Source organism: Salinibacterium xinjiangense (genome assembly GCF_014645015.1).
Classification (GTDB): Bacteria; Actinomycetota; Actinomycetes; order Actinomycetales; family Microbacteriaceae; genus Rhodoglobus; species Rhodoglobus xinjiangensis.
In genome coordinates, this window is the sequence record NZ_BMLC01000001.1 from 1 (window position 1) to 115343 (window position 115343).

Below are 115343 nucleotides of genomic sequence, written 5' to 3' on the forward strand. Positions count from 1 at the left end.
AACAACACCGGGTGCACCGTCGGGTGTGTCGGCTACGGCCGGTGACAGGCAGGCGACTGTGTCTTTCACCCCTCCGACCAGTGATGGCGGTTCAGCTATCACCGGATACACGGTTACTGCCACCGATACGACAACACCAGGCAATGGTGGGCAAATTGTTTCCGGTAGTAGCAGCCCGATCACCGTGACCGGCCTCACCAACGGGGACAGCTACACCTTCACGGTGACCGCAACCAACGCTGTTGGCACCGGTACCGGTACCGGCACCGGCCCCGCCTCCGACGCCTCCACCGCGGTCACACCTTCACCACCGGCGGTCACACCCGCGGGATCAGTGCTGGCTGCTACCGGGACGGAACTGGCGCTACCCATGGGAGGGCTCGCCTTGCTTCTGCTGACAGCCGGGCTCGTCGCCTTCGGCAGCGCACGGTTACTTCACCGCTCAAGGCAACAGCACACGAACTGAACCCGACCACGAGGTTCGTGTCGTTATCTTTCCGGTGAAAAGCTTCGACTACCCCAAAAAAATACCGCAACCGAGGTTCGTGAGCGTGCGGTTCGTAAGGGTGCGGTTTGTGTGGCTCTCGATCGGTTGAATGAATACCGGCCGTATTCAACCGGTCGAAGCAACACCTGATCATGGAGGTGATGGATGCGGGGTGATCCGTAAACTTCGACGTCGCCATTGTCGTCAAACAACACGATCAGCGAATCAGAGCTCATCAAGCAAGTGTGTCGAACTGAGTTGCCCTCGACCGGCTTGAACCGCCCTGAATCGGACGATTATCCACAATCACAGCGGACCGCCCGTAAGCCGGACCATCAACGGACACTCCCGCGTCGTTACTGGGATCGACGGCACGTTTCGGCGCAGGGTGCCCGTATAGGTGCCCCGTAAGGAATTCGCGCTCAGGTACGTCATACGCGACACCAGTTCGACGCTGTAGACCGCCCTACGGACACGAGACGTCTCACGCTCCACTCCTCGCGCCGTCGACGATCGCCGGGATCTCGCGGCCATGCGATTCTCATAACTACGTCTCGTAGCCCAATGCTGTGCCGAACCGCTAACGACCAGTTTTAGAACGACGATCTCTGCCTGGCAGGCAGAGACCAACCGAGCATCGGAGACAGTGGCCGGCGAACGGCTGAGTCCGTTCTACTTTCTTGCGAATCTCGTCAATCGAGATTCAGTAGGTAGCGCTCTGCGTTCGGAGGCCCACCAGCCGGGCGTGCAAGCTCAAGTCAGATTGAATTTCATGAAGGGAGGCCTCGAAACCTTCGCAGGCGAGCGTTGATGTAAAGACCCGTTGACTCCGGCTCGTGACCACACCAGACCTCGTGGATGATAATTTCGCGCTCCGCGATCATGACGAAGACGGGGAGCATCCGATAATCCACGACTCGGGCAGCTCTGGCCAGATTTTTGGCCAGCTTCATCCCTTTTGCCTTGCTGAGGTCGAGATCGGGCTCGACGATTTGGAGTGCGCGCCGAACGGACGCCAGAGTCTGAATTGCCCGAGCGTGCTCCTTTCGTCCGTCCCTGTGGTCCAAGTACCACGGGGCCTTCGACTCGTCCCGAGCCTGCGAGGCCTTGCGCTCTGAGACGCCGCTAACCGCATCGATTTCCGCCCATAACTTGGCCTCAGAGCGAATGGTCTCGGCCAGATCGGCCGCGGACACCCCATCCCTATGAGCTTCGAGAATATTTGGCATGAAAAAGTCAGCGAAGTGCGGGAAAGAGGCTGGGGAGGTGAGCCCGAGTGCGATGTCCACATCCATGACGTAGCAGTAGATAGATAGCGCAGCGGTCGGCAATTTCACGTTCGGCATTTACGGTCCTAAAGTTCGATTTTTGAGCCACGAATGTGCCCCGGTTAACATGTGTGCGGCACTTCTCAACGTCATCAAAAAAATGCTGCTGAGTTTTCGCATCACCGAAATGGCGAACCGCAGTTGACACAGAGACGACCGTCAGTCGCGGTCTCAGACTGAAGCGTCTGGACGCTGCACGGTCCTCTTAGAAATTGAGGCAACTCCGGCCATCACGAGATGGCCGGGGTTCTTTCACTGTTTCATTTTTGACTACGGTTGCAGCGAACCGAGCCGCGCCGACATGGTGATAGAGCCCGCAGCATCACACCTCACGTTCCTTGTGGACATTATGAAGATGGTCGCAAGGGCGGCGGCGTGGGATGAGATCGATCGATCCTGTCCTCAGCCGCGGTGACTTGCTCGGTAGGCGCCTGAGGGAGCGAATCGTGAACACTCCCCCTTTGGAGACTCAAACAGCTCCGCGTAACTGTCACCCGTTGGCGAAGAACGCCGCTACAGCATCAAAGATCGCCGGCTCGACGGTTTCGAGGTCACCTTCCCGGATGAGTTGGGCCGGTGCTGCGTCCTTCAGATTGGGATTCATACCCTGAAACCAGGCCTGGACGGTCCCCTGACTCTCCCACTGGAGCAGGATGGTGGTGACCCGATGCGCGAGCCGCAGCCGTTCCGCGACCTCGTCCGATGGGGCGGAGGTACCGTGCGCCCAATCGCGCAAGATGCGGGTCTCGTTCAGCGACGCTAGGTACGCCGTGAGCCGCGCGCCGAGGGTGAGACGCAGCCAGCTGACAACATCGACGATGTCCGTCGCAGGCTGTGAGTCGGCGCGCACCGGCGGGTTATCGATGACTTCGGTCGGCAGGCTTGCGAGCATCGTCTCGGCAACCGACTCGATGCTCCGATCGGATTCTGGAATCCGGTCCCCGGCAATGTTCGGGAGCTGATCGCTAACAGGTCGAAGCAGCTCCCAACGGACATCGTCGGAGTGCTCACGCACCTCGGGGGGCTCTTCGGTGATAGAGAGGATGGTTGCTGTCAGATGGGTCGTGGCGCCGCCCAAGTAGGATTCGTCGGCGACGACCAGAAATCCTTGCCGGCCCACTTCCCACCCTGGACCGAGTTCACTCAGAACCCGCGGCGAGTAGTCGTAGCGCTCTGTAGTTGCACCAGGTCCGGGGCGTCGCTCCCAGGTCGTCCGACCGGCAATATCGAGAATGTGCACGGTACCAGAGACTGTTTCGACCCGGTAGACGCCGCGTTTGCCCGGGAGTTTGTCAAGGTTGGTCATGTCACTCCATTCGCGTGCATCGATTGTCTCGACTAGGAATTCGTGCGGAGTCCGGACGCTCTGGTCCACCAATGGTCTTGCCTCCGCGACGAGCCGCACCGTCGACTGAGGCTCAGCATCCCCAATGCTCGGACGTTCGTCACAATATCCGGATGACTAGTGCGAAGGTTCCCGTTGTGGAAGACAGGATTGCGGGCCTGTCGCTCACCCGACGCGCAGTTCCGAAGCCGCACGACCTGTCTCGCCTCACCAGACGACGAAAAGACGCCGGCCCCGCGCCGAGGAGTGTCCGCACATTGAGGCTTGCTTCACTAGCCTCAGCTGATGAACCGTGCCGTCGCGATGGGATTCGCCACTACGAGCGCGGGCCTTGCTCGTCGGCGCTGGCCCATACTTCGGTCGCCGTGTGGCGAATATCTTCTCGAGAAGGGCGAAGACGGAAGTTTTCCCGCCGGCCACAATTCGTTCCTCGATCTAATGAAACGTTAGTAGTGCTCCCCTACGTGCCCCAGGGCCTTCTCGGACACGTTGTTGTCGCGAACCTTGAACTGAACTTACAGCGTCTTGCGGAGCACCCTCCGACTTTCCTGATCGCCTCAAATTGTGGTTTGCCAGCCCTCAAAGCGCACAGCGCGAACAACCTCGTCGATCCGGTTGACGATGTTAACGACGATGATCGGTTTCTGATCGGTCTTGAGAGCCTCGGACAATTCCGTTAGCGCAGCCTTGCCCTGCTCCTCACGCGGGACTTCTTTAAGTACCTTCACGGCCGCCACCGTGTCTCGCGCGAGCTCGAGAAGTTCCCACAAAAAGTCGAGGCTTGATTGTTGGATGTCGGCGTACCTGTCGCGAAGCGCGTTCAGGCGCTGACCCAACTCGATGAGAACAAGGTTGTTGAGGTGGCGCGCGATCCTGGCGGTGATTCTTTTCTCAACTTCCTTGGGCGGAATGTCAATGGGGTGCGCTGCGCTGGCCTTGCGCTCTCGGCAACTCAAACCGTTTCTGGATGAACCTGCAGAGTCGATACGATCTCGACATCGCAGTCTCGAGGCTCCGGGCCGGATTGGATCTAATCCGGTAACTTTCGGCTCGACCGCCTGGCTCCTCGGCCAGCGATACGATGTCATCGCCGGCGCGACACCGCAAACGCCAGATAGACGACGACTCAATATGCAATTTGGAGGAACCATCGCCCTTTTCGGCCGTAAGAACCCAGCTCAAGAGGACGTCCCATCCGCCATTGCCAGGATCGCGCGACAGCATCTCGCCGAGCTGGGCTTCGAGACCACCATCGATCTCGTCAAGGAACCGCTCAACCCACATCTGATGGCCGCGGACGGCTTGGTCTTCCCGCTGTACAACCTGATCGGGTCGTGCAGGGATCAGCCGCAACGAAAGTGGCGGGTCATTGTGGCCAACCACCTGGCCAAAATTTTGAGTTCACGGGCCAACCAACCACCCGAACAGCTCGACGCAGGAATGCTCCGACGTCAGGTGCGCACCCGACTGCTCTCAGCCGGAGAAGACGGTCAGATCGACCTGAGCTACGCCCGGCCATTTGCGCCCGGCCTCGTTATAGCCCTCTGCATCGACTACCCCGAAGCCGTAGAAACGATCAACAGCTCGACGATAAGCAAGCTATCGCTCACGCCAGATGAGGCGTTCCGTGCCGGCCAGGAAAACACCAACGCAGAACCAATTGATGAGCGAACGGAGATTGCGCCAGGCGTCTGGGCCCTGGCTGGTGCTTCGCTGTTTGTCGCATCGAAGGTTATTGATCTCGACGCCCTCATCCACACCAGCATTGGCCCCGCCCCAGACGGCATCGTGTTCGCAACTCCGCACCGCGGCCTGCTGGTTTACGTGAAACCGGAGGGGCCAGACTTCGCCGAGGCGGTTCAAACACTCCTGATTGCCGTCGACAACATGGCACGCGATTCGAACGCTTCATTGCCTGGCGGACTTCTGAGCCCCGCTGTCTACTACATCAACGAAGGAACAGTTGACGTCATCGGAGGACGTGCGACCGATAACGACCAGCTACACATCAGCGCGTCTGGAAGATTTGGTGAACTTCTTGAGAAGTGGGCGAGTTCCTCCAACTAGAAAGATCTACGCGGCAAAACGCCGCTCGCTCGGAGGCCAAACGTTTCAATCCTGAAGCTCCAAACCGCAAACGATTAGGCACTTCGGGAGCGAGATGACACGCCGTTAAGCCTAGTTCTCTCTCTCTCGGTGTGAAGATCAGGCGGAGATGGATGCTCGGTCGAAGCGTAGCTCGTGCTTGATTGGTGCCGAGTATCCGGGGGTGCCAGTGGCGGTGTTGCAGGTTGTAGAAAATCTTGAGAACAGCAAATATCGCGTTCGCTGGGTCGAGGAGGACTCCCCATTTCATTCGATTCAGCAGCTCGATCTGCATGCTCGGCCAGAAGAATTCTTGCTAATCGAGTTGTCGTAGCGACGGGAGATTGTTCGATGTCGAGGGCATTGACGATGAGATTCGACGGCGGGATTCGAGTCCTGCGCGTTGTCGACCGACCAACCGACGATTTTCCGGCAGAGAGCGTCCATCACGGCGCACCGAAAGACTTTTCCTTCTCTCATGGGATGTTCCGCGATGTCCGTTACCCAAGGTTCATTCGGAGAGGGCCGGTGGGATGTGCGGTGGACAAGGTCGTCGGCGGTTGCCACCGCGTGCAGCCGTTTGATCTTCGCTGGCTCCGGAAGCCCAGCAATCCGGGCATGAATCCCCAGAACGGAGACGAGCCGCTCGCTCACCCGAACGCTCATTCCGAGGATGAGTTCCGCGTGCACACGCCGGAGAGCAGAGGTTTGCCATGGGGCAGCGTGAACCTCCCGGGTCAATCCGGCCAGCCGCGGCCGCCGCACTCACGCCCCAGCTCGACGGCCGCGGTCGTGATTGGTTTACCGGCAGAAACGACAGCGACTGCTCGCATCCGGAACTCAGCGGAAAAGGGTCCTGACATCGATAAAGCCCTCAAAGAGAGCCTCCGCCAACAGACCATTTGGGGTAACCAAACCATGGGGCAGGACACAAACCATGGGGCACGTCAACGAGTCAACTAGATCAACAGCAAACTCGTTCCACACCGAATGTTTTGCGCGTGGCCCGCATTTGTGAAGCTGGTGAGAATTTGGGCCCTTTCACTGCTGGGGCGAGAGTCAGATCACCTCGACTGTGCGATGTGCAGGAGGTGGGATGCAAGATCCGGGTTGTGTGCGCGCCGCAGCGGAGTGGATCCTTGGCGCATCAGTGTCACGACGAGTTGGTAGACCGAGTCGAGCACTGAGCGTTCTTGCAGGAGCTTCACCGCTTGGGAGACCTCCGGTATCTGCACAGTTTGAATGCCAGGAAGCGCGCGATAGGCAGCATCCGCTACCGAGCTGGTATCGAGCCCGACTCGCCGAAGTGCGCGAGCAAGGCCCCTCGTGGTGCCAGGGGCGAGATTGAGGAAGCTGGGGTATTCGGGCCCAACGCTGGAGTTGCTGTCTTCGAACGTACGCAAGACTTCAACCCGCCCAGCACTCAGCGTCGCCAGCCGACGCCACCCTGGCACCATATTTGTCGCGGGCAACGCACTCACGGACCACAGCACTCCCTGGCTCAACGATGGCGACGGGATCGCCTCCTTGACTACGGTCGCGAACAGTTCCGCGACTTCGTCAAAGCCCGGAACGCTGGCGAGTTTGTCGAAGGCAGCCCGCTGGCGATCGGAGCTCTCCGCAGAGCGCGGCAACTCACCGATTCCTCCTCGACGGGTGCGATCCCACGGCAGCGTGAGTGACTGCCCCTCACGGACGGACACGACGAGATCCTGTTCGCCGCCCGGCCGGGAGGTAAGAAGCTTGTTGCGTAACGGACGCGTCTTCTGCGCCAACTGGATCGTAGCGAGCTCGAATTCATCGAGCCGTTCCGGCGGGCAAGCGGCAAATCGGACGACGATCGCGTCGCTCCATCGGCGTCGGTGTGTGGCGAGTCTGGATCGCGTCGAGACTGACTGCCCGACGTAGGAGTATCCGTCCTCAAAATCGATCCAGTAGATACCGCAGCGTGACTCACCGTCCGCGAGCAAGGCCAAGGAGTCGTTCTTGGACATCCTGTGCTCAACAAAATGCAACTCGGCCGCTGGCGTTGCATCGATATGCGGTGCGGTGGGAATTGCCTCGGTCATGATGCGAGAGTACTGGCCCGGCTGAGAGCGGTCGTTCGCAGATAACGCATTTCGCCGATAACAGCACCTATGCCAGCACATAGCGTTGATCGCGATGCTGATTCGAATTCCCGGCCACTGCCCGCATCACTAGAACGATGCAGTCTTCGCGCGCGTCTCGTGGGGTGGTGCACATTTTGGCCGCTGAGCGTTCAGTTTTAGAACTGAAAAACCATCACAAAATCGCCGGTTTGGCTCTGGCATCGACTTCGCGCGTTGCCCAACCTGCGGCAGGAAGACGCTACTGGCTTGGAAACCGATCCTCTTTGCGATGGGACAGGCTTTCGCCCCGGCGCCGACTACCGGGATGCTGCACCTCGCTCACGCCCCGTGCCCTTGTCCCCATTGAGCACTACCCGGTAACTTGTGTCCATGACCGATGAGGCAGATTCGGCAAGTGTCTTGACCTGGCACGAACGAGCGAGTCGGAAGCAAGCTACAGCCTTGGCTCGCGTCGTATCGATTGTGCTCTTCACCGGTGCGCTCGTTGCTCTGGTCGCGACGACACCGCTGGCTGCCAATCCGACCCCTTCCTCGACTCGGACAACCACGGAAGAAGTCACCTACGCGCCCGCGGGCCGCACCCGGGTTCACACCCAGTCCACTGTTGAAGCCGATCCTCTAGAGGACCAGAGCTTGTTGACGCGCATGTTCTCCAGTGGCGCTTCGCCCTTGCTTTTCCAAGTCCTTCTGGCGGGCGCCGGCGCATTCGTCTTTGGAGCGTTCGTCCAGCGAATTTGGCTTGGAGAGTACGGCCTCACGATCGGGCCAGTTTCGCTTCCTGCGCTTCCGGCAATCACGGAAAAGACTGCCTCTGAGGTCGCCGATTCCATCAAGGAGTCACCTCGACTCGAGGATCTGCCCGGTCCGGGTCGGCGCGGACCGCAACCGGCGCCGCAGTTCCAAGCCATAGCTGATAATCGTCTTGCTCTTATCAGCATCCGCATTGAGCTCGAAGAAAAGCTTCGAAACCTCGCCGTCGCGGTAGGCGTAGACAAGGAAGTGGAGCTCGAAAAGATCCCCGCACGACTCGTTCGCTTGGACATCATTGACGATGCGGGCGCCAACGGCATTCTGAAGTTTCTTGACGCCGGCGATCGGATTGTAGCCGGCGCGAAGGTCGAACCGGCGGCCGCCGTCACCCTGCGCAGTCAAGCGTTCCTTCTCCTGAATGGGCTTGACGTTCTCCGCTCGCGCGCCCTGCTGGAACCGTAGTTGCACCCTATTCGAGGAACTCCAGATGGACCATGAGCAAGAACACATAAAACAAAATGAGTTTGGCAGGGCTGTTTTCGCGCACCTGCAACGCGAAACTTCAAGCCGATGGGACTTCCTCGCTGTTGCCCAGGACTTGAATCCGCTCACCTTTTGGCAGCCAGAAGCAAGTGAAATAGCCAGGGGAGCTGCACGCAACGCTGCGGGTGAGGTGAAGCACGTCTTTGTGTCCACGCCTCCTGGCGCGACCCCGGTCTGTTGGATGCCGACTCCCGCCAACGACTGGGGTTCGCCCGTCGCCTTATTAAAAGCGATAGTGAACGTAGACGGAACAACGCTACTGGGAGCGGAGCCCGAGTCTGGCCTGACTTCCTTCAAACCCGCAGTCGAGCGGCTCTTTGAGACAGTGTGCTACCGCGATTCTCGAGGCCACAGAGTCACCACGGTAGGCGCTGCAGATGGTGGTGAAACCACGGTTATGGTCGATTGGGACAGCTCCATCGTGATGTTTTGGATCGATTCCCCCGGAACGAAGCGGATGCTTGCAGTGGCTGCCTGTCTTCCTCGGGGTGGACTTGCCGCTACCGTCGTCGACATTGATCTGCGACCCATTTTTTCTGGGAGTGCTCTCCAACGAAAGCTTGACCGTTAGCATCGGCTCGGCTGCACAGAATAGGTGTCATTTTTACGTGCCCCACAAGTTAGTTACCTCAACCCCGAGTAGTCCCGTTAGCGATTTTGCCGTCGCGTCGATTGCGTGCGAGCCGCTTTGAGTGGAGGAGGCCCCGAACCAGGAATACAGGCTCCATTCATGCGATCGCGGTGCGCTGTGGACGCTGGTTCCCGACGCATTTCGAAGACATAGTTGATCAGGCCATCTCCGGCTGGTTGGAATACTTGCTATTGATTCCTGGAACGGGCCCGCGACGGCTAATGGTATGCCCAGCGTTCGCGGGGCTAGATGGATTCTTCGAACCACGCACGTTGTTGAGACAGCGAACGGGACTGCTGTCGGTTTGGTTGACTCGCTGACCTGCCGAAACCCCCAGGGTTGCCTTCGTGTCCGACGCGCGACCACTTGGCTCGCCCATCCGTTTCAGCAGAAAGCGAGAGTGGGTTGGCTCCTCAGCGATGGGCAGTTTCCAATCCCCCGGGCGCTGGCATCTCGTCAGTCACGGTCCGATGCCATTCCCCCGCAGGCGCTGGTCGAGCAGCAGACCGCGGCGGCGAGGATCCATTTCATCGAGCTGTCCGCGCACTCGGATTCGCCTCCGGAATCAGGGGCAGTTTCGTGGCGAGCGAGGGTCGGTAAGAATCCATGCTCGACCCCGAATTCGTCGGGATGTGGGCGCCCCACTGGAATTTTCAGAGTTTCTTCGTGGAATGACTTTTCCACCGTTTGAAATCCGACCCCTTTGATCGGGACTTTTGTATTCTCCGAATCACCCACGTTGTTGAGACAGCGAACAGGAAGACCCCGTAGACAGTGTCTGCGGGGTCTTTTCTGTGCGGCTGGCCGACGAATACTGTCGGCGTCGGCGGCAGTTGCGCCTCAGGGTCCGCAGGGCTGGGCCTTAGCCTGGCGCTCTGCCGTCCCTTACTGATAGCAGGTACGTAGGGAACTACATACGGACCGACGTTATTCAGAAGCTTGGTGAAGCCGTGGAAAACAAGAGAAAAGTGGGCGCGAATCGCCCAGTCCCGTCCACTTACAGCAGGGAGTGCTCTAGCTGGACGAATCGAAATCAAATCACTTCAGGCAACAACGCCTTGGCTTCGCCGTTCTGCGGGATATTTATGGCAGCTGACGTCGCGGGCGGATAGAACTTGGGCTGCCCAATTCCGCCATTGTCAGAGTTCAAGGCGAGCCCAACTAGATGGCCTGCCGAATCCGAACCCGGCTGTCGATATTGAAGGTCATTTCGTCGGTCGGATTGAGTCCGATGGGATCCTGCTCAAGGACGCCGTAATGGATCGCAACAGGGATGTTCCGGACATTCGGTCAACCAAACCGACAGCAGTCCCTTCCGAGTTTCGACACGCACGTACTAAGTCGACGTCTTCCGGATCGAACGAGCTGCATGGAATTCCGTCAAACCAAGCCCCAACTCTGCGAGCAAGCTGGTGACTCCGAGTGCCCCGATGAGAGGAGTGGAGGAGGGCGAGTCAAGCACCGCATCATAACTTTCGAATGGCCCAACCCCCGCGAAACGTCGAAGGAATATGAGCGACAAGAGAAGCGCGGCAATAGCGAAAACCCAACCACATGCCACCGTTCGGCTTGTTGTCGTGCCTTTCATGAACGCGGAATAGCTCTCTACCGTGGAATTCAGCACCGTCGCAAGTATCGCTCTAAGCAAAGTGGCTGCGACTCCACCAGCAAGACCGACTGCTGCTGCAAAGGAGTCGGAATCGAAGCGACCGAACACCGCTCCAATGGCCATCCCGGCACCAGCGAATGGGGATGCACTAGCCGCGATCCAGTGCGCGATGATCCAGAGAGTACGTCCAATCACTTGCCTGCCTCTTTTACCAGCCGGAACGATTCCCCGCATGAATCATCATGCTTAAGACCGTGCTCTGAGTTGACAGAAGCAATGGACTCTGCCGGTCTCCCTTTTTCCATTCGGTGCTGCGACTTTAACGCCGGTGAAACCTCAGACACCTATTGGATTTCCGGCTGTACTGTGCAACTTGCGGAGTTACTCCGTGGAAACGTTTTTGGTGGTTCGCGATGTCGGCCCGTCTGATTGGGGTGCTGCTTTCAAAGTGGTCCGCTCGCTCGTGGAGGCGGTTTGAAGACACTGGTATTGCTTTCGATTTGGCCGACACCGGAACGAGTCAACCGGATGTGAAGCCGCCGTGGGCCCAACAGTTGATCCGTATGTTCCCAGAGGTCGTTGGTTGAAAGCGACTAAGGGTTTCCGGCTTGCGCTGTTTAGCCTCGCCCCCGTAGTGGGGTTCGTAGCGCGCGGGCGCGAAACATAGGGTGGAACAGATGGGAGTTCGACTTGTCTGAAGCAGCGGCACGGCTGCCAAAGACCATGCGTCTTCGATACTCGGGCCACTGCGCAATGTGCGGAATTGAATTGCCCGTCGGCACGATCGCGGTTTACAACAGCAGTACCAAGAGCGTGACCTGCCCGGTGTGCCTGCCACAAGAATCCTCGGCCGTGCCGCGATCGCAGGGTTCGGATGTGCCAGTGAAAGTCAATGACGTGGAGAACTCGCTGCCAGAACTGGTTCTGGAACAGTCGGAGGTGTTCGCCGGGGCTGCTGGCGCATCGGCTCAGCGCGAGTATGAACGACGGAAGGACAAGCGGGAGTCACGGATTCGCGAGGCCCACCCGCGCATCGGTGGCCTCATCATCGCTTTGAGCGATGACCCGCAAAGCACCAAGGCGTGGGCCACCGGCGCGCAGGGTGAGGAGCGACTGGGCCGACAACTCGACGCCGTCGTACAGGCGGGCGTTCACGTTCTTCACGACCGGCGCATCCCCACCACGAAGGCCAACATCGATCACCTTGTTGTCTGCCCTTCGGGCGTCTTCGTCATCGATGCCAAGAAGTACGAGGGACAACGCCCCAGCCTTCGAATCGACGGCGGTTGGACTCGCCCGCGCACCGAAACATTGATCATCGGATCGCGAAATGGCACGAAACTGGTCGACGGCGTGCACAAGCAGGTAGACCGCGTCAGGACGACGCTCGAAGCCAGCGGCCTCAATGATGTGCCGGTCAGTGGAATGCTTTGTTTTGTCGAGGCCGATTGGCCCCTATTCGGCGGCGATTTCACAATTGACGGGGTGAGTGTGCTGTGGCCGAGGAAAGCAGCCAGCCACATTGGACGGCTCGGCGCTATCGATGCGGCAACGGCGGCGCGGGTCCATCACGTCCTCGCATCATCATTCCCGCCGGCGTGAGCTCGTAAATTTCGATTCCAGGTCCACCACGGTCGCCCAATTTGATTATTCGATCAATCGTGCTTCATGACCCCGAATTCATTGGGATGTGGGCGCACTGGAATTTTCGGAGTTTCTCCGTGAAATGCCTTTTGGCGGCACAGAATTTCGAACCTCCTGATCAGGGCTTTTGTATTCTCCGAACCACCCACGTTGGGTAGTTCATGTAATTCGAGCAATCGAGTCATGAAATACCTGGAACAGGACCGATTTGTCTTCACGGACGAGTCGGTCCTGTTCTTTTTCTTCCCGCGGCTGCGATTTCTCGCCGTGTGATTACGGATCGGGCCGTTAAAGCCAAGAAGGCCCGCTTTTCGGCGGGCTGGCGCTTCTCTTGGAGCGGGTAGGTGGTAGCGGCGGTGGTGCTGGTTGTCTACGACGGTGGTCGCGCTCGGTTCGCGGGGTCGACTGTTGGGAGTAGCTGGTTGTCCGGTCACCTGCGGCGCCATTGGCGGGTCAGTCTTCCGCCGGCCAGGGTGATCGCTTCGGCGAGGAAGAACTGCGAGATTTTGCGGAAGTTCAACGAGACGGCGGCCATGGTTGTGGAGAGGTATTGGAGCGCGAAGCCCCGACTCCACGGCGACCTCGGGAACATCCCACCCGAGGAGTACGAGCGGAACTACATGCTCAAAGACACGGCGCATCGACCGGTGACGCCGCCGACAAAACGGCGGCATGAAAACCGGGACGGTTCAAGAAAACACTTCGCACGGTGTTGGGTGCCGTCGATTTTGAGCTGGTTAGGCCCCGTGAATCGGGCGTTACCGCGCAAGGTCGTCACACCGTTGCCGGTGAGCTCGTCCTCCATGCCTTGCGGTACAGCATCTGTGAAGCCTCGTTTATGGCGCATCAACGCGGACCAATCGATCGACACCCCGTAGTCGGTGATGCCCTTGCGCCGCATCAAGCGAGCAGTGTCAATCACTTCCGCGCCACGGCGGAGAATCTTTTTCGGATCACAGCCGCGCAGTGCGCCAGTGCCCCCGTAGGGAAGCGCGTCGACGATGCCCACGCGCATCCCTGGATGTCGCACTTACTAGCTGTCGTTGTGCCGGCCATCCCGGCGCCGATGACGAACAGTTCGTATTACTCGTTCACGTACCGTTCCCATCTGCCGAAACCGCGGCCGGATCACATCCAGGTCTTGCTCGGAGTTGTGTTGTTCAGCTTGCGCCTATCCTCGCCCGCAGTTGCTCAAGCGTGAGCGCACCGGCGAAGTCTTCGGATGTTACGACGCGGGGCGGGGTGCGCGGCCAGTCGCTCCGCGGAGATGGTCCAGTTCGGGCGTTCATCGAAGCACTACATCGCAATCTCCATAACAATCACGATGAACCTTGCCCCTCGACGCACGGCGCAGCGGTACATGGGGCTGTATGAATGGGCGGCTGTGTGGCGCGCATGTCGCTGGCCGATCTCATCATTCAAAAAGCTTCGGCCGCGACTTTCGGGCTTGGCAGCCGGCCGGATGCCGGTTTCGCGTTTGTTCATGACCTACGCAGGGTCGGCGAGCGGAGCGCCTGCGCCTGCGCCTCGGGCGCGGCCTTCGCCAGGTAGGTTGAGTTTCCCGGCCTCCCGTCGATGTTCCGGCCCCGCAAAATCTGCGAACGAGTGCAGACCCACATGGCGTGGTCCGCTCGAAAGAGTAGAGGGTGTGAGTCGGGGAAATTCCGGGACCGACGGTGGTGACACCGCTGACGTCACTCTCGGGAGTGTCTACCAGCGGTGAGGGAGCCGATCACTCGAGGCCAGCGCCTCGGGGATCGGCCCCGCCCATTAGTCCCGCCGGACCGTTGGTCGGCAGTTCAACCGCATCGTGCGTGACAGTCCCGCCAGACCCCGCTACTTGAGCTGCCCGCGAATCTCGCCGGCCTTGTAACGCTCGCTGTGTACGTTGACGTAATAACCGCGGGGATCAGCCGCGATGTTCGCAAGAACCGTCGAGTCCACCGTGGTGCAGGACTGCACGGTCCAGTCCGTACCGGAGCCGACTACGAGCGGGATGACTACGTCACCCTTTGCGTTGCGCTCCCCGACGTGAATGTGTGCGACGGTGACGGGCGCCGACAGGTGAAGTACATCAAGGTTGTAACAGAACTTCGAGCCTGAGACGGTGTAGCTGAAAAAACCGCTGGCGCCCGTATCGGGCACTCCGGCCTGCTCGTTATTGAGCGGGATGGCGGGCCCGCCGCCCGGCTTGGCATTCGCGATTCCACCTCCAGCAAGGGTGAGAGCGGCGACGGTCGCAGCGACGGCGAGCAGTCTGAAAGAAGCGCGGGTGATGGTGCTCAAGATGATCTCCATTGGGCTTGAATTTCGGATTTTCAGATTATGTCGGAGCGCCCGGGACCGGAAGCTTCCGGTCCTGCCAAACCGCTGGGAATTCGAAGCACCCAGAGCCCACCGCTGCAACGGCGCCGGGTATCGCAAAAAAGAGGCGTGCAGGGCAACACCGCCAAGAGTCACGGGGTCACGTCCCGTGAAGTGGTGTAATTTCCGGCTGCTGAGCGTGGCGTTGTCGACGTGAGAAGCCATCGAGCGATGGTCAGTGAGAACCGACCAAAGTTACCCACACGAAGGACAACGCACGATAGCTCTTGACCAGTCTGCCCTGCCCGACTTGCTTGCCGAGCTCAAACTCACCGATGCTGAGGCTGCTGCCTTTACCGCCGTGGCCCCGTTTCAACGGTCCGCCGAGCGCACCCACCGCAACGGCACCCGCCCGGGGGTGTTGTCCACGACTGCCGGGGATCTGGAGCTTGCGATCCCGAAAATGCGGCAGGGAACCTTCTTACCGGCGCTGGCCGAGCGTCGCCGTCGGGTCGACCAGGCGTTGTTCGCCGTGGTGATGGAGGCGTATCTGCATGGCGTCTCGATCCGCAAAGTCGACGACCTCGTCAAGGCTCTCGGTGCTGATACTGGCACCTCCAAGTCCGAGGTGTCGCGCATCTGCGTAGGCCTGGACGAGCAGGTCGCCGTGTTTCGGGACCGGGATATTGCCTCGGTCGACTATCCGTATGTGTTCCTTGATGCCACCTACTGCAAAGCCCGCGTCAACCACCGGGTGGTGTCCCAGGTGGTCGTCGTCACCGTCGGGGTCGCATCCGACGGGCGCCGGGAGGTTCTCGGCTTCGACGTCGGTTACCCCGAGAACGAGGGCTTCTGGACCGGGTTTCTGCGCTCGTTGAAAACTGGCTATGTCAGAGTCGCCCCAAGCTGCGGGCAGGCACACCGGGCTGCTTCCGTGCACGGTGAAGGCCCGTGGGAACGTTGCAGCAGACACGATCAAGGGTCCTGCCGCCCCGTCGACGATCCTTGAACTCTTCGTCGGAACTGCTCCACCGACCGCCTGATGGATGCTTTCAGGCGGAGAGTTCTGAGTTCGCCGCCGTCAGAAGCGCGAAGTCGGCCTGCGACTGGTCAGCGTAGGCCAGCGACCAGTCGACGACGGCGTCATCGAACGCACCCGAGCTGCCGAGATACCCCGCGACCATCGCCGCGTTCTCGCTCTGCGAGTGCGCTCGCGCCAGCAGTGCACCGCACGCGACCGCGTAGGTCACGAACGGTTCGATCGTGAGCTTTGACACGTCGATCGATCCCTTCATGTCACGGAACTGGCGAACATAAAAGTCCTTCTCGTCGAAGCGAAGATGCCCGAGAAAGAGATCGGAGACAGCCTGCAAGATGCGCTGGTTCGACACGACGCGAAGGGCTTGCGGGGCATCCGTCGTCTCGAGCCCCAGAAAGCGCGGGTTGACCGTCTCGCCACCGTACGACTGCAGCACCGAGACCTGGGCCTCTTTGATCTGCAGCACCAACGACTCGCCCTGGGGTCCGGTGAGGATCATGATGTAGCAGCGCGTGCCGACGCTGCCCACGCCGACGATCCGGCGCGCGATGTCGGTGATGGTGAACTGCGAAAGCAACTGGGCGATGTCTGCAGGCACTGTTCGGCGGTACTTCTCGAAAAGCTTGATGATCGATTCTTCGTCGGGGAACGGAACGTGAGCGAGAGTGGGAGGGTTCTCCTTGAGCAGCAGCCGGCCGTCGGGCCCGCGCTCGGAGATCTTCTCGACGAACGCCTCAGAGGTTCGCAGGCGCGCCTGGCTGGTCGCCTTCTTCAGCACCTTGCGGGAGGCGGAATCGAGGTTCTTGTTCTCACCCTCGATGTCCACTCGAAAATAGAATCGCTCGAGCACAGAGAGCTTCATCATGTCGCGAATGCCCTCGCGGTAGCCTGCTGCTGCCGCTGTAGCCGCCCGGCGAATCTCCGCGGCCGAGAAGTTCGACTCTCGAGCGCCGATGATCACGCTGGCCACCAGGCGCTTCACGTCCCACTCCCAGGGGCCGACGGCCGCCTCGTCGAAGTCGTTCAGGTCGAACACCATCGTGCGCTGCGGACTTGCGAACAGACCGAAGTTGCTGATGTGGGCGTCGCCGCAACTCACTACGCGAACGCCCGTGATGGGGCCGCCTGCCAGGTCGGCGGCCATGATGGCGGCGGCACCGCGGTAGAACGTGAAAGGGCTGACGAGCATCCGCTGCATTCGAAGGGGCACCAGCTCCTGCACCCGGGTGGCGTTCTGTTCGTTCAGGATGCCCAGCGGGTCTCTCTGCGCAGACGGCATGTAGCTCGCGTGCGACCGGCGCGGCACCTGCGTTCGCAGGGCCTTGCCCGCAGCCAGCAGGTCGCTCTGGGACGCGCGGCCCTCACGTTGGTCAAGATTCCAACCGGCGATTCTCATGCGTGCCTTTCATTTAGAAGCACTCTAGGGCTGCAAGCGTCGGCTGGATGTCGCGTCGTGCGCGCGTGGTGACTTCTGTTTGGTACGCAGCGGACGCGTCTTCTGCGCCGGCTGAATCGTTGCGAGCTCGCATTCGTCGAGCCGTGCCAGCGGGTAAGCGGCCCATCGGACGACGATCGCGTCGCTCCATCCTCTGTGACCATCGAGGGTGGCCCCTTACGTTGAAGAAGCAACGCTCAGGAGCAGGAAAGCACACCTCACACGAGGACGCAACGCCCGTTTAGCTTGCACGAAAAGTTTGCCTGCGATCGCGCCGGATCTGAAGCGCGGAGACTCGTGTCATCTCCCGAGGACGTCTCATCGCCGAGACGAGGTAGGGACCCTGTGCCCCTAAAACTCGATGACGTCGGCATGATCCGCGCTCACGGCGGCCAGGTCATCCCCCTCGCCTGTGGGTAACTGAACGTCCTCGACCTTGGCGGAATAATCGCGTCTGCGGCCTACGGCTGGGGAAGCAGTCATTTCGAGACAGTCTTTAGCCTGATGGTCGAGGAGTCGAACTTTAGCCTGACGGTCGAGGAGTCGAAAGCGAGAGCCAACCCGCCGCGTTTTTGCGGAAGACCGCAGGGTCCAGGCGCGACGATCCTTCGGGGATCGCCCCCAGCAGCGGTACGTCCAACGACTCGAAATACCGGCGATTGTCGAGGTCGATTTCAGAAGGGTCGTTCGGCCATGACCCGATGATCACACCCGCGATGGGAATGCCACGAATCCGAAGCGCTTCCAATGTCAGTTCGGTGTGGTTGAGTGTGCCGAGCCCGCTGCGGCAAACCACGATGGCCGCGGCATCCTGTCCGAACGACACCGCAAGGTCGGCGAGCGTGTGGCCGAACCGGTCGAGTCGTACGAGAATGCCGCCCGCACCCTCGACGACAACCCGGTCGTGGCTTCGGGTCAGTCGGTGGATGCGGTCGACGTGCTCGCCGAGAGCGGGTAGTGTCGCGGATTCGCGGGCCGCTGCGGCGACTGGGGCCATCGGTGCCCGAAGCCGGATGCCTTCGGTGACGTCGCGGACGCCGGTGAGTCGGGCGACCTCATCCATGTCACCCGGTTCGCCCGGCATGACACCGGTCTGTGTGGGCTTGTCGACGGCCACGCTCAGGGTGCTTTTCGGAGACTTCGGGAGCACAGCCAAGGCGCACGTGAGGGCGGCGGCGGCGATCGTTTTGCCCACATCCGTGTCGGTCCCGGTGACGAAGAGGATGGGAGTTTCGGTGGCGCGCGTCATCCGGGCTCCAGCGCGACCATGACGGTTGTCGGCGTCTGGAACGACAGCAGCCGAATCCATTCGGGGTCCGGCCCCGCGAGCGCGAGCGTGGGGAACGCGCGCGCGGTCTCCTCGAGTACGGTGATGGTTTCGAGTTCCGCGAGTTTGGCGCCAAGGCACCGATGGAGCCCGTGGCCGAACGCGAGGGAGTATGCGGTGGGCGTGGCACCGGCCGGATGATGCCCGCTCAGTTCGAGGAGGATCTCCGCACCAGCGGGCAGGTCCACTCCCCCCAGCGTGCTGTCCGTAGCCACCACGCGACGCCAGGTGTGGACGGACGACTCGGAGGCGAGCACCCCTCGCACGAACGCGGCTGCCGACGCTCCCTGCGACAACTCGTGCCACAACGCCCTATTTTGGAGCGCGCGGTAGAACGCAATGTTGATCAACTGCGCGGTCGTCTCTTGCCCTGCGATCACGAGGAAGTAGCCGAGGGAGCAGATCTCGGCTGTGCTCAGCCCTGCGGCGTCGAGCACGCCGAACAGCGAATCGTCCCCCTTGCTGGCAGTGACGGTCGTGCGGAGCCACGTGTAAAATTCGACCGCGCTGGCGGCGAGCCTGAGTTGGCGTTCCTCGTCGGGCCACCCCCAGAAGAGTTCCAGCGAGTCCCTGCTCCAGCGTTTGAGCAGCATCAGGTCGGGACAGTCGAATCCTGTCAGCTCCTGCATGATCATGGGAGGGATGTGGCGGCCGATGATGTCCGCGAGGTCGATCGGTCCGCTTCCGAGTGCCGCTGCGGCCGTCTTACAGCGCTCTCGGGTCAGCTCCGTCACTCGCGGGCCGACCGCGGCGACTTTCGCTGGAGTGAAGAACGCGGCGACCATCCTCCGGACGGTGCGATGCCGGTCGCCGGTTGCGGAGGCGAGCACTGGTGGCAGAATGAAGCGCGCGCGGCTGAGGACGCGCAGGGTCGCCATGCTGAGGGGAACCACGCTCGTGAGTGCGTTCGTCGGCACGAACTCGTCGACGCGACGAAAGGCTTCCCGCACCTCGTCGGGATCGCGCACGACGTGGTATTTCTCGGGGTGCGTGCTCGCATCCATGGGGATGGTCGCCGCGTTCGTGGTCATCAGGGTCGCTCCAGGAGCATCGAGGTGATGAGTGCGGTTGCCCACAGCAGCCGGTCGGGGTCGGCGCCTGCGTGCGCCGTCAGTCTCAACCGGGAAATTCCATCCGGAACGCTTGGTGGGCGGAAACAGCCGACGAGTATGCCTTCGTCGCGCAGCCGCTCTGTCACCTCCACGGCGGTTTCCGGCGATCCGACGCGGATCGACTGAACCGGACCGGCCGCGCGATCCACCCCGCAGGATGAGGCAATCAGGCTCGCGACTCGATGAAGCGCCTCCACTCGCTCCGGCTCGGCGAGGATGACGCGGCAGCCAGCAGCCGCCGCTGCCGCTGGCGCCGGCGCGAGCCCCGTGTCGAAGATGAAACTGCGGGCCGTGTTGACGAGATGCTCCCGCAGCATCGTCGATCCGAGCACGGCGCCGCCCTGCGCTCCTAACGCTTTGGAGAGCGTGGCGGTCACGACGACGTGCTCTGCTCCCGCGAGGCCGGCAGCGTGTACACCACCCCGTCCTTCCCCGAGCACTCCGATCCCGTGGGCCTCATCCACGACGAGCAGTGCGTCGTACTTGGCGCAGAGAGCGGCTGCGTCGAGAAGGTTCGGGGCATCCCCGAGCACGGAATATACGGATTCGACGACGACAATCGCCCGCGTTTGGGTTCGGTTGGCCAAAACATCGCCCAACACGGCGAGGTCCGAGTGTGGGATCGTTTCGATCGGTGAGCGCGACAGCCGGGCGGCATCGACGAGGGACGCATGGATGTGTTGGTCGCTGAGGATCAGGGTGTCTGGTCCGCCGAGGGCGGTCAGGATGCCGAGGTTCGCCGCATAGCCGCTGGAGAACGCGAGTGCCGCCGGTTGACCCGTCAGCTCGGCAAGCGCCAGTTCGAGTTCAGTGTGAACCGGAAGCGTGCCGGTCACCACGCGAGACGCGCGTGCCCCCGTACCGTACCGTTCGGTTGCCGCGATCGCGGCGGCTTTCAGCCGGTGATCTGTCGACAGTCCGAGGTAGTCGTTGGATGCGAGATCAAGCAGCCGGTCGCCGCCATCCTCTTCCCAGCCAGGTCCGACCCGGGTAGTGCGGACGGTTCCGCGGCGTTCCCGCACCCGTGCCGCATCTGCGAGCCGGTCCTGTACTGCTCCCATCAGCCGTGCACCTGCGCGACGGCTCCAGTGATGGCCTCACCGATGTCCTTGATGTCCTGCGGGCCGCACACGTAGGGCGGCATCGTGTAGACAAGATTGCGGAACGGCCTGAGCCACACGCCACGTTCGAGCGCCGCACGAGTGATCGCGACCACATCGACCGGCTCATCGAGCTCAATCACGCCGACTGCGCCGAGGACGCGCACCTCTCGCACGGAGCTCAACGAGGCGGCGGGTGCAAGCGCTGCGGACAGCTCGGTGCCGATCCGTGAGAGCCGCGATTCCCAACCATCCAGCAATTCGAGGGACGCGCTTGCCACGGCGCAGGCGAGCGGATTCGCCATGAACGTCGGGCCGTGCAGGAGCACGCCCGGCGCGGATTGCCCGATCATCGTCGCCACCTCGGCCGTGCACAGCATCGCCGCGAGCGTGAGGTAGCCGCCGGTCAGCGCCTTCCCCACACACATCACATCGGGGGCGATGCCGGCCCATTCCGTGGCGAACAACTTGCCGGTCCGGCTGAATCCGGTCGCGATCTCATCGAAGATCAGCAGGATGCCATGTTCGCTCGCCGCCCGCCGCAGAGCTTCGAGGCACCGCGGTGCGTAAACATACATGCCGCCCGCGCCCTGCAGGATCGGCTCGACGATAATGCCTGCGATTTCGGCTCGATGCCTGAGGATCGTCTCATCCATCGCCTCCACCCAGGCGTCGACGGCCAGTTCGTCGGTGACGAGCCGGCCGCCCACGAGCGTCGCTTTGGGTGGACGCTGAAGAAACAGTTGCGGTGCAACCAGATTGGGAAATGCGGAGTGCATCCCGTCGATCGGGTCGCAGACGCTCATCGCCCCGACGGTGTCCCCGTGGTAGCCGCCCCGGAGCGCCAGGAATCGCTGTCGGCTGGGACGGCCGGCAGACGCTTGATACTGGACGGCCAGTTTGAGGGCTACCTCCACCGAGACGGATCCGGAATCGGCGAAGAACACGTGCGCAAGCGGCTCGGGCGCGAGGCGCACCAGTTGCTCGGCCAGTCGCACCGCAGGCTCGTGGGTGAGTCCGCCGAACATGACATGGCTGAATCGCTCGATCTGCTTTCGCAGCGCCTCGTCGAGGACAGGATTGCGGTAGCCATGGATGGCGCTCCACCAGGAACTCATGCCGTCGACGGCCTCGAAATGCGTGCCGTCCTCCGCCCTGAGATGCAATCGCACCCCGGATGCGCCGGTCACCTCGTACGGCGCCGGACCGTCGAGCGCTGCGTATGGGTGCCAGACCAAGCCGCGATCTCGCTCGATCAGGGACCGCGCGGCCGCAACCGTCTCAGGCATTGGGCGCAATTTGCGTGCCGGCTCCCCGCTTGCGGAGACTGACGCCGGAATGTCCGTCCGTGCGGGGTTCGGCACCCAGCACCTGGAAGCCGGCGTCGGCGATCATCTCAAGATCTGCGTCGGCTTCCTGGCCCTCGCTGGTCAGGTAGTCCCCCAAAAAGAGGGAGTTGGCGATGTGCAGTGCGAGTGGTTGAAGCGAGCGCAGGTGCATCTCGCGACCGCCGGCCATGCGTAACTCGGTGCCGGGGCAGGCGAAGCGGACCAACGCAAGAATGCGCAGGCAGGTGCCGGGAGTGAGCAACCAGGTGCCTTCAAGCGGCGTGCCGTCGAACGGCATCAGGAAGTTCACCGGGATCGATTCGCTGCCGAGGTCGCGCAGTGCGAACACCGCATCGACTAGCTCGTCGTCGGACTCGCCCATCCCGACGATTAGCCCCGAGCACGGCGAAAGTCCGGCATCCTTTGCGTGCCCCACCGTCCGCACCCGGTCTTCGTATTCGTGGGTGGTGCAGATGTCGGCGTATCGAGATTCGCTGGTGTTGAGGTTGTGGTTGTACGCGTCGACCCCGGCGGCCTGCAGCTTCTCGGCCTGCCCTTCCTTGAGGATGCCGAGACAGGCGCAGACCTCCACCTGCGGATGCTCGTCCTTCAGAAGGCCGACCATGTCGGCAACGCGAGCGACGTCATGGTTGCTGGGTCCTTTGCCGCTGGCGACGAGGCAGACTCGGGATGCGCCCGCCCGAATCCCGACAGTGGCCTGCTCGACGGCTTCCTCCGGTTTCAGCCAGCTGTATTTCAAAATCTGTGCCTCTGAACCCAGTCGCTGGGAGCAATAGTGACAATCCTCCGGGCACAGCCCAGATTTCAGGTTCACGAGATAATTCACCTTGACGGTGTTGCCGAAGTGGGCGCGGCGTAGTCGTGAACCGGCGGCTACCAACTCCATCAACTCGTCGTCGCTGCTGCGAAGGATGGTGAGAGCGTCAGCGCGAGTAAGCGTGCCGCCCTCTAGTTGCTGGGCGGCAAATTCTTCAAATTTATTGAACACCGTTCAAGTATAGGTTTAGAGATAGGTGTTCATCGCTCAAATCGTACCTGCGAAGGTGCATTAGGACTCACTCACCCCGACGGAGGATTCGTATGGCACTGTCGCGGGAACAGATCGTGGACGCCGCGATGACGATCCTGCGCAGCTACGGCCTCGCCTCGCTATCCATGCGCAACCTGGCCAAAAATCTCGGGGTGCAACCCGGGGCGCTGTACTGGCACGTCAAGAGCAAGCAAGACCTGCTCGTGCTGCTCGCCGACCGTATCCTCGTGACGACGCCGGCAGGGACGGACCAAGCAGGGAGGCGTTCCGACTGGGACGACGCTCGCCAGGCTGCGCTGGATATTCGCACAGCATTGACATCCGTCAAAGACGGCGCCGAGGTGGTCTCGGTGGCACAAGCCCTCAATCCGAGGCAACTGGCGCCACTGCAGCGATTGCGTGACACACTGCCCGCCGATCTGACTCTGAGGCAGGCGGAGTGGGGCGCCCGAGCGCTCACCCATTACATCTTCGGCGCCGTGGCTGAGGAGCAGACCCACGCCGAGCTGATTCTGGCTGGCGTTGCCGCCAGCGAAGAGTCGACCGCCTACACGACCGAAGCATTCGTCTTCGGAGTTGACGTATTCCTGCGCGGCCTCGGCGCCACAGCACCCGGCCCTGCACCATGATCGACTTCACAACCAACAGCCGAGCGGCCGATCTGGTGCGACAGCTCGGCCACACCTCGTCGAGCTCCTCGATCAGCACGAACCCCGCCAGGCGCAGCAGGGCCGCGTCATGGCGGAACACGCCGACGACGTCGGTGCAGCGTTGATCCTTTTACTAACCCGTTTCAGCGGGTTGGTCGACCAGATCTGGCTCCAATGACGCCGCGGGAAGACCGCGTACGCGACCAGGTCGGGTTGCGCATCGGTGAGCATCGCGGTGACACCCCGCGCGCGCAGTCGGCTGGACACCATCGACCGAACACGGGATCGCTCGCCTCGGACCGCAGGGCGATGACGCGATAACGGCTTTTTCGGACCGGATGATCTGGTCGCTTTCTCGAGCTGGGGCGTTTCTGTCATCGTCGGATTAGGTCTGGTCACTTGGTGAGCGGGCTGTGGACGTGCGGCGAGTCACATCCGAAAGGAACTCTGACTACTCGAGAGGCAGATCACATTCCGTCCATGCTTCCTCATTTACGTTCATCGAGGATGCGATCGGCAACGGCAACGGCGCCAAAATGCGAATCGATGCGGTCAGTACTCGCGTGAAAACGGACGGCCCGAACCTCGATGAGGTCCTCTCTCCAGCAGCGGCGGCGAGGACAACGCTCAGAGCCGAGCCAGGCATTTGCCGACTCGCCGCTCACGCTTTGACCCGTGCGACTGACGAATCTGTGATTGGCATTATGCGCACCGGCAGGCCGTAAACAGAAACGATGGTGCAGAATGTTAACGCTCACATAAAGGTGAGCAATCTGACTAACGAGAGGGACAATGATGTCCGTTGAATACTTTGATCGACCCCCGCCGCGGCGACTACGGAAGGTTGTGGGCGCGCTGGTCCTGGCCGCCGCCGTCGCTATCGGGATCATCACTCCCCCGGCACTCCCTGCTGAAGCCACCGATCCGATGGAGGGCTATCTCTTTGCCTATTTTGCCGGTGAGGGAACAGCCGACGGAGAGCAGATCCGGTTCGCCGTGAGCAGGGGGAATAACGCGATCGAATACGACGTGCTCAATCAGGGGCGACCTATTTTGGTCTCCACCGTCGGTACGCGCGGAGTGCGCGACCCACATTTGCTGCGCAAGCTGGATGGCTCGTTCGTGCTCATCGCGACCGACCTCCGTATCTACGGAAATGGCAACTGGGACGCGTCACAGCGCACGGGTAGCCGTTCAATCGTGGTGTGGGAATCCACTGACCTTGTCAACTGGTCTGCCCCACGTCTTCAGACGGTAGCGGATGCCACGGCGGGAAACGTTTGGGCACCCGAAGCGATCTGGGATCCATCGCTCAACGCCTACGTCGTCTTTTGGGCGTCAAAGATCTACTCGACCAGCGACCCGAGTCACACGGGCAACACCTATAACAAGATGCTCTACGCCACGACGACGGACTTCCGCACTTTCTCCGCGCCCAGTGTGTGGAAGGACCCGGGATACTCCGTGATCGACTCCACGGTGATCGCCAATGCCGGATCGTTCTATCGCTTCACAAAGGATGAACGCGGCACCGGCACGAGCTCGCCGTGCGGCAAGTTCATCATCCAGGAACGATCGACCGTATTGACCTCGACCAACTACACCTTCCAACGGGATTGCATTGGCCAGGGATCGGTCGGAGCGGGTGAAGGCCCGACGATCGTCAAGTCCAACATCGAAAACCGCTGGTATCTGTTCATCGACGAATTCGGCGGTCGTGGGTACGTTCCGTTCACGACCACCGACCTCACCTCCGGCACATGGACGGAAGTTGCCAATGCTGCGCTGCCCAACAACCCGCGGCACGGATCGGTCATGCCGATTACGCGCGCCGAACTTCTGAGACTCGCGGGAGCAACCACGCAGGTCGCACCGACCCTCGGCAACACCTCGATGCGCGCCACGACGGCCGGTTACACGAATTTCTACTGGCGACACCGCGACTATGTGGGAGTGACGGCGGCAACGACATCGTCGAGCTCAACGGTCGAAAAGCTTGACTCCACCTTCACGGTAGTTTCCGGTCTGGCCAATTCCTCGTGTGCCTCGTTTCGATCGCGCAATTTCCCTGATCGGTACCTGCGTCACTACGGACTCGCGCTCAGGCTCGACACTGCCACCACAGCAACGGCGAACGCTGACGCGACCTTCTGCGCCGTGCCCGGCAAGAGTGGAACCGGAGTCTCGTGGCGCTCGTACAATGTGCCCACCCGCTTCATCCGCCACTACAACAGCGCGTTGTATATCTCGTCAAGCGGAGGCACGAATGCCTTCGACTCGACAACGAATTTCAACGCCGACGTCACCTGGGCCTACTCCTCGCCGTGGGGTTAGTCCGCGCGCGGGTCTAGCTTCCTGGCAACGAAGAGCGGCGAGTGGAGCTAGAAGCTCCACTCGCCGCTGGTGTATCGGGTCGAGGGGCCTAGTCGAGGACGAAGGTTGCGTCAGAGAATCCCGTACCCGCTGCCACTGTTTGCACATACATGACGTATGAAGAGTGACGCAGGTATCGCCCGGGATTGGCGATCGACTCGAATGACGCAGCCGACGAACTCGCGAGCCCTGCCCGACGCGTGAACGATGCGAGCCGCGCGAACGCCGCCGTGCCGTCGCTTGCCTCGACGCGCACTGACGTTCCACGGTCGACGAGATACCGGCCTGGGAAGTTCGCCGACTCGAGAGACACGCTCGAACCGCCCGCGAGTCCGGCAGCGAGCGTGAATTGCGAGTCGGCGAGCGTCGTGACATTGGCATCCAATCGCGCTTGGAAATCGAAGTGACGCACGACCCGGTCAGGGAAGTTGAACGACGTCAGTCGCACCGGTAGCGCACCGTTCGCAACGGGAATTCCGAAGTTCGGCGTGCCGTCTGCGTTCCAGTAGAGCTTCTGGACGCGAGTGTTGCGATTGGGATCATAGAGCGGATCCCCCGTGATGTCTCGATAATTGCGCGAGTGGAAGACATTGAGGTCGCTCGTGCCGTCTTCCGACACCGTAAACGAGTTGTGGCCGGGGCCGTACTGACTCGTTGCGGTATTCGACGTGAACACGGGAGTCGGGGTCTTGACCCACGAGGCCGGGCTGAGCAGGTTCGCGGTGGCGTTCGCCGTCAGGAGCCCGAGGCAATAGTTCGAGTCGGTCGCGCTCGCCGAGAAGGCGATGAACACCCGATCGTTGCGAATAATCACCGCCGGACCCTCGTTGACCGTGTAACCGACCTTCTCCCACGCGTACGTCGGCACGGCGATTCGAGCCTGTGGACCGGTGAGCGTCGTCGGCCCTGACATTGCCGAAATATAGAGGTTGGTTCCGGGCCCCACGGCGGCCTCGTTCTGAGCCCACACCAAATATCGCGTGCCGTTGTGGCTGAAGGTGGTCGCGTCGAGCGAGAAGGAATCGAACGCTGTAAAGATGCGACCGAGAACGCTCCAGGATGCCGTGAGCGGATCTTGCCCGTTGGCCACGAGCACGTAGGGCCGCACCCTGAACACATCGCTCGACGTTCCCGCCGCGAAATACATGTACCAGGTGTTGTTGAAATAGTGCAGCTCGGGTGCCCAAATATGGCCGCCCATCTCACCGGGAGTTCGTGTCCACACCGTGCGTTCGGTCGCCGTCGCGAGCCCCGCAATCGTTGAAGCCCCGCGAACAATGAGCCCATCGTAGGCCGGCACAGAAGCCGTGAAGTAGTACATCCCGTTCGAATGCTTCATGATGTGGGGGTCAGCCCGTTGATTGATGAGCGCGTTGTTCAGGGGGAACGCCGCCGCGCTCGCAGGCATTGCGTCGAACAGTCCGCTGGAGGGCAGGGCCGCGGCGAAGGCCACAGCACCTGCTCCCATCAGGATTGCTCGTCGAGACAGCTGTGAACCAAATTCGTTAGTCATATCGTTTTCTACTCTCATATTGTGATCCGGAATCGTTGGCACTGATTGTCGAGCCAGCCGTACTGGTTGATGCGGGTGCCGTCAGCGCGTCCGCAACCCGCGAGGTCGAGAACCTTGCCACTGTGGGCGGCAACGATTCGCACCGTTCCGTCGGCGAGGGGGTCGATCTTCCACGAGCTGGAAGCGCCGCACGTTGCTTGTGTGACTGCTGCGCCGTCAGCCGCGCTTGCGCCGGTCACGGTGAGGCACAGTCCCACAGCCGATGATGGGTGAATCTGCACGTAGCCGTTTGCCGCTGCGGTGAAGGTGTACCGCTGGCACACGCTTCCCGTGTACTGCCACTGCTGAAGTCCCGCTCCCGCTGCCGTCGAACAATCGGGAACATCGAACGACTTACCGCTCGCAACCGAGACAATGCTCACGGCACCGACCGGGCGAAGCGCCCACTGCTGGCACGCGTTGCCGAGCCCCGTCCACAGGGCAATTGAAGCGCCCGTAGCGAGCGAGCAATTCGCTACATCGAGCACCTTGCTCGCGTTGCGATTGGTGAGCGTCACGAATCCGTCGGCCCCGGGCGCCGGTCGCCATTCCTGGCAAGCATTGGCGACCCATGACCATTGCCGCACGGCGGTGCCGTTAGCGGTGGCGCAGTTCGCGGCATCCAGAACCTTATTGCTTGCCGCGTTGACGAGGCGGTAGTAGCCGTCGGCGGTTGAGTCGAGCTTCCAACTGGTGTGCGCGGTCTTCGAGTTGGCGCACGCGGCCTGCACGAGCCCTCCCCCGTCGGCCGTCGAATTGCCGGCGATCGTTGCGCAGAGTCCGCTGTTGCGGTTCACGAGTTCGAACGGAGCCGAAACGATCGGTGCTGTGATCGGGCCGCGTTCTCCGCTCGGCACCGCGATGGCAGTGGTTGTGGCAGCGGGCTGGCCGAAGAGCGGCTTGCCCGCTGCATCCCAGTTGACCTTCTGGGCTCGCGAGCTTCGCGTGGTGCTACAGCCATCGGTCGAGGCGTTGTTGCCGTGGTACAGGTTCCAATACTCGCTGCCATCGGGCGACATGAAGAAGTCGTTGTGGCCCGGGCCGAAGACTCCGTTCGCTTTCTCAAAGACCGGGTTTGCACCTTTGGTCCAGGATGCCGCGACCGCCGGATCCCCACCGTTGTAGGTGAGCATCCCGAGCTTGTAGTCAGGGGTCCAGCAGCCGCTCGCCGAGTAGACCATGAAGGTTTCGCCGCCCCGTTGCAGAGCGACCGGCCCCTCATTGACCGCGCCCCCCTGCGTTTCCCAGCTCAACGTCGGTTGTGACAGGATCGTGCCGGCACTCACTGCCGTCCAGGGGTTTGTCATGCGAGCGATCCAGTTGCTCTGTCGCCCATCAGGAGCGGGCGCGAATTGCGACCACACAACGAACAATTCCCCGTTGAGTTCGAGGTACGAGCCGTCAATGTTCCACGCGGTCGTGGGGATCGGCCGACCCTTATAGGAGTACGGCCCGAGGGGGTCGTCGCCCGAGCTCTCGAGCGCGTGCATCCGCTGGTTATCGTAATTTCCCGGCGTTCCCATCGTGTACATGAGGTACCAGCGCCAACCGTTGGGGCCCTGCAGGCGCTTGAGCTCAGGCGCCCACATGTTGGCCGAGCGATCAGTGGCCGTGTCGGAGTAGACCGTCATGGAAGCCGCGGTCTTAAGCCCTTCAAGGGTCGGCGACTTCCGCATTGTTACATCACCCGACCACGTAGTAGCCGCGTAATAGTAATTGCCCTGATAGAACTCGATCGTGGGGTCGGCTTCCTGAACGAGCGGGTTCGTGAAGGTCGGTTCGCCGATTGCCGTGGCGGGCTCGGAATTCGCGCTGAACTGGAGGAGCGAGGCTGCGAGGACGGCAGCGAGGGCCGACGCGACAATGCGACGGACGGAGGGTCTTCTCATGGGATCTCTTTCGACTTCGATGTCAGCTGGTTGTGGGTTAGTAGCGAACGCCGAAGGTCGCGTCTTCACGCGCGGCCTGGCTTGAGGTTGTGGTTATGGGGTCGATTCGGAGCACGAAACCGGTGTGACGGATGACCCGATCCGGGTAGTTGAACGACGTGAAGGTCGACCAGCTCGAGTCGGCAAGCCCCGCAACCCGGGTAAACGTTGAGTCAGCCGCGAAAGCTGCCGACCCGTCATTGCTCGCGAGTTTGAGTTCGAATCCTTCGTGCCGGAGGAACATGTTCGGGAAGTTGATCGACCGGAACGAGACCGTGTTTGTGCCGGCCAACCCGGCGACCATGCGGAACTGTGAGTCAGCGAAAGGGTCGAAGGGGTACTGGTCGATGCGGGCCACGTTCGAGGCATGGCGCACGTAGCGATCCGGATAGTTGAACGACTTGAGTCGGTTCCAGCTCGGGAGTCCCCAGCGAGTGACGAGGTTGCTGTATTCCACGCTCGTGATCGGCTGTATCGTGGCGTGCTTCGAGTTGAGCGGTTGCGTATAGGCGCGCTGGCTCAGGGGAGTCCACGAATTCGTGCTGATGCTCGAGCTCGACCATGCGGTGAACTTGCCGTTGACCGGCGTGTAGACGTCTCCCCACAGCGTGAACTGGTTTGAGGTGAGTGACTTGACGACGATCGGAGCCTCGGTGAGTCCCGATCCGGCATACCCCGTCGTGTAGGTCGCGTTGTTGAACGCACCGGGGGCGAGAGAGGTCGACTTGGCACCGAAGAGCTGGTTGTCACGCTTGTAATACATGTAATAGGCGCCGTTGTCGACTGTCACGGTCGCGTCGATGATGTTGACGCCGGGGTCGAACCAGGTCTGCGGAGCACTGACGTTGACGAAGTCGGACGTGTAGTTCACCATGATGACGTCTCGCGTGCCGTTGAACGCGGAATAGATGATGCCGTACTGATTGCGAGCAGGATCCCAAAACGCTTCGGGCGCCCAGCTGTGCGTCGCGAGCGAGTGCACCTTGATGCGCCGGTAGTTGGAGAAGCTCGTCAGGTCGGCTGAATCCCACGCGTGTATGTATTGGTTGTTTTGCGCGAAGTTGGTTCCGGCGAGGTCTGTTGCGAGCACGACGAAGGTGCCGTCCTGCTTGCGGAAAATATATGGATCGCGCAGCCCCCGGGTGCCGGCAGTGGGTGTGACAACCGGAGCGTTCTGATTGAGCGGGGCCCAGTTGTGTCCGTCGGAACTCACCGCGAGGTGCAACCCGTAATTATTCGCGATGCTGTCGGGCGACTCGGTGAAGTACCCCATGACGTAATTGGAGTAGACCGGGGCTGCCTGGGCCGGGGCACCGACCAGAAGAGTCGCGGTGAGGGCTGTGGCGAGAACCGTCGCAATGGCGCGCAGTCTTCGCACGCGCGACTGGGCGCGGGCCGGGGAAACAGACATCGTTGTCTTTCCAATCTCGACATTGAGAGAATAAGTGAGCGCTAACATAAGCGTAGCTTGTGGCAGGCCCTTTATTGCCCATGCGGTCGAACTCGAGTCGAGTTCCAAGACCGGTCGGTGTCCGGTCACGTTCGCTGATACGTCGCACAGAGGCGGCTTGGGAGGATGAAGTAGGCCCGCAGCCGACGAGTAGGCGCACGTGGGTACTCACATCTTCATCGCGATACAGCTCGCCCGACCAGCCATCTCTCGGCTATATCGGTAGCGAGCTGGACGTCGCCCGGTCGGACTACATGTGCTATCCGGAGAGGTTGTCCAGCCAGCGAACAGGAAGACCCCGTACACAGTGCCTCCGGGGTCTTTGCGGTGGCGGGCCCGGGAATATTTTTGCGCAATGAGAGATGTCTCACGCGGTGTTGACAGCTGCAGGCTTGCCAGCAGTCGATAATCAGAGAATGCGCGTCGCACCTCCATTGCTCAAGCGGCGTTTCAGGGCCCTGCGATCGGTGCGAGCGCGCATCCTCCTGTCGATGCTGGCGGTTGCTGCGGTGGGGATGATCGTGGCCGGCGGCACCGCCTACGTCATCCAGCGCGAGCGAACCCTGTTCCAGATCGACGACAGGCTCGCGTCAGCGGTCGACGAGTCGGCGTTCATCGCCCGGGATGCCCAGCCAGCGACCCTCGACGATGCCCTCTACGCAATAGTGCAGGGACTCAGGCCCGGTACAGACGAGGCGACGTTCGCGATCATCGGGGATCGCACCGCCATTGTCCCCGGGGGTGGCGGCGAGCTGCATCCCGAACAGGACCCTGGGTTCGTGGCGCGCGTACTGGCGGAGACAGCGGGTGGCCAGGTAGTGAGGGGCACCGCCGCTGCCGATGAGAGCTCGGTGCGATACGTAGCCATCCCGGTGACCGTCGAGGGCGATGGTGACGGCACCGGGATCTTCGTCGTCGCGGTTGATCTGAATGCTCGACTTCTGCCCGTGAATGAGGCGTTCCGCACCTTCGCGATCGTGGCCGCTATGGCGCTCGCCGTGCTCGGGCTGGTCGGCTGGTCCGTGGCCGGCCGGCTGCTCTCCCCCATCCGGAAGCTCCGAGAGACGGCGGCAAGGATCACGGCGACAGACGTGAGCGAAAGAATTGTCGTCGTCGGTTCCGATGATGTCTCAGAGCTGACCGTGACCGTGAACAGGATGCTCGACAGGCTCGACAGCGCGCTCACCGGGCAACGGCAGCTGCTGGATGACATCGGCCATGAACTGAAGACGCCGATCACCATCGTCCGCGGGCACCTCGAGCTCATGCGGGCCAGCGATGAGGCCGATGTCGTGGCGACCAGGTTGCTCGCCATCGACGAGCTGGACAGGATGAGCGGCCTGGTCAGGGACATCTCGGATCTTGCCACCGTGCTGCGAACACTGCGGATGCAACGGGAACCTACCGATATAGGAATTCTGACCGAGAGCGTGCGGGCCAAGGCGAGAGCGCTCTCGTCGGCCCATGAATGGACCAGCCCCCGGATTGCGCACGTGACTGTGTCGATCGACCCAGAGAGGCTTACTCAGGCACTCCTCCAGCTAGCCGCGAATGCGGTCGTGCACGGCACGGCGACCGGTACCATCGAGATCTGCAGCGAGGTTCGTGCCGACAGGCTTCTGTTCACCGTACGCGACGACGGGCCGGGGGTTGATCCGCAGCTGGCAGATGCCATTTTCGAGCGGTTCCATCGGGGATCGGACTCCAGCGGATCAGAGGGGCGCGGCGCCTCGGGCTCAGGGCTGGGCCTTGCGATCGTGCTGGCCATCGCCGAGGCGCACGGTGGCACCGCAGCGCTGCAGTCAGGCCAGGCTCTTGGTGCGACATTCGTCATCGATATCCCCATCACAACACCACCGCTAGTACAGGGAGACAGGACATGAGTCGCATTCTGCTGGCGGAAGACGAGGCCAGGATCTCGTCTTTCGTGGAGAAGGGCCTGCGAGCCGCAGGCTTCACGACGGTCGTCGCCGCCACCGGACCCGATGCGCTCGAGCATGCGCTGTCTGGTGGGTTCGACCTACTCGTGCTCGACATCGGTCTGCCGGGCTTCGATGGGTTCGAGGTACTGCGCCGACTTCGTGCGGCGCGTGTCGAGTTGCCGGTCATCGTTCTGTCCGCTCGCACCTCGGCCGACGACACCCTGGCGAGTCTCGAACGCGGTGCCAACGACTACATGCCCAAGCCGTTCAGGTTTGACGAGCTCCTGGCCAGGATCAGGCTCAGGATGGCGGATGCCACGCGTGGCGTCGAGCCGGTTCTCGCGGTCGACGGCCTGCAGCTGGACCTTCACAGTCGCCGGGCGATAGTGCGCGGTCGCGAGGTCGAGCTCTCAGCCCGCGAGTTCGCGCTGGCCGAGGAGTTTCTGAGAAACCCTGACCGGGTTCTCAGTCGCGAACAGCTGTTGAGTCGGGTGTGGGGCTACGACTTCGACCCCGGCTCGAACATCGTCGACGTGTACGTCGGCTACCTCAGGTCGAAGCTGGGGAGCGAACACATCGAAACGGTGAGAGGAATGGGCTACCGGCTGCGCTGAGGCAGCCAGCGCCCATCCCTGGGGGTGAGCGTCAGTCCTCGTCGCTGCCGTGACCTGAATCGGAGTCGTTGTCGTCCGAGTCGCTGTCGTGAGAGTCGCTGTCGTCGCTCGCGTTGTCCTCAGCTTCGCTGTCGTCAGCTTCGGAGTCGTCAGCTTCGTACTCGTCCGAGTCGCTGTCGTCAGCTACGTCGTCCTCGGCTTCGTACTCGTCCGAGTCGCTGTCGTCAGCTACGTCGTCGTCAGCTTCGTCATCGTCAATTCCGTTGTCGTCAGCTTCGTCATCGTTGACGTCGTGGGTACCCGGCGCGTGGACGTCGTCGTCGTCGTTCAGGTCGTCGGTAGCCGGGTCGTCGAAAATGCTGGGCTCCGGCGTGGGGACCAGGAGGTCTCCGGGTGCGTCGCTTGGAGTTGAGGCGGAACTGGATGAGACTACTGAGCTCGACGGCTGGGCCGCTGCAACTGCGGCGGAGCCTGCACACAGCACTCCGACGACGGCGACTGCCGAGGCGATGAGAACCGGACGCGAGGTGAAGAGTGACATGGTCTGCCTTTCGACGTGCCGGATATCCGACGCTGGTGCGGCTGAATGCCGTATGTACAAGCTGACTGGCGAATGTAAGGGGATCACGAGGGAATCGTGAGACGACTCTTAGGAAATGGCGCGCGGCGGCGGGTCAGTCTTCGGGATTGCTGGCCCCGCTGCTGTCGCCGCTGCTGTCATCGTTGCTGAGCCCGTCGTGATTATCCAGTTCGACTTCCACGGGTGGTGGGGCCGTCACGACTTCAGGCTCGTCGTCCCCAGATAGTGGGCCCGTCACGACTCCAGGCTCGTCATCCCCGGGCGCCGATGATGATGTCGGTGGTGATGTCGGCGTCGCGGTCGGCTCTTGGCTTGGCTTGGGGCTCGGTTTGACGTTCGGTTCGGCGGCCGGCTCCGCACCGGGAACCGGGCTCGGGGTGATAGACACCGCGGGAACATCCAGGGGCTGGCCCGCGGCATCCGCGAATCTGAGCTCGCTGGTCACGACGATTCCGGTCGCGATAACGGCGACAGCCACGATCGCGAAGACGGCATCGGCGATCGCGGAACGAGCACCCCAAAATCTCACCATCACGGTCGTATTATCCCCGCTTTTGGGGGGTAGTGCGGTGAGATTCTTCTTAGGAGGTCGGGTTTCAGAGACCTCAGGCGGCGGTAACCTCTCGTGCCACAGCGCCATAAGACGCCGTAACGAGGATGGGGATGTGGTCTGATGAGCCGCGTGGCATGGTCTGCACGTCGTCGATTGTGAAGCCCTGCGACGTGACGAAGTCGAAGTGCCCGCGGAAGAATTTATAGGCGGTGTAGGTCTGACGGTCGCTCAGCGTCAGGTCGTATCCGGATTTTGCGACCCTGTTCGACAGGTCGTCTTTGAAGAGCGGGTAGTTATAGTCGCCGACCATGATGATCGGCGCGCCCGACCCGAGATCCTGCAACAACTCGTGTGCTGCCTTGATTTGCTTGCGTCGAAGCGAGTTGAGAGCCGTCAGCGGAGCCGCGTGAAAAGAGGCGAGGACCAGCTCGTGCCCCGATGCCCGGTCGATGAGCTTTGTCCCGACAAGTCTCTCGGGAGTCGGCGTGAAGATCAGATCGTGCAGTGACTTCTTGAGCTCGAATGACTTGCTCGCCAATTGCTCATAGCGGTCTTTGCGGTAATAGACAGCGAGACCGAGCCTGTTTCGCTTCGTCGAGTCGGCGAGGTGGAGGTTGCCGATCTCGGCCGGCAGTTCGGAAGCTATGCACTCCTGGAGGCACATGGCATCGAGATCGGGTGTCTTGGCGAGTTCGGCGAGTTCGATGCTCGCCCGATTCTTGCGGAGGTTGTAACTGATGACGCGAATCACGGTCCTGAATCCCTCTTTCCTCACACGAAGACACCAGCCTATGGTCTCCACGAGTATTCGAAGTCACCGGCTAGAGCGGCGGGTCTGCGTCCAGGGTTTGCATTACTTTGCCCATCACGTGGTCAAGTGCCGCGACATCCTGGGCATCGAGCGAAGCGAAAACTGTGCAAAGCACGGTGGCGACATGACCGGGCGCCGTCGCCTGCACCTTCTCCCATCCTGCCTCGGTGAGCTGCGCATTGGTGGTCCGACGATCGCCGGGACAGGGTGACCGGCGAAGGTATCCGCGATTTTCCAGCCTGGATGCCACATGCGAGAGCCGCTGAAGCGTCGAGCTCGTGCGCTCGGCAAGCTGGGTCATACGCAGCGCGTGATCCGGCGCTTCTGACAGCATCGCGAGCGTCAGGTAGTCGAAATGGCTGAGATCTGAGTCGCGCCTAAGCTGGCTGTCGAGCACACCGGGAAGCCGCTCGACCACGGTAGCGAGTTTGCGCCAGGCGGCCTGCTGGTCGTCATCAAGCCAGATGGTCACTCTTCCAGTGTAGGTCTGGCGCAGCCGCGGCTACCGTCTCATCGCTGCCGTCTCGCCGCTGGCGGATCGACTCAGGGCTTACGCACCTCAATGAGTGCGCGCTGGCCCCTCGACACGAACGAGCTGTGCTTCGCGATGTGTTCGTGCATGGCCCCGAGTCTGTCGCGGTATGCGGCGACGGAAAAGTCGGGCACCGTCCAGATCACTTTTCGGAGGAAGACCACCACGGCTGCGACATCGAAGAATTCGAGCGTCGGCGATTCGCTGTGCAGGTCGCGCACGTCGAGTCCGGCAGACTGCGCACCGGATTCGAGTCGGGTGGTCGTCGGGACGGAGTCGACCCACTGCGCGCCCATCATGAACTCGTACAGCCTGCGATTGGTGCCATGCCCGATCTGCTGCGAGAGGAAGGTTCCTCCCGGTCTGAGCACCCTGGCGATGTCGAACCACGGCGTGACGGTGAGAAGTCGTGATGTCACGACATCGAATGTCTCGCCGTCGAACGGCAGCGGTGCGTCGTTTGCCACCTCGGTGACCGTTCCCCCGAGAGGCGTCAGCCGCGACCTTGCGATGGCGAGATTCGGCGGCAAGGGCGGCATATTCCCACCATGTCCGCTCCTCGGTGGCACGCCCCTCGAACCACGAGAAATCCCAGCCGTCTGTATCGACGGCCGCACTCTCGGCAGGGAGTTCCTCGAATGTCATGATCCAACGCTATCCGTGAGACATTTTCAGCGCATCAGCGCATCAGCTCATCAGCTCACGACTCAGGAGGTCACACGAAACGCACACCATCACCGACGCGCGTGCGCACATCGAACAACTCGTTGCCGCCGATGAGCGCCGATCCCGGGATTCCCTGGCGCAGCAGCATCGCCAGGTATGACTGGGTCACCGCGATCGTCGCGGCCCCCCGCACGCTTCCCAGCTGGATCATGGGTTCGTCGAGTGCGTCATCCGGAAGCACGACCACGAGCCCCGTAAACCGTACGCGCAGTTGTCTTGACAGCACTTTCGCACGAGTGGCGAGTTCATGCAGCGGTCGCTCGCCCATCAGGGCCTCACCGATCAGCTCTCCCTTGCGCACCCTGACAGGCCCGCCGAAGTCTTCGGACAGCATGGCGAACAGTCCGCTCGGACCCAGCACCACGTGGTCGATCTTCGACTCCGGATCCCCCGTCGAGACGTCATGCCAGACGGTGTAGCCGATCCCGAGGCTGCTCAGGGTGCGGGCCGTCGACTCCTCTGCGAGGGCGTCGGCCAGCGTGTGCCTGATCTCCCGTGGGGCGGTGCGCACGAAGGCCGGGTCGTAAGGGTCGGCGATCTCGACTCCCCTGCCCGCCCACTCACGCAGCTGGCTGAGAAACCTCTCTCGCCGCCAGCCGCCGGGGTGCCCGTGTGACCTGGCTTTGGGTCTGGTGTCCTGGCGCGCACGTGCGGCGTGTGTTGTGAACGGCTCATGATGGTCGGAGTGGATGCCGCGACCGGCATCGTACGCTGCCCGCTTCTCTGCCGTGCTGACGTGATCCCACGCCCGCTGCACGGCGTTGAAGCGGCCGGGGTCGCCGCCCGTGTCCGGGTGGGTTTCCCGCAGCGCTTTGCGGAACGCACGTCGGAGCTCGTCGTGTGTTGCGGATACCGCGACGCCGAGCACGTCATACGGGCTCGCCGACATGGGACTTTCAGGCATTCTTTCGCTTTCGACGTGAGGCAAGGGCTTGCCCACCATACCCAGCCATCTTGGACGATTGCTGGCCTGCGCTGCCTAAGTCGTGGGCGGTGCTACCGCGCCCGGAGGTCTTTGCGCAAGATTTTGCCTGAACTCGACTTCGGAACCGTCTCGATGAAAGCTACCTGGCGCACCTTCTTATGCGGCGCAACGCGCTTGGCGACAAAGGCCATGACGGCATCTTCATCGAGCTCGGCGCCCGCCACCGTCACAACGAAAGCCTTCGGAACCTCCTGGCCGTCATCGTCCGGTGCTCCGACGACGGCGGCATCGGCGATGAGTGGATGCGTCAGCAGCAATGCTTCGAGTTCGGCCGGCGCCCTCCTTCAGCCTGTCGACAATGAAGAATGAACCGTCGGCGTCAACTGTGGCGATGTCGCCCGTGCGCAGGAATCCGTCGGCTTCGAGAGACTCACGCGTCGCGTCATCACGCCCGAGATAGCCGAGCATGATGTTCGGCCCTCTCACCCACAGCTCGCCGGGTTCGCTCATCCCGGTTCCGGCAAGTACCTCCTCGCCGGTCTCGACATCGATGAGTTTGCACTCGATGTTGGCCACAGGGACACCGATGGAGCCGCGGGCGATATCCATGCGGTCCGGGGGGATCACGTGCGAGACGGGGCTCATCTCGGTCATGCCGTACCCCTGGGCAACCCGGGTGTCGAGTCGTCGGGCCACGGTCTCTGCCAGCGCCGTGTCGAGCGGTGCGGCGCCAGAGAACACGACGCGCACCTTCGACAGGTCGTACTGCTCGATGATGGGGTGCTTTGCCAGCGCTACAGCGATGGGTGGAGCGATGAAGAGGTAGGTGCAGCCGTGATCCTGGGTGATGCGCAGAAACTCGACGAGATCGAACTTCGGCATGGTCACGAGCCGTGCACGCTTCTTCAGCGCGATGTTCAAGAGCACGGTCATCCCGTAGATGTGGAAGAACGGCAGCAGGGCGAGAACCCGGTCGTCCTGTTCAACATCGAGCACAGGGCGGCATTGTTGAACGTTGGCGACCAGGTTGGTGTGGCTGAGCATGACGCCTTTAGGCTTGCCCGTCGTGCCCGAGGAGTATGGCAGCACGGCGATGTGGGTCGCGGGATCGAAGCTGACCTCGGGAGGTGTCGACTGCTGCGCGAGGAGATCGCGCAGGGAGGGGTGGCCCTCAGCCCCGTCGATCACGATGAGGTGCTCCGCATCGATACCGACCTCATTTGCCGCGATTTCGGCCTGTGGCAGCATCGGGGAGATCGTGAACAGGAAGCGCGCCTTCGAGTCAGACAGTTGGCTGACGATTTCCTCGGGCGTGGACAGGGCATTGATCGTCGTGGCGGTGGCGCCTGCGCGAAGGATTCCATGAAAGACGCTCGCGAATACGGGGACGTTGGGGCACAGCATGCCCACTACGTCACCGACCTTCACCCCGCGGTCGGCAAGGGCGCCGGCGACGGCGTCGATCTGGCCGACCAGTTGTGCGTAGGAGGTCTCGGCTCCTGATGGTCCGTCGACGAGGGCGATGCGGTTGAGGTCGGCCGCAGTGAGATCGGAGAAGAGGAAGTCGTAGATGCTCAGCGCTGGGATTATTTCGTCGGGAAACGGGCTTGTGAACATGAGATCTCCTTCGATCAGTCCGGTAGCCCGATCCTGATCGGCCCACGCCAGCGTGCTGAGCATTCAGCGCCAACCCGCAGGTGTTTCAGCGTATCTTGTTGTCGTGACCACTATCAGCGACATCCCGCTCACCACCATCGACGGCGCCACGACCTCGCTCGCCGACTACGCAGACAAGGTCGTGCTCATCGTCAATGTCGCGTCCCGTTGCGGCCTCGCGCCCCAGTACGAGAAGCTCGAGGCCCTGCAGAAGACCTACGGTGAGCGCGGATTCACCGTGCTCGGCTTTCCCAGCAACCAGTTCCTGCAAGAGCTCAGCACGGAAGACAAGATCAAGGAATACTGCTCCATGACGTGGGGCGTGACTTTCCCGATGTTCGAGAAGGTCAGGCTCAATGGCAAGAGCGCACACCCGCTGTACCAGGAGCTCACCAAGACACCGGATGCCGCGGGCAAAGCCGGCAAGGTCAAGTGGAACTTCGAGAAGTTCGTGATCACACCTGATGGCGGCATCCACAGGTTTCGGCCGACCGTCGAGCCGGACGCTCCGGAGATCGTCTCGTTGATCGAAGTTTCACTGCCCGCGAGCACTTAGGTTTCTCGCACGCGATTTCTGCTGTGCGGGCACGGCCAGGCGCCAGCGCACGTCGAGGGGAGACCGGGCACCCCGGCTCCTGGCCAAGGGTCGACCTAACCCGGCGCGCGCCTGGTGTCAGAGATTTCGATTGGGTTGCGGATCGAAGGCGGAATCGCTGGTATCCCTGTCAGCATGCTCCTGCGCACGATGCGTCTACAGACGCGAGAATGAGACCGAGAACTGCCAGACAGGTTGAACAGGGCGGCTCGCGCATCGATTCAAGCCCAGCGGCGCCTGAGTCGGTGGCCGAGGATCGTATTCTGGAACCATGTCGAAGACCTTCGCCCATGAGCCGGATGCCAGCCGCTACACACTCACCGTCGACGGGAACCTCGTCGCCCTCGCCGACTATCGGATCAACGGCAGCTCGATCTCGTTCAATCACACCTACACCCAGCCGAACCAACGTGGAAAAGGTTTTGCGGGTGAGGTCGTCGAGTTCGCGATGGACGATGTCGAGGCCACAACCGAGAGGCGCGTTGTGCCGATGTGCTGGTACGTCTCGGACTGGTTCGATGCCCACCCAGCGCGCGGCGGGCTGCTGATCCGGTAGGGCAGCGGCTGGCTTCGGACCGACGGCTCTCTCATCCAGAGGTAGACAGACGACCTCACCCCTTGAAATGGGGATCGCACGGCCTTTTGGTCGTCCTTACTGTCGTAATTATAGAAACGACGGCGGGGGCCGAGATGTCGATTATCCAACACACGCACGTGCCTTCTGGCTGGTACCCGGATGGCGTCGCAGACGGCAGCCTGCGCTGGTGGGATGGCACCGACTGGACGAATGACGTCCGTCCGATCGCCGCTCCGGTTCTCGTTCCGGTTCTGCTGATGGATGTGGAATACGTCCCCGGGGAATCCCTGCCGGTCGAGCCCGATTCCATCGAAACCCCTCACGATCTTTCAACACTGCTGGCGTCCGTCCCCGAACGACAGGCGCCAGTGCACCGTTTCACCACCTCGGCTCTGAGCCGGCGCCAGCTGCGCGAGATGCTGGGCGGCCCCTTGGTCACCGATACGCCGGCCGACCAGTAGGGCAAGCAACGACATGACCGAGGTGATGGAACGCACCCCACCGGTGGGCTGGTATCCCGAAAGTCCTGAATCGACACTGCTTCGATGGTGAGACGGTTCGGCGTGGACCGACCACACCATGGATCCAGCGTAGGAATCGATCGCCCCTGGCCCCAGCCGTCGCGAACGTCGGGAGCAACATTGCTCTGAGAGTGGGGACCAGGCCGACGACTCTCCTGCAGCGACTGCCGGCGCTTACTTCCAGCAGGCAGGGGCCGAGACCTCGCAGGGCTCGCCGTCAACAGGCATTGAATGGTTCGTCGATCCTGCTTCAGCATGCTGGAATGCGGTCCCCTCGACCCTGCCGACCCGGTCATCCACCGAGCGCGTCTGGGCGCTTGCCTTCGTACCGTGGGTCGCAGCCCTCTCATCGTTGGGATCTGTGCTCGTGCACGCGGTCATCATGCCGCACATCGGTCTTCTGATCGTCGGCGCGCTGGTTCCGGCGCTCTGGATGCCTGCCACCGCCGTTCAGGATCGCAAATCCCTGATCGAGCTGGGGTTTCGGATGCCGGCGAGTTCCTGGTGGATCCTTCTCGGTCCACTGGCATACATGATCGCCCTCACGGTCAAGGTCGTCCAGGTGACAGAAAAGGGGCGGGCACCGCTGGTGCTGTTGCTGGTGAACACCATCGCGGTACCCGTGGTTGTGTTTGCCGCTGTCCATTTCCTGCCGAACGTCATGGGGCAGTTCTCACCGGATTCCAGCGCGACCCGTCTCGTTTGGTCAGCCGCCACGAATTGATGACAGCGGTGGTGGCCGTCACCGTCGCTACATGCTGTGCCACCTGCGCGGCGATCTCCGGGTCATCCGCCGCGAAGCGCACCACGATCCTGGCCTGGCCCGAGACCACCTGAAGCTCAGCAGCCTCGACCACCACCAGTTCCCATGCCGCTGTCCGCGCTGCCGGCAGTACCCGGTCTGGCGTCACTCCGGGCGCCAGCGCGCCGATGGCCATGGTCACTCGATACGACGGCATGCTCGCTACCCTAGACGTGATGACTATTACTGCTGCTGCCGATGGTTCGGCGCTGGGAAATCCGGGACCTGCTGGTTGGGCCTGGTACATCGACGACCAGACCTGGGCAGCCGGAGGCTGGCCCCACGGCACGAACAACATGGGCGAACTGAAGGCCGTTCTGGAACTCTTCCGCGCTACATCGCACATCGATGACGACCTGCATATCCTCTGCGACAGCCAATACGTGATCAATTCCGTGACGAAGTGGATGCCCGGCTGGAAGAAGAAGGGGTGGAGGAAAGGTGATGGAAAGCCTGTCATGAACCTCGACCTGCTGCAGGAGATCGACGAGGCCATCGCCGGGAGGCGGTACAGGTTCGAGTGGGTCAAAGGGCACATAGGGCATGTGCTCAACGAAGCGGCGGATTCACGCGCACGGGCCGCTGCGGAGGCGTACCAGCGCGGCCGACAGGCCCCCGGCGGCCCGGGATACCCCGGTGCTGCGACAACTCGGGCCGATTCACCGATCGCGACGGGCACGGGGACGGGGGCACCCAGTCTCTTCGACCTCGATGAGCCCGGTGAGCCTGCGGAGCCCGACCGAAGGGTCAGCCTCACCTTCAGCGCCGCCGACTACGCGAGACTGGCCACACGAGCGGCCGCTGCAGGCGTTCCCGTCGAAGAACTGCTCCGGCGACTCGCCTGAACCATTTCCCGCAGGAGCGGGCTACCTGTGGGCCTGAAGCTTCGCTAGCAGATCCGGACCACGCCGGTCGAGGATCGCACCACCCTGACGGATACCGATCACCATGAGCCCGGAGCCGAGCAGGATTCCGACGACCAGCGACAGCCAGCCGAGGATCGGGATGTCGAGGGCGAAGCCGACAATCGCCAGCACCATCTCGGGAATAACGAGGATTCCCACCATGCTCCAGGTCGCGAACGTCGACAGCATCAGGCTGACGCCCCCTCCGGGTTTGGAAGTGAATGGGCTTTCCCCCGGAGCCGGAACCGCGAACACGAACCGGCCCGAGACGAATGACGAGACGCCGAATCCGGTGAGAAGCACCCCGGTCGTGATGCCGAGCAATCCCGGGAGGATCTGCCAGGTGCCCGACACGGCCACACTTGCGACGGCGAGGCCGATGCTGATCGGGGCAGCGAACACCGCCAGCGCGAGCACGCGACCGGTTCGATCTGCTCGACCGCTCACGCCGGACTGCAGGTGCAGTGCGAATGCCGTGTTGTCATAGGAGACATCCGTGTAGATCGACATCGAGAGCAGCACGGCGATGATGGGAGCCACCGTGTTGAGCGCCGCGAGATTATCGTTTCCACCCGCGTAGACGAAGATCAGCACCGGGACGAGCGGAACCGCGATCAGCGCCTGTGCGTACCGCGGGTCGCGGATCCAGTACGTCAAAGCTCGAGCGGCGACAGCTCCGGATGGGGTGCCGGAGAAGACCCCGAACAAACCGAGCCCTCGAGCTCTGGACGTCGACTGGGCCGGACGGTTCGGGGTTTCGAGGGCTCTCGCCAGACCCCAGCGCCAGAGCAGCAGCAACGCCGCGAGGGTCGCCACTCCGATGAGAAATTCCAGTGCGGCCCGACCGGGGTTGCCGAGCGCCACGTCTGCCGGAACCGCCCAGATCGCCCCGAACGGTGTCCATGACACGATCTCAGCAATGCGGGGAAACAGATTCGGAGCGTCCCGGAACATCTGCGAGAGGCCGAAGATAATCGGTCCCAGCAGCAGCAGGGGCACAAAGATCAGGATGCCCTTTGCCTCCCGTGCGCGACGCCCGGCCCCGATCCGGGAGCTGAGCGCCACGAGCATCCGGGACCCGATCACACAGGTGAGCACACCGACTACGGCGCACACGACGGCAACGATCGCAGCTGCCGGATGCTTCCACCAGGTACCAGCCGTGGCGAGCGCAGCAATCAGCGTGACGATGCCGGGTACGCCGAGCACGCCGCTGATGGCCAGAGAAAGAACAAGGGTGTTGAGTGGGATGGGAAAGGTGGCGAGCCTCGCTGAGTCCACTGTCTGGTCGATTCCCGAGGTCAACATCGGCAGGATCGTCCATCCGATGATGAGTGCTGCACCCGCGAGCACTGTGACGGTGCGAGCAAACTCGATCGAGCCGAAACTGAGGGCGAACAGCAGTGCGACAGCCCCGACGAGCAGTCCGAGGCCGTAGAGAGCACCGATAATGACGGCGACAAGCTGCCACGGCTTTTTCTTAAGCGAATTCGCCAGCAGCAGGAATCGCAGCTTTACGAGAGTCGCAACCATGCCGGGCCCTCCCCGGTGCGCCGACCTCCGACGAGTTCGACGAACCGGTCTTCGAGCGTCGAATCACCGCGAACCTCAGCGGTCGTGCCGGCGGCCAGCACCCGGCCCTGAGCGATGATGGCAACGTGGTCGCACATGCGCTGCACGAGATCCATGGCGTGGCTGGACACGATGACGGTACCTCCCGACGTTACGAATCCTTCGAGGATGTCGCGGATATTGGCCGCAGACACAGGATCGACAGACTCGAAAGGTTCATCGAGCACGAGCAGCCGCGGCGCGTGGACGAGCGCGCAGGCAAGCGCGATCTTCTTGGTCATTCCGGCCGAATAGTCGATGACAAGGGTTCCACTGGCCGCGTCGAGGTCGAGGAGGTCCAGCAGGTCGTGTGCGCGCTCGACCACGACCTCTCTCGTCAACCCGCTCAAAAGACCGGCGTATGTGACCAGCTGAAGGCCCGTGAGACGGTCGAATAGTCGAACGCCATCGCTGAGATTGCCGACAAGTCTTTTCGCGTCCAGGAGATTCGACCATACGTCGACGCCATGGATGCTGATCTGTCCCGAATCGGGCCGCAGCAGGCCGGTCGCCATCGACAGTGTGGTCGTCTTCCCGGCACCGTTCGGTCCCACGAGGCCGTAGAACGAACCACTGGGCACGACGAGATCCAGCGTGTCGACGGCCGGCTTCGCGCCGAAGTGTTTCACCAGTCCTCGAATCCGAAGAGCCGGGATCTCGTCCCGCACCCGGGAATCGGGTGTACTGCTGGTCGTCGCCGTGACGTCTGAGGTCATGAAGAGCTCGCCCTATCCTGAGGAATCCTGTGTTCAGCCCAGCATACGCACGCTATTTCTTCCGGGGCCTTGTGAACAGCGTCTCGGCCTCCTCCAGGGACATGCCGTTTGTCTCCGGCACGACCTTGAAGACGAAGGCGAACGACAGAGCCGCGAACAGCGCGTACATCGCGTAAGTCACGACGAGCGAGAAGGAGGCCAACGGAGGAAACGACACAGTGATCACGAAGTTGGCAATCCATTGGGCGGCCGCGGCAACGCCGAGAGCGCGCGCCCGGATCGTATTCGGGAAGATCTCACCCAGTAACACCCATACGACAGGTCCCCATGACGCACCGAAGCTCACGACGAACACATTGGCCGCGACCAGTGCGATCGGCCCCCACACGCCATCGAGCATGGGCTCACCGTCGACGACAGAGGCCTGGCTGAACGCGATCGCCATGGTGGCCAAAGCTATCGTCATGCCCACGGAGCCGAATAGGAGGATGGGGCGCCGGCCTACCCTGTCGACCAGTGCGATGGCCACGAAGGTCACGGCGATGTTGGTGACGGAGGTGGCGACCGAGATGGTCAGCGAGTCGCGTTCGGCAAAACCGACCGATTTCCAGAGCGTGGTCGAGTAGTAGAAGATCACGTTGATGCCGACGAACTGCTGGAGGATCGACAGGATGATCCCCACCCACACGATGGGTTTGAGGCCAAATCGGTTACCCCGAAGCGCTCCCTTGCGTGCGCCCAGCTGGTCGGTCTTGATGACCGAGCGCATGTCGCGGATGGCTCGCTCGACATCCTGCCCCGGCCAGTACTTCGCGAAGATCGTCCGCACCTCCTCGTCTCGGTTCTTCAGGATGAGGAAACGTGGCGATTCCGGCAGCCTGAGAGCCACCAGGCCGTAGATCACGGCTGGTACGACGCCCGCAAGGAACATCCATCGCCAGGCCTCGAGACCGAACCACAGGACATTGGCGGCCCCGTCTGCAGCGTTGGCGAAAACAGTGTCAGACAATAAGGCGGCGAAGATACCGATGGTGATGGCGAGCTGCTGGAGCGAGCCGAGCCTGCCACGCATGTCCTTGGGTGATATCTCGGCGATGTATGCCGGGGCGATCACCGACGCGATCCCGATTCCGAGCCCACCGACCAGCCGCCAGAGGATCAGGTCTCCGATGCCGAAGGCGAACCCCGTACCCAGTGCGCTGACCAGAAACAGCGCGGCGCCGACCAGCATGGCGGGAATCCGACCCTTCCAGTCTGCAAGTCGCCCTGCGAGGTAGGCGCCGATGGCGCAACCGATCAGCGCGGATGCAACGGCGATCCCGGTGAGAGATTCGGTGAGACCGAATTGCTCCCGAATGGGTTCGATGGCGCCGTTCACCACAGATGAATCGAAACCGAACAGGAACCCGCCGAGGGCTCCGGCAGCAGCCAGCGCAATCACTTTGGCGTTCGTGCCGCTACCTGTCGTTTTTTCCGTTGACCTGCTCACCAGCGCTCCCTGTCGTGTTCAGTCTCTTCACCATACGTGCACTACAGAGACCGAGGTAATGGCAGCCGTCCCGCCCAGCCCCCGGAAACTAAGCGGGCACCCAGCCGCTGGTGGAAGACTCGAAGCATGACGACGACAACGAACACACCCCTTCGCATCGCGATCATCGGAGCCACCGGCAAGGTTTCGCGCCACGTAATCACCCAACTGCATGCGCGGGGTGACGACGTTGTCGCCATCTTCCGCAATGCCGACAGGGCCGACGCGATCGCGGAACTCGGAGCGACTCCTGTCGTTCTCGACATCGAGCAGGCGACGGGGGCTGCACTGGCGGAGGCGATCGCCGGTTCGGACGCCGTGCTGTTCTCGGCCGGTGCTGGTGGAGGGGACGCGGCCCGCACGCGCGCCGTGGACTTCGATGGTGCTGTGCTGGCGATGGCCGCGGCGTCCGCTGCGAACGTCAAGCGATTCATCATGGTCTCCGCAATGGGCGCCGGTGGGCCCGTACCGACCGAGGGCGACATGGTCACCTACTACCAGGCCAAGCACGATGCGGATGAGGCACTCATGGCAACCGACCTCGACTGGACGATCCTCAGGCCAGGCGCGTTGACCGATGATGCCGCGACCGGACTCGTGAGCATCGCGGAAAATGTCGGACGCGGTTCGGTGCCGCGCGCCGATGTCGCAGCGGTGATTATCGCGGCCCTGGACGACTCGCGCTCGATTGGCGCGGCCTGGGAGCTTGCGAGCGGATCGCAGTCGATCTCCGACGCGATCGACTCGCAGGGCTGATGGGCGCGGCCCCTCTATGGGGGCGTGCCGTAATCACGGGGAATCTCGTAGTGTGAGGTGCGTAACGACGGTCGGGGGGCCACGCTATGACGCTTTCGGGAGCATCATCTTTAGGAACATCAGAATTGCCAGTCGCGGGGTGGTACCGGGATCCGGTGGACAGCCGGGCAGCGCGCTGGTGGGACGGCGTCGCCTGGACGGGTCACACCCGCGACATCACGCCGACGCCCGTCCAGGAATCGGAGCCGGCGTCCTGCGCGGCGGTCGCTTCGCTGAGGCAGAGTGTGTCGGCTGGGTGAACGCCCAGCGAGCGTTCTCTATGGTCGAGGAATGACTACAGCAACCATCACCTTGTTCGGCGCCGATTGGTGCGGCGACTGCATTCGCTCCAAGGCAGTGCTCGATGCGCGTTCCATCGACTACAACTACGTCGACCTCATCGCTACGCCTGAGCAGGCTGATGCGGCACAGGCCATCAGTGGTCGCACCAGCATCCCCGTCATCACTTTCCCCGATGGGAGCCACCAGGTCGAGCCGAGTAACGCCGAGCTGGAATCCAAGCTCCGGAGTCTTGGGATGTTGGTCTGACCTTCGAGTCCGATAAACGTCAGACGACGGCGAGACGGCCGTGGCGTAGACCGCAGCAGCCGTCCGCAAAGCCGCGTCGTGGGGGGACCAGCGAAAGGTGCCGAGCCGCCGGCACATGCTGCGAGCTCCGAAGCATTGTCAAGGTCAGGTCGCTTCTGGCGAGATGCACGGGGTTCGGGATTCATAAGCGAATCGGTCGCCCCAGTGACGAGATTCACACCAGACTGGTGGCGTCCGCCGGTAGCGTGGGTTGATGTCGTTCACGCCAGCGCCGGAATTCACCACTCGACCTACCCTCACCGGCAGGTTTGGGATGTCTGCTTCGACGCATTGGCTCGCCACGGCCAGCGCGCAGTCGGTTCTCGAGCAGGGCGGAAATGCCTTCGACGCGGTGGTTGCGGGAGCGTTCGTCCTGCACGTCGTCGAACCGCACCTCAACGGTCCCGGTGGGGACATGGTCGGCATCTTCGCGACCGCGGGTGGGGCGCCCACGGTACTCATGGGCCAGGGCCCGGCGCCAGCGGGAGCATCGGCCGCCGCCTATCGCGAGCTGGGACTGGAGCTGGTTCCCGGCGCAGGGGCGCTGGCAGCGGCGATCCCCGGTGCTGTCGACGCCTGGCTGTTGCTGCTGAGGGACCACGGCACGTGGGAACTCCCGGAGGTGCTGCAGTTCGCTATCGGGTATGCCAGGCACGGGCATCCTGTGCTTGATCGTGTCACGGCGACCATTGAGAAGATGCGCGAGCATTTTGAGGATCACTGGCCCTCCTCTGCGGCCCTCTGGGGCAGCTACGACGGCACGATGCCTGAGCTCGCTGGCACCTATGAGCGGCTGGCTGCATCATCGGGTTCATCGCGAGTCAAGCGCATCGATGCCGCGAGGATGCAGTGGAGCGAAGGATTCGTAGCGCAGGCGATCGACGACTTCGTGCGGGTGCCGCACCGGCATTCCGACGGTCACGATTATGCCGGAGTGCTGACCGCTCGCGACCTGGCGGGATTCTCCGCGTCATTCGAGTCTCCGGTCACCATCGATTTCAGAGGGCACACGATCGCAAAGTCCGCGGCGTGGGGCCAGGGCCCAGCCCTACTGCAGATGCTGGCCATCCTGGACGGTTTCGGTGACATTGATCCGTCGACTCCCCTGGGCGCGCACACCATTCTGGAGGTCGAAAAACTTGCCCTTGCCGACCGCGACGCCTGGTTCGGCGACACCGGCGATGTTCCGCTCGAAACGCTCCTGTCTGGGACGTACGTCTCCGGTCGGCGGTTACTCGTGGGTGACAGGGCGTCCCGTGAGCTGCGACCAGGCTCCATCGCTGGGCGTACGCCGTTCCGCCCACCGCTGACGACCGGCACCTCGGGGATGGGCGAGCCGACCGTAAGCCGGCAGGGAGTCACGAGAGGCGACACGTGTCATATCGATGTGATCGACCGGTGGGGCAATATCGTCTCAGCGACACCGTCAGGTGGCTGGCTGCAGAGTTCCCCCGCGATCCCCGGTCTCGGGTTCTGCCTCGGAACGAGGCTGCAGATGACGTGGCTTCAGGATGGGGCACCCGCGACCCTCACGCCCGGTCGACGGCCCCGCACCACCCTCACCCCGACGCTGGTGCTTCGAGAGGGTCGTGCCGTGACGGCTCTCGGGTCCCCCGGCGGCGACCAGCAGGACACCTGGCAACTGCTGTACCTGCTGCGGACTATCGTCGGCGGGTACACCCCCCAGCAAGCGATAGACGCCCCGGCGTATCACACGACATCCTTCCCCGATTCGTTCTGGCCCCGACAGTGGGAGCCGGGTGGAGCGGTCGTCGAGGATCGGCTGGGCGCGACGGTCATCGATTCGCTGGAGTCTCGTGGACATGTCGTTACCCGGGCCGGCGATTGGGCGCTGGGTCGACTGTCGGCAGTGGGCACCGACGATCGTGGAATGCTGTGGTCGGCCGCAAACGCCCGAGGAAATCAGGGTTATGCTGCCGGACGATGACACTCAGGCCGCGGAATAAGCACGACGCAACCAGTCGAGCAGCTCATCGTCGACCTGACGCGGGTCTGTGATCCTCGCGCGGTGGGTGACCATCGCATTCCACGAGCCTGACGCCTCGAAGCGGGCCGTGACGGGTTCGCCTTTTACGTTGATCCCGACATCCATTCGGGTCGCCGTGAATGCGACGATCGCAAATTTCCTACCGTCCCTGAGCAGGCTTATGTAGGTGTCGGTCGGAGAAACATCGACCGGCCCGTCCTGCTCTACAGACGCGACGAGTGCTTCGTAGATCGGCTGCCAATGACCCTTTGCGCCGGCAAATTGCGATGCGATGCGATCGGATGCCGCGGGTCGTTCCCGGAATGTCGACACGATCGCCATTCCGTGCCCATGGCCGAGCCCGAAGTCTTCCTTCAGCCACGCGATGATTGCCCCCGTCGGTGTGCCGTCGGCGAGCAGGCCACGGTCTTCCGCGAGTTGGCGGAAATCCTCGGGATTCAGTCCGGTTTTGGTTTTCACGGTGTCGAGATAAGCCTGGAACGTCATGTGATCACGCTAGCCCCGGCGCTGAGTCGGGTCTAGTTCCGGTGGTTGTGGTTGTGGTTGTGGACAGGCTAGAACGAGATCGAGAGCCAGGGGGCGCGCGCCGAATGGAATATGGAATCCAGCGTTGCCACGGATTTCGATGTGCCCGCCAGGAGCCCCGCCGATGAAAGGGTCGATGCCGACACCCCTCCGAGGTAGAGGGCAGACAGCGACGTGATGGGGAGCGAGATGGAGGCGCTGTCGTCCCCGTCGAATCCCGCAGTGACGCGGGCAGTTCCCGTGGCATCCACTTCCAGCAGGTAGGTGCCTGTGGCAAAGCCGAGTTCATCCTCCACGCGAAGCACGCATCGGCCTTCCCCGGCGTACCTGCGTGCTTCCAGCGATGCCCGGACGTCGAGGATGCGCAGCCAGAGATGATCCCAGGTCGATTGTGAGGCAGCGCGACGGTCGCTGATGTTCCACACGACAGGTTCGTCGACAGTGCGGTGCACAGCCTTGAGCGCGCGCACGAGATCCATCTCGAGCAGGTAGCGCCAGAGTGCGAAGTACGCGTCATCGGTTTCGTGGGACAGGTGAAGCACTGTGAGGGTGTGCCCCCTGAAATCTCCCTCGTTCTCGGTGACGCGGTAGAGGGCGAGGCCACGAGCGTGACCGTCGGCGTCGTCGTACCGCACTGCGCGCAGGTCTGCGCCCTTGTTCTTGTCATCGTCTGCGATGCCGGCGAGCTGATCCCAGCGCAAACCCCACGCCGGGATCTGGCCCGGGCTGTCGAGTCGCACCCGTTCATGCATCTCTGCCACGTCGTTGCGGAACTGGGATCGGGTGATGAAATTGACGCGACCGTCCGGTGTCGGCCCCGTCCAGGTCACCCGTTTCGTGTCGATCTCGAGATTGGCCGCGAACGCGGCAGGAGCAAATCCGAACCGGCCATAGATCGTGGATTCCGACACCGTCAGGATCGCCATCGGAATTCCTCGTTGATGCGCGGTGCGCAGCTCGCCCTCGAGTAGGTTGCGAGCAATGCCCTTGCGGCGATGCGTCGGCGCTACGGTGACCGAGCTGATGGCCAGGGCCTCAAGGGTCCGACGTCCTGGGACCGTCATGTCGACCGTCCATGAACTCACCGTCGCCACGGGCGTGGCTGCATCGAGTGTCGAGTCATCCCAGACACCGGTCGTGCGGCGGTCGGCAAGGCCGGTGACGTGATGGGTAATGGTCTCTGCGCTGAACTCCGGCTCATGGAATCCCCGCGAATCCGCCCTGAGCCAGGTCTCGAACTTTGCGTGATCTGAGGTGTCCACGAGGGCGAGTCGCAGTCCGTTTACCGAGAGTGACGTTGCGGAAGCCTGGTCGATGGGAACGTCTGCGAGCTCGGTCATACGTCAACGGTAGCCGGAATTGACGCGACGCTTTCTCGATTCGAAGTCGCTGGCCAGATCTTGTTATCGTCGGACGGTGAGTGAATTCCGCGTACAGAGACGAGCCAGCCTCGAAGTGTTGCGCGCCGAAGCGTCAGAAGAGCGGGACACGGTCGTGCATGAGCGACTCATCGCAGGTGGTGACCCCTGGGACTTCATGGATGAACTCCCCACCGTCGACGAACTGGTCATCTACCTGCTCCGCGCTGACGCTATCAACGCCAATGGGGGCGTGCTGCCGTCGCCGACGCGCGAGTACCGCGTGCTCAGGCAGATTGCACTCCAACACCCTGCACTCACCAGGACGGTGTGGAGATTGATCGGTCAACTGGCCGACCAATGACAGTCACTCCGCCGAGACGAACCAGGGTGGGTGGACCACGACCTTGACTGATGTCAGCTTCCTGACCCGGTCGCGCATCCGGTCGTTGGAAACGCCAACCAACTGCACCGATTCGATGGGGAATGGTGCGAGGGCCAGGGCTTCCGCCTCCTGCACATCATCACTGTCGTGCAACCGCTCGAGCATCCGGGTGAGTGAATCCCCCGTGGCGAAGCGGGTAAGGCTGTGGGCGGCGTCGCCATCGGCGATCACCGACTCCTCACCCAGCGCCTCGACTGTGCTGACCAGGAAGACAAAATCCGATGTCGTGGCAGCTCGAGCTGCCGGTGACCAGCGAGTCTCGTCACCAGCGCCTTCGCGTAGCTGCTCCCAGAGCGTCGCACTCGGCGTGAGGTAGAACGGGATGTACTCAGACACCATGCGACCGTCAGAGCACACCCTTGCCGTGCTGCGAAGCTCACGCGTGAGTTCAGTGCTCAGGTCGACAGTCGGCGCCGCATTGGCGAGGAGGGCTCCCGTCGCGAGAATCCCCTCGAGATTGTTAATGTGCGTGACGTGGTAGACCCGCTGCGCACCAGTGTTGATGGATTTCTTCGACGTCGATACTGCAGCGAAGCGTGGTGTTCGTGAACTTGCTCGAACGACCTTGGGTTTTTCTGGAACGGCCTTCGGGAAACAGCTGTCGCACAGCGGAATCTCGAGCCCGTGGATGCAATCTGGCACTGCTGTCCTCTCGAGACATGGTCGGCGTCTCCTCTAACGGTACGGCTATTCGCGAGTGCGGGTCGACCAGCGGCATCGAAAATCAGCGAATCGACCTGTCAGCGCACGAGTTGAGCTGGCGTGCGATGGATGGCGCGATCAGTTCTGCCCAGGCCGAGTAGGTGCGACCCGTGCCCTCTCGACCGGCGATACCGCTGGGAGAAAACGGCACGAAGATCGTGTTGGGCCTCTCCCGGCACAGTTGCCGGGCTTTGTCGTTGAGCGCGGCACCCAGCCTCGCCGCCCATGGTCGAAAAACTCGAGGGAGGGCAGTCACGGTATCAAGCGGTGGGGTCGCCACGATGAATATCCGCATGTTCGCCGGCCCACGCCCGGTCATCTGATCCAGCGCATTTTCGAGCCGTCGACGATAGATCGCGCCGGGAAGAAAAAGGATCGCGTCGACGTCGCCGGGAGTGATGACAACGGCATCCGCCGTCCGCAGGATGCGTGTCACTCCAAAGGGCAACTCCGCGCTGCCAGAGAGGATGTCATCGGTAACGACGTCTATCGTGATGCCCCGGCCGGTCGCTGTCGAGATTGATCGCGCGAGATAACCTCCGAGGGCGTCGTCGTGCGAGCTCATGCCCCAGCCGACGGATATCCCGCCGCCCACCAGCAGGATGCGATCGGGATCCGGTCCAGGAACCGAAACTGAGCCGGATGACTCCGGGGACGTCAGCGAACGCCACGATAGGTGGGAGTTCGAGAGCCAGTGCAGTGCAAGTGGACGGACGACCGCTTGGCGGAGCAAATCGGTCATTCCCCCACCTCCTTCGGCAATTCATGCGGCTTGGTTCGCCTCAAACGCCAGTATATTACGAGGTGTTCTCAGATTGATATGCCCAGTTTCGGGGCTACCGCACGCGTGACGATCCCGCACTCAGCCGGGCTGTCAGGGGTGTCGCTCCCTGTCTCCGGCTATCGCCTGGATTCTCAATGCGAGCTTGCGAAGCAAAGCGTGGTCGCGTTCTGAAAACTTCCTGGGCTTCGAATCCAGAAGGCACAGAGCGCCGACCCTCTGCCCATCTACCGATTCGATCCAATAGCCCGCATAAAATCGTGGACTGCCGATGCGGCGGACCCAGCTCCGATCGCGAAATCGAGGGTCGACCGATAAGTCCTCGATCACGAGGAGCTCGGACCGCTGGATCGTGAGCGAACACACACCCTCGGAGCGCGAAAGCTGCCCGGGGTTGATTCCTGCAAAAGATTTGATCCACACGCGGTCGGTGTCGATGAAGCTCAGCGCCGCAGTGTCTGTTCCGAAGAGGTTTCGAGCCATCTCGACAACGTCGTCGAATCGAGGATTTCTGATGTCGTTGAGCACGCCCATGTCACGAAGCGCCGCGAGTCGGGCATCCTCGTTGATGGGGCCGTGAATGGCCGACATCCTCCGGCAGGCCGACGCGTTCAGGGCACTGACCATCTGAGGTGCAATGGATGATGCCCAGCCCAGGTAGTCTTCACGGTTTACCACGCCGTCGCCGTGCTTGACGATCGGGACCGTGATCGGGGTCACGCGCAGCCCCTCGCACTCTTCGATGAGGATAATCACGAAATCGCGTGCTCGTTCAGCTACGGCCCGCGCATACGCTGAGGGATTCGGGATGCCAGCCGAGGCGACCGCCATCCCCATGAGCACGAACGCGTGGGGCGCACAACTGTCGAGCAGCCTCACGAGATTGCGTACCTGGGACCTGAAAGATTTCACCGGTAGAAGTTGCAAAGCCTCGATGTCGCCGAGAACGAGCAACGAGGTATCGTATCGAGTGAGGTCTGCGCGGGAATACATTTCGACGGCGTCGACAATCGACATCTCCGACTTTGCGGCGATATCGACGTTCACCCCACGTTCGGTCGACTCCGCCAGACGCCGCGCCAGGTTTCCACCCAGAGCGAGATCGTGTGACAGCACTCCGAAGCCGACGGCGATCCCACTGCCCATGAGCAGTACCCGATCGGCGTTCGGGCCATCCGAATGGACGGAAGGCGAATCGAGCGGAGTGGGCAACTGGCGCCAGCCGTTGCCCGAATATTTCATCCAGACATCAGCCAACGGCCGCGCAATTGCATGCACAAGACTGTCCATGTATCCCCCCCGGGTTGATAGCGGTTTACCGCGACCTTAAGCGTTCAACGCAAGCGGGAGCGGCAGTAGAGCCTATCGCGACGCTCAAAGACTGTAAGACATTTCTACAGGGTCGGGCCGATTCAGCGGCCGATGTCACCCTTGCTCTGCGCGGCCTTCGCTGCCCTGTCGGCTTTGATTCGAGCGTTGTCGTCCTGCACTGCAGCGTGCGTGGCACGCTCGACGACGAGCCACTCGGGTTTTTGCTCCAGCAGGCTCTTGATCTCTCCCGACGTCATCGTGTCGGGCGCACCGGCCCGGGCGAGCCCGGACGTTGAGATGCCCAGTTTGCGCGCGACCTCATGGCGGGGATGCGGGCCATTCTTGCGCAGCTCGATGAGCCATTCCGGCGGAGTGGACTGCAGTTCAGCGAACTGGCCGCGAGTGACCTCGCCCTCCTGGAACTCGACGGGGGTCGCCGGCAGGAAAATTCCGAGCTTCTTTGCCGCAGTAGCGGGCTTCATGGTCTGGTCTGGCACAGTGCAAGGGTAGCCTGTGGCAATGGTCCAGCCTGCGAATCCTGTCTACGGGGCCACCCTGAGGGTGGCATTCGTGGTCGGGGTCACCCCCGGCAAGTGGGCGAAAGTGTGGGCGGAACGACTGCCTCGCACCTACCTGGAACTGACCGCATCGACCACGGCGCAGTCACGGGCTGCGCTCGACGGCGGCTCTGTCGACGCCGCATTATTGAGGATGCCCGTCACGGGTGACCACCTGTCGAGCATCCCTCTTTACGTCGAGCTTCCCGTCGTCGTCGTGCCCAAGGATCACGCCATCGAGGCGATGGATGTCGTGACCATGGGCGATCTCGATGCCGAGAATGTGCTGTCGAATGACGTGCAAGATGCCGACTGGGCACCCATTGTCGAGTTGGTTGCGACCGGTGCCGGCGTTGCCGTCATGCCGCAATCGGTCGCGAGAGCACTCAGCCGGCGGGACGTGGTCGCTCGGCCCGTCTCCGATGGCCCTCAGAGCCGGATCGCTCTTGCGTGGCTCTCGACCAACGACAGCCCGCTGGTCGAGGAGTTCATCGGGATCGTGAGAGGCCGAACCGCGAACAGTTCGCGCGGAGTGCAGCCTCCTACGGAAAAGAAGTCGAAGCCCGCCAAGCCCCGGACGCCCGATCGTCGACCGGGTCGCCGACGCTAGTCGTCGTGCGCGATGACCAGCGACTCGATCTCACGCATCACCATGACTGCGAGATCTTCAAGGGTAGCCAGAGCGTCGGCATCGATCGTGCGCGGGTTGACATCCAGTACGCAGAGGGTGCCGATCGCTGTGTTGTCCGCGGTGAGTATGGGCACGCCTGCGTAGAACCTGAAGCTCTCCGCATCGGATCCATTCGGCGTCATGAGGGGATTCTGCGCCGAACGCAGGTCGATCGTGGCATCCTCTATCACCCAGGGCGTCGACTGGATGAGGGCGGGCGCGTTGGCTGCGGCATCCATTCCGATGCTCGTGACATCGAGGTCGTGCCGTGACGTGAACCACACGCGGTCATGACCAGCAATGCTCACCATGGCAAGGGGGACCGAGTTGATCCTCGCCGCCATCGCCGTGATGCGGTCGAAAGCTTCGTCGGGAAGCGGCCCGGGAAGAGCGATGCTGACCGGTACCGGAGGTGACCTGTGCCGGCCCGACTCGGTGAACGAGAACTGGCCCATCGCGACGGCGACATCGTGGATGTCCGGGCGATCGCCCGGCTCCCGGGAGGTCATGGCCCGCAGCAGAATCCGCCACTCGTCCGGAACGAAATCAGGGATCTCGGGGTCGTTGATCAGCCGCACCATCGCGGAGTGCTGAGGGGGGCCGGGAAAGGCGAGTTGCGCAGTGAGGCATTGCAGGATCACGAGTCCCAGCGAGTACACGTCGCTGGCGGGCCCTACCTCTTCGCCCCTGGCCTGCTCCGGGCTGAGGTAGGCGACCGTGCCCGTGACGAAATCCTCATCCGGAATCGCCTGGGCATTGCCGATCGACGCGATGCCGAAGTCACCCAGTTTCGAATTGACTGTGAGCCCGTCGTTGGTCACGGCGATGAGGATGTTTGCTGGCTTGACATCCCGATGCACGATGCCCAGGTCGTGCACGTATTCGAGTGCGGTAGCGACCCAGTATCCAACCTGTGCAACCTGGCGATTGCGCAGCGGTCCGGAATCGAGCCGACGTTTAAGGTCGGTGCCCTCGACGAGTTCCATCACGAAGTAGATGCGCGGCCTGACGGGATCGGTGCGGTCGACGGCGGCATCGAGCAGGGTGACGAGGTTCGGGTGGTTCAGGCGCGCAAGCACATCGACTTCGATTTCCTGTCGGCGGAAATCGCTCTCGGCGGTGGCGGCCGCCCTGAACAGCTTGACCGCGACGTCCCGGCCGAGGAATTCATCTCGCGCCCTGAAGACGTCAGCCATTCCCCCGCGGGCGATGAGAGACAGCGGCGTGTAGCGGCGTCGCAGGCGAGCGGGCCATTCGAAATCGTCACTTGTCGCAGAGGCCTCTGTTGCAGAGCTGTTTGCCTCAGGGTCGTTTGCCGCAGTGTTGTCTGTTGCCGAGTCGTTTGTCACTGGCCCTCCCCATTCTGCTCCGTCGACAGGTGCCTGATCACAGAATAGGGATCCGTACGACTATCGCCGGGGGGATTACGGTGAACGTCCTGTTCACGATAAAGGGAGCAAACCGGGCGAGCAGTACAGTGGATCGAGATGTCATTCACGCGACGCAGCTTCATCATCAGCGCCGGGGCCGGTGCGTCGCTGCTCGTGCTCACCGCCTGTACCGACACGCCACCCTCTCCCACACCTGCGCCCACGCCGACCCCGACCAGCTCAGTGCCGACTCCGACCAGCCTGCAGCGCAGCAACTGGTCAAACGATCCCCTCGCCATGGGCGCGGTGAGCTTCCTGCCGCCGGGGGCGACACCTCTGCACCGTGAGAATCTCGCCCAGAACGTCATCGACAGGGTGTTCTTCGCCGGTGAGGCGACGGCCGATGAACCCTCCACCGTCCGGGGAGCACGGAGTTCGGGCGCCAGGGCCGCCGGCGAAGTGTTCGCGCTCGTCGGTGAGGGTGAACGTATTGCCGTGATCGGTGCCGGCGCGGCCGGTGCCGAGTGCGCACGACGACTGTCAGCGTTCGGCATCGACGTCGTCGTGCTCGAGGCACGCGACCGCACCGGTGGGCGCATCCACAGCACGAAGGCCGAAGAAGGCCAGTTCAGCGAGCTGGGCGCCTGGCGGCTCGGTCTCGACAGCGATGCCGAGATCATCGCGGCCCTCGAACGACTCGATGTCGCCAGGAGCGCGACCACTGGTCCCGACCTCATGCGCGATCCTGACAGTGGCGCCGAGGTTCTGACGCCCGCAGGCATTACCCCAACCAACACGGCCGGGGCTCGTGCCGTCAGCACCGCCGTCGAGTGGGCCGTCATGCAGGTCGCAGACTCCACCCTCGCCGATGCTCTCGACACTTCGGGCGCTCGCAGCACCGCGGCCGCTGCGAACCAGGGCGACCTCGTGGGTGAGGCTCTGCTTGAGCAGTACCTGCGCGGGCTTGCTGTCGAGACGGGGGCTGAGGCATCCGCTCTCTCTGCATGGTTCACTCCCCCGCAGGTGCCAGAAGAACGCGCGCTGGTCACCGGGGCGTTCGTCACACTCGTCGATGACGATCTGGAGGGGATCGAGACCTTCCTGTCGACGGCCGTGCTGGGAATCTCGTACGACGACGACCGGGTCAGCCTGCGGCTCGGCACGGGCGAGTCGCTCAGCGTCGACAGGGTCGTCGTCACGGTGCCGCTCGGTGTGCTGAAGGCATCCGCCATTACATTCTCGCCACTGCTGCCGTTCGGTCACCGCGCTGCCATCAACGCGATCTCCGTCGGCGCAATCGAATTGGTGAAGGTGACATTCGACGAACCCTTCTGGACAACGGATGCCACCACCTGGGGCCTCGTCGGAACCGACGAGCTCATCACCAGCTGGGTCAACCTGCTGCCGGTCACCGGCGAGGCGGCGCTGGTCGGCGTGGTGGGTGGCGACGCCGCGATCGCGCTTGCAGGGCTCACCGAAAACGAACTCGCGGAGCTGGTCAGTTCGAGCCTGGAGCCGTTCGCCGATAACGCGTGAGGGCCACGACGGCGAGACCTACGACGGCGAAGACCAGCAGGGCCAGCCCAGACAGCCTGATGAATTCCAGTGGGCCGCTGAGTTGCCCCGGATCGAGGAAATAATAGGGAAACCAGCCTACGGTCGCGCCACGCAGCATCGTCAGCCCACCCCACGTCAGTGTGTAGCCCAGCACGAAGACGATGGTGCGCCAGGCTGCGCGACCCCGGCCGGGCGACAGGAACCATTCCAGGACGGCGAGCGGTGGTAGCCAGAAGTGCAGCACCAGGTCGGAGGTCGGCACGTCGATGGGGACGGTGTTCGACCCGGCCTGCTGCACGATAAGGGCGAACACGATGCCCGCGGTCACTGTGCAGGTCAGGATGCAGGCTCGCATGGCCGTCAGCCACACCGGATCCCGATCAGACCGCAAAGCCACCGCTCCGGCGAGGACTGTCACTATCGTGAAGGCGATGTTGCTCTGGATGGTGAGGTAGGCGTAGTAGTTGTTCGGGGTGAATGTCGCCGACCCGAGGCCCCAGTTGTAGCGCGAGATGAGTGCCATCGCACAGGTCACCGCCAGGGCGAGCCTGACGGCCCCGACGATCGACCGAGGGCGTAGGTCCCTGACCGTCGGGGGCAGCAGTTTGGCGACATTCAGCACGGTGAAGAGGGGTCAACCGCAGGGATCTACCGACGGAAAACGCATGAATCGAGACTACGCCCCCCGGTTGGACCCTTCGGCAACGGCATATCTAGTTGGCTATGGTGCCTCGCCAGGCGCCGTCGGCAGAGCCCTCGGTTTCGATGTACTTCTTGAAGTTCTCGAGTTCGTGCTTGACAGCGCTGTCGGGGATGTTGAGCGCGGCGCCGGCTTTTTCGACGAGTCCACTCGGGTCCCAGTCGATCTGCACGGCCACTCGGGACGACGTGTCGCTGAGCTTGTGGAACGTCACGACTCCGGCGTGGTTTACCTCGCCGCCGGTGCTCGTCCAGGCGATGCGGTCATCCGGAAGCTGCTCACTGATCACCGTGTCGAACTCGCGGGTGTTGCCTGCGATGCTCACGACCCAGTGGTTGTGCTTGTCGTCCTGCTGGGTGATCGATTCGACGACGCTCAGAAACTTCGAAAACTCTTCAAACTGGGTCCACTGGTTGTACGAGATGTTCACGGGAACACTAACGTCGATCGTCTGCAGCACTTGTGCCATTGTGGGGCTCCTTAAGTCGTTGCGTGGTTGTCATTCCACGTTAGGCACAATGGCGAATGGATGCCCCGGGGTTGATCCCCGGGCCGACGGCGGCTATGCGTTCCGCGCCGCCTCCAGCGTGCGCTCCCGCATCGCGAGGAACAGTGGGAAGGTGAACGCGAACGCCGTGATGCCCGACAGCACGATGTAGAGCCAGGCCCGCTTCATCCCGAGCCTGCGTGATTCCACGACGATCAGGATGCAGCCCGCCACCGCAACGACCAGCAGGTCGACAGTCAGCGACGACACTGCGGGGCCGCTGTTCACCCAGTCGCCGATGAAATCGCGGAGCTGGATGACCGCCAGCGTGTTGAACGTCCAGGTGCCGACGAGGCCGACAATGGCCAGAACGAGCCAGGTGATCGCAAGAGGGGTCCAGTTCTTCGTCATGGGAACATTGTTGCGCGTGGGGCCGCTGGCTGCACAGGCGACGACACGCCGCACAATGTCGTCCGTAATTGACACACTAGAACGTATGTTCGAACATAGGGTTATGACCTCCGCTGCCGCGACCCTCAGTAGCCCTGAGCACGCTGTCGAAAGCAGCGCGCCCAGCAGGGTGGCCGAGTTGCAGGCTCGCATCCGGTCGATGCAGGCAACGAAGCTCGACTCGAAACTGATCCCCACGCACCCCGCGATCGCCGGGTTGCTGCCGGGTGGCGGGCTGCAGCAGGGAGCCGCATACTCCGTCGACAGTTCGGCGATGCTGCTCATGACCCTGCTGGCGGCACCCTCGGCCGCGGGTTCCTGGTGTGCGGTCGTTGGCGTGCCGGAGTTTGGAGTCGAAGCAGCGGGTCATTTCGGTATCGACCTCGACCGGCTGGTGCTGGTGCCCCGGCCTGCAGAGCAGTGGCTGGCCGTGACGGCGGCCGTCGCCGATGTTATGAGCGTTGTCGTCACCCGCCCGCCCAAGCGCGCAACCGACTCCAGCATCGCGCGCCTCGCAGCGCGGCTGCGCCAGCGCGGAACCACCCTGCTCGTGCTCGGCAACTGGCCCCAGACCGAGGCGATGCTGTCACTGTCCCAGAGCACCTGGCACGGCATCGGCGACGGCCACGGCCACCTGTCATCACGCGAAGTGACCATCACCGTGACCAGCCGCATGACGGGCCGACCCCGCAGCACGAGGCTCTGGCTGCCCGATTCCGGAGCTGTAGTGAGACGATCCGACACCCGCGTCGACGACACCCGCAGGTACGGCACATGAGGTGGGAACCGCCGAGGGTCGCCCTGCTGTGGTGCCCGGACTGGCCGGTAACTGCCGCGGCCCAGTCGGCAAAGGTCTTGGTGGATGCCCCGATCGCCCTGATCTCGGGCGGCATAGTCCATGCTTCATCCGCTGCGGCGCGCGTCGAGGGAATCCGGCGTGGCCTGCGATTGCGCGAGGCGCAGGCCATGCACCCCGATCTCGTGGTGCTCGACTACGACGCAGCCCTCGACAACCGGGCGTTCGAACCCATCATCACGGCTCTCGAAGCCCTCGTTCCCGGTGTGCAGGTGCTGCGGCCGGGGCTGTGCGCTGTGCAGGTGCGCGGCGCTGCTCGGTATTACGGTGGCGAACTGCCCGCCGGCCTTTTCCTCACCGGCAGGGCAGACGACGAGGGGGCAGGCGGGGCCAGGGTCGGCATCGCTGACGGGATCTTCACGGCAGACCAGGCGGCACGCAGAACCGGTGCGCAGGGCAACGATCGTGTGCATGTGGTGCAGACCGGGCATTCGGCCGACTTTCTCGCACCACTCGGCATCGGGCTGCTCGACGACCAACAGGGACCGGTGGGGGCAGCGGCGATCGTCACCCTGCTGCGCAGGCTCGGCATCCGCACGCTCGGTGATTTCGCCGGACTGCCCGCCGACGATGTGACATCGAGGTTCGGGCCCCCCGGAGCACGCCTGCATGCGCTGGCGAGCGGCCGCGATTCGTGGCCCGTCACCCCACGCACTCCCCCGCAAGACCTGGATGTGATGATCGACTTCGAGCCGGCCCTCGACCGGGTCGACCAGGTTGCGTTCGGTGTTCGAGCGATGGCCGAACGGTTCATCCTCGACGTCACGGCGGCGAAGCTGGTGTGCACGGCCATCCGCGTCGAACTCGACTCCGACTCCGGTGAGCTCTCTGAGCGCGTCTGGCTGCATCCTCGCTCGTTCACCCCGGGTGATGTCGTCGACCGCGTGCGGTGGCAGTTGCAGGGTTCGGGTGAGGTCGGGCTGAGCTCCGGGATCACCAGGGTAAGGGTTTCGCCCGAGGCCGTCGACGCGATCGGCAATCACGAGAGCGGGCTGTGGGGGCAGGGTCCGGATGAACGGATCCACCACGGCCTGTCACGCGTGCAGAGCATGCTCGGCCACGGCGCGGTGCTGATGCCGGGCGTCGGCGGGGGCCGCACCCTCCACGAGCGGCAGCAATTCGTGGCCTGGGGCGACAGGCTCGTGGGCGACCGCCCGGCCGGGCAGCCCTGGCCAGGGCAGCTCCCCACTCCGCTGCCTGGCACCGTGTTCTCGCCGCGGCATCCCGTGCACGTCTTCTCCCGCACAGGAGCGGCCGTCGCCGTCGACGAGCGAGGTGCCCTCTCTGCACCGCCCGTCTCGTTCTCAGCCACGGGAACGCAGGCCCGCACGCTCACGGCATGGGCCGGCCCCTGGCCCATCGACGAACGCTGGTGGAGCGAGGATGCGACGAGTTCCTGGCGGTTCCAGGCTGTAGATGACACAGGATGCGCCTGGCTGCTTGTGCTCGACGCCGGCGGCTGGTGGGCCGAAGCGAGGTACGACTGATGAGGTGGAACAACCCGCCCATCCCGTGGTCGGAGTTCGAGAAGAAACTGAGCGACGCCTCACGGCCAGGCTCTGCGCCGCCGGTGGGCGCAGACGGCGGCGACAGCCCGGCCTGGTCGCTCAAGCGCAAGCCGTACCAGGCGCCTGCGGATATCAAAAACACGGATGCCACGGCTCCCGCTCGCGCGGCAACTGTGCCATACGCGGAGCTGCACGCCCACTCGAGCTTCAGCTTCCTCGACGGGGCGAGCATGCCGGAGTCGCTCGCGGAGGAGGCGGCGCGCCTTGGGCTGCATGCCCTAGCACTCACGGATCACGACGGGCTCTACGGCATCGTCAGGATGGCAGAGGCCGCCGCCGAGATCGGCGCGACAGCCACCGTGTTCGGTGCAGAGCTGTCTCTCGGCCTCAGGAAGCCGCAGAATGGCACCCCCGATCCCGAGGGCATCCACCTGCTGGTGCTCGCCAGGAAAGAGGAGGGCTATCACCGGCTCTCCTCTGCCATCACGAAAGCCCAGTTGCACGGAGGCGAGAAGGGCCGGCCCCTCTACGATCTCGAAGAACTCGCAGACCAGGCAGACGGTCACTGGATCGTGCTTACCGGGTGCCGCAAAGGCGCCGTGCGACAGGGGCTCGCCCGCGGTGATGCCGCGGCTGAACTCGATCACCTCGTCGAGCTTTTCGGTGCCGACAATGTGGTCGTCGAGCTCTTCGATCACGGCAATCCGCTCGACAACGCCCACAATGACGCGCTGTTCGAACTCGCTCAACAAAGAGGTCTTCGGGCCGTAGCCACCGGAAATGTGCACTACGCCACACCGGCACAGAACCGGCTGCACACGGCGCTGTCTGCCGTACGGTCGCATCGCAGCCTCGACGAGATGGATGGCTGGCTCCCCGCATCCGGTTCGGCCCACCTTCGCTCAGGAGCCGAGATGGCGGCCAGGTTCGCCCGGTACCCCGGCGTGATCGAGAACACGGTCATCATCGCCGATGCCCTCAGCTTCGAACTCAGGTCGGCCAGGCCCGAGTTGCCGATGCCGGACGTCCCCGACGGCCGCACCCCCATGAGCTACCTGCGTGAACTCGTCTGGCAGGGCGTCGGGCTGCGGGCGATGGAGATGGATGATGCCAAGCACGCTCGAATCGAACGCGAGCTCGAGGTCATCGAGGAGAAGCACTTCGCCGGATACTTCCTGATTGTGTGGGATATCGTCCGCTACGCCCGTGGCTGCGGCATCCTGTGCCAGGGTCGCGGTTCTGCCGCCAACTCGGCCGTCTGCTACCTGCTGATGATCACAGCCATCGACCCGATCTTCTACAAGCTCCCCTTCGAACGGTTCATCTCGGCGATGCGGGAAGAAGAACCAGACATCGATGTCGATTTCGATTCGGAACGCCGGGAAGAGGTGATCCAGTACGTCTTCGAAAAGTACGGTCGCGAGAACGCTGCGCAGGTCGCCAACGTGATCCAGTACCGCCCCAAGTTCGCGGTCCGCGACATGGCCAGGGCTCTCGGGCACAGCCCAGGCCAGCAGGATGCGTGGTCGAAACAGGTGGAGCGGTGGGGTGCCACCGTCTCGAGCGATGAGCACGACATCCCCCAGAATGTCGTCGATCTTGCGATGGACGTGATGAAATTCCCCCGCCACCTCGGCATCCACTCCGGAGGCATGGTACTCACGAGGCGACCCGTGGGCGAGGTGGTACCGATCGAGCATGCGCGCAAAGAGAAGCGCACGGTGGTGCAGTGGGACAAAGACGATTGCGCGTGGATGGGGCTGGTCAAGTTCGACCTACTGGGCCTCGGGATGTTGTCTGCCCTGCAATACAGCTTCGACATGGTGCGTGAGACCCTCGGTGAGAGCTGGGAGCTGGGCACACTGCCGCGCGAAGAGCAGGGCGTCTACGACCAGTTGTGCAGGGCAGACGCGATCGGCGTGTTCCAGGTGGAAAGTCGGGCGCAGATGGGGTTGCTGCCCCGCCTGCAGCCTCGCGAGTTCTATCACCTGGTCGTCGAGATCGCGCTGATACGACCCGGCCCGATCCAGGGTGGAGCGGTGCATCCCTATGTGCGCCGCAAGATGGGTACGGAACCCATCACCTACCTGCATCCCCGGCTGGAAGAGCCGCTTGCTCGCACTTTGGGGGTGCCGATCTTCCAGGAGCAGCTGATGCAGATCGCCGTCGCCGTGGGCGGCTGCACGCCGGATGACGCCGACCTGCTCCGCCGGGCCATGGGCTCGAAACGTGGCATCGAGAAGATCGAGAGGCTGCGCGACAAGCTCTACGTCGGCATGGCCGAGCACGGCATAACCGGTAGTGATGCCGACCAGATCTATGGCAGCATCCAGGCTTTCGCGGGATTCGGTTTCGCCGAGAGCCACGCGCTCAGCTTCGGCCTGCTCGTCTACGCCAGCGCCTGGGTGCGACTGCACTACCCCGCAGCATTTCTCGCCTCGATGCTCCGCGCCCAGCCGATGGGCTTCTACTCCCCGCAATCCCTGGTGGCGGATGCCCGGCGCCACGGCGTGCAAGCGCTCCGGCCCGACATCCAGGCCTCGGGAGTCTATGCGGGGCTCGAGTCGATCGACGGCTCCACTGCTGCGACGGGATGGGATTCGTGCCTCGCTCGCGAGCAGCCGCCGGTGGGTCCGTTCGACTGTGCTGCCCACTTCGACACCGACGACCACCGCCGCGATGGCGCGTTCGCCGTGCGACTCGGTCTCGACGAGATCAGCGGCATTGGCATCCCGGTGGCGGAGAAGATCGTGGACGAACGCGAGCGTGCGGGCGAATTCCTCAGCATGAACGACCTCGTGCGCCGAGTGGGCCTGACGACAGCCCAACTGGAGGTGCTTGCCGCTGCTGGTGCATTCGACTGCTTCGGCCTGAGCCGGCGCGAGGCCATGTGGAACGCCGGTAATGCCGCCCAGGATCGTTCCGAATACCTCCCAGGCAGCATCATCACGGTCCAGCCGCCGTTGTTCGCCCTCCCCTCCCCAGTCGACAACCTGATGTCAGACCTGTGGGCGACGGGGATGTCGACGAACAGCCACCCCGTCGAGCATCTGCGCCAGGCGCTGCGACGACGGGGTGTGCTGTCTGCGGCCGACCTGGCGACCGCAGAGTCAGGCAGACGGATCGAGATCGGTGGAGTTGTCACCCATCGCCAGCGCCCGGCGACAGCCAGTGGCATCACCTTCGTGAACATCGAGGATGAAACCGGACTGATCAATGTGATCTGCAGTGTCGGGGTGTGGACACGCTATAGGCGTATCGTCCGGGAGGCGCCCGCCCTGGTCGTCCGCGGGATCCTGGAGCGGTCGGCGGAGGGTGTCACGAACGTCCTTGCCGACCGGTTCGAGCTGCTCGACATGGCACCGAAGGTGCGATCACGCGATTTCCGATGACCACCAAAGTTGACGCTTCGTTAATATCTCACACCATTTCCGAAATATATGGCGGATTCGGGCATCCCCTGCTATAGCCTAAGAACATCGTTTTCGTTTCTTTGTAGACGGGATGTGGCCTCGACTGTCGGGGCTAGAAGAACGCTCCTGGAGGAGTTTTACATGGCATTAGGCACCGTTAAGTGGTTCAACGCGGAAAAGGGCTTTGGATTCATCGCCCCTGAGGACGGAAGTCCTGACGTGTTCGCTCACTACTCAGCCATCGCAACCGGTGGTTACAAGTCGCTCGACGAGAACCAGAAAGTCGAGTTCGACATCACACAGGGACCGAAGGGTCCCCAGGCGGAGAACATTCGCCCCCTCTGATCTTGATAGTTCAGTAACGGAAACGCCCCGGTCCATACCGGGGCGTTTTCTTTTGCCCACGGGACTTTTGCCCACGGGGCTTTTGCCCACGGGGCTTTTACGCACGGGCGGTGCACTGCCGCTTAGCTGCGGATGCCACGTCGCAGGTAGTCGATTCGGGCCTGCAGTTGCGAGACCGTGGCCTGGGCCACGGCCGGCCCGCCGCAGACGCGACGCAGTTCGGCGTGGATGAGCCCGTGCGGTTCGTTCGACATCTTGGCGCGGATTCCTACCAGCTGGTTGAGCAGCGACCGCTGTTCTTTCAGGTTGCGAAACAACGCCTGCGGCTGCTCTTCTTTAGGTTTACCTGCCGAGCGGCGCGACTGCCTGGACTGCCGCTGCTTCAAAAGCTCGCGCAACTGGTCGGGCTCGAGGATGCCAGGAAGGCCGATGAAATCCAGTTCCTCGTCGCTGCCTGTTTCTGCCGCAAACCCGAACTCGTCACCGTTGTACAGCACCATGTCGAAGTTGGCGTCGGATTCGAGCGCCTCCCACACGAATTCGTCAGCAAGGTCGTCCGAGGTCGTCTCTTCGCGATTCTCCTGGTCGAGCAGGGTGTCATCCAGCAGTTCGTCACCGCTCGATTCACGGTCGAGGGCGTGATCACGTTCGAGCTCCATGAGACCGGCGAGTGTGATGAGCGATGGCACGCTCGGCAGGAAGATGGATGCCGTCTCCTGGGTTCGACGCGCACGCACGAAGCGACCCACGGCCTGCGCGAAGTACAGCGGAGTAGAGGCCGACGTCGCGTACACCCCGACCGCCAGCCGGGGCACGTCGACGCCTTCGGACACCATCCGCACGGCGACCATCCACCTGAGGGTTCCTTCGGAGAACATCTCGATGCGCGACGATGACTCCTTCTCGTCCGACAGCACGACGGTCGGGAGTTCACCCGTGATCTCGTGCAGGAGTTTGGCATAGGCGCGCGCCGTCTGCTGGTCGGTCGCAATGACCAGCCCACCGGCATCCGGGATGGTGTGGCGCACTTCGGTGAGCCGACGGTCGGCGGCGCGCAGCACAGACTGCATCCAGTCGCCACCGGGGTCGAGGGCTGTACGCCAGGCCTGGGCCGTGACATCCTTCGTGTCGCCCTCGCCGAGTCGTGCCTCCATCTCGTCGCCCATCTTCGTGCGCCAGCGCATCTTGCCGGCGTACGACATGAACATGACGGGACGCACCACACCGTCGGCGAGCGCGCGACCGTAACCGTACGAATAATCGGTGACAGAGGTGCGGATGCCCTTGTTGTCTGGCGCGTACGTCACGAACGGGATCGGCGCCGTATCGCTGCGAAACGGCGTACCGGTGAGCGACAGCCTGCGCGTCGCTCGCTCGAACGCCTCCCGAATCGCGTCCCCCCAACTGAGGGCATCACCGCCGTGGTGCACCTCATCGAGAATCACGAGGGTGCGGGCCGATTCGGTGATCTCTTTATGGAGGGATGCCCGGACCGCGACCTGCGCGTACGTGACAGCCATGCCGTGGAACCGCCGTCCTCCGTATGCGCCGCCATTGGAATACCCGGGGTCGAGCCTGAGGCCGACCCGGTGGGCGGCATCGGCCCATTGGCGTTTGAGGTGATCGGTGGGAGCGACCACTGTCACGCGGTCCACCACGCGCTGAGCGATGAGCTCCACGGCAAGCCTGAGCGCGAAGGTGGTTTTCCCGGCCCCGGGGGTTGCCGCGGCGAGGAAATCCCGGGGGTTGCGTTCGAAATAGAGGTCGAGTGCTTCGGCCTGCCACGCCCGCAGTGCTGTCGCCGTGCCCCGGGCAGCGCGGTCAGGAAACGACGGTGAGAGGTGTTCGGCAGCGAAGGTTCCTACCGTTGGCGTGAAGCCTCCGAGGTTTGTCGCTGCGTTACTCACTTAACGAAACTTTACGCGACGGCACCGACAGCCGCGTCCGCAATGGTTCGCCGAGCCGGGCGCCGAGCCGAGCCGAGCACCGAGCCTAATGTCAGTCGCGCTGCCCGAGGCGTGGCCGCTCGTGCGGCATGTGCCCGATGAGCCTGGCCTGCCTGACGGCGCCTTTGCCGAATCTCGCGCTCGCGGCATCCATCACATCTTCCGCCTCGCGCCAGGCGCCTGAGTCGTCCCAGAGCCCCTGGGGTGCGGTAGCAGCGTCCTGGAGCTGCTCGGCCCTGACTCCGACCAGACGGATAGCCGCGTCCTGACGGCCCAGAGCCTCGTAGACCTGGCGGACTTCTTCGTAGATGGTGCGGCCGAGGTCGGTGGGCTCGGTAATGGTTCGAGAACGGGTGATTGTGGTGAAGTCTGAGAAACGCAGCTTCAACACGACTGTGCGCGCCACGAAGCCCCCGGAGCGCAGTCGAACGGCGACCATATTCGACATCCTGAGCAACTCGCGGCGGATGATCTGCGGGTCTGTGACGTCGGTCTCGAAGGTCATTTCATGTCCGACGCTCTTCTCATCGGCACGAGCCTGCACCGTGCGAGGATCCCTCCCCCACGCAAGCTCGTGCAGTCGCTCAGCCCCGGCGTCGCCGATTACCCGGCGGAGGTCGGCGACCGATGCCGCAGCGAGATCGCCGATGGTGTTGTAGCCACGCCCGCGCAGTAACTCCTCAGTCTTGGCCCCGACTCCCCACAGCTTGGCTATGGAAAGTGGATGAAGTACTGCGACGCTGCGATCAGCGGGAACCACGAGCAGCCCGTCCGGTTTGCACAGGCCCGATGCCAGCTTCGCCACGAACTTCGTCGCGGCGGCACCGACCGAGCAGTTCAGCCCCGTCTCGCTGCGAACGCGCTGGCGGATGAGCTGGGCCACCTGCATAGGTGTGCCGAACACATTGCGAGCGCCGGCCACATCGAGAAACGCTTCATCGATCCCGAGTCGCTCCACCTTGGGAGTGATCTCGTCGAAAATGGCCATCACCTGTCGGGAGAAGTGCTGGTAACGCTCGAAGTGTGGCTCGAGCACGATTGCCTGGGGGCAGCGGCGCAGGGCAATTCCCATGGGAAGCGCCGAGTTGACCCCGAACCTCCTGGCCTCGTATGTGGCTGCGGTCACGATCGACCGGGCAGACTTGTGCCCGACAATCACTGGTCTGCCCACCAGCTCCGGATGGTCGAGCAACTCCACCGAGGCGAAAAACGCATCCATGTCGACGTGCAGGATGGTGGCAGTGCTGTCGTCGATGGGGCCGACGGTGACCTGGCGGTCGCTGCCATCCTGTTTCCCCATGGGACTATTCTCCCAGCACGCACCGACAGCGTGGGCATTGCGTGCTTAAACGCCGATGGGCAGCAGGCCAGGGCATGCCGCCCACGAGTCGAGGCCTAAGCCCGGCAGGACTTACTTCCTGCGGCTGCCGCGGGTGACGAGGCCGTAGATCAACAGCACGATGATCGAGCCACCGATTGCCAGCAACCATGTCTGGATAGAGAAGAAGTCCTGCAACGGTGCGTTAAACAGGGCGCTTCCGATGAATCCACCGAGCAGCGCGCCCACGACGCCGAGGATCAGGGTGATGATCCATCCGCCGCCCTGCGAGCCCGGCAGGATTGCCTTGGCAATTGCTCCAGCGAGAAGCCCTAATACGATCCAGCCGATGATTCCCATGATGACCTCCCAGTCGATCATTTGTGCTGCCCTGGATCTCAGGGCCGTCACCGATCTAACCATGGCCCCCCTTTGGGAGAATGCCCCTTGTGTGCGTCAGGGTTCGAATGGTAGAGATGCCACCCTGTGAGCGTGGCCCGCACCCGCCGGGAGCAGGTGCGTCGCCACTGGCGGTCAGTTGCCGGCGGTCGGATGCTGGGAGGATCGGTGATTCGCAGCGCGCGAGTCCCGGTGGTCAGCGCCGCTGAACGGATCGAGTGGTAGCAACGTCGGTTGGGGACGTGAATGCCTGATGATGTGGTGCCAAAACACGTTCGGCACCACATCATCAGGGGATGATGTGGTGCCGAAACGATCACGCCTTTAGCGGGTTGAGTTGCCGTCGGGTCAGGTTGCGCTGTAGCCGCCGCGTGCGGCTCCGGGGCAGTCGAATGGATCGACGCCACGCCCAACCTCGTTCAGGTAGGAGATGACCGTCCCGTATGCCGGAAGCAGGTGCACCTCGGTGTAAAGGATGCCCTTCGCCGCACAGTATTCGCGCACGATCTCGCCTGCGCGGCGCAGGTGCGGGCGGGCCATGCTCGGGAAGAGGTGATGTTCGATCTGGTAGTTCAGGCCGCCCATGAAGTGGTTCATAACGTGACCACCCTTGATGTTGCGGCTGGTCAGTACCTGGCGACGCAGGAAATCGACCTTCGAGCCCCGAGGCAGAACCGGCATTCCGATGTGGTTAGGGGCGAAGGACGCTCCCATGTAGAGGCCGAAGATGGCCAACTGCACGCCGAGGAAGGCGAAGGCCATGCCGACCGGCAGGAAGGTGAACAGCACGCCGATGTAGCCGACGTTGCGGATGGTCAGGAGCACGATTTCGAGCGCACGCTTGTCGACTTTGCCTTTGGAGAAGACGGTCTGGAACGCATGGCGATGGAGGTTGACTCCCTCGAGAAGCAGCACCGGGAAGAACACGTAACCCTGTCGCTTGGCGAGCCACTTCGACACACCGGTCAGCTCGTCGGCAGCCTCCTTGTGGAACACGATGAAATCGGTCTCGACGTCCGGGTCGCGACCGACCGTGTTCGAGTTCGCGTGATGACGTGAGTGCTTGCTCATCCACCACGAGTAGCTGATCCCCACGACGAGGTCGGCCATAATGCGGCCGGCGAAGTCATTGAACTTATTGGAGGTGAATACCTGGCGGTGCGAGAGTTCGTGCGTGATGAAGGCGTACTGGGTGAAAAGGATGCCCATGACGGCCGCGATGATCAACAGGTACCAGGTGCCGTTCAACAGCGCGAAGCCGAACCAGGCGCCGACCATGGCGATCGTGATTGCCGCGAACGTGAGGGCGTAGAAAGCCTTGCTTCGACGCAGCAGGCCAGCATCTCGAATGGTGTGGAGTAGCGCCGAGAATTCCGAAATCGGATTCCCGATGCCGCGAGGCCCGGTTTTGATGACGCGGGACGGATCGGCAGCAGTAGTCACGTGACCTCAGAAGTTAAGATGACTTCACAGCCACACATAGGGAGCAGATGCTCGAGATACGGCAAGCGTAGCGGTGAAGGCTGGGAACGACGTGCGACTCTCAGAAGAGTTCCAGCGGATGCGACAAACGCCATAACGCTCCCGGGTCATCGATGGTCGACGAGAGCTCCAGGGGCACCTCCAACGTGCGGTCGCCGACGGTGAATGTCAGCGATCCGACCCGGGTTCCGGCGTCCGCCAGCTGCACATCCTCCACGCTGGACGCGACAGTGATGGGGGTGGCCGACCACATCACGACACTCAGGGTGGATGCCGCAACCGCCGCTGACTCATCCCCCCACTCCGTGTCGTAAGTGGCGAATTGCTGGCCCTCTTCGACCAGAGTCACGGCCTGAAAGCCAGCATCGGCCTGCGTCAGCAACGACTGGATGGCGGCGTCTATGGTCTCGTGATCCGGGCCACCGAGAACGACGCCGACGAGGGTGACGGTGGTGTCGCCGACCGAATAGTCCTGGGAGAAGAGCAGGCAGGAGCCCGCCTCGTCGAGAGTGCCGGTCTTGATCCCGTCGACCCCCGTGATGCCGAGCAGCGAGTTGGTATTCTCGATGATTCCCAGTTCGGGGATGTCGATGCTCGACGTGGCTACGATCTCGGCGACGACCGGGTCGGCCAGGGCTATCCGTCCGAGCTCGACGAGATCGCCGGAGGTACTGACGTTGCTGGGCGAGACTCCCGTCGGCTCCACGATCGCCGTCGACGCGAGCCCTGCGCGCTCCAGCCAGCCTGTGGCCGCCTGGACGAAGGCTTGTTGAGATCCGAACGCCCAACTCGCGAGGGATTCTGCATAGTTATTGGCCGACGTGACGAGCATCACATTCATTGCGTTGCGTTGCGTCAGGACCTGCCCGGAATAGACCGGTGCGACGCTTCCATTCTGGGCGACCTGAGCATCGTAAAACTTCACGTCCGTATCGCCGAAGACGATATCGGGCCCCGATTCCCCCACCGCCAGCGGTTTTGCCTCCAGGATCACGAGAGCGGTGATTACCTTCGAGATGGATGCGATCGGCAGCGCATCCACGGATCCGCCGCTGGCCAGCACCCCCGGGTAGCCGACCGCACCGATCGCGGACGCCCCATACTCCGGGAAGGTCAGCGGAGGCTGGACGGCCGCGCGGGTCTCGAATACCGAAACCTGCGCGGCGACATCCTGCACCGGCGCCAGCAGGGTCAGCGGGAGGTAGAAGGCGGAGGCGAGAGCGACGAGCCCACCACCGAAGACCCAGAGCCGCCGCCGAAGGTAGACCTGGCGTCGAGTCAGCGGCATCCGCTCATGCTAAACGATCCTTTGCGCCGCATGGGCGAAGAAGATATTCGCAGGTTGCTCACGCCTCCGCGAGGATCCCGTCAGCGGACCCTGAGTGCGTACAGCGCCACGGCGCTCGCCGAAGCGACGTTCAACGAATCCACGCCGTGCAGCATCGGAATCGTGACGATCGTGTCGGCTGCCTCGAGCGCCGCGCGGCTGAGTCCGTCACCCTCGGTGCCCAGGACGATCGCGACCCGCTCCGGAGCATCTGAAGCGAAGTCGTCAAGCGACCGCGCATCGTCGGCCAGGGCGAGCGCAGCGATGTGGAATCCCGCAGCCCTCAGATCTTCGGCACCCTGTGGCCAGTCCGCGATCCGCGTCCAGGGCACCTGCAGCACCGTGCCCATGCTCACCCGCACACTTCGGCGGTAGAGAGGATCGGCGCACCGCGGGGTCACCAGCACGGCATCCGCACCGAGCCCAGCGACGGAGCGGAAAATGGCGCCGACGTTCGTGTGGTCGACGACATCTTCGAGCACGACCACCCGCCGGGCATCCTTCAACAGCTCAGATACCGATGGAAGGGCGGGCCGATGCATCGAGGCGAGGGCGCCGCGGTGCAGGTTGAAGCCCGTCAGGCCCTCGAGAAGTTCGGACTCCCCCACGAAGACCGGCACATCGTAGGCGTCGAGCAGTGGCTCGAGTTCGGTCAGCCACTGCTCGAGCACGAGGACACCACGAGGCTGATGACCCGCTGCAAGCGCCCGGGCTATCACCTTCGGCGATTCAGCGATGTACAGGCCGCCAGCGGGCTCGCTGCGACGCCGCAGCGCGACATCGGTGAGATTCGCGAAGTCGCCGAGCCTGTCGTCGGTGAGGTCATCGATACGAATGACGTGGATGAGTGCCCCCAGGGTTTGACCGATGCCACTGCCATCAGGTTTCTGGCGGCAATCGGAAACATATCGGAAAGCTGCGGCGTTTAGTCTTGGATCAGGAACTGCCCAGCCGAAGGAGATCGAATGGCGAACGCCGACCCGATCTTCGTCGAGGCTCCTGCGGGCGATTCATTGGACGCTGCGGTCGAGGCACTCACTGGTCACACCATTGCGGTTCTCACCGGTGCTGGCGTGAGCACGGACTCGGGGATTCCTGACTATCGGGGGGCGGGCGCTCCGGTGCGTGCCCCGATGACGTTCCAGAGTTTCATTGCGGATGTCGACTACCGCAAGCGGTACTGGGCGGGCAGTCACCTCGGGTGGAAGCGGTTCTCTGCAGCCAGGCCCAATGCGGGTCACGCCGCGCTGGCGGAACTGGAACTCGCCGGAATCATCGACGGGATCATCACCCAGAACGTCGATGGCCTGCACCTGAGGGCGGGCTCGCAGCGGGTCGTCGACCTGCACGGCACCATGGATCGGGTTCGGTGCCTCGACTGCGGCCAGTTCTTCGCCCGCCAGGGCGTGGCAGACCAGATCACCGCTGCCAACCCGTGGATCGACACGGACGAGGCCTTCGACCTCTCCCCCGATGGCGACGTCGAGGTGCACGATGTGGACTCTTTCATGCTTCCCGAGTGCTCCGTATGTGGCGGCGTGCTCAAGCCGGATGTCGTCTTCTTCGGTGAGTTCGTGCCGAAAGAGAAGTTTGCAGAAGCCTCTGCGCTGATGCAGTCCGCCGACGCCCTGCTCATCGCCGGCTCTTCGCTCATCGTCAATTCGGGAATCCGCCTCCTCGAACAGGCGCATCGCCGAAAGCTGCCGATCGTCATCGTCAATCGTGGTGTGACCAAGGGCGACAACAGGGCCACGGTAAAGGTGGATGCCGGCGCCTCCGAGACCCTCCAGGCCCTCCTGCTCAGGCTCAACCGGTGAGCTCACGGCTCTACCTCGTCCGCCACGGCGAGACCGAGTGGAACCGCCAGCAGCGCATCCAGGGCAGCACGGACATCCCGCTCAATGACACGGGTCGAGCCCAGTCGCTCGCCAGCGCTGCGCTGCTGGCGGGCGTTCAACCGCATACTGTGTTCGCGAGCCCGTTGCTGCGGGCGTTCGAGACGGGCGAGATCATCGCACGCACACTCGGTCTTCCCGTGCCTGTGCCCGTGCCGGAGCTCGTCGAGCGTCACTATGGCGAGGCCGAAGGGCTGAACTACCGCCAGATCGAGAAGCGCTTCCCTGACAGGTCGCTTGTACCGGGGCAGGAACAGAAAGAGCAGCTCTCCGCTCGGTCGATGCGGGCTCTCCACTCCATCGCGCGCTCGAGCGATGGCGAGGCGGTAGTGATCGTCGCTCATGGCGGTGTGATCCGGGCCATCCTGGCAGAGCTGCATCCTTCCGGCTCGCACGGCCGCATAGCCAATGGCTCTATCCACACCCTCGGTTTCGACTCCGACCTGCTGTCGCTCGTTGCCTTCGACCAGCTGGTGCCCCCGTTGACGACGCGCTAGCGCCCGGAAGCACGCTGACGCACTGCGTCGGTGAGCACTGCCAGCAGGGCTTTCGCGGCATCCGGCCAGTTGTAGCGTCTCGCCCATTCGATGGATGCCGCGGATCGACGGGCCCACTCAGCATCGTCCTCGAGCTCTCGCACCGCGGCGACGAATGATGCTGTGCTCGACAGGTCGAAGAATCCGGCCGGTGCGCCTCCGATCTCACGGAAAATCGGTGTGTCGCTGAGCAGCACGGGCGTGCCGAGCGCCTGGGCCTCCACGACGGGAAGCCCAAAGCCCTCATCGCGGGATGCGGAGACCAGTGCGGTCGCCCCCAGCACGGCGGATTCGTAGTCCTCGTCGCTGGCACCGTTGAAGAATTCGAGAGTTCGGGCTGGAGCAAGCGCCGTCAGCCGCGCCTTCTCTTCTTCCGAGATGCGGCTCATGAGCTGCAGCCGGTAGCCGGGAAGGTCGGCCAACGACCTGACGATCAGGTCGACATTCTTGTAGGGCATGAACGAACCCATGTAGACGAGATTCTTCGTGGCGGGAGTCGCTCGAGCCCGCCGATCGTCGTGTTGTTCGGTTCCGAGAAGCACGACGTGCATCTGGTTTCGGGTCAGCCGATGCTCGGCCATCAGGTTCCGCGTCGTCTCAGAGTCGACGAGATGAGCGTCAGCCCTGTTGAGCAGGTTCCGCTGGAAACCCCACCACAGGTGGTATCCGCGCCACAGCAGCCTGAGTGCGGGATTCAGGTCACGGGGCGGCGTGCGGTGCGTGTAGTAGATGAGGTCGTGGACCGTGGTCACGAGCGCGTAGTCCCGACCGCCGGGGCCCATGGTCTGCATGGGGGTGAACACCACATCCGGAGCATATTTGTTCACCTGGCGGGAGATCCAGGGCTCGCGCGCGGCGGTCGGATCCGAGCCCATCACCCACGGCAGCTCCGGCAGCATGTCGAGCTGGCGCTGGTCCGAGATGAGCATCGTGACCGGATGCAGCTTCGACAGTTCTTCGACGAGTCTCGAGCCATAGCGACTGATGCCATCGTGGCGACCGATCCTGGTGTAGCGGCAATCGAAGATGATCTTCATGCCAGTGAACCGTCCCCTATGAAGTCGACGATGAGAGCGGCGGCCTCGCGCGGCTTCTCGTAGTGCACGAGATGCCCAACGCCCTGCAGGATGTGCAGTTGTGCATTCGGAAAGAGTGTCGCGAGGGTGCTTTGGGCACCGACGCTCGTGATGGGGTCACGATCCGCGCCGATCAGCAACGTCGCAACGTCGATCTTCGCGGCGAACATGCTCACATCGTTGGAAATGGATGCCTCGAAACCCTCGACTACCGTGTCGCGGTCGGAATATCGGCTGAAGTAATCATGGTGCTGCGAATGGATCCACCGGCGCAGGTCCCGGTCTGGGGACTGGGCGAGGAACACACTCATGAACCGCACCACGAGCCAGTTGCTCAGGAGACTCTTGCCGAGCCTTTCCGGCAGCGCCCTGCCCGCGCGGTAGTAGGCAAGCGTGACGCGGCTCATGAATCCGTTCGGCCCTTCCAATGCCGGTGCCGCGATCGGATTCACGAGAATCAGTTTCGGCGTCGACAGTCCGCCAGCGACCGCAGCCGAGACCACGATCGAGCCGAAGGAATGCCCGAGGATGATGGCGGTTCCCGTGACTCCGACCCGAGCCACGAATTCCCGCAGCCACTGCGAGTATCCGGCGATGTCGTGCCGGTAGCCGATGAGCGGGGTAGATTCGCCGAATCCCGGGAGGTCGGGGCTGATGATGCGAATGCCGCGGAGCTGCGCGATCACCGGTTCCAGGCCGTGGTGCTCACCCCGGTAACCGTGCACGACGACAACGGTGGTCGCGGCATCCGGCGCTCCGTATTCCCAGTAGTGGGTGCTGCTTCCCAGCACATCCACAACGAGCTCGCGAGTCGGGATCTCGGCAAGCAGGGCCGCATAAGGGGATTCGACAGTCATCGACACGATTCTACGAGGATGCCTGATCCCAGTATCGGCACGCCCCGCCTCGGCGCAAGGTATGGACAAGCTTCGACGACTCAGCCTTAGACTCGATGGGTGACTTTTACCGCGCCCATTCAAACGCCCGGCCTCGCCCTCGACCCCCAGTGGTACCGCCGCGCGGTGTTCTACGAGGTGATGGTCAGGTCGTTTTACGACAGCAACGGCGACGGTTCCGGCGACATCGCTGGCCTCATCTCCAAGCTGGATTACCTCCAATGGCTGGGGGTCGATGCACTATGGATCCCGCCGTTCTTCAACTCTCCCCTGCGCGATGGCGGTTACGACGTCTCTGACTTCACCACCGTGCTGCCGGAATTCGGCACCCTCGACGAATTCAAGGAACTCGTCACCAAGGCGCATGAGCGCAACATGCGTGTCGTCATCGACTATCCGCTCAACCACACCTCTGACGCACACGACTGGTTCCAGCAGTCCAGGGAAGACCCCGAAGGCCCGTACGGCGATTACTACGTCTGGAGCGACACCGACGAGAAGTACCCAAACATCCGCATCATCTTCGTCGACACCGAGGATTCGAACTGGACGTTCGATCCCGTGCGTCGCCAGTTCTTCTTCCACAGGTTCTTCTCGCACCAGCCTGACCTGAACTTCGAGAACCCGGCCGTACGCCTGGCTGTGCTCGACACGATCAGGCACTGGATGGATCTCGGGGTCGACGGCGTGCGCCTCGACGCGATCCCGTACCTCTTCGAATCCGAGGAGGGAAATGGAGAGGGCGAGCCCAGGACGCACGAGTTCCTCAAAGAGATCCGCGCGATGGTCGACCGCGAATACCCGGGTCGCGTCCTGATCGCTGAGGCGAACCAGTGGCCCCAGGAGGTCGTCGCGTTCTTCGGCACCGAGGAGGAGCCAGAATGCCACATGGCTTTCGACTTCCCCGTCATGCCGCGCATCTTCTATTCGCTGCGTTCGCAGAATGCCGGCGAACTTGTGCGCGTGCTCGCCGAGACGACCGATATGCCTGCAGGTGCGGCGTGGGGTGTGTTCCTCAGAAACCACGATGAGCTCACTCTCGAAATGGTCAGCGAGGAATACCGCCAGGCGATGTATGGCTGGTACGCCTACGATCCGCGGATGCGATCGAACGTGGGAATCCGCCGCAGGCTCGCACCACTGCTCGACAACTCCCGCGCCGAGCTCGAGCTTGCGCATGCCCTCCTGTTCTCGCTACAGGGAAGCCCGTTTCTTTTCTACGGTGACGAGATCGGCATGGGTGACAACATCTGGCTACCGGACCGGGACTCGTCGAGGACACCGATGCAGTGGACCCCCGACCGCAACGCGGGATTCTCGCACGCGGATCCCGGAAAACTCTTCCTGCCCGTCGTGCAGTCGCTGGTCTACAACTACAACCTCGTCAACGTTGAGTCACAGCTGGCCCAGTCGCGCTCCCTCCTGCACTGGGTGCGCAACGTCATCCACGTGCGCAAGGCCCACCCGACCTTCGGGCTGGGCTCACTGCGGGTACTGAAGACCAATCACGAGTCCGTGCTCGCGTTCGTGCGGGAGTACGAAGGCGCCGGAACGCAGTTCGGCGACTCCCCCGAGTCGATCCTGTGTGTGTTCAGCTTCGCCCACAATCCCGTGTCCGTGACGATCGAGGTCGACGGTTACTCGGGCGCGACATCCTTCGACCTCTTCGGTGGGGGCGAATTCCCGTCGGTGAATGACGACGGCACCCTCACCCTCACCCTCGGCACGCAGAGCTTCTACTGGCTGCACCTTGGTGACGCGCACTTCGCGGGCGGACGGGTCTGAGCGCAGAACCGATCCGGGGTGAGCAGCGAGCCTGCGCGCCACCGTCGCCTGCCAGCCATAGCCTGAAGATATGAACAATTGGGGCCAGCTCGGCGTCTTCGATCTTGAAACCACCGGGGTCGACGTCGACACCGCGCGAATCGTGTCAGCCTGTGTAGCAATCCTCAACCCGGATGGCTCGGTCGCGGCTCGCTGGGACTGGCTGGCCGACCCCGGAATCGAGATTCCCGCCGGGGCCTCAGCCGTGCACGGCATCACCACGGAACGCGCCCAGGCAATGGGGCGCGATGCAAAGGGGGTGATCGGCGAAATCGCCCAGAGCCTGAAAGTGCTGTTCGCGCTCGGTGTCCCGCTCGTGGTGTACAACGCACCGTACGACCTGACCCTCCTCGACCGGGAGTGCCGCAGGTACGGCATCGACCCATTGACGACAGCGGCACCGGTCATCGATCCGCTCGTGCTCGACAAGGTGGTCGATAAATACCGCAAGGGCAAGCGCACGCTCGAGGTGACGGCAGCCCTCTACGGGGTGGAACTGGATGACGCCCACGATGCCGGAGCCGACGCCATCGCCGCAGGCCGGGTAGCGCTGGCCCTCGGGGCTGCGTATCCACAGCAGCTGGATGTGCCGCTGGCAGACCTGCACCAGGGCCAGATCGCCTGGTACGCCGAGCAGGCCGCCAGCTTCGCCGACTACATTCGTCGTGTCAAAGGTGACCAGGATTTCGTGGCAGACACCGAATGGCCGATTCGGGCGGCTGATCATCCCACGAGTATTCTGGATACCCAGCCGATACCCGCTCCGTCGCCACGACCCAGCTATCGCGTGCCACACCTCGACTTCGACACCGGTGTTCTTGTCTTCGATCGTCCGGCGCTCGAGGCGCCTCCCGTGCGAGCCACCGAGAGCGTCTCCGAAATCGAAGAAGTGACGTTCGATGATCTCGATCCGACAGCCACCGAATCGACCGGCGAGCCTGCCTATGAGCCACTGGTGCTTGTCGAACCCCTGCCCGGGGAGTCCGCTGAGTTCGACGACGCCGAAGCGCTCCAGGACTATTCGGAGGCCGCGGCCCAGCCAGAACTGTTGTGGAGGGATCTCGACCTCGATACGACCGAGCAGGATCCGGCTCCCGTCGAGCTGACCATCGAAGCCGAGCCTGAAGCGGCAAAACCAGCCCCCGCCGCTGACATCATCGCAGGCGACGGTCCTTCCGTCGAGCGGCCGACCCTCCGACCGACCGTCCTGCGGGTCGCCGCGGCGATCATCACGGATGCTGATGGGCGCACCTTACTGGTGCGCAAGCGTGGCAGTTCCACATTCATGCAGGCTGGCGGCAAGATCGAACGCGGAGAGAGTGCCGTCGATGCACTGTCGCGCGAGCTGCTCGAAGAGGTCGGGCTCGAACTCGACCTCGGCGCTACCGAGTACCTCGGCAGCTTCAGGGCGGACGCTGCGAATGAGCCCGATACGGTCATCCGAGCCGAAGTGTTTGCATTGACGACCACCGCAGACCTGGTCGCGTCAGACGAGATCGAAGAACTGCTGTGGATCGATACCGACGAGCCGGTCGGGGTGCAGCTCGCGCCGCTGACCCGCGACACGATCCTGCCGCTCTGGGTCACTCGTCGCGCATCCGGGGTCTAGGCTCACCCAGCTGGAATGGGCTGCCAGCACAGTTCACCGTTAACCACGAAAGGCGGCCCGTGGGCCGCCTTTCGCTGAAACCTGAAGAACTAGTCCTTCTTGGTACCGAAGCCCGCGTAGCGCGAGTTGAACTTTTCGACACGGCCCGCGGAGTCCATGATGCGCTGCTTACCCGTGTAGAACGGGTGCGACTCCGACGAGATCTCGACATCGATCACGGGGTACGTGACGCCGTCGAGGTCGATCGTCTTGCTGCTGGTCGCGGTCGAACGCGTGAGGAACGTGGCGCCCGACGCGAGGTCGCGGAACACGATCGCGTTGTACGTGGGGTGGATGTCGGTCTTCATGAACGTTCCTTCAGCTTGGTATCGTGCGCAAGAGGATCTTGCGCCGGAGGGTGCTTGACGATTGAGGGAGCGGCGGGCGCTCAAGCCTGCTCACATGGAGCCGACATACGAGACTACCAAAAATTCAGGCAGCCCGCGCGGTGAATCGGCGGTTCTCGTTGGTGACAACCAGGGGCAGCCCGAACGCATCGCTGAGACTCTCGGAGGTGATGACCTCGTCGATTACTCCAGCGGCCGTGATCTCCCCATGGGCGAGCAGCATTGCGTGGCTGAATCCCGGAGGAATCTCTTCGACGTGGTGAGTCACCATGACGATCGCGGGAGAACTGTCGGCTGAGGCGAAGCCCCCCAGAAGCCCCACCAGCTCTTCGCGTGCACCGAGGTCCAGGCTCGCGGCAGGCTCGTCAAGCAGCAGCAGTTCGGGGTCGGTCATCACTGATCGCGCGATCTGCACCCGCTTCTGCTCGCCGTCGCTGAGATCGCCGAATCGGCGATCTTCGAGGTGAGTGAGCTTCCATTCCCCAAGCACGCGCTGGGCGCGCTTGACATCCACCTCTTCATACGACTCGTTCCAACGGCCCGTCACCGAGTACGCCGCCGTGAGCACGACGTCGATGACGCGCTCGTCACGGGGAACCTTGCGGGCCAGCGCGCTCGAGGCAAATCCGATTCGTGGCCGAAGGTCGAACACGTCGGCCCTGCCCAGCCTGTCATCGAGGATCTGAACCCGACCTGAACTCGGGTGCATCTGCGCTGCGGCCAGCTGGAGGAGCGTGGTCTTCCCGGCACCGTTCGGGCCGAGAATCACCCAGCGGTCAGCGGCATCCACCGTCCAGTTCGCGGATTTGAGGATCGGATTGCCGTCGCGGACGACGGTCACATCGGTAAACTGCAGCACACTTGCCATGATCCCTCAGCCTACGGTGTGAGGAGCGGGACCTAGGTGAGACTCGCGTAGATCTCCCGCGTTCTGGCAGCGATGGTGACCCAGCTGAAGTCGGTCTCCGCACGAACGCGGCCTGCCGCACCCATCTTCCGCGCCTTCGCCGGATCGCTGACGACCTCGGTGAGCGCTGCCGCAAGATCGGCCACGAACTTCTCCGGGTCGGTCGGTGTTCCGGTCCCGTCATCGGCCTGGTCGATGGGGACGAGTCTCCCGGTGAGACCGTCGACGATGACCTCGGGAATTCCGCCCGTCGCCGTACCCACGACCGGCACACCGCACGCCATGGCCTCGAGGTTCACGATTCCGAGTGGCTCGTACACTGAGGGGCAGACGAAGGTCGTGGCCTGGCTCAGCACCGCAGAAAGGTCGTGCTGGCTCAGGAGCCTGTCGATCCACACGACGCCCGAACGCTGTGCCTGCAGCGCCTTCACGCCGGCCGCGACCTCGGCGAGGATTTCCGGTGTATCCGGGGCACCGGCGCAGAGCACGAGCTGCACTTCCGGTGGCAGCAACGCGGCGGCGCGCAGCAGGTACGGGAGGCCTTTTTGGCGAGTGATCCTGCCCACGAACACCACCGACGGGCGGTCGGGATCGATTCCCAGTTCGCGCACCAGGTCCGGGTCATCCACAGGCTTCCAGTGGGCAAGGTCGATGCCGTTGTGCACGGTGATGACCTTCTGCTCGTCGAGCCAGGGGTAGGAGCGCAGGATGTCACGGCGCATGCCGTCACTGACCGCGATGATGGCCGCCGCCCCTGTGAATGCGGTGCTCTCGATCCAACTCGACACCCGGTATCCACCACCGAGTTGCTCGGCCTTCCAGGGTCGGAGCGGCTCGAGACTGTGCGCGGTCACGACATGTGGAATGCCGTGAAGCATCGAGGCGAGGTGACCGGCTGCGTTGGCGTACCAGGTGTGGGAGTGCACAAGGTCGGCGCCAGCCACATCCTGTGCGATCTGCAGGTCTACTCCGAGGGTCGCCAGTGCCGGGTTGGCCGACGCCAGTCCTGACGGAACCGGGTACGAGTACACGCCGCTCTCGTCCCGAGGGGCACCGAAACATCGCACGACGATATCGAGGTCGCCGCGAAGCGCCCTGACAAGTTCGGCGACGTGTACGCCGGCTCCGCCGTACACCTCCGGCGGGTATTCACGGCTGATCAGGTCTACGCGCATACCAAAACGCTACTGCACCCGGCGGGTCGGCAAACAAGCGGTTACGCAACATCGCCGACCTCTAATACTGTTGCCCTATGTCATCAAAGAAGATCTTCGGCATCGTCCTCGCCGGCGGTGAAGGCAAGCGGCTCATGCCCCTCACGGCTGACCGGGCTAAGCCCGCAGTTCCCTTCGCCGGGGGCTACCGATTGATTGACTTCGCCCTGAGTAATCTCATCAACTCGGGACTGCGCCAGATCGTGGTGCTTACGCAGTACAAATCGCACAGCCTCGACCGTCACGTCTCCCAGACGTGGCGACTGAGCGGATTGCTGAACGCGTACGTCGCCTCCGTGCCCGCCCAGCAGCGACTAGGCAAGCGCTGGTTCAGCGGTTCGGCCGATGCCATCCTGCAGAGCCTCAACCTGCTTCGCGATGAAAAGCCCGACATCGTCATCGTCGTCGGTGCTGACCACGTGTACCGCATGGATTTCAGCCAGATGGTCGAGGCCCACATCGCATCCGGATTCGGTGTCACGGTGGCGGCGATTCGCCAGCCCATCTCCCTCGCCGACCAATTCGGCGTGATCGAAGTCGACGTCGACAACCCGTCGAAGATCGCGGCATTCCACGAGAAGCCGCAGAAGCCGATCGGGCTTGCCGACTCTCCCGATGAGGTGCTCGCCTCCATGGGAAACTACATCTTCAACGCCGACGTCCTGATGGATGCGGTGCAGCGCGATGGGGAACGTTCTGACTCCAATCACGACATGGGTGGCGACATCGTTCCGGATTTCGTGTCGCTCGGACTCGCGGGTGTCTACGACCTGAACCGCAATGTCGTCCCGGGTTCCACCGAGCGCGACCGCTTTTACTGGCGGGATGTCGGCACGATCGAGTCGTTCTTCGACGCTCATCAGGATCTGATTGCGGCGTTGCCCATCTTCAACCTGTACAACACGGAATGGCCGATCTTCAGCCAGCAACTCAATTCTCCCCCGGCCAAATTCGTCAGGGATGCACTGGGCAACCAGGGAACGACAATCGATTCGATTGTTTCGCTCGGCTGCGTGATCTCTGGATCCCACATCGAACGGAGCATGATCGGCCCGTGGGTGGTTGTCGAATCCGGCGCCAGCGTCGTCGACTCCGTCATCTTCGAGAAGGTCAGGATCGCGCCGAACTCGACGATCCGACGCGCTATTCTCGACAAAGAGGTCGTCATCAGCGAGGGTGCCTCGGTCGGTGTCGACCACGACGCGGACCGTGCGCGCGGCTTCACGGTCACGGAGACGGGAATCACCGTCGTCGGCAAGGGCGTCATCGTCACCTGATCGCGCATCTCTAGGAAGGCCCCACCCCCATGCCCCGCTTCCTCGTCGTGCTCGATGTCGACTCCACCCTCATCGAAAACGAGGTGATCGAACTTCTCGCGGGCCATGCCGGCTCCCTCTCCGAGGTCGAGTCGATCACCCACCAGGCCATGAACGGTGAGCTCGACTTCGAAGAGAGTCTTCGGGCACGTGTGGCCACCCTGAGGGGGCTTCCAGAATCGGTTTTCGAGACAGTCGCCGCTCAGGTCACGGTGACGAGGGGCGTGCCCGAGATGATTGCTGGCATCCACGCGGCCTCCGGTCGGGTCGGTGTGGTGTCTGGCGGATTCCACGAGATCGTCGATCCCATAGCCAGCGAACTCGGGCTCGACTACTGCCGGGCGAACCGCCTGGAGGTCTCCGACGGCATCCTCACCGGAGGCCTGACCGGAAGAATCGTGGATGCCGCGGCGAAAGCTGCAACATTGCGAGAGTGGGCAGTCGACTGCGGTGTGCCGCTGTCCCGCACTGTCGCTGTCGGAGACGGCGCCAACGATCTCGAGATGATGGCTATCGCGGGCCTCGCGGTGGGCTTCGACGCCAAAGCCCCGGTGCGAGACCTGGCCAGCGTACTGCTCGACATCAGGGACCTGTCACAGGTGCTGCCGCTTCTCGGGCTTCGCGGCTGATTCCACCGGGTCAGTGACCCATCCCGAGACCGCCATCCACTGGGATGACCGCTCCTGAGATATATCCGGCACTGTCGCCAGCAAGCCAGGTGATGACCCGAGCGACCTCGAGCGGGCTGGCGAACCGGTTCGCGGGAATCTGCTTGAGGTATGCCTTCTGCTGCTCGTCGGGGAGAGCGGCGGTCATGTCCGTTTCGACGAAACCGGGAGCGACGACGTTCGCAGTGATGCCACGACTGCCCAATTCACGCGTCACTGATCTTGCCAGGCCCACGAGCCCGCTCTTCGAGGCGGCGTAATTCACCTGCCCGGCGGATCCGAGGAGGCCCACGACACTGGACACGAGGATGATCCGCCCGAACCGCGCCTTCATCATCGACTTCGACGCGCGCTTGACCACCCGGAACGCTCCGCTGAGGTTGGTGTCGATCACTTCGGTGAAATCGTCGTCGGACATGCGCATCAGCAGGGTGTCCCTCGTCACGCCCGCGTTAGCCACGAGAATCTCGACAGCACCGAGCTGTGCCTCGATCACCGCGAACGCGGCGTCGAGACTGACCCCGTCCGTGACATCGGCGATGACGGTGAGCGACCCTTCCGGCCCACGTCCCGAGCGCGCTGTCACGGCGACCCGATGACCCTCGGCGATGAATTCCTGGGCTATGGCCCACCCGATTCCCCGGTTTCCTCCCGTCACGAGCACGGTCCTAGGTGTGAAATCTGCTGTGAGTATTGCGGTGGTCATGCGCTCCAGCATATAGTCGCGCGATTGCGTCGTAGGCTTGGTATCTGGCGCCATCCGGGCGCTCAGGTGTCCGCGTCTGGGTCTTCGCGGCAGAGCACAGCAGAGCGGGCAATGTGAACCAGAAGCAGTCGATCACGTCGCTTCCCGAATCGCCGAAAGACGATCAGAGGCGCCGTATGGTGCGGTATGGCATAGCGATGGGGGTGCGCGTCGCCTGTGTGATAGCGTGCTTCTTCGCGCAGGGGTGGTGGCTTCTTGCGTTCGTCATCGGGGCCGTCCTGTTGCCGTACATCGCCGTGGTCATCGCGAACGTCGGCTACAAAGAAGGTGGCGTCGTGGAGCGACCGGCATCGATGCTCCCTGTCCCCTACCGTTCCGCCGGTGCTCGGGACGAATGACCGGAAGTGAACGATGATCGGCGTGGATGCTCCTCTCGTCGACACGTGCTCCCGCGCGGGATGCACGAATCCCGCTACGGCGAAAGTGAACTGGCGCAATCCGCGAATCCACAATGTCGATCGCGTGAAGGTGTGGCTGGCGTGTGACGACCACACCGAATTCCTTCACGACTATCTTCAATCACGAGGCTTCCCCGTGCTGACCACGAGCCTCGACCAGGCCGTGGATTCGGTCCCGTCATGAAGGGCTGGGGATTCGCCTTCTCCCGACGCTGGCTGGGCTACCTTGCGCTCGTCATCATCTTCGCGATCGGATGCGCCGGCCTCTCCTACTGGCAGATCGCGCGGCGCGACGAGGCGCGCGCCGAGATCGAGCGTGTCGACACGAACTGGGCCGCGGCGCCCAGGAACGTCGACGAGGTGCTCACGACTCTCGACTCTTTCGACCCCGCCGACAAGTGGACTCCGGTCATCCTCACCGGCAGGTACCTCAGCGATGACGAGCTGCTCGCTCGGGGGCGGCCGCTCGACGGTAATGCGGGATTCGAACAGCTTGTGCCCTTCCAGCTCGCGGACGGGTCTGTCTTCATCGTCGACCGCGGCTGGATCAGGGCTGGCAACGAACAGGACACCCCTGATGTCATCCCCCGGGTTCCCACCGGGGAGGTGACCGTGGTCGCGAGGCTCAAGGGCGGTGAGCCCAACATCCCCGGTCGATCGGCTCCTGACGGGCAGGTCGCCACGATCAATCTGGACACCATCGCCGGCATCATCGATCGACCGATCTACTCGAGAGCCTACGGACTGCTGGCGAGCGAGGATCCCGCCTCCTCAGCTATCCCGGTCGCAGTCACCAAACCGGTCGCAGACGAGGGCCCACACCTCTCGTACGCCTTCCAGTGGATCGTGTTCGGCATCATGGCCTTCATCGCGCTGGGCTGGGCCGTCAGGCAGGAGTATCGCGCGAAGAACGCCGATGATCCGCAGGAACGGCAGCGGGCCGAGGCGAGACGCCGCAAGGCCGAGGCTAAAGGCCCGACCGATGCCGAGGCCGAGGATGCGATCCTCGATCACGCCGGCCGCTAGGCCGATCCGGGACCATAGGGCCTACGCGAGCGAGATCAGCTCGGCGTAGTCCTTGTTCCAATGATCCTCGATGCCGTCGGGCAGGATCAGCACGCGCTCGGGATTCAGCGCCTCCACTGCGCCCTCGTCGTGGCTCACGAGCACGACGGCGCCGCTGTAGCTCGCGAGGGCGCCCAGGATCTCCTCGCGGCTCGCTGGGTCGAGGTTGTTGGTGGGCTCGTCGAGCAGCAGCACGTTGGCGCCGCTCACCACGATCATGGCCAGGGCCAGTCGAGTCTTCTCGCCACCGGAGAGTACCCCCGCAAGTTTGTGACCGTCGTCGCCCGTGAAGAGGAAGGAACCGAGAACCCGTCGCGCTTCCATCTCAGTGATACTGAGGGAGGACGAGACCATGTTCTGGAGCACCGTGCGCTTGACGTCGATCGTCTCGTGCTCTTGCGCGTAATATCCGACTCGTAATCCGTGCCCCGGTTCAATCTGACCGGTGTCCGGCTTGTCGACTCCAGCGAGCATCCTCAGTAGCGTCGTCTTTCCTGCACCATTGAATCCAAGGATGACCACTTTCGAGCCGCGGTCGATCGCGAGATCCACGGCAGTGAAGATCTCGAGCGAGCCGTAGCTCTTACTGAGATTGGATGCCATGAGTGGGGTGCGGCCGCAGGGTGCCGGGTCCGGGAATCGCAGCTTGGCGACCCTGTCGACAGTTCTGACCTCGTCGAGACCGGCGAGCAACTTCTCTGCGCGGGCCACCATCTGGTGCGCGGCAGCCGCCTTCGATGCCTTGGCGCCGAATTTCGCCGCCTGCGTGGTGAGCACCCCTGCCTTCTTCTCTGCGTTGACGCGTTCCTTCTTGCGACGCTCCTCATCGGCCGCGCGCTGCTTGTGGTAGTTCTTCCAGCCCATGTTGTACTGGTCGATCGTTTGGCGGTTCGCGTCCAGGTAGAAGACCTTGTTGACGGTCTCCTCGACGAGGTTCACATCGTGGGTGATCACGATCAGGCCGCCCTGGAAACCCTTGAGGAACTCGCGCAGCCAGACGACGGAATCAGCATCGAGGTGGTTGGTGGGCTCATCCAGCAGCATCGTGTCTGCGCCGGAGAACAGGATCCTCGCGAGTTCGATGCGGCGGCGCTGGCCACCGGAGAGGGTCGAGAGCTTCTGGTCGAGGATGTGGTCAGGCAGGCTCAGGTTGCTCGCGATCGAGGCGGCTTCGGCCTCGGCGGCGTAGCCACCGAGTGCGGTGAACCGCTCTTCGAGACTGCCGTACTTCTTCATCGCCGCTGAACTGACTGCACCGTCTGAGCTCGCCATGTCCTGCATGGACTGGGTCATGCCCAGCACTATCGATCCGAGGCCGCGGGCGTCGAGAATCCGGGTACGCGCGAGATCTTCAGGGTTGCCCGAGCGTGGGTCCTGGGGCAGGTAGCCGATCTCGCCGGTGCGATCGATGCGACCGGCTGCTGGCTGCATCTCCCCCGCCAGGGTTTTCGTCAGTGTCGTCTTACCAGCGCCGTTGCGCCCGACCAGTCCGATCTTGTCTCCTCGGTCAACCCGGAACGAAACCTCGTCCATCAGGAGGCGTGCGCCTACGCGCAGCTCGAGATCGTGCACAGAGAGCACAGCGATGATCCTTAAACTAACAAAGAGTGGCCAGTTCTTTTGGAGGGGAAGGGTGCGACCCAACAGCGCACCAGCCAGTTAGTCTACTTCGTGGAACGGTGCGCTCGGCCCCGATCCCTTTCCACCTCGTCGAGGAGTAATTTTTGAGCAACCTGACCCTGGCCCTCGGGCGCCCCACGCTGGCCGACCGTATTGTGAGCCGTACCCGCGTGATGGATGTTGTTCTGATCATCGCTGGCGCAGCGTTGACAGCCGTTTCCGCGCAGATCGCGGTTCCGCTATGGCCGGTTCCGATCACCGGCCAGACGCTCGCTGTGCTGCTCGTGGGCGTGACCCTCGGAGCAGTTCGCGGTGGACTCTCCATGGTGCTGTACGCGATTCTGGGAGTCGTCGGTCTGCCCGTATTCAGTGAATCGTCGTCAGGCTGGGGCGTTATTGCGGGCCCGAGCGGTGGCTACATCATCGGTTTCATCTTCGCCGCGATTCTCACCGGATGGCTCGCCCAGCGTGAGTGGGACCGCAAGCTGCTTCGTGCTTTCGTCGCGTTCCTCGCGGGATCCGTGGTGACCTTCGCCTTCGGTCTTCCGTGGCTGGCAACCTACCTCGGCGCTGTCGGAGTGCCGAACGACCTGAATTCCGTGCTGACCGCCGGACTCTACCCGTTCATCCTCGGCGGAATCGTAAAATCCATCCTCGGCGCGGGGATCATCACCCTCGCGTGGGTCGCGGTTGGTCGTCGCGACAAGAAGAACGCACACCAGTAAACACCTCAGCCAGTCACAAGGAACGGCCCGTGCGATCAGTCGCACGGGCCGTTTTCACGTGCGTGAAGCCAGGAGGCGGCGGCGCCTGACACTCACCGCGGCGGGCATCCGTCAAGAACGGGATCCCTCAGCACCTGCGGCACTCCCGTGCCTTTTTTCTTCCGAAATGACGGACTCGATCGATGCTTGCCGCGTGATTGCGGGGGCAGGTACCCGCAGATGGACAACTTCTCCGTCATTTCGGAAGGGAGCAGCGGCACGAGCACGGCGGCGGCGGCGGCGGCGGCGGCGGCGGCAGCGCAACAGAGGAAACGGCCCGGACGATGGTTCCGCCCGGGCCGTTCTTGGATCCTGCAGGATCGAAAGCTAGATGGAGAACCCGAGGGCGCGCATCATGTCGCGGCCGTCATCGGTGATCTTCTCTGCACCCCACGGCGGCATCCAGACCCAGTTGATCCTGAACGCGTCGACGATGCCATCGAGAGACTGGGCGATCTGCTCCTCGATGATGTCGGTGAGCGGGCATCCGGCCGAGGTCAGCGTCATGCTGATGATCAGCGCGTCGCTTTCCGGGTCCCAGCTGAGGTCGTAGATGAGACCGAGATCGACGATGTTCACCCCGAGCTCGGGGTCCATCACGTCTTTGAGTCCCTCTTCGACCTGGTCGAACAGGGCGGGAGCTAGAGCAGTCGACATAGGCCTAGGCTACGCTCGTGTCGGTGAGAAAGCGATCGTAGCCCTCGTTTTCGAGGCGATCGGCAAGCTCGGCTCCGCCTTCTTCAGCCACGCGACCATCGACGAATACATGGACGAAATCCGGGGTGATGTAACGAAGGATCCGCGTGTAGTGGGTGATCAGCAGCACACCGAGGTTGTTGGCCTCCTTGGCGCGATTGACGCCCTCTGAGACGATCTTCAGTGCGTCGACGTCGAGCCCGGAGTCGGTCTCGTCGAGGATAGCGAACTTGGGCTTGAGCAGTTCCAGTTGCAGGATCTCGTGTCGCTTCTTCTCTCCCCCGGAGAAACCCTCGTTGACGTTGCGCTCGGAGAACGCCTTCTCCATGCGCAGGCTCTTCATGGCCTCGGCCACCTCTTTGATCCAGGGTCGCAGGGCGGGGGCTTCGCCATTGAGCGCGGTTTTGGCGGTGCGGAGGAAGTCGGCCATACGCACACCCGGAATCTCGACGGGATACTGCATCGCCAGGAACAGCCCTGCGCGCGCACGCTCGTCGACGCTCATGGTGAGCACCTCGACGCCGTCGAGCAGCACAGAGCCGCCCTCGACGTGGTATTTCGGATGTCCAGCGATCGTATACGCGAGGGTCGACTTCCCCGATCCGTTCGGCCCCATGATCGCGTGGATCTCGCCCTGCGCGATCGTGAGATCGACACCATTCAAGATCTGTTTGGTGCCCTGCTCGGTCTCGACACTGACGTGGAGATCTTTGACTTCAAGTACTGACATTGCTCTGTTTCCTGTTGGGGCCATGACCGTGCTGGGTCAGGAGGCCAGTGTCTTGTTGGCGGGGTCGATATAGACGACACCCGAATCATCGACGTTGACGTTGTAGACCGGCACCGGCTCGTAGGCCGGGAGGTTGAGGGGCTTTCCCGTGGCGAGGGAAAACTGCGAACCGTGTGCCCAGCATTCGATGGCGTTGTCTTCGACGAAACCCTCGGCCAGCGAAATGTCACCGTGGGTGCAGGTGTCCCCGATGGCGTGCACGGCACCGGTCGAATCTTTCACGACCACGATGGCCTCGCCTTCGATTACGACTCGGAAAGCCTTGTCGGTCTGAAGCTCCGCGGTGGTGCAGATCCGTTCGGCGGTCACTGTGTCACTCCCGCAGTTGTCACTCCCGCTGTGAGGGATAGCTCGGCTTCGATCGCCGAGTGGAGTCGGGCTTCGAGCTCGGAGTTCCCGACCTTCTGAACGATCTCAGACAGGAACCCGATTACCACGAGTCGACGGGCTTCGGCTTCACTGATGCCCCGCGACTGCAGGTAGAACAGCTGTTCGTCATCGAAACGCCCGGTCGCGCTGGCGTGACCCGCCCCGAAAATGTCCCCGGTCTCTATCTCGAGGTTGGGGATGGAGTCGGCCCTGGTGCCCTCGGTGAGCACGAGGTTGCGATTCTGCTCGTAGCTGTCCGTCCCCGAGGCATCCGGCCCGATCAGCACATCGCCAACCCAGACCGTTCTTGCGCCAACTCCCTGGAGCGCGCCTTTGTAATTGACACGGCCCTTCGTGTTTGCGCCGAGGTGGTGCAGGTAGACGCGCTGTTCGAAGTGCTGGCCGGCGTCAGCGAAGTACAGGCCGTACAGCTCAGCGTCAGAACCCTCACCCGCGAGGTGCACAGACGGGTTGAGCCTGACAACCGCACCACTCAGCGAAACGACGATGTGCTTGAGAAAAGCATCACGCCCGACGGTCGCGAAGTGGCTGGAAAGCTGGGAGGAGTCGTTCGACCATTCCTGCAGCGACACCACAGTCAGTTTCGCACCATCCTCGACGACGATCTCGACGTTCTCGCCCAGCGTCGCTGGGCCGGAGGATTCGAGGATCACTGTTGAGTTGCTGTTCGCCTTCGCCGTGATGACCGTATGCGCAGCCCTCGGGGTGCTCCCCAGGGCCGACCGCGTCACCGTGACGTTCACGTGCTCTTCGGAGGTCACCGTGATCGCAAGGGCCTTGTCGAAGCTCGACCAGGCATTTGCCGACGCGCGGTCCTCCGGTGTTCCGGCGCGACCGACGAGCGCATCGTCCCTGTCGACCCATTCGATGGATACGCCCGAGGGAATATCGGCGACATAGTCGTAGATCGAGCCGTCGAGCGGCCCGTCGATGAGCGGCCGCACGAGCTTCACCGGCGTGAGCTTCCAGTCTGACTCGAGGCCGGTTACGGCCGGGAAGTCGTCATGGTGCACCGATGAAAAACGTGCTGAGCGGGTCTGCACGGGAACGTATCCCGGTTCTCCCCATCCGCCATCGCTATGGGCCGTGGCCCCGAGCTGCTCGGGTGTGGTTACTACGGTCACTATCCGACAGTTCCTTTCGACGTTGGGAGGAAGGTCATCCGACGCTGCCTTCCATGCTCATTTCGATGAGCTTGTTGAGTTCGAGCGCGTACTCCATCGGCAATTCGCGAGCGATCGGTTCGATGAATCCACGCACGATCATGGCCATGGCCTCGTCTTCCGGCATTCCACGGGACTGCAGGTAGAAGAGCTGCTCTGCGCTGACTCGCGAAACTGTCGCCTCGTGTCCGAGCTGCACGTCATCCACTCGGATGTCGATAGACGGGTACGTGTCCGACCGGGAGATGGTATCGACCAACAGGGCGTCACAACGCACGGTGTTCGCGGAGTGATGCGCCTTCTCGTCGACACGCACCTCGCCACGGTAGCCAGCGCGTCCGCCGCCCCTGGCGATGGACTTGGAGACGATGGATGACGTTGTGTACGGCGCCATGTGGATCATCTTCGCTCCAGCATCCTGGTGCTGGCCGGGGCCCGCGAATGCGACGGACAGGGTCTCGCCCTTGGCGTGCTCCCCCACGAGGTAGATCGAGGGGTACTTCATCGTCACCTTGGAACCGATGTTTCCGTCGATCCACTCCATCGTCGCGCCCTCGTGCGCGATGGCACGCTTGGTGACGAGGTTGTAGACGTTGTTCGACCAGTTCTGGATCGTCGTGTAGCGCACTCGCGCGTTCTTCTTGACGATGATCTCGACCACGGCCGAGTGCAGCGAATCCGACTTGTAGATCGGAGCGGTGCATCCCTCGATGTAGTGCACGTACGATCCCTCGTCGGCGATGATCAGGGTGCGCTCGAACTGGCCCATGTTCTCCGTGTTGATGCGGAAATATGCCTGCAGCGGGATCTCGACACGCACGCCCTTGGGGACGTAAACGAACGATCCTCCCGACCACACGGCGGTGTTCAGCGCCGCAAACTTGTTGTCACCGGCGGGGATGACCGAGCCGAAGTACTCGTCGAAGAATTCGGGGTGCTCGCGAAGAGCGGTATCCGTATCCATGAAAATGACGCCCTGGGCTTCGAGTTCGGCGTTGATCGAGTGGAAGACGACCTCAGACTCGTACTGTGCCGCAACGCCGGAGACGAGGCGTTTGCGCTCAGCCTCCGGGATGCCGAGCTTCTCATAGGTGTTGCGGATGTCTTCGGGAAGATCTTCCCAGGTCTGTGCCTGCTTCTCGGTGGAGCGCACGAAATACTTGATGTTCTCGAAGTCGATGCCGGACAGGTCGGCGCCCCAGGTTGGCATGGGCTTGCGACGGAATAATTCCAGGCCCTTGAGTCGCATCTTCAACATGGACTCTGGCTCATTCTTGAGCCGGGAGATGTCGGTGACGACCTCCTCGTTGATTCCTCGTCGCGCCGATGCGCCAGCAGTATCAGAGTCGGACCACCCGAATTCATACTGCCCGAGGCCATTGAGTTCCGGGCGGTCAATCAGTACGTCAGTCATTGGTTTCCTCTTTCCCTACCTAGGCCAACCGAGGTGGCTGCCGCGGCATTCCTTCGAACAGCATCGCGCTCTGGGATGCGGCACTCATTCCGGCCTGTCGTCGTACTGGCAGGACGGGTTCGATGCCCGTCATCAACATTGACTGTTCGGCGCGGTTGTGTTCGTAGAACGCCTCAATCTTACAGGCAGTGGATGCTCGCCACCCGTTTAGAAGGCAAACAGCCAGACTTGTGCGCCCGGTCTCAGCGGGAATCTCCAGCGAACGATGCCTATCATGGAGCGGGTGTCTTGAGAGGACAGTATTTCAGTGTTGCGTCGCGTAATTGATGGGTTTCTGCAGTGGCTGCCGTCGGGCGTGGATAGGCGGGTCCGGGTGGCGGCGTGGCTGTCACTGGCCTTCCAGGTCGCCCTGATCGGCACCGGTGGAGCAGTGCGATTGACCGCATCCGGTCTCGGCTGTCCGACCTGGCCCCAGTGCACCGACGGCTCCTTCGTCAATACGCCGGAGATGGGCCTCCACGGGGTTATCGAATTCGGTAACCGCCTGCTGACCTTCGTGCTTGCTGCTGTCACCATCGCGGCATTCCTTTCCGTCTTCCGTTTTCGTCGCCAGCGCAGGGACCTGTTCAGGCTGACGCTTCTGCAGGGGCTGAGCATCCCGTTCCAGGCGGTCCTTGGCGGCATCACGGTCCTCACCGGCCTCAACCCCTATGTCGTCGGCGCACACTTCGCCGTGTCGATCGTGCTGGTCATGGTGACGACGATCCTCGTGTGGAGGGTCTATAACGGGCCCCGCACACCCGGACTCCTCGTGCCAGTCAGCGTCCTGGCCATCGCCAGGCTCAGCGCTGTCTCCGTCGCGGTGACCGTCGGGGTCGGCATCCTGACGACAGGCTCCGGCCCCCACGCCGGCGACAACTCCAATCCGGATAAGCCAGCCCCACGCAACGGGCTCGACCCCGAGTTGCTGCAGCACGTGCATAGCTGGCCCGCCTACATCACCGTCGCACTCACCGTGGCACTGGCCATCCTGATTATGCGATTCCCGGTTGAACGACGGTGGATTATCGCGCTACTGGCCGTCGAGGCCGTGCAAGTGCTGGTCGGCATCGCCCAGGCCCGTCTCGGCCTGCCCGAGGTGCTGGTCGGCGTCCACATGGTCCTCGCCGCTGCACTGGTGGCGGCCATGACAGCCGTGATGCTGTCCCTGCGTCCGAAAGCTGCCGCCCAGCCAGCGGTATCGGTCGAACTGCGGGTCAGGGTTGCCGCGAGCTAGCTGCGGCTGACGCCGGGTTTCGACTGCTAGAACGGAAGCAGCGGGTCGATTCCGACGGCGAGGAACACCAGCGTCAGGTAGGTGATCGAACTGTGGAATACGCGCATCGGTCGCACATCCCCATGGCGAACAGCGGTGCTGTAGAGCCGGTGCGACTCAACGATGAACCAGGCGCCACCGGCCAGCGCGACGGACGTGTAGAGGATCCCCATCCCGGCCACCGGTACGAGCAGCAGGGAACATGCGACAGTGGCCCACGCGTAGAGCACCACTTGCAGCCCGACGACGGTACGGCCGCGCACGACGGCGAGCATCGGAACGTTGACCGATTGGTAATCGGCGCGGTACTTCATCGACAGCGGCCAGTAGTGCGGCGGCGTCCAGAGGAAGACGATTCCGAACAGGATGACCGGAGCCCACGTCAGCTCGCCGGTGACGGCGGCCCATCCGATGAGCACGGGCATGCATCCCGCGACGCCGCCCCACACGATGTTCTGCGGGGTGCGGCGCTTCAAAACGAGCGTGTACACGAGCACGTAGAAGAGAATGGCGGCGAGGGACAACATCGCCGCGAGCCAGTTGATGAGCAACCCCAGCCAGAGCACCGATGCGACGCCCGAAATCCAGGCGAACACCAAAGCTTCACGGTCGCTGAGCTCGCCCGTGACGAGCGGCCGTTTTTTGGTCCTGTCCATGACGCGATCGATGTCACGGTCGATGTAGCAGTTGAACGCGTTTGCCGAACTCGCGCTCATGATCCCGCCGACCAGGGTGCCGAGCACCAGCCAGAGATTCGGGATTCCGCCAGCAGCCAGGATCATCACTGGTGCCGTCGTCACCAAAAGGAGTTCGATCACGCGGGGTTTCGTGAGTGCGACGTACGCTTTCGTCTTCCTGAGGATGCCGACGCGTTCCCGTGGGGCACGGTTCTCGATTACTACATCCATATAGACGATTCTAAACGACGCGATGCTGGGAGCCTGACTACTCCCCACCTGTCCGATCTGCAAGTATCGGCGCGAACTTCCCCCCGTCTCTATACTTGGGAAAGCCTGCCCCTCGCGGCCTCACCCAAAGTTCACCCCCGGGTGGTTGTGGTGCCCCGCGACGGAGACACTGTCGTCCGCAGCAGAACCAGAAAACCGTATGCCGGGCGACACGCTCGGTACGTCGCTTGAAGAAGGGTGCAGTACCTCGTGGCAACTCTCCAGTGGGATCCCATTGACAATAAGGCCGTAGACACCGCAAAGATCCTCGCGGCTGATGCCGTGGAGAAGGTGGGCAACGGGCATCCCGGTACCGCGATGAGTCTCGCGCCTGCCGCGTACCTGCTCTTCCAGAAGGTCATGCGTCGCGACCCTAAGGACAATGAATGGATCGGTCGCGACCGCTTCATCCTGTCGGTCGGCCACAGCTCACTCACGCAGTACGTGCAGCTGTACTTCGGCGGCTACGGACTTGAACTCGACGACCTGAAGGCACTCCGTACATGGGGTTCGAAGACTCCGGGTCATCCGGAGTACGGCCACACGGATGGCGTCGAGATCACCACGGGTCCGCTCGGACAGGGCATAGCGTCGGCCGTCGGGTTCGCGTATGCGAGCAGGTTCGAGCGCGGTCTCTTCGATCCGGATGCCGATGCCGGCACCAGCCCGTTCGACCACTTCGTCTACTTCATCGCTGGCGACGGCGACCTCCAGGAGGGCGTCTCCAGTGAGGCATCGTCGCTGGCCGGCCACCAGCAGCTCGGCAACCTCATCGGAATCTACGACTCGAACCAGATTTCCATCGAGGACGACACCAACATCGCCTTCACCGAAGACGTCAGGGCTCGCTACGAGGCCTACCACTGGCACGTCCAGGTCGTCGACTGGAAGAAGACCGGCGTCTACGAAGAAGACGTCGTCGAATTGAACGCTGCAATCGAAGCCGCACAGGGCGTGACGGATAAGCCGTCCCTCATCATCCTGAAGACGATCATCGGGTGGCCCAGCCCGAAGAAGCAGAACACGGGCAAGATTCACGGATCGGCCCTGGGAAGCGACGAGCTCGCCGCCGTCAAGGAGGTGCTCGGGTTCGATCCGGAGCAGACCTTCCAGGTCGCCCCCGAGGTCATCGAGCACACCCGTAAGGCCATCGACCGCGGCAAGGCAGCTCACGACCTGTGGAACGTGCAGTTCGAGGCCTGGGCCACAGCCCAACCTGATAAGAAGGTGCTTCTCGACCGGATTCTCTCCGGTGCATTGCCCGACGGCGTCGAGGATGCGCTCCCGGTGTTCGAAGCGGGCAAAGAGATGTCTACCCGTGCCGCCAGCGGCAAGGTGCTCAGCGCGCTCGGCCCTGTCATCCCCGAGCTCTGGGGCGGTTCAGCCGACCTGGCAGAATCCAACAACACCACGATCGACGGTGCGAGATCATTCATCCCGAGCGAGCACTCCACCCACGAGTGGACGGGTGATCCCTACGGTCGCACGCTGCACTTCGGAATCCGCGAGCACGCGATGGGGGCGATCCTGAATGGAATCGTGCTTCACGGAAACACTCGCCCGTACGGCGGAACGTTCCTGATCTTCAGTGATTACATGCGACCGGCAGTTCGACTCGCTGCGCTCATGAAGTCACCGGCGATCTACGTCTGGACCCATGACTCGGTCGCTCTCGGCGAGGATGGTCCGACTCACCAGCCGATCGAGCAACTCGCTGCTCTTCGCGCGATCCCCCACCTGGACGTGGTGCGCCCCGGTGACGCGAACGAAACCGCGTGGGCATGGAAGACCATCCTCGAGCGACGTAAAGGCCCGGCGGGCATCGCCCTGACCCGCCAGAACATCCCGGTGTTCGAACGGGGTGACGATGTTGCCAGCGGCGAGACCTTTGCGTCTGCGAAGCACGTTGCGAAGGGCGCATACATTCTGGTCGAAGCACCCGGCGGAACGCCTGACATCATCCTGATGGCGACCGGATCCGAGTTGCAGATCGCAGTCGAAGCCCGCGAAGTACTGAAGGCCGACGGTGTGAATGCGCGTGTCGTCTCGGTGCCGAGCCTCGAGTGGTTCGAGGAGCAGGATGCCGCCTACCGCGAATCCGTCTTCCCCGTAGCGGTGAAGGCTCGCGTCTCCATCGAAGCCGGCATCGCACTGACTTGGCGCGGATACGTCGGGGATGCCGGTCGGAGCGTGTCGATAGAGCACTACGGAGCGTCGGCCGACTACAAGACCCTGTTCCGTGAGTTCGGAATCACCACCGAGGCCGCCGTGGCCGCAGCCAGGGAATCGCTCGCGGCCGTTGCGCCCCTCACGACAAGCCCTAAGGCATAAGGAAAAAACACTATGAGCACCGAAACTCCCACCACAGCCCTTTCCGCCGCGGGCGTCAGCATCTGGCTCGACGACCTTTCGCGGGAGCGCATCAATTCGGGCGGACTTCAGAAGCTGATCGCGGAGCGCAACGTCGTCGGCGTCACCACCAACCCCACGATTTTCGCAACGGCACTGGCCAGGGGTGAGGCGTACGACGCCCAGGTCGCCGAGCTCGCCTCGGCGGGAAAGACTGTCACCGAAGCCGTCTTCGAGATCACCACCAATGATGTCGCCGCTGCCAGCGACATCTTCCGCCCGGTGTACGACTCCACCGGCGGTAAGGACGGCCGGGTATCCATCGAGGTAGAGCCTGGACTCGCGCACGATGCGGCGGGCACTATCCAGCAGGCTCGGGAGCTCTGGGCGAAGGTCGACCGCCCGAACGCGATGATCAAGATCCCCGCAACAGTCGAGGGACTCGAAGCGATCACGGCGACGATCGGCGCAGGTATCAGTGTCAACGTCACGCTTATTTTCAGCCTTTCGCGTCACCGCGAAGTCATCAACGCCTACCTCACCGGCCTCGAGCAGGCCAGGGCGGCAGGTCACGACGTGTCGACCATCCATTCGGTCGCGTCGTTCTTCGTATCCCGCGTCGACACCGAGATCGACAAGCGTCTCGATGCCCTCGGCACCGATGACGCCAAAGCACTGAAGAGCAAGGCTGGCATCGCCAACGCCAGGCTCGCCTACCAGGTCTACGAGCAGGAATTCAGCTCGGAGCGCTCGCGAGTGCTGCTTGCCGCCGGAGCGAACAAGCAGCGGCCGCTGTGGGCATCCACGGGAGTGAAGGATCCCAGCCTTCCTGACACGTTGTACGTGACAGAACTGACTGTGGGCGAGACCGTCAACACGATGCCGGAGAAAACACTCGAGGCCACCTTCGACCATGGCGTGATCACCGGGGACAATGTGACCCGCAACTACAACGCCGCGAACAACACGCTGGATGCTCTGGCCGCTCTCGGCATCTCCTACGACGAGGTGACCGCGCTGCTCGAGAAGGAGGGTGTGGAGAAGTTCATCGTGTCGTGGAACGAGCTGCTCGATACCGTTGCAGCAGCGCTGGAGGCCGCGAAGTGAGCGTCCGGATCGCTGTATCCGGAGCGGCGGCAGAGGCCGTCGAGCGCCTCGTACCGCAGCTGATCAACGATCTTGTCGCCAGCAGGCTGACGGGTGGGGATGCCTCGCTGTGGGGTGCGGACGCAGAAGACGAGTCATCGAAGCGACTGGGATGGGTGCAGGCGGTATCCGTCTCTCGCCCCTTGATCGCTGAGATCTACGAATTGCGCGATACCCTTCGCGCCGCCGGCGTCGACCACATCGTGCTGGGCGGCATGGGCGGATCATCGCTGGCTCCCGAAGTCATCACACGTACGTACGGTGTCGAGCTCACGGTTCTCGATTCAACCGATCCCGGCCAGGTGATGGCGGCACTGGCTGATCGGCTCGCGACCACCGCCGTGGTGATCTCATCGAAGTCCGGCTCGACTCTCGAGACCGACAGCCAAAAGCGAATTTACGAGCAGTTCTTCACGGATGCGGGAATCGATCCGCTCCAGCGCATCGTCATCGTGACCGACCCAGGCTCACCGCTCGATATCGGGGCTCGTGAAGCCGGTTACAGAGTGTTCAACGCCGACCCCACGGTTGGGGGTCGTTACTCGGCACTGACCGCCTTCGGCCTCGTCCCGTCAGGCCTTGCCGGAGTCGATCTCAACGAACTGCTCGACGAATCCGAAGCAGTCATGCTGGAGTTGTCGATAGATCACCCGGACAATCCCGGCCTCGTCCTCGGTGCCGCGATCGCGGGAACCGTACCGCTCAAAGACAAGCTCGGCATCGTCATCGACGGCACGCATATCCGCGGATTCGGCGACTGGGCTGAGCAGCTGATCGCTGAGTCGACGGGAAAGCTCGGCAAGGGCATTCTTCCTGTCGTACTCGAAGTGGACTCCCCCGAACTCAGCGAGAATCTCGCCGACCTCCAGGTTGTACGACTGGTGGGTGACTGGGATGACACCAAGGACGTCGCCGACGGCGAAATCGAGATCGCCGGCAGCCTGGGTGCCCAGATCCTGGTGTGGGAATACGCCACGGCGATTGCCGGTCGGCTTCTCGGGATCAACCCGTTCGACCAGCCTGATGTCGAATCGGCGAAGATCGCCACCCGCGCTCTGATCGACAACCCCTCGATCCCGGCGACCCCGGCCTTCGTGGTCGGCGACATCGAGGTTCGTGGAACAGCCGCAGTCGTCGACGGCGTGAGCGACCTCGCTGGTGCGATCGACAAGCTCGTCGCGTCTCTTCCCGCCGATGGCTACGTCGCCATCCAGGCCTATGTCGACCGCGTCGCCCATCCGGAACTCCTGACGCTGCGCGATGCCCTCGCGAGGCGGTCCGGCAGGCCCGTGACGTTCGGCTGGGGTCCGAGGTTCCTCCACTCGACCGGCCAGTTCCACAAGGGCGGGCCGGCGGTCGGCGTGTTTCTCCAGATCACCAGCGCGGAACAGCCCGACCTCCAGATTCCCGATCGCCCGTTCACCTTCGGGCAGCTCATCCGGGCACAGGCCGACGGTGACGCGAGTGTGCTCGCCGATCATGGGCGTCCGGTGCTCAGCCTTACCCTCGCAAACCCAGCAGAGTCGCTGCCGATAATCATCAGCGCACTCAGCTAGTACTGGGTACCGAGCAGTTTAGGAGCACTATGTCGCCCGTGAACATCACTGCCGACTTCAACCCGCTGAGGTTGCTGTCCGATCGCCGACTCAACCGGATCGCGGGCCCCAGTGGGCTCGTGATCTTCGGTGTCACCGGCGACCTGTCACGCAAGAAGCTCATGCCGGCCGTGTATGACCTCGCCAACCGTGGACTGCTTCCCCCCGGGTTCGCGCTCGTCGGATTCGCGAGGCGAGACTGGGAAGACCAGGACTTCGCCAAGGTCGTCTACGACGCGGTCAAGCAGTATGCACGCACGCCTTTCGATGAGGATGTCTGGACCCAACTGGCGCAGGGTATTCGGTTCGTGCAGGGAGAATTCGACGATGCCGCGGCCTTCGGACGTTTGAAGGACACGATCGAGGAGCTGGATCGTGATCGCGGGACCATGGGCAACCACGCCTTCTACCTGTCGATTCCGCCCAAGTCGTTTCCGGAGGTCACGGAGCGGCTGCGTGACTCAGGGCTGGCAGAGCAGAAGAACGGTGAATGGCGTCGAGTCGTCATCGAGAAGCCCTTCGGAAGTGACCTGAAGACCGCTCGCGAGCTGAACTCGGTTGTCGAGTCTGTGTTTCCGCCCGACAGCGTGTTCCGCATCGACCACTACCTCGGTAAAGAGACGGTGCAGAATATCCTCGCACTGCGCTTCGCCAACCAGTTATATGAACCCATCTGGAACGCCAACTACGTCGATCACATCCAGATCACCATGGCCGAGGATGTCGGCGTCGGTGGTCGCGCGGGATACTACGACGGTATCGGTGCCGCGCGGGATGTCATCCAGAATCACCTTCTGCAACTGCTTGCCCTGACCGCGATGGAAGAGCCTGTCTCCTTTGACGCAGCAGACCTCAGGGCGGAAAAAGAGAAGGTGCTCTCTGCCGTCAGGATTCCGCAGGACATCGGAAAGCACACGGCTCGCGGCCAGTACACGGGCGGTTGGTCGGGTGGTGAGAAAGTCGTCGGCTTCCTCGAAGAAGACGGAATGAACCCCGATTCCACCACGGAGACCTTTGCCGCGATCCGGCTCGACATCGATACGCGGCGCTGGGCCGGCGTTCCGTTCTACCTGCGCACAGGAAAGCGACTCGGTCGCAGGGTGACCGAGATCGCCGTCGTCTTCAAGCGCGCGCCGCAATATCTGTTCGCGGAGAGCCAGACGTCGGCGCTCGGCCAGAACGCCCTCGTGATCCGGGTGCAGCCCGACGAGGGCGTGACCATCCGTTTCGGGTCGAAGGTGCCGGGCGCTGGAATGCAGGTGCGCGACGTGACTATGGACTTCGGATACGGTCACGCCTTCACCGAAGCAAGCCCTGAAGCCTACGAGCGCCTGATCCTGGATGTGCTGCTCGGAGACCCCCCGCTGTTTCCCCGGCACCAGGAGGTCGAGCTCAGCTGGAAGATCCTCGACCCGATCGAGGAGTTCTGGGCGACCCAGGGGAAGCCAGAACAGTACAGGCCGGGCACCTGGGGCCCGTCATCCGCTGACGAACTGATGGCCCGCGATGGCCGTACCTGGAGACGACCATGATCGTTGACCTTCCCAACACCACGTCGAGCAAGATCTCGAAGACCCTGGTTAAGATCCGCGAAGAAGGTGGCGCGGTCGCTCTCGGTCGGGTGCTGACACTCGTGATCAGCACGGGGCTCGGTGAAGAAGAAGAGGCCATCGGAGCCGCTAACGATGCATCACGCGAGCACCCGATGCGCGTGATCGTCGTGTCGACGGATCAGGGCACGGCCCACCCCGTCGGCGAAGCCAGGGTCGACGCGCAGATCCGTGTCGGTGGCGATGCGGGGGCGAGTGAGGTCGTTGTGATCAAGGCCTATGGCGACGCCGCCATCGACCAGGAGAGCCTGGTGACGGGCCTGCTGCTGCCCGATGCTCCCGTGGTTGCCTGGTGGCCCGGAAATGCACCAGAGGTCGTGTCAGAGTCGGCAATCGGTCGAATCGCGCAGCGTCGAATCACCGATGCTGCTGCCGCATCGAATCCACACGACGCCATCACCGTCATCGCGGGGTCGTACCAGCCGGGCGACACCGACTTCGCATGGACGAGGCTCACCCTGTGGCGTGCACAGCTTGCTGCGGTGCTCGACCAGCCGCCGTACCAGCCCGTGACAGCTGTCGAGGTGCACGGCGCTGCTGACTCCCCATCGACAGTGCTGCTCGCCGCGTGGCTGCAGTTGCAGCTTGAGGTCGAGGTGACGCTCACCGTTACCAGCAAGTCCCACGGCAGCAGCGGCATCCAGGGCGTCACTCTCACGCGTGAATCCGGCGAGATCAAGCTCGAGCGCACCATGGCGAACGTGGGAACTCTCATCCAGCCGAACCAGCCCACACATGACATATCGCTTCCCCGTCGAAGCCTTCGCGACTGCCTGGCAGAAGAACTGCGAAGGCTCGACCCCGATGAACTCTTCGGCGACGTCGTCAAGCGGGGCGTAGCCCAACTCGGAAAGCCCGGGAAGGCAGCAGCTTCCAGAAAAGCAAAATCATGACCAACGAACGCCGGGTCATCGTGCATGCAGACAACTCTTCGCTCGCTTCGGCCGTCGCAGCACGATTCATCACGAAAACCGTCGACCTGATCGCCGAGTTCGATGAAGCATCCGTGGTACTGACCGGTGGAACCATGGGTTCGGCAGTGTTGGCGGCGATCAATTTATCACCGGCGCGTGACTCCGTCGACTGGAGTCGGGTCAACGTCTGGTGGGGCGATGAACGATGGCTCCCGGCCGGCGATCCAGATCGTAACGACACCCAGGCGCGCGAAGCCCTGCTCGATCATGTGCCGCTCGACCCGCACCGCGTGCACGCGTTCGCGGCGTCCGATAGCGGGCTGGAGCTGGATGAAGCCTCAGAGGCTTATGCGGCGGAACTCGCCGCGCACTCCCCTGCCAACGCGTCCATCCCCCATTTCGACATCACCTTCCTCGGCATGGGACCGGACGGCCACATCGCATCACTCTTCCCCGAGCGCGGCGGCGTCCGAGAGCGTGAGAAGACCGTCATCCCGGTGCGCAAGTCACCCAAGCCACCGCCGGAACGCCTTTCCCTGACGCTTCCTTCGATCAATTCGTCGGCGCGGGTCTGGCTCGTTCTGGCGGGTGCCGATAAGGCATCCGCACTCGGCCTGACACTCGCTGGCGTGAGCGTCAACGAGGTCCCGGCTGCCGGAGTCGAGGGTCGACGTACCACGTTGTTCTTCGTCGACGCCTCGGCTGCAGCCCAGGTTCCCGAACACCTGATCACTCCGGGCCAGTTCTGGACCGGCGCAGACGACCACGGCCTCGAACTCTAGCGCGCGAGTTTCGCGAGCACTTGCCGGAGATTGGCGGCAAACAGCCGCTGTGTACTACTTCGTGAGGGTTCCGCGGCGGGCGCGAAGCTGAACCAAAGCCTCTTCGAGAAGCTGTGCGGCCTCTTCTTCGCTGCGACGCTCTTTGACGTACGCGAGGTGTGTCTTGTACGGCTCGAGCTTGGCGACCGACGGAGGATTCTCCTTGTCGCGGCCGGCGGGCAACCCGGTAGTCGGCGAGTCGATCGTCTCCGGAATCTCATCCTCGGGCAGGTTGGCAGCGAAGTTTCGGACTGTCTCGTTGCCCATCACGTCCCAGTACGAAACCTGGATACGCTCGGCGTGAAACCCACGATCCTGCTCACCCATGGGGCCTGCGCCGACGCGAGAACCTCGAATTGCACTTCCGCCTGATGCCACGATGCCCCTAAGTTCGGTCTGCTGTTGATGGTGCTTGTCGCGCCCCTGAGAGACTCGACGTCATACGGTCGTGCCTAAGATCCATCGAATTTCGTGATGAGCCCGAGGAACACGATGCTGCTGATCCAGATCACGCCGAGGATGACGGTGATGCGGTTCAGGTTGCGCTCGGCAACCCCAGAGGCACCGAGATTCGACGTGACTCCCCCTCCGAACATGTCGGAGAGACCACCACCTCGCCCGCGGTGCAACAGGATCAGCAGGGTAAGCAGAAGGCTCGTGAGGCCGAGGACGACCTGGAGCGCAACTTGAAGAATATCCACGAATAAAACCTTTCGAAAGCCTCGGTAATTCTAACCGACAATGAGCCGGGTAGATATCAGCACCGCATCGGGATTATGGGCTAGAACTGGCGGCCTCAGGTTCCGACGTGCTTTTGGAAGCGTGCGATGCTCGCGAACTCGGTGACGTCAAGGCTCGCACCACCCACGAGGGCGCCGTCGACATTGGGCTGGCGCATGAAGCCCGCGATATTGGTCGACTTCACGGACCCACCGTAGAGAATGCGAGTGGCGTCGGCAACCTCCTCGCCAAGCAATTCCGCGAGAGTCGCCCGCAGGGTTGCCGCGACCTGCTCAGCCTGCTCAGCAGTAGCGGCCTGGCCTGACCCGATCGCCCACACCGGCTCGTAGGCCACGACAAGATTCGGGGTTCCGGATACCCCGGCCAGCGCTGCACGCAATTGTGCGACCGGCACAGCGCTGGGACCGTGGATCTCAAGATCCTCGGCGGTCTCTCCGACGCAGAGCACTGGCACAAGGCCGTGCTTGAGTGCGGCCACAACCTTCCGCCCCAACTGCTCGTCGGTTTCCGAATGGAGGGTGCGACGCTCGGAGTGGCCGATGATGACATATGTGCAATCCAACGCCTTGAGAAAGGCTCCGGAGATCTCACCAGTGAAGGCTCCCGAGTCGTGCTCAGAGAGATCCTGGCCTCCGAACACGATGCTCAGTTTGTCCGCGGCGACGAGGTTCTGAACGGAACGGAGATCGGTGAACGGTGGGAACACAGCCACCTCCGAGCCGGAAATGCCGTACTCGTGGCGAGCGTCCTTCAGGGTCCAGTCGAGCTTCTGCACGAATGCGATCGCCTGCAGGTGATCGAGATTGAGTTTCCAGTTCCCCGCAATAAGGGGAACGCGCGCTACCTTTGCCATCCAAGTACCTCCAGGCCGGGAAGCGACTTGCCTTCGAGGAACTCGAGGCTCGCGCCGCCGCCAGTTGAAATGTGACCGAACTGGTCATCATTGAATCCGAGAGCACGAACGGCAGCAGCAGAGTCGCCACCACCGACCACGCCAAAACCGTCAAATGTTGTCATAGCGGATGCCACGGCACGGGTACCGGCAGCGAACGGCGCCAGCTCGAACACTCCCATCGGGCCGTTCCAGAAGACCGTCTTCGAATCCGCAATCGCCTGCGCGAACCGGTCGGACGTCTCCGGGCCGATGTCGAGCCCGAGTCCGGCCGCTCCGAAGACGGTATCTTCGATGGCTTCCGCAGCGGTGACGAGATGGTCGGCGTCTGCACTGAATGCGGATGCCACCACGATATCCGTCGGGAGGATGATCTCCACACCCAGCCGCTCAGCTTCGGCCAGGTATCCCTTCACCACCTCTACCTGATCGGTTTCGAGAAGACTCGCACCGACCCGGTGGCCCTGGGCTACGAGGAAGGTGAAGAGCATGCCTCCGCCGATCAGCAGCCTGTCCACCTTCGGCAGCAATGCGCCGATGACCGCCAGCTTGTCGGAGACCTTCGACCCCCCGAGCACAACAGTAAACGGCTTATCGGGCGTGACGGTCAAGCGTTCGAGGACGTCGAGTTCTTGCCGGATCAGCAAGCCGGCTGCACTCGGGAGAGCCTTCGCCAACTCGTAAACGCTGGCCTGCTCACGGTGGACGACGCCGAACCCGTCTGAGACGAAAGCATCGCCCAGCGTGGCCAGCTGCGCGGCGAACTGCTCGCGCTCCCCCGCAACCTTGCTGGTTTCGTGTGCATTGAACCGGAGATTTTCGAGCACGACGACGTCGCCGTCATCGAGACCCGCCACGGAATCTGCTGCCGCAGAGCCGACGGTGTCAGCCGCGAATACGACAGCCTTACCGAGCAACTCCGACAGCCTCTGTGCCACAGGTGCGAGGCTGAACTTCGAGTTCGGCTCGCCGTCGGGCCTGCCCAAATGGGAAACGATGATGACTCGAGCCCCCGCCTGGATCAATCTGTTGAGCGTCGGCAGGGACGCTCGAATACGTCCATCGTCGGTGATCCGGCCGTCCTTCAGGGGAACGTTCAGGTCGCAGCGGACGAGAACGTTCTTCCCCTTCAGGTCGCCCAGCGAGTCAATCGTTCGCAATGACATCGGGCGTTGAGTGTCTAGAGGCGTGAGCCGACGAACTCGGTGACGTCCACGAGGCGGCTGGAGTATCCCCACTCGTTGTCGTACCACGCGGCAACCTTGACCTGGTCGCCGATGACCTTGGTGAGGCCTGCATCGAAGATCGAGGAGTGCGGGTCTCCGACGATGTCGCTCGAGACGATCTCGTCTTCCGTGTACTTCAGGATGCCCTTAAGGGGACCTTCAGCCGCAGCTTTGTATGCCGCGTTGACCTCTTCGACCGTGACCGGGCGCGACGCCGTGATCGTGAGGTCCGTGATCGATCCGGTGATCACGGGCACGCGCAGTGCGTATCCGTCGAGCTTTCCCACGAGCTGGGGGATGACCAGGCCGAGAGCCTTGGCGGCGCCAGTCGAGGTCGGGATGATGTTGCCCGCGGCGGCGCGGGCACGGCGCAGGTCGTTGTGCGGGCCGTCCTGCAGGTTCTGGTCCGCGGTGTAGGCGTGAACCGTGGTCATGAGACCCCGCTCGATGCCGAAGTTCTCCATGAAGACCTTGGCGAGCGGCGCGAGGCAGTTCGTGGTGCACGATGCGTTGGAGATGATGTCGTGCACGGCCGCGTCGTAGGTGTTCTCGTTGACACCCAGCACGAGTGTCGCGACATCCGAACCGGAGGCGGGAGCCGAAACGATGACCTTTTTCGCGCCGGCAGTGATGTGCTTGCGGGCGTCGTCAGACTTGGTGAAGCGACCGGTGGACTCGATGACGATGTCGACGCCGAGCTCACCCCACGGAAGGGCAGCGGGATCGCGCTCGGCAAGGACCTTGATCGGCTTGCCGTTGATGAGGATCGTGTCGCCCTCGACCTCGACAGTGGCGTCCAGGCGACCACCGACGGTGTCGTATTTGAGGAGGTGCGCCAGTGCCGCCGGGTTGTCGAGGTCGTTGACCGCGACGATTTCGATGTCGCTTCCCTTGGCGAGAGACGCGCGAAGGAAATTACGGCCGATACGGCCGAATCCGTTGATGCCAATCTTGACGGTCACTAATGCTCCTGTTGCTCAGGCGTCCGGGACGCTTCGTGCTTGTAGTGGGGTGGTAAACGAGGTGTGGCCGGGTGCAATGCACCCGGCCACGACGCCGCTATGACAGTAGCAGCAGCCCGTTGGTCTTTTCGCGCGCAGCGGTGAAGCGCTGCTGGACGTTGCCCCAGTGTGCGATATTCCAGAACGCCTTGACGTAGTCGGCGCGCACGTTCTTATAGTCCAGGTAGTACGCGTGTTCCCACACATCCAGCATCAACAGCGGAACGATACCCGCGGGGAGGTTGCCCTGTTGATCGAAGAACTGCACGATGATCAGGTTTTCGCCCAGTGAATCCCAGGCCAGCACGGCCCATCCCGAACCCTGGACACCCATCGCTACAGCAGTGAAGTGTGCTGTGAACTTGTCGAACGAGCCGAAGTGGTCGTCGATGGCGCTGGCAAGGTCGCCGGTCGGCTTGTCGCCGCCGTCAGGGGAAAGGTTCGTCCAGAAGATCGAATGGTTCACGTGCCCGCCGAGGTTGAACGACAGGTCCTTTTGGAGCTTGTTCACGTTCGCGAGATCTCCGGAATCCCGGGCGGCAGCAAGCCCCGCAAGCGCGGCGTTCGCACCAGTCACATATGCCTGGTGGTGCTTGCTGTGGTGAAGCTCCATGATCGCGCCGCTGATACTCGGCGCGAGAGCCGAATAGTCGTATGCGAGTTCTGGAAGAGTGTATTCAGCCAACGTTATCTCCTAGCAAATAGGCTTCGAAAAACGATTCGACATCGAGTTGGGATGACATTTCCAGTCTACTCACGTCGACCACGGACCCTTCAGATGTTTTCCGGTATGCCAATCGAATCGAAAAACTACTCGTCCAGGTCGGGCGGCAGGTTGGCATCGGTGCCAGGGATACCGAGGTCAGAGGCCCTCTTGTCCGCCATGGCGAGCAGCCGGCGGATCCGGCCCGCAACCGCATCTTTCGTCATGGGGGGATCGGCGTGATGGCCCAATTCATCGAGACTAGAGTCACGGAACCTGAGTCGCAGCTGGCCCGCATACTGCAGGTGGAACGGAACATCGACCTCGAGAATCTCGAGCGCCCGCTCGACGCGAGCACAGGCCGCTACGGCAGCCAGCGCAGAACGTCGCAGGTTTGCGTCGTCGAAATTGACGAGGCGATTTGCCGTCGCCCTCACCTCGCGGCGCTGCCGCAGCTCGTTCCAGTTGGCGACGCTCTTATCGGCACCCATGAGTACGAGCATTGCGCTGATGGCTTCACCATCGCGGATGACGACGCGATGCACCCCGCGCACCTCCCGAGCCTTTGCGGAGATCTTGAGCCGACCCGCCGCCCCGACGAGAGCCATGGCGGCCTCATTCCCGGGGCAGGTGACTTCGAGCGCTGCTGAGCGACCAGGGTCGGTAAGGCTCCCCGCGGCCAGGAAAGCCCCACGCCAGACCGCTGACAACTCCTCGATGCTGCCGGTGGTGAGGCGGTTGGGCAGCCCGCGGATCGGTCGGCGGCGGGCATCCAGCAGCCCGGTCTGGCGGGCCAGGGTTTCGCCGCCGTCGAGCACCCTTACGAGGTAGTGGCTGGTGCGGCGGGTTCCGGATGCCGAGACCACCGAGGCGTCGGAGCGGACGCCGTACAACTCGGCGATATCTTTGCGGACGCGCCTGGCCAATTGCTCGGTCTCGAGTTCGGATTCGACAGCTATCCGTCCAGAGATCATGTGGAGTCCTCCGGAAAAACGGAGGATGGTAGCCAGTTCCGCCGCCCGCACTGTTGTCTTTCCTGACGTGATGCCTGTCAGTTCATCCTTAACCTCGGCGGTCAATGCCACAGGTTTCTCCTTCGTTCATGGGGCTGGCAACATTGCGATGTTGCCGCCGGGTCACTCGCGCCCGAGGTCGCGATGCTTGACGTTGACGACAACCCCGGGAAAGCTTCGAAGCAGACCCGCGAGTTCTTCCGCGATCGCGACAGAGCGATGTTTTCCACCCGTGCAGCCGATGGCGATCGTGGCATGCCGTTTGTTCTCGCGTTGGAAGCCGGCAAACACCGGCTCCATCGCCTTCGAGTAGTTGGCCACGAAATCTGCCGCACCCTCTTGCGCGAGAACATAGTCTCGCACGTCGGCGTCCTGGCCGTTGAGCGTCTTCAGTTCGGGAATCCAGAACGGGTTGGGCAGGAACCGGCAATCCGCGACGAGGTCTGCATCTGCCGGAAGGCCGTATTTGTATCCAAAACTCTCCACGGTGATCATCAGGCCAGCTGTATCAGCCGTAGAGAACCGCTCGGCGATGGTCGTGGCGAGCTGGTGGATGTTCAATTCAGACGTATCGATGACGATGTCGCTTGTCGACCGGAGCTCCCCCATCCGTTCTCGCTCGGCAGCGATCCCGTCCAGTGGTGTGCCATCCCCCTGCAGCGGATGAGGCCGCCGTACCTGTTCGAAGCGACGCACGAGAGCGGCATCCGTCGCGTCGAGGAACAGCACCCGCATGACGATGCTGTCGCGCAGTGATTCGAAGGCGTCGAGCGCATCGGCAAACAGTCGGCCGCCACGAACGTCGACAACCGCAGCGATTCTGGGAAGCGAGTCGCCGGCTTTTTTCGCGAGTTCAGCCAGCGGCACCAGCATTTGCAGCGGAAGATTGTCGACGACGTACCAGCCCAGGTCTTCGAGGGCATTCGCGACCGTCGATCGACCTGCACCGGACATGCCGGTGACGATCAGCATCTCCTGGTGATCAAGCTCGGGTTGCATCGTGATCCAAGACTAGCGGCAGGTCGTCACGGCTGTAGCCGCCCGACCACGATGGATGCCAGCGCCGGGCCGATTCCCTTCACCGACGCCACCTCTTCTACCTTGGCGTTCTTCAACTTGGCGACCGAGCCGAAATGCTTCAGGATCTCGCGCACACGAGCCGGGCCGAGGCCCGGAATCTCCGCGAGCACAGACTGGATGTCGTTGCGTCGCTTCTGCCTCTGATAGCTGATCGCGAAGCGGTGTGCCTCGTCGCGAATGCGCTGGATAAGGAAGAGTGCGTCGCTGTTTCGAGGAAGGATCACCGGAAAATCCGAATCCGGAAGCCAGATCTCCTCGAGTCGCTTCGCAATTCCGCACAGTTGGATGCCCGTGATGCCCGCATCGTCGAGCGCCCTCTGCGCGGCTGAAACCTGCGGCTGCCCCCCATCCACGATCAGAAGCTGTGGCGGATACGCAAACTTCTTTCGCTTCGTCTCAACGCCGTCCGCGTCGTCCAGAGCATCGGCGACCGGACTGCTCTCGGGCTCCCTGAGGTAAGCCAGTCGCCTCGAGAGCGTCTGGTAGATCGACTCCGTGTCGTCGGTCGACTCCGGAATGCTGAAGCGTCGGTACTGGTCTTTGCGCGGTAACCCGTCTTCGAAGACCACCATCGACGCGACGATGTTGGTGCCGCTGAGGTGGGAGACGTCGTAACATTCCATGCGCAGCGGGGCATCCGCCATTCCGAGCGCCTCCTGGATGTCGGCAAGCGCCTGCGATCGCGCCACGAAGTCGCCACTGCGCCGGGTCTTGTAGAGGATGAGCGCGTTCTGTGCGTTCTGCGTCACGGTCTGCATCAGCGTGGCCTTGTCGCCGCGCCGTGCGACACCGATCTTCACGCGGGATCCCGGACCCCGCAACTCCCCCAGCCAGCGTTCGAGCGCTGCCGTGTCGTCTGGAAGCGCTGGCACGAACACGTCACGCGGAGGCACGGCGTCTTCGTAGGCATTCTGGAGCACGGACTCGACCAGGTCGGGCAGTTCGACATCGAGCTCCTTGTCGACGACCCAGCCCCGCACGCCCCTGATGCGGCCACCGCGCACGATGAATTGCTGCACCGCCGCCGCGAGTTCGTCGTGCGCTATGCCGAAGAGGTCGGCGTCGACGCCGTCATCCAGCACGACGGCGTTCCTAGCGAGGGCGGTCTCCATCGCGCCGATCTGGTCACGATAACGCGCCGCAGATTCGTAGTCCATCGCGGCTGACGCGTCTTTCATGCGCTTGGTGATGGTGGTCACGTAGCGGGAGTCGTTTCCTCCCATGAAGCTGGCGAAATCCAGCGAGATCGACTTGTGTTCCTCGAGCGTCACCCGACCGACGCAGGGTGCCGCGCACTTGCCGATGTCTCCGAGCAGACACGGCCGACCGGTCTGCTTGGCGCGTTTGAACGTGGTCTCCGAGCAACTGCGCATCGGGAACGCCTTCAGCATGATGTCGACGGTTTCCCGGATCGCCCAGGCACGGCTGAATGGACCGAAATAGCGGGCATTGGGGATGGAACGATTGCGGGTCACCATGACGCGAGGAACAGGGTCGCCCAGCGTGATCGCGAGATACGGGTACGACTTGTCGTCCTTGTACTGCACGTTGAACGGCGGATCGAACTCCTTGATCCACGTGAACTCCAGCTGAAGGGCCTCGAAGTCGTTGCCGACCACCGTCCACTCCACCGACGACGCCGTCAGCACCATCCTGCGGGTGCGTTCGTGCAGCGAGTCGAGCGGAGCGAAATAGTTGCTCAGTCGAGCCCTGAGATTCTTTGCCTTGCCCACGTACAGCACTCGTGCTGACGCGTCGCGGAACCTGTACACGCCAGGTTGCTGGGGAATTTCACCGGCCTTCGGGCGCCAACTGACAGTGGTTGCCATGACGACCGCGCTCAGGCCCCGGAGGGACTAAGCACGGCTGCCTTCCAGCATCTCCTTGAGGAACATGCCGGTGTGGCTGCCCTCCACCTTCGCGAGCCGTTCGGGCGTTCCGATGGACAACACCTCGCCACCGCCGGCTCCACCCTCCGGCCCCAGGTCGATCAACCAGTCGGCCGACTTGATCACGTCGAGGTTATGCTCGATGACGATCACGGTGTTGCCCTTGTCGACCAGTCCATTGAGCACCATCAGGAGTTTGCGGACGTCTTCGAAATGGAGGCCCGTCGTCGGCTCGTCGAGCACGTAGATGCTCCGCCCCATCGACCGGCGTTGCAGTTCGGTCGCGAGCTTCACCCGTTGTGCCTCGCCGCCCGATAGCGTCGTCGCACTCTGGCCTAGCCTCACATAGCCGAGCCCGACCTCTTCGAGCGTCCTGAGGTACCGGTGGATCGACGAGATCGCCTCGAAGAACTCAGCGGCCTCGCTGATCGACATATCAAGCACTTCGGCGATGTTCCGGCTCTTGTACTTGACCGCAAGGGTCTCTCGGTTGTACCTCGCGCCTCCGCACACCTCGCACGCCACGTAGACGTCCGGCAGGAAGTTCATCTCGATCTTGATCGTGCCGTCGCCAGAGCAGTTCTCGCAGCGGCCGCCCTTGACGTTGAAACTGAACCGGCCCGGCAGGTAACCCCGGGCTTTGGCGTCGGCGGTCTCCGAGAAGAGCGTGCGGATCTTGTCGAACACGCCCGTGTACGTGGCGGGGTTGGATCGTGGGGTGCGTCCGATCGGCGCCTGGTCTACGTGCACGACCTTGTCGAGGTTGTCGAGGCCGGTCACCCTGGTGTGCTTTCCCGCGATCTGCCGTGCTCCGTTGAGCTGATTGGCGAGGACCTTGTACAGGATGTCGTTGACCAGGCTGGACTTGCCCGATCCGCTGACGCCGGTCACAGCCGTCAACACACCGAGAGGAAAGGCCACTGTCACATTGCGCAGGTTGTTCGCTCGTGCACCTTCGACGACGACCTGGCGGGACTTATCGATCTTCCTGCGCTTCTTCGGGGTCTCGATGGACCTGCGACCTGCGAGGTAGTCCCCCGTGATCGACTCGCGG

General features: G+C 62.9%; 109 protein-coding genes and 2 pseudogenes (1 of these 111 running past the window's edge). 43 read left to right on the forward strand and 68 right to left on the reverse strand.

The window, feature by feature from the left end:
- Positions 1-466 (forward strand): fibronectin type III domain-containing protein (locus tag IEW81_RS00005; protein ID WP_188732648.1); only part of this gene is annotated, 466 nt, incomplete at its 5' end.
- 791 nt (positions 467-1257) lie between these two features.
- On the opposite strand, the gene IEW81_RS00010 is transcribed toward IEW81_RS00005, so the two are convergent.
- The 3 genes from IEW81_RS00010 to IEW81_RS00020 form a co-directional block, all read right to left on the reverse strand.
- The gene (locus tag IEW81_RS00010; protein WP_097061973.1) at positions 1258-1833 is read right to left on the reverse strand and encodes a hypothetical protein; all 576 of its coding nucleotides are present in this window, start codon (positions 1831-1833) and stop codon (positions 1258-1260) included.
- A 472-nt stretch (positions 1834-2305) separates the two neighbouring features.
- A complete protein-coding gene (locus tag IEW81_RS14410; protein WP_218840065.1) occupies positions 2306-3121 on the reverse strand; it encodes a hypothetical protein in 816 nt (271 codons plus the stop codon).
- Between the two features lie 596 nt (positions 3122-3717).
- Positions 3718-4116 carry a hypothetical protein gene (locus tag IEW81_RS00020; RefSeq protein ID WP_179691927.1) on the reverse strand — a complete coding sequence of 133 codons (399 nt, stop codon included), beginning with the start codon at positions 4114-4116 and terminating at the stop codon, positions 3718-3720.
- Positions 4117-4291: 175 nt separating this feature from the next.
- Here IEW81_RS00020 and IEW81_RS00025 point away from each other — a divergent pair, with 175 nt between their 5' ends.
- Positions 4292-5227, forward strand: coding sequence for a hypothetical protein (locus IEW81_RS00025; RefSeq protein WP_097061972.1), 936 nt, complete (start codon positions 4292-4294; stop codon positions 5225-5227).
- A gap of 1082 nt (positions 5228-6309) precedes the next feature.
- Here the strand turns inward: IEW81_RS00025 and IEW81_RS00030 are convergent.
- Positions 6310-7314 carry a GIY-YIG nuclease family protein gene (locus IEW81_RS00030; protein ID WP_097061971.1) on the reverse strand — a complete coding sequence of 335 codons (1005 nt, stop codon included), beginning with the start codon at positions 7312-7314 and terminating at the stop codon, positions 6310-6312.
- Between the two features lie 411 nt (positions 7315-7725).
- Between IEW81_RS00030 and IEW81_RS00035 the strand changes: the two genes are divergently transcribed.
- From IEW81_RS00035 to IEW81_RS00045, 3 genes are all read left to right on the forward strand, one after another.
- Positions 7726-8568 (forward strand): hypothetical protein, encoded by an 843-nt coding sequence (locus IEW81_RS00035; protein WP_143544746.1) that lies wholly within the window; start codon positions 7726-7728, stop codon positions 8566-8568.
- A 25-nt stretch (positions 8569-8593) separates the two neighbouring features.
- On the forward strand, positions 8594-9220 hold the full coding sequence (locus tag IEW81_RS00040) for a hypothetical protein (protein ID WP_143544745.1): 627 nt from the start codon (positions 8594-8596) through the stop codon (positions 9218-9220).
- Between the two features lie 2545 nt (positions 9221-11765).
- Complete coding sequence (locus IEW81_RS00045) at positions 11766-12491, forward strand: nuclease-related domain-containing protein (RefSeq protein ID WP_229671175.1); 726 nt, start codon at positions 11766-11768, stop codon at positions 12489-12491.
- Between the two features lie 658 nt (positions 12492-13149).
- On the opposite strand, the gene IEW81_RS00050 is transcribed toward IEW81_RS00045, so the two are convergent.
- Both IEW81_RS00050 and IEW81_RS00055 read right to left on the reverse strand, forming a co-directional pair.
- The gene (locus IEW81_RS00050) at positions 13150-13542 is read right to left on the reverse strand and encodes an NAD(P)/FAD-dependent oxidoreductase (protein ID WP_179691926.1); all 393 of its coding nucleotides are present in this window, start codon (positions 13540-13542) and stop codon (positions 13150-13152) included.
- Positions 13543-14369: 827 nt separating this feature from the next.
- Positions 14370-14819 carry a CHRD domain-containing protein gene (locus IEW81_RS00055; protein ID WP_179691925.1) on the reverse strand — a complete coding sequence of 150 codons (450 nt, stop codon included), beginning with the start codon at positions 14817-14819 and terminating at the stop codon, positions 14370-14372.
- A 298-nt stretch (positions 14820-15117) separates the two neighbouring features.
- Here IEW81_RS00055 and IEW81_RS00060 point away from each other — a divergent pair.
- Positions 15118-15810, forward strand: a pseudogene (locus tag IEW81_RS00060) (IS256 family transposase); the annotation flags it as partial.
- 79 nt (positions 15811-15889) lie between these two features.
- Here the strand turns inward: IEW81_RS00060 and IEW81_RS00065 are convergent.
- The 7 genes from IEW81_RS00065 to bioB form a co-directional block, all read right to left on the reverse strand.
- Entirely contained in the window at positions 15890-17272 is a 1383-nt protein-coding gene (locus IEW81_RS00065) for a DUF2252 domain-containing protein (protein WP_097061966.1), read from the reverse strand.
- Between the two features lie 390 nt (positions 17273-17662).
- The gene (locus IEW81_RS14610) at positions 17663-17794 is read right to left on the reverse strand and encodes a hypothetical protein (RefSeq protein ID WP_268236611.1); all 132 of its coding nucleotides are present in this window, start codon (positions 17792-17794) and stop codon (positions 17663-17665) included.
- A gap of 40 nt (positions 17795-17834) precedes the next feature.
- Positions 17835-18560 (reverse strand): dethiobiotin synthase, encoded by a 726-nt coding sequence (bioD, locus tag IEW81_RS00070; protein WP_097061965.1) that lies wholly within the window; start codon positions 18558-18560, stop codon positions 17835-17837.
- Complete coding sequence (locus IEW81_RS00075) at positions 18557-19669, reverse strand: cytochrome P450 (protein WP_229671176.1); 1113 nt, start codon at positions 19667-19669, stop codon at positions 18557-18559. The genes bioD and IEW81_RS00075 overlap by 4 nt, the downstream gene beginning before the upstream one ends.
- Entirely contained in the window at positions 19669-20811 is a 1143-nt protein-coding gene (locus IEW81_RS00080) for an 8-amino-7-oxononanoate synthase (protein WP_097061964.1), read from the reverse strand. The genes IEW81_RS00075 and IEW81_RS00080 overlap by 1 nt, the downstream gene beginning before the upstream one ends.
- Positions 20811-22139, reverse strand: a complete 1329-nt coding sequence (gene bioA, locus IEW81_RS00085; protein WP_097061963.1) for an adenosylmethionine--8-amino-7-oxononanoate transaminase — start codon at positions 22137-22139, stop codon at positions 20811-20813. Before bioA ends, IEW81_RS00080 begins: the two co-directional genes overlap by 1 nt.
- On the reverse strand, positions 22132-23187 hold the full coding sequence (bioB, locus tag IEW81_RS00090) for a biotin synthase BioB (protein WP_097061962.1): 1056 nt from the start codon (positions 23185-23187) through the stop codon (positions 22132-22134). Before bioB ends, bioA begins: the two co-directional genes overlap by 8 nt.
- 92 nt (positions 23188-23279) lie before the next feature.
- On the opposite strand from bioB, the gene IEW81_RS00095 reads away from it, so the two are divergent.
- Positions 23280-23858: a TetR family transcriptional regulator gene (locus IEW81_RS00095; RefSeq protein ID WP_097061961.1), complete on the forward strand. Its 579-nt coding sequence runs from the start codon at positions 23280-23282 to the stop codon at positions 23856-23858.
- A gap of 55 nt (positions 23859-23913) precedes the next feature.
- On the opposite strand, the pseudogene IEW81_RS14415 reads toward IEW81_RS00095, so the two are convergent.
- A pseudogene (locus tag IEW81_RS14415) lies at positions 23914-24119 on the reverse strand (transposase); the annotation flags it as partial.
- Between the two features lie 606 nt (positions 24120-24725).
- On the opposite strand from IEW81_RS14415, the gene IEW81_RS00105 reads away from it, so the two are divergent.
- Positions 24726-26213: a glycoside hydrolase family 43 protein gene (locus IEW81_RS00105; protein WP_179691923.1), complete on the forward strand. Its 1488-nt coding sequence runs from the start codon at positions 24726-24728 to the stop codon at positions 26211-26213.
- Between the two features lie 88 nt (positions 26214-26301).
- Here IEW81_RS00105 and IEW81_RS00110 read toward each other — a convergent pair whose 3' ends face one another.
- Genes IEW81_RS00110 through IEW81_RS00120 form a run of 3 tightly spaced genes read right to left on the reverse strand, consistent with a single transcriptional unit; the run spans position 26302 to position 31143 of the window.
- Positions 26302-27765, reverse strand: a complete 1464-nt coding sequence (locus IEW81_RS00110; protein ID WP_218840062.1) for a family 43 glycosylhydrolase — start codon at positions 27763-27765, stop codon at positions 26302-26304.
- 14 nt (positions 27766-27779) lie between these two features.
- Positions 27780-29693, reverse strand: coding sequence for an RICIN domain-containing protein (locus IEW81_RS00115; protein WP_097061958.1), 1914 nt, complete (start codon positions 29691-29693; stop codon positions 27780-27782).
- Between the two features lie 37 nt (positions 29694-29730).
- Positions 29731-31143: a glycoside hydrolase family 43 protein gene (locus IEW81_RS00120; protein WP_097061957.1), complete on the reverse strand. Its 1413-nt coding sequence runs from the start codon at positions 31141-31143 to the stop codon at positions 29731-29733.
- Positions 31144-31598: 455 nt separating this feature from the next.
- Between IEW81_RS00120 and IEW81_RS00125 the strand changes: the two genes are divergently transcribed.
- The gene (locus IEW81_RS00125; protein WP_179691922.1) at positions 31599-33065 is read left to right on the forward strand and encodes a sensor histidine kinase; all 1467 of its coding nucleotides are present in this window, start codon (positions 31599-31601) and stop codon (positions 33063-33065) included.
- Positions 33062-33718 (forward strand): response regulator transcription factor, encoded by a 657-nt coding sequence (locus IEW81_RS00130; protein WP_097061955.1) that lies wholly within the window; start codon positions 33062-33064, stop codon positions 33716-33718. Before IEW81_RS00125 ends, IEW81_RS00130 begins: the two co-directional genes overlap by 4 nt.
- A 31-nt stretch (positions 33719-33749) precedes the next feature.
- Here the strand turns inward: IEW81_RS00130 and IEW81_RS00135 are convergent, their stop codons facing one another.
- The 8 genes from IEW81_RS00135 to IEW81_RS00165 all read right to left on the reverse strand — a co-directional run bounded on the left by IEW81_RS00135 (position 33750) and on the right by IEW81_RS00165 (position 39462).
- Positions 33750-34259 (reverse strand): hypothetical protein, encoded by a 510-nt coding sequence (locus tag IEW81_RS00135; RefSeq protein ID WP_097061954.1) that lies wholly within the window; start codon positions 34257-34259, stop codon positions 33750-33752.
- Between the two features lie 133 nt (positions 34260-34392).
- Positions 34393-34833, reverse strand: coding sequence for a hypothetical protein (locus IEW81_RS00140; RefSeq protein ID WP_143544743.1), 441 nt, complete (start codon positions 34831-34833; stop codon positions 34393-34395).
- A gap of 70 nt (positions 34834-34903) precedes the next feature.
- On the reverse strand, positions 34904-35599 hold the full coding sequence (locus tag IEW81_RS00145) for an endonuclease/exonuclease/phosphatase family protein (protein ID WP_097062000.1): 696 nt from the start codon (positions 35597-35599) through the stop codon (positions 34904-34906).
- Positions 35600-35672: 73 nt separating this feature from the next.
- Entirely contained in the window at positions 35673-36134 is a 462-nt protein-coding gene (locus IEW81_RS00150; RefSeq protein WP_097061952.1) for a MarR family winged helix-turn-helix transcriptional regulator, read from the reverse strand.
- A gap of 71 nt (positions 36135-36205) precedes the next feature.
- On the reverse strand, positions 36206-36733 hold the full coding sequence (locus tag IEW81_RS00155; protein WP_229671177.1) for a class I SAM-dependent methyltransferase: 528 nt from the start codon (positions 36731-36733) through the stop codon (positions 36206-36208).
- A 176-nt stretch (positions 36734-36909) separates the two neighbouring features.
- Positions 36910-37824 (reverse strand): J domain-containing protein, encoded by a 915-nt coding sequence (locus tag IEW81_RS00160; RefSeq protein ID WP_097061951.1) that lies wholly within the window; start codon positions 37822-37824, stop codon positions 36910-36912.
- Between the two features lie 92 nt (positions 37825-37916).
- Positions 37917-38162 carry an AMP-binding enzyme gene (locus IEW81_RS14665; RefSeq protein ID WP_308421853.1) on the reverse strand — a complete coding sequence of 82 codons (246 nt, stop codon included), beginning with the start codon at positions 38160-38162 and terminating at the stop codon, positions 37917-37919.
- Positions 38104-39462, reverse strand: coding sequence for an AMP-binding protein (locus IEW81_RS00165; protein ID WP_308421854.1), 1359 nt, complete (start codon positions 39460-39462; stop codon positions 38104-38106). Before IEW81_RS00165 ends, IEW81_RS14665 begins: the two co-directional genes overlap by 59 nt.
- Positions 39463-39565: 103 nt before the next feature.
- Between IEW81_RS00165 and IEW81_RS00170 the strand changes: the two genes are divergently transcribed.
- The 4 genes from IEW81_RS00170 to IEW81_RS00185 all read left to right on the forward strand — a co-directional run bounded on the left by IEW81_RS00170 (position 39566) and on the right by IEW81_RS00185 (position 41918).
- Positions 39566-40057, forward strand: a complete 492-nt coding sequence (locus IEW81_RS00170; RefSeq protein ID WP_097061999.1) for a glutathione peroxidase — start codon at positions 39566-39568, stop codon at positions 40055-40057.
- A 310-nt stretch (positions 40058-40367) separates the two neighbouring features.
- On the forward strand, positions 40368-40652 hold the full coding sequence (locus tag IEW81_RS00175) for a GNAT family N-acetyltransferase (RefSeq protein WP_097061949.1): 285 nt from the start codon (positions 40368-40370) through the stop codon (positions 40650-40652).
- Between the two features lie 134 nt (positions 40653-40786).
- A complete protein-coding gene (locus IEW81_RS00180; protein ID WP_097061948.1) occupies positions 40787-41134 on the forward strand; it encodes a DUF2510 domain-containing protein in 348 nt (115 codons plus the stop codon).
- Between the two features lie 427 nt (positions 41135-41561).
- Complete coding sequence (locus IEW81_RS00185; RefSeq protein WP_179691921.1) at positions 41562-41918, forward strand: hypothetical protein; 357 nt, start codon at positions 41562-41564, stop codon at positions 41916-41918.
- On the opposite strand, the gene IEW81_RS00190 is transcribed toward IEW81_RS00185, so the two are convergent.
- Complete coding sequence (locus tag IEW81_RS00190) at positions 41854-42153, reverse strand: hypothetical protein (RefSeq protein WP_097061945.1); 300 nt, start codon at positions 42151-42153, stop codon at positions 41854-41856. The genes IEW81_RS00185 and IEW81_RS00190 overlap by 65 nt on opposite strands.
- Positions 42154-42172: 19 nt before the next feature.
- Here IEW81_RS00190 and IEW81_RS00195 point away from each other — a divergent pair, with 19 nt between their 5' ends.
- Positions 42173-42841: a ribonuclease H family protein gene (locus IEW81_RS00195; protein WP_097061998.1), complete on the forward strand. Its 669-nt coding sequence runs from the start codon at positions 42173-42175 to the stop codon at positions 42839-42841.
- Between the two features lie 21 nt (positions 42842-42862).
- Here the strand turns inward: IEW81_RS00195 and IEW81_RS00200 are convergent, their stop codons facing one another.
- From IEW81_RS00200 to IEW81_RS00210, 3 genes are read right to left on the reverse strand one after another with little or no spacing between them, the layout of a single operon-like run.
- Positions 42863-44434 (reverse strand): transporter, encoded by a 1572-nt coding sequence (locus IEW81_RS00200; RefSeq protein WP_097061944.1) that lies wholly within the window; start codon positions 44432-44434, stop codon positions 42863-42865.
- Positions 44416-45228, reverse strand: coding sequence for an ABC transporter ATP-binding protein (locus IEW81_RS00205; RefSeq protein ID WP_097061943.1), 813 nt, complete (start codon positions 45226-45228; stop codon positions 44416-44418). The genes IEW81_RS00200 and IEW81_RS00205 overlap by 19 nt, the downstream gene beginning before the upstream one ends.
- A 52-nt stretch (positions 45229-45280) precedes the next feature.
- Positions 45281-46717, reverse strand: coding sequence for a sugar porter family MFS transporter (locus IEW81_RS00210; protein WP_097061942.1), 1437 nt, complete (start codon positions 46715-46717; stop codon positions 45281-45283).
- A 126-nt stretch (positions 46718-46843) separates the two neighbouring features.
- On the opposite strand from IEW81_RS00210, the gene IEW81_RS00215 reads away from it, so the two are divergent.
- The 4 genes from IEW81_RS00215 to IEW81_RS00230 all read left to right on the forward strand — a co-directional run bounded on the left by IEW81_RS00215 (position 46844) and on the right by IEW81_RS00230 (position 50087).
- Positions 46844-47512 (forward strand): NAD(P)H-binding protein, encoded by a 669-nt coding sequence (locus tag IEW81_RS00215; protein ID WP_097061941.1) that lies wholly within the window; start codon positions 46844-46846, stop codon positions 47510-47512.
- An 86-nt stretch (positions 47513-47598) separates the two neighbouring features.
- Positions 47599-47811 (forward strand): DUF2510 domain-containing protein, encoded by a 213-nt coding sequence (locus IEW81_RS14730; RefSeq protein ID WP_097061940.1) that lies wholly within the window; start codon positions 47599-47601, stop codon positions 47809-47811.
- A 31-nt stretch (positions 47812-47842) separates the two neighbouring features.
- Positions 47843-48100 carry a glutaredoxin family protein gene (locus IEW81_RS00225; RefSeq protein ID WP_097061939.1) on the forward strand — a complete coding sequence of 86 codons (258 nt, stop codon included), beginning with the start codon at positions 47843-47845 and terminating at the stop codon, positions 48098-48100.
- A 253-nt stretch (positions 48101-48353) separates the two neighbouring features.
- The gene (locus IEW81_RS00230; RefSeq protein ID WP_097061938.1) at positions 48354-50087 is read left to right on the forward strand and encodes a gamma-glutamyltransferase family protein; all 1734 of its coding nucleotides are present in this window, start codon (positions 48354-48356) and stop codon (positions 50085-50087) included.
- Positions 50088-50090: 3 nt separating this feature from the next.
- On the opposite strand, the gene IEW81_RS00235 is transcribed toward IEW81_RS00230, so the two are convergent.
- The gene (locus tag IEW81_RS00235) at positions 50091-50633 is read right to left on the reverse strand and encodes a DUF4287 domain-containing protein (RefSeq protein ID WP_097061937.1); all 543 of its coding nucleotides are present in this window, start codon (positions 50631-50633) and stop codon (positions 50091-50093) included.
- 68 nt (positions 50634-50701) lie between these two features.
- The gene (locus IEW81_RS00240) at positions 50702-52012 is read right to left on the reverse strand and encodes a GNAT family N-acetyltransferase (protein WP_097061936.1); all 1311 of its coding nucleotides are present in this window, start codon (positions 52010-52012) and stop codon (positions 50702-50704) included.
- Positions 52013-52088: 76 nt separating this feature from the next.
- Between IEW81_RS00240 and IEW81_RS00245 the strand changes: the two genes are divergently transcribed.
- Positions 52089-52394, forward strand: coding sequence for a tryptophan synthase subunit alpha (locus IEW81_RS00245; protein WP_097061935.1), 306 nt, complete (start codon positions 52089-52091; stop codon positions 52392-52394).
- A 3-nt stretch (positions 52395-52397) separates the two neighbouring features.
- On the opposite strand, the gene IEW81_RS00250 is transcribed toward IEW81_RS00245, so the two are convergent.
- From IEW81_RS00250 to IEW81_RS00265, 4 genes are all read right to left on the reverse strand, one after another.
- Positions 52398-53117: a DarT ssDNA thymidine ADP-ribosyltransferase family protein gene (locus IEW81_RS00250; protein ID WP_097061934.1), complete on the reverse strand. Its 720-nt coding sequence runs from the start codon at positions 53115-53117 to the stop codon at positions 52398-52400.
- Positions 53118-53199: 82 nt separating this feature from the next.
- Positions 53200-53919 (reverse strand): SGNH/GDSL hydrolase family protein, encoded by a 720-nt coding sequence (locus IEW81_RS00255; protein WP_097061933.1) that lies wholly within the window; start codon positions 53917-53919, stop codon positions 53200-53202.
- Between the two features lie 132 nt (positions 53920-54051).
- A complete protein-coding gene (locus IEW81_RS00260) occupies positions 54052-55200 on the reverse strand; it encodes a GAF domain-containing protein (RefSeq protein ID WP_179691919.1) in 1149 nt (382 codons plus the stop codon).
- 170 nt (positions 55201-55370) lie between these two features.
- The gene (locus tag IEW81_RS00265) at positions 55371-55751 is read right to left on the reverse strand and encodes a DUF5997 family protein (protein ID WP_097061931.1); all 381 of its coding nucleotides are present in this window, start codon (positions 55749-55751) and stop codon (positions 55371-55373) included.
- A gap of 37 nt (positions 55752-55788) precedes the next feature.
- On the opposite strand from IEW81_RS00265, the gene IEW81_RS00270 reads away from it, so the two are divergent.
- Positions 55789-56436, forward strand: a complete 648-nt coding sequence (locus IEW81_RS00270; RefSeq protein ID WP_097061930.1) for a LysR family substrate-binding domain-containing protein — start codon at positions 55789-55791, stop codon at positions 56434-56436.
- On the opposite strand, the gene IEW81_RS00275 is transcribed toward IEW81_RS00270, so the two are convergent.
- Positions 56433-57845 (reverse strand): serine/threonine-protein kinase, encoded by a 1413-nt coding sequence (locus tag IEW81_RS00275; protein ID WP_097061929.1) that lies wholly within the window; start codon positions 57843-57845, stop codon positions 56433-56435. The two genes, IEW81_RS00270 and IEW81_RS00275, sit on opposite strands and share 4 nt — an antisense overlap.
- 138 nt (positions 57846-57983) lie before the next feature.
- Between IEW81_RS00275 and IEW81_RS00280 the strand changes: the two genes are divergently transcribed.
- Positions 57984-59402, forward strand: a complete 1419-nt coding sequence (locus tag IEW81_RS00280; RefSeq protein WP_097061928.1) for a flavin monoamine oxidase family protein — start codon at positions 57984-57986, stop codon at positions 59400-59402.
- Here the strand turns inward: IEW81_RS00280 and IEW81_RS00285 are convergent.
- The 3 genes from IEW81_RS00285 to IEW81_RS00295 all read right to left on the reverse strand — a co-directional run bounded on the left by IEW81_RS00285 (position 59365) and on the right by IEW81_RS00295 (position 61021).
- Positions 59365-60045, reverse strand: coding sequence for a Pr6Pr family membrane protein (locus tag IEW81_RS00285; RefSeq protein ID WP_097061927.1), 681 nt, complete (start codon positions 60043-60045; stop codon positions 59365-59367). The two genes, IEW81_RS00280 and IEW81_RS00285, sit on opposite strands and share 38 nt — an antisense overlap.
- A gap of 91 nt (positions 60046-60136) precedes the next feature.
- A complete protein-coding gene (locus IEW81_RS00290) occupies positions 60137-60592 on the reverse strand; it encodes an SRPBCC family protein (protein ID WP_097061926.1) in 456 nt (151 codons plus the stop codon).
- A 93-nt stretch (positions 60593-60685) separates the two neighbouring features.
- Positions 60686-61021, reverse strand: a complete 336-nt coding sequence (locus tag IEW81_RS00295; protein WP_097061925.1) for a DUF2834 domain-containing protein — start codon at positions 61019-61021, stop codon at positions 60686-60688.
- Positions 61022-61124: 103 nt separating this feature from the next.
- Here IEW81_RS00295 and imuA' point away from each other — a divergent pair, with 103 nt between their 5' ends.
- The 4 genes from imuA' (at position 61125) to IEW81_RS00315 (ending at position 67182) form a co-directional block, all read left to right on the forward strand.
- Entirely contained in the window at positions 61125-61838 is a 714-nt protein-coding gene (gene imuA' / locus IEW81_RS00300) for a DnaE2-dependent mutagenesis accessory factor ImuA' (protein WP_229671178.1), read from the forward strand.
- Complete coding sequence (locus IEW81_RS00305; RefSeq protein WP_097061924.1) at positions 61835-63403, forward strand: DNA polymerase Y family protein; 1569 nt, start codon at positions 61835-61837, stop codon at positions 63401-63403. The genes imuA' and IEW81_RS00305 overlap by 4 nt, the downstream gene beginning before the upstream one ends.
- Entirely contained in the window at positions 63403-66816 is a 3414-nt protein-coding gene (locus IEW81_RS00310) for an error-prone DNA polymerase (protein ID WP_097061996.1), read from the forward strand. Before IEW81_RS00305 ends, IEW81_RS00310 begins: the two co-directional genes overlap by 1 nt.
- 162 nt (positions 66817-66978) lie before the next feature.
- Complete coding sequence (locus IEW81_RS00315; protein WP_097061923.1) at positions 66979-67182, forward strand: cold-shock protein; 204 nt, start codon at positions 66979-66981, stop codon at positions 67180-67182.
- Between the two features lie 122 nt (positions 67183-67304).
- Here IEW81_RS00315 and IEW81_RS00320 read toward each other — a convergent pair whose 3' ends face one another.
- The 6 genes from IEW81_RS00320 to IEW81_RS00345 form a co-directional block, all read right to left on the reverse strand.
- Entirely contained in the window at positions 67305-69089 is a 1785-nt protein-coding gene (locus IEW81_RS00320; RefSeq protein WP_097061922.1) for a DEAD/DEAH box helicase, read from the reverse strand.
- A 91-nt stretch (positions 69090-69180) separates the two neighbouring features.
- Positions 69181-70428, reverse strand: coding sequence for a DNA polymerase IV (dinB, locus tag IEW81_RS00325; protein ID WP_097061921.1), 1248 nt, complete (start codon positions 70426-70428; stop codon positions 69181-69183).
- A gap of 111 nt (positions 70429-70539) precedes the next feature.
- Complete coding sequence (locus IEW81_RS00330; protein WP_097061995.1) at positions 70540-70806, reverse strand: GlsB/YeaQ/YmgE family stress response membrane protein; 267 nt, start codon at positions 70804-70806, stop codon at positions 70540-70542.
- Between the two features lie 387 nt (positions 70807-71193).
- Complete coding sequence (locus IEW81_RS00335; protein ID WP_097061920.1) at positions 71194-72288, reverse strand: fatty acid desaturase family protein; 1095 nt, start codon at positions 72286-72288, stop codon at positions 71194-71196.
- Between the two features lie 100 nt (positions 72289-72388).
- Positions 72389-73615, reverse strand: coding sequence for a D-alanyl-D-alanine carboxypeptidase family protein (locus IEW81_RS00340; protein ID WP_097061919.1), 1227 nt, complete (start codon positions 73613-73615; stop codon positions 72389-72391).
- A gap of 80 nt (positions 73616-73695) precedes the next feature.
- The gene (locus tag IEW81_RS00345) at positions 73696-74499 is read right to left on the reverse strand and encodes a TrmH family RNA methyltransferase (RefSeq protein ID WP_097061918.1); all 804 of its coding nucleotides are present in this window, start codon (positions 74497-74499) and stop codon (positions 73696-73698) included.
- Positions 74500-74619: 120 nt separating this feature from the next.
- Here IEW81_RS00345 and IEW81_RS00350 point away from each other — a divergent pair, with 120 nt between their 5' ends.
- Both IEW81_RS00350 and IEW81_RS00355 read left to right on the forward strand, forming a co-directional pair.
- Positions 74620-75471, forward strand: coding sequence for an NAD-dependent protein deacetylase (locus IEW81_RS00350; RefSeq protein WP_097061917.1), 852 nt, complete (start codon positions 74620-74622; stop codon positions 75469-75471).
- A complete protein-coding gene (locus tag IEW81_RS00355; RefSeq protein WP_097061916.1) occupies positions 75468-76046 on the forward strand; it encodes a histidine phosphatase family protein in 579 nt (192 codons plus the stop codon). The genes IEW81_RS00350 and IEW81_RS00355 overlap by 4 nt, the downstream gene beginning before the upstream one ends.
- Here IEW81_RS00355 and IEW81_RS00360 read toward each other — a convergent pair.
- Both IEW81_RS00360 and IEW81_RS00365 read right to left on the reverse strand, forming a co-directional pair.
- Positions 76043-77122, reverse strand: coding sequence for a glycosyltransferase family 4 protein (locus IEW81_RS00360; RefSeq protein ID WP_097061915.1), 1080 nt, complete (start codon positions 77120-77122; stop codon positions 76043-76045). The two genes, IEW81_RS00355 and IEW81_RS00360, sit on opposite strands and share 4 nt — an antisense overlap.
- A complete protein-coding gene (locus IEW81_RS00365; RefSeq protein WP_097061914.1) occupies positions 77119-78018 on the reverse strand; it encodes an alpha/beta fold hydrolase in 900 nt (299 codons plus the stop codon). Before IEW81_RS00365 ends, IEW81_RS00360 begins: the two co-directional genes overlap by 4 nt.
- A 99-nt stretch (positions 78019-78117) precedes the next feature.
- Here IEW81_RS00365 and treS point away from each other — a divergent pair, with 99 nt between their 5' ends.
- A complete protein-coding gene (gene treS / locus IEW81_RS00370) occupies positions 78118-79842 on the forward strand; it encodes a maltose alpha-D-glucosyltransferase (RefSeq protein ID WP_097061913.1) in 1725 nt (574 codons plus the stop codon).
- A 70-nt stretch (positions 79843-79912) separates the two neighbouring features.
- On the forward strand, positions 79913-81490 hold the full coding sequence (locus IEW81_RS00375) for an NUDIX domain-containing protein (protein WP_097061912.1): 1578 nt from the start codon (positions 79913-79915) through the stop codon (positions 81488-81490).
- 89 nt (positions 81491-81579) lie between these two features.
- Here IEW81_RS00375 and IEW81_RS00380 read toward each other — a convergent pair whose 3' ends face one another.
- The 3 genes from IEW81_RS00380 to glgA form a co-directional block, all read right to left on the reverse strand.
- The gene (locus IEW81_RS00380) at positions 81580-81837 is read right to left on the reverse strand and encodes a type B 50S ribosomal protein L31 (RefSeq protein ID WP_097061911.1); all 258 of its coding nucleotides are present in this window, start codon (positions 81835-81837) and stop codon (positions 81580-81582) included.
- A gap of 124 nt (positions 81838-81961) precedes the next feature.
- Positions 81962-82744: an ABC transporter ATP-binding protein gene (locus IEW81_RS00385; protein WP_097061910.1), complete on the reverse strand. Its 783-nt coding sequence runs from the start codon at positions 82742-82744 to the stop codon at positions 81962-81964.
- Positions 82745-82776: 32 nt separating this feature from the next.
- Positions 82777-83958, reverse strand: a complete 1182-nt coding sequence (gene glgA, locus IEW81_RS00390) for a glycogen synthase (protein WP_097061909.1) — start codon at positions 83956-83958, stop codon at positions 82777-82779.
- A gap of 77 nt (positions 83959-84035) precedes the next feature.
- Between glgA and IEW81_RS00395 the strand changes: the two genes are divergently transcribed.
- Positions 84036-85274, forward strand: a complete 1239-nt coding sequence (locus tag IEW81_RS00395; RefSeq protein ID WP_097061908.1) for a glucose-1-phosphate adenylyltransferase — start codon at positions 84036-84038, stop codon at positions 85272-85274.
- 29 nt (positions 85275-85303) lie between these two features.
- Positions 85304-85942, forward strand: coding sequence for a phosphoserine phosphatase SerB (gene serB, locus IEW81_RS00400; protein WP_097061907.1), 639 nt, complete (start codon positions 85304-85306; stop codon positions 85940-85942).
- 10 nt (positions 85943-85952) lie between these two features.
- Here the strand turns inward: serB and fabG are convergent, their stop codons facing one another.
- Positions 85953-86687: a 3-oxoacyl-ACP reductase FabG gene (gene fabG, locus IEW81_RS00405; RefSeq protein ID WP_097061906.1), complete on the reverse strand. Its 735-nt coding sequence runs from the start codon at positions 86685-86687 to the stop codon at positions 85953-85955.
- A gap of 113 nt (positions 86688-86800) precedes the next feature.
- On the opposite strand from fabG, the gene IEW81_RS00410 reads away from it, so the two are divergent.
- From IEW81_RS00410 to IEW81_RS00420, 3 genes are read left to right on the forward strand one after another with little or no spacing between them, the layout of a single operon-like run.
- Positions 86801-87085, forward strand: a complete 285-nt coding sequence (locus tag IEW81_RS00410; RefSeq protein WP_097061905.1) for a DUF3099 domain-containing protein — start codon at positions 86801-86803, stop codon at positions 87083-87085.
- A gap of 13 nt (positions 87086-87098) precedes the next feature.
- Positions 87099-87329, forward strand: coding sequence for a hypothetical protein (locus IEW81_RS00415; protein ID WP_097061904.1), 231 nt, complete (start codon positions 87099-87101; stop codon positions 87327-87329).
- Complete coding sequence (locus IEW81_RS00420; protein ID WP_097061903.1) at positions 87326-88171, forward strand: SURF1 family cytochrome oxidase biogenesis protein; 846 nt, start codon at positions 87326-87328, stop codon at positions 88169-88171. Before IEW81_RS00415 ends, IEW81_RS00420 begins: the two co-directional genes overlap by 4 nt.
- A 21-nt stretch (positions 88172-88192) precedes the next feature.
- Here IEW81_RS00420 and IEW81_RS00425 read toward each other — a convergent pair whose 3' ends face one another.
- Entirely contained in the window at positions 88193-89791 is a 1599-nt protein-coding gene (locus tag IEW81_RS00425; protein WP_097061902.1) for an ABC-F family ATP-binding cassette domain-containing protein, read from the reverse strand.
- 143 nt (positions 89792-89934) lie between these two features.
- On the opposite strand from IEW81_RS00425, the gene IEW81_RS00430 reads away from it, so the two are divergent.
- Positions 89935-90555 (forward strand): biotin transporter BioY, encoded by a 621-nt coding sequence (locus IEW81_RS00430; RefSeq protein WP_097061901.1) that lies wholly within the window; start codon positions 89935-89937, stop codon positions 90553-90555.
- A gap of 366 nt (positions 90556-90921) precedes the next feature.
- Here the strand turns inward: IEW81_RS00430 and IEW81_RS00435 are convergent, their stop codons facing one another.
- Genes IEW81_RS00435 through sufB form a run of 5 tightly spaced genes read right to left on the reverse strand, consistent with a single transcriptional unit; the run spans position 90922 to position 95047 of the window.
- Entirely contained in the window at positions 90922-91251 is a 330-nt protein-coding gene (locus IEW81_RS00435) for a metal-sulfur cluster assembly factor (protein WP_097061900.1), read from the reverse strand.
- A 4-nt stretch (positions 91252-91255) separates the two neighbouring features.
- A complete protein-coding gene (gene sufC / locus IEW81_RS00440) occupies positions 91256-92020 on the reverse strand; it encodes a Fe-S cluster assembly ATPase SufC (protein ID WP_097061899.1) in 765 nt (254 codons plus the stop codon).
- A 36-nt stretch (positions 92021-92056) separates the two neighbouring features.
- Positions 92057-92389: a non-heme iron oxygenase ferredoxin subunit gene (locus IEW81_RS00445; RefSeq protein WP_097061898.1), complete on the reverse strand. Its 333-nt coding sequence runs from the start codon at positions 92387-92389 to the stop codon at positions 92057-92059.
- Positions 92386-93597: a Fe-S cluster assembly protein SufD gene (sufD, locus tag IEW81_RS00450; RefSeq protein WP_373285376.1), complete on the reverse strand. Its 1212-nt coding sequence runs from the start codon at positions 93595-93597 to the stop codon at positions 92386-92388. Before sufD ends, IEW81_RS00445 begins: the two co-directional genes overlap by 4 nt.
- A 31-nt stretch (positions 93598-93628) precedes the next feature.
- Positions 93629-95047 (reverse strand): Fe-S cluster assembly protein SufB, encoded by a 1419-nt coding sequence (gene sufB / locus IEW81_RS00455; protein ID WP_097061896.1) that lies wholly within the window; start codon positions 95045-95047, stop codon positions 93629-93631.
- A gap of 307 nt (positions 95048-95354) precedes the next feature.
- On the opposite strand from sufB, the gene IEW81_RS00460 reads away from it, so the two are divergent.
- Entirely contained in the window at positions 95355-96323 is a 969-nt protein-coding gene (locus IEW81_RS00460; protein ID WP_308421856.1) for a COX15/CtaA family protein, read from the forward strand.
- A gap of 26 nt (positions 96324-96349) precedes the next feature.
- On the opposite strand, the gene IEW81_RS00465 is transcribed toward IEW81_RS00460, so the two are convergent.
- Positions 96350-97270 (reverse strand): heme o synthase, encoded by a 921-nt coding sequence (locus tag IEW81_RS00465; protein ID WP_097061895.1) that lies wholly within the window; start codon positions 97268-97270, stop codon positions 96350-96352.
- A 249-nt stretch (positions 97271-97519) separates the two neighbouring features.
- On the opposite strand from IEW81_RS00465, the gene tkt reads away from it, so the two are divergent.
- From tkt to pgl, 6 genes are read left to right on the forward strand one after another with little or no spacing between them, the layout of a single operon-like run.
- Entirely contained in the window at positions 97520-99640 is a 2121-nt protein-coding gene (tkt, locus tag IEW81_RS00470) for a transketolase (protein ID WP_097061993.1), read from the forward strand.
- Between the two features lie 12 nt (positions 99641-99652).
- Positions 99653-100765: a transaldolase gene (gene tal, locus IEW81_RS00475; RefSeq protein ID WP_097061894.1), complete on the forward strand. Its 1113-nt coding sequence runs from the start codon at positions 99653-99655 to the stop codon at positions 100763-100765.
- The gene (locus IEW81_RS00480) at positions 100762-102360 is read left to right on the forward strand and encodes a glucose-6-phosphate isomerase (protein ID WP_097061893.1); all 1599 of its coding nucleotides are present in this window, start codon (positions 100762-100764) and stop codon (positions 102358-102360) included. Before tal ends, IEW81_RS00480 begins: the two co-directional genes overlap by 4 nt.
- Before the next feature lie 29 nt (positions 102361-102389).
- Complete coding sequence (gene zwf / locus IEW81_RS00485) at positions 102390-103931, forward strand: glucose-6-phosphate dehydrogenase (RefSeq protein WP_097061892.1); 1542 nt, start codon at positions 102390-102392, stop codon at positions 103929-103931.
- Complete coding sequence (locus tag IEW81_RS00490) at positions 103928-104902, forward strand: glucose-6-phosphate dehydrogenase assembly protein OpcA (RefSeq protein WP_097061891.1); 975 nt, start codon at positions 103928-103930, stop codon at positions 104900-104902. Before zwf ends, IEW81_RS00490 begins: the two co-directional genes overlap by 4 nt.
- Entirely contained in the window at positions 104899-105705 is an 807-nt protein-coding gene (gene pgl, locus IEW81_RS00495) for a 6-phosphogluconolactonase (RefSeq protein WP_097061890.1), read from the forward strand. Before IEW81_RS00490 ends, pgl begins: the two co-directional genes overlap by 4 nt.
- A gap of 54 nt (positions 105706-105759) precedes the next feature.
- Here the strand turns inward: pgl and IEW81_RS00500 are convergent, their stop codons facing one another.
- From IEW81_RS00500 to uvrA, 10 genes are all read right to left on the reverse strand, one after another.
- Positions 105760-106122, reverse strand: a complete 363-nt coding sequence (locus IEW81_RS00500) for an RNA polymerase-binding protein RbpA (protein WP_097061889.1) — start codon at positions 106120-106122, stop codon at positions 105760-105762.
- A 74-nt stretch (positions 106123-106196) separates the two neighbouring features.
- Complete coding sequence (gene secG / locus IEW81_RS00505) at positions 106197-106445, reverse strand: preprotein translocase subunit SecG (RefSeq protein ID WP_097061888.1); 249 nt, start codon at positions 106443-106445, stop codon at positions 106197-106199.
- Positions 106446-106540: 95 nt separating this feature from the next.
- Positions 106541-107338, reverse strand: a complete 798-nt coding sequence (gene tpiA, locus IEW81_RS00510) for a triose-phosphate isomerase (protein WP_097061887.1) — start codon at positions 107336-107338, stop codon at positions 106541-106543.
- Positions 107326-108543 carry a phosphoglycerate kinase gene (locus IEW81_RS00515; RefSeq protein WP_097061886.1) on the reverse strand — a complete coding sequence of 406 codons (1218 nt, stop codon included), beginning with the start codon at positions 108541-108543 and terminating at the stop codon, positions 107326-107328. Before IEW81_RS00515 ends, tpiA begins: the two co-directional genes overlap by 13 nt.
- Before the next feature lie 14 nt (positions 108544-108557).
- A complete protein-coding gene (gene gap, locus IEW81_RS00520; protein WP_097061885.1) occupies positions 108558-109565 on the reverse strand; it encodes a type I glyceraldehyde-3-phosphate dehydrogenase in 1008 nt (335 codons plus the stop codon).
- Positions 109566-109662: 97 nt separating this feature from the next.
- Positions 109663-110289 carry a superoxide dismutase gene (locus IEW81_RS00525; protein WP_097061884.1) on the reverse strand — a complete coding sequence of 209 codons (627 nt, stop codon included), beginning with the start codon at positions 110287-110289 and terminating at the stop codon, positions 109663-109665.
- Positions 110290-110414: 125 nt separating this feature from the next.
- Positions 110415-111392 carry a DNA-binding protein WhiA gene (whiA, locus tag IEW81_RS00530; RefSeq protein ID WP_097061883.1) on the reverse strand — a complete coding sequence of 326 codons (978 nt, stop codon included), beginning with the start codon at positions 111390-111392 and terminating at the stop codon, positions 110415-110417.
- Between the two features lie 51 nt (positions 111393-111443).
- The gene (rapZ, locus tag IEW81_RS00535; protein WP_097061882.1) at positions 111444-112319 is read right to left on the reverse strand and encodes an RNase adapter RapZ; all 876 of its coding nucleotides are present in this window, start codon (positions 112317-112319) and stop codon (positions 111444-111446) included.
- Between the two features lie 26 nt (positions 112320-112345).
- Positions 112346-114229 carry an excinuclease ABC subunit UvrC gene (gene uvrC, locus IEW81_RS00540; protein WP_097061881.1) on the reverse strand — a complete coding sequence of 628 codons (1884 nt, stop codon included), beginning with the start codon at positions 114227-114229 and terminating at the stop codon, positions 112346-112348.
- Between the two features lie 27 nt (positions 114230-114256).
- Positions 114257-115343: the end of an excinuclease ABC subunit UvrA gene (gene uvrA, locus IEW81_RS00545; protein WP_097061992.1), read on the reverse strand. 1796 nt of this gene lie beyond the right edge of the window; the window shows 1087 of its 2883 coding nt (coding positions 1797-2883); its start codon lies off the right edge, out of view — the gene reads right to left on this strand; it ends in the stop codon at positions 114257-114259.

Coding starts and splice junctions, on each gene's coding strand:
- IEW81_RS00010 (WP_097061973.1), bottom strand. CDS start 1,833: ATGCCGAACGTGAAATTGCCGACCGCTGCGCTATCTATCTACTGCTAC.
- IEW81_RS14410 (WP_218840065.1), bottom strand. CDS start 3,121: ATGACCAACCTTGACAAACTCCCGGGCAAACGCGGCGTCTACCGGGTC.
- IEW81_RS00025 (WP_097061972.1), top strand. CDS start 4,292: ATGCAATTTGGAGGAACCATCGCCCTTTTCGGCCGTAAGAACCCAGCT.
- IEW81_RS00030 (WP_097061971.1), bottom strand. CDS start 7,314: ATGACCGAGGCAATTCCCACCGCACCGCATATCGATGCAACGCCAGCG.
- IEW81_RS00035 (WP_143544746.1), top strand. CDS start 7,726: ATGACCGATGAGGCAGATTCGGCAAGTGTCTTGACCTGGCACGAACGA.
- IEW81_RS00040 (WP_143544745.1), top strand. CDS start 8,594: ATGGACCATGAGCAAGAACACATAAAACAAAATGAGTTTGGCAGGGCT.
- IEW81_RS00065 (WP_097061966.1), bottom strand. CDS start 17,272: ATGAGAATCGCCGGTTGGAATCTTGACCAACGTGAGGGCCGCGCGTCC.
- IEW81_RS14610 (WP_268236611.1), bottom strand. CDS start 17,794: ATGACTGCTTCCCCAGCCGTAGGCCGCAGACGCGATTATTCCGCCAAG.
- bioD (WP_097061965.1), bottom strand. CDS start 18,560: ATGACGCGCGCCACCGAAACTCCCATCCTCTTCGTCACCGGGACCGAC.
- IEW81_RS00075 (WP_229671176.1), bottom strand. CDS start 19,669: ATGACCACGAACGCGGCGACCATCCCCATGGATGCGAGCACGCACCCC.
- IEW81_RS00080 (WP_097061964.1), bottom strand. CDS start 20,811: ATGGGAGCAGTACAGGACCGGCTCGCAGATGCGGCACGGGTGCGGGAA.
- bioA (WP_097061963.1), bottom strand. CDS start 22,139: ATGCCTGAGACGGTTGCGGCCGCGCGGTCCCTGATCGAGCGAGATCGC.
- IEW81_RS00095 (WP_097061961.1), top strand. CDS start 23,280: ATGGCACTGTCGCGGGAACAGATCGTGGACGCCGCGATGACGATCCTG.
- IEW81_RS00110 (WP_218840062.1), bottom strand. CDS start 27,765: ATGACTAACGAATTTGGTTCACAGCTGTCTCGACGAGCAATCCTGATG.
- IEW81_RS00115 (WP_097061958.1), bottom strand. CDS start 29,693: ATGAGAAGACCCTCCGTCCGTCGCATTGTCGCGTCGGCCCTCGCTGCC.
- IEW81_RS00120 (WP_097061957.1), bottom strand. CDS start 31,143: ATGTCTGTTTCCCCGGCCCGCGCCCAGTCGCGCGTGCGAAGACTGCGC.
- IEW81_RS00125 (WP_179691922.1), top strand. CDS start 31,599: ATGCGCGTCGCACCTCCATTGCTCAAGCGGCGTTTCAGGGCCCTGCGA.
- IEW81_RS00130 (WP_097061955.1), top strand. CDS start 33,062: ATGAGTCGCATTCTGCTGGCGGAAGACGAGGCCAGGATCTCGTCTTTC.
- IEW81_RS00135 (WP_097061954.1), bottom strand. CDS start 34,259: ATGTCACTCTTCACCTCGCGTCCGGTTCTCATCGCCTCGGCAGTCGCC.
- IEW81_RS00155 (WP_229671177.1), bottom strand. CDS start 36,733: ATGCCGCCCTTGCCGCCGAATCTCGCCATCGCAAGGTCGCGGCTGACG.
- IEW81_RS00160 (WP_097061951.1), bottom strand. CDS start 37,824: ATGCCTGAAAGTCCCATGTCGGCGAGCCCGTATGACGTGCTCGGCGTC.
- IEW81_RS00165 (WP_308421854.1), bottom strand. CDS start 39,462: ATGTTCACAAGCCCGTTTCCCGACGAAATAATCCCAGCGCTGAGCATC.
- IEW81_RS00175 (WP_097061949.1), top strand. CDS start 40,368: ATGTCGAAGACCTTCGCCCATGAGCCGGATGCCAGCCGCTACACACTC.
- IEW81_RS00180 (WP_097061948.1), top strand. CDS start 40,787: ATGTCGATTATCCAACACACGCACGTGCCTTCTGGCTGGTACCCGGAT.
- IEW81_RS00190 (WP_097061945.1), bottom strand. CDS start 42,153: ATGCCGTCGTATCGAGTGACCATGGCCATCGGCGCGCTGGCGCCCGGA.
- IEW81_RS00195 (WP_097061998.1), top strand. CDS start 42,173: ATGACTATTACTGCTGCTGCCGATGGTTCGGCGCTGGGAAATCCGGGA.
- IEW81_RS00200 (WP_097061944.1), bottom strand. CDS start 44,434: ATGGTTGCGACTCTCGTAAAGCTGCGATTCCTGCTGCTGGCGAATTCG.
- IEW81_RS00205 (WP_097061943.1), bottom strand. CDS start 45,228: ATGACCTCAGACGTCACGGCGACGACCAGCAGTACACCCGATTCCCGG.
- IEW81_RS00215 (WP_097061941.1), top strand. CDS start 46,844: ATGACGACGACAACGAACACACCCCTTCGCATCGCGATCATCGGAGCC.
- IEW81_RS14730 (WP_097061940.1), top strand. CDS start 47,599: ATGACGCTTTCGGGAGCATCATCTTTAGGAACATCAGAATTGCCAGTC.
- IEW81_RS00225 (WP_097061939.1), top strand. CDS start 47,843: ATGACTACAGCAACCATCACCTTGTTCGGCGCCGATTGGTGCGGCGAC.
- IEW81_RS00230 (WP_097061938.1), top strand. CDS start 48,354: ATGTCGTTCACGCCAGCGCCGGAATTCACCACTCGACCTACCCTCACC.
- IEW81_RS00235 (WP_097061937.1), bottom strand. CDS start 50,633: ATGACGTTCCAGGCTTATCTCGACACCGTGAAAACCAAAACCGGACTG.
- IEW81_RS00240 (WP_097061936.1), bottom strand. CDS start 52,012: ATGACCGAGCTCGCAGACGTTCCCATCGACCAGGCTTCCGCAACGTCA.
- IEW81_RS00255 (WP_097061933.1), bottom strand. CDS start 53,919: ATGACCGATTTGCTCCGCCAAGCGGTCGTCCGTCCACTTGCACTGCAC.
- IEW81_RS00260 (WP_179691919.1), bottom strand. CDS start 55,200: ATGAAATATTCGGGCAACGGCTGGCGCCAGTTGCCCACTCCGCTCGAT.
- IEW81_RS00265 (WP_097061931.1), bottom strand. CDS start 55,751: ATGAAGCCCGCTACTGCGGCAAAGAAGCTCGGAATTTTCCTGCCGGCG.
- IEW81_RS00270 (WP_097061930.1), top strand. CDS start 55,789: ATGGTCCAGCCTGCGAATCCTGTCTACGGGGCCACCCTGAGGGTGGCA.
- IEW81_RS00280 (WP_097061928.1), top strand. CDS start 57,984: ATGTCATTCACGCGACGCAGCTTCATCATCAGCGCCGGGGCCGGTGCG.
- IEW81_RS00290 (WP_097061926.1), bottom strand. CDS start 60,592: ATGGCACAAGTGCTGCAGACGATCGACGTTAGTGTTCCCGTGAACATC.
- IEW81_RS00295 (WP_097061925.1), bottom strand. CDS start 61,021: ATGACGAAGAACTGGACCCCTCTTGCGATCACCTGGCTCGTTCTGGCC.
- imuA' (WP_229671178.1), top strand. CDS start 61,125: ATGACCTCCGCTGCCGCGACCCTCAGTAGCCCTGAGCACGCTGTCGAA.
- IEW81_RS00305 (WP_097061924.1), top strand. CDS start 61,835: ATGAGGTGGGAACCGCCGAGGGTCGCCCTGCTGTGGTGCCCGGACTGG.
- IEW81_RS00310 (WP_097061996.1), top strand. CDS start 63,403: ATGAGGTGGAACAACCCGCCCATCCCGTGGTCGGAGTTCGAGAAGAAA.
- IEW81_RS00315 (WP_097061923.1), top strand. CDS start 66,979: ATGGCATTAGGCACCGTTAAGTGGTTCAACGCGGAAAAGGGCTTTGGA.
- dinB (WP_097061921.1), bottom strand. CDS start 70,428: ATGGGGAAACAGGATGGCAGCGACCGCCAGGTCACCGTCGGCCCCATC.
- IEW81_RS00330 (WP_097061995.1), bottom strand. CDS start 70,806: ATGGGAATCATCGGCTGGATCGTATTAGGGCTTCTCGCTGGAGCAATT.
- IEW81_RS00340 (WP_097061919.1), bottom strand. CDS start 73,615: ATGCCGCTGACTCGACGCCAGGTCTACCTTCGGCGGCGGCTCTGGGTC.
- IEW81_RS00350 (WP_097061917.1), top strand. CDS start 74,620: ATGGCGAACGCCGACCCGATCTTCGTCGAGGCTCCTGCGGGCGATTCA.
- IEW81_RS00360 (WP_097061915.1), bottom strand. CDS start 77,122: ATGAAGATCATCTTCGATTGCCGCTACACCAGGATCGGTCGCCACGAT.
- IEW81_RS00365 (WP_097061914.1), bottom strand. CDS start 78,018: ATGACTGTCGAATCCCCTTATGCGGCCCTGCTTGCCGAGATCCCGACT.
- IEW81_RS00375 (WP_097061912.1), top strand. CDS start 79,913: ATGAACAATTGGGGCCAGCTCGGCGTCTTCGATCTTGAAACCACCGGG.
- IEW81_RS00380 (WP_097061911.1), bottom strand. CDS start 81,837: ATGAAGACCGACATCCACCCCACGTACAACGCGATCGTGTTCCGCGAC.
- IEW81_RS00385 (WP_097061910.1), bottom strand. CDS start 82,744: ATGGCAAGTGTGCTGCAGTTTACCGATGTGACCGTCGTCCGCGACGGC.
- glgA (WP_097061909.1), bottom strand. CDS start 83,958: ATGCGCGTAGACCTGATCAGCCGTGAATACCCGCCGGAGGTGTACGGC.
- IEW81_RS00395 (WP_097061908.1), top strand. CDS start 84,036: ATGTCATCAAAGAAGATCTTCGGCATCGTCCTCGCCGGCGGTGAAGGC.
- serB (WP_097061907.1), top strand. CDS start 85,304: ATGCCCCGCTTCCTCGTCGTGCTCGATGTCGACTCCACCCTCATCGAA.
- fabG (WP_097061906.1), bottom strand. CDS start 86,687: ATGACCACCGCAATACTCACAGCAGATTTCACACCTAGGACCGTGCTC.
- IEW81_RS00415 (WP_097061904.1), top strand. CDS start 87,099: ATGATCGGCGTGGATGCTCCTCTCGTCGACACGTGCTCCCGCGCGGGA.
- IEW81_RS00420 (WP_097061903.1), top strand. CDS start 87,326: ATGAAGGGCTGGGGATTCGCCTTCTCCCGACGCTGGCTGGGCTACCTT.
- IEW81_RS00435 (WP_097061900.1), bottom strand. CDS start 91,251: ATGTCGACTGCTCTAGCTCCCGCCCTGTTCGACCAGGTCGAAGAGGGA.
- sufC (WP_097061899.1), bottom strand. CDS start 92,020: ATGTCAGTACTTGAAGTCAAAGATCTCCACGTCAGTGTCGAGACCGAG.
- sufB (WP_097061896.1), bottom strand. CDS start 95,047: ATGACTGACGTACTGATTGACCGCCCGGAACTCAATGGCCTCGGGCAG.
- IEW81_RS00465 (WP_097061895.1), bottom strand. CDS start 97,270: ATGGATGTAGTAATCGAGAACCGTGCCCCACGGGAACGCGTCGGCATC.
- tal (WP_097061894.1), top strand. CDS start 99,653: ATGAGCACCGAAACTCCCACCACAGCCCTTTCCGCCGCGGGCGTCAGC.
- zwf (WP_097061892.1), top strand. CDS start 102,390: ATGTCGCCCGTGAACATCACTGCCGACTTCAACCCGCTGAGGTTGCTG.
- IEW81_RS00490 (WP_097061891.1), top strand. CDS start 103,928: ATGATCGTTGACCTTCCCAACACCACGTCGAGCAAGATCTCGAAGACC.
- pgl (WP_097061890.1), top strand. CDS start 104,899: ATGACCAACGAACGCCGGGTCATCGTGCATGCAGACAACTCTTCGCTC.
- tpiA (WP_097061887.1), bottom strand. CDS start 107,338: ATGGCAAAGGTAGCGCGCGTTCCCCTTATTGCGGGGAACTGGAAACTC.
- IEW81_RS00515 (WP_097061886.1), bottom strand. CDS start 108,543: ATGTCATTGCGAACGATTGACTCGCTGGGCGACCTGAAGGGGAAGAAC.
- rapZ (WP_097061882.1), bottom strand. CDS start 112,319: ATGCAACCCGAGCTTGATCACCAGGAGATGCTGATCGTCACCGGCATG.
- uvrC (WP_097061881.1), bottom strand. CDS start 114,229: ATGGCAACCACTGTCAGTTGGCGCCCGAAGGCCGGTGAAATTCCCCAG.